Raw genomic sequence first — 115343 nt, 5'->3', positions numbered from 1 at the left:
TTCATCCAAAGCATCTTCGCAGGTCAGCGGACCCTTCCGCGCGCCTTCAGGGGGATGTCGGGGAGGGCCGGGGCGTGGAGGCGGGCCCCGTCGTAGCCGTGGACCTCGCCGAAGCGGGTGCCGGACTCCCAGTCGTTGCGCGCCTGGAGGATCTCGTCACCGGATCGGCCGATGAAGTTCCACCACATGACGATCTTCTCCTCGAAGGGCTCGCCGCCGAGCAGGAGGAGGGTGGCGTCGGTGTCGGCGTGGAGGGGGAGGGTGCGGCAGCCGGTGCCGAGGTAGAGCATGGCGCCCGGGTCGAGGGGGACGCCGTCGACGGTGGTGCGGCCGGACATGGTGAGGACGGCGTACTCGAAGTCGGGGTCCAGGGGGAGCTGGAGGTCGGTGGCGGCGGCGAGGGTGAGGTCGGCGCCGACGAGGGGGGTGTGGGTGGTGCCCGGGGAGGTGGCGCCGTCGAGGGTGCCGAGGATGACGGTGGCGTGCAGGCCGGGGGCGGTGACGGTGGGCAGGTCGGCGTGGTGTTCGAAGGCGGGTTCGCGGTGGCGGTGGGCGTCGGGGAGGGCGACCCACAGTTGGGCGCCGTGCAGGAGGGGGGCGTGCGGGCGGGGGGACTCCTCGGAGTGGGAGATCGCCCGGCCGGAGGTCATCAGGCCCAGTTCGCGGGGGCGCACGGTCCGCAGGCTGCCGAGGCTGTCGCGGTGCAGGACCTCGCCCGCGTGCAGCCAGCTCACGGTCTGCAGGCCCATGTGGGGGTGCGGGGGCACCTGCATGCCCGGCTCGTCCGCGATGTCGTCCGGACCGTAGTGGTCGACGAACGCCCAGGCGCCGACCATCCGCCGCCCCAGGTTGGGGAGCAGCCGACGGACGATCGTGCTGCCGCCGAGGGCGGCCTCGCGCGGGGCGAGGAGTTCGTGGACGGGGCCGCCCGGGGTCTCGGCGCGGCCGCCGCGGAGGGAGGGGTCGGGGACGGCGGCGTCAGGCATGGTGGGCTCCGTTGGCGGCGCGCGGGGCGGCGGGGACGATGGGGGTGCCGAGGGAGACGGCCCGGGTGACGGGCGTCCGGTCGGCGATGTCGAGCAGGCGGGCGCGCTGGGCCTCGTCGAGGTCGCCGACCAGGTCGATCCGGCGGGTGATGCGGACGGCCTTCTCGGGGCCCTTCTCGTAGCCGAGGTGGACGCGCACGGTGGTCAGCGGCCACTGCTTGCGCTGGGCGTACATCCGCAGGGTGATCGCGGTGCAGGAGCCGAGGGCGGAGAGCAGCAGGCCGACCGGGGTGGTGGCGGTGTCGGCGCCGCCGGCCGATTCGGGCTCGTCGGCGGAGAGCCGGTGGCGGCCTGAGCGGATGTCGACGCGGTAGTCGTCGCCGGTGCTGGTCGCGACGGCGGCGGCGGAACGGACGAAGACGGCTTCGGCGTCCACAGCTTCGGCGTTCACGGCTTCGGTGTCCGGGGCCGCCCCGGCGGCCTCGGCGGTCACAGGCCGAACCGCTCGTGCTGGGCGGCCGGGACGAGGTCGTGGTACTCCGGGTGCTTGGTCAGCCAGCCGCGGATGAACGGGCAGTACGGCAGGACGGCGAGCTCGCGGGCGCGGGCGTCGTCGAGCACGGCGCGGGCGAGGATGCCGCCGAGGCCCCGGCCGCCGAAGCCCGGGTCGATCTCGGTGTGGATGAAGGCGATCTCGTCGTCGTGGCGGAAGTACTCGGCGAAGCCGGCGAGTTCGCCGTCGGCGGTGATCTCGTAGCGGGACTTCTCGGGATGGTCGGCGACGATGGTCGTCGTCATGGCGTACTCCTCGGGGTCGGATCCCTGGCGTCGGAGTTAATTTATCATTCAACTATTGGTCGATCAAGGACCACCGCCCGCCGGAGAGGAATCCGGCGGGCGGCGCCGGGGCGGGGCTCAGGAGAGGGTGACCGGCGGGGGCAGCGGGTGGCAGCCGTCCCAGGACGCCACCTGACCGGGCGGGCAGGAGACCGGGCGCGACGGCAGGGTCGGGACCGGGCGGGGCGGCACCGTCCACTGGCCCGGGCCGGCACCGTCGTCGGGGTCGGCGGGCGGCTTGGGAGCCGTGGGGGCCGTGGGTGGTGCCTTGGGGGGCGTGGGCGGCGTCGGCGGTGCGGGTGCGACAGGGGGCACGGGAACGGTCGGGGCCGGATCGGCGGAGTCGGACCCGCTCATCGCCCAGCCCCCCGGACCGACCAGCGCGACGGCGCACAGTCCCGCCGCCACGCCGATCGCGACCCGTCGCCGCCGCACCGCGCCGTCCCCCGCAACCTGGTCCTGCTCGCGCGCCTCGTCCTGCACCGCGCCCGCCCACTCTGTTCGATCATTGTTCGGAATGCGCGGATGCTAGCAGTGCGTGTGCGTCAGCCCTACGGGCACGGGGTCGTACTGACACCGGGTCGGGACGCGCCGTCCCGCCCTACCTCCTCCCGCCCTACCTCCTCCCGCCGTACCCCGTCCCGCCGCAGGCCCGGTGCGAGCAGCGCGGTGACGGCCAGCGAGGCGGCGGCGGTCCCCGCCATCGCGGTGGTGGCCGAGGTCAGTTCGGCGAACGCGCCCGCCACCGCCGCGCCGACCCCCTGCATCGCCAGCATCCCGGAACCGTGCAGGCCGAGCGCCTGCCCGCTCAGCTCGGGCGGCGTCAGCGCGACCAGCCGTTCCTGGAGCAGCAGCCCCGCCCCGTACCCGACGGTGGCCACCGCGACCAGCGCCGACGCCACCGGCAGGCCCGGCCCCAGCGCGAAGCCCAGGTACGGCGCGGCCAGCAGCCCGCACAGCGGGACGGCCAGCCGCTCCCGCCGGTGCGCGGGCAGCACCCGGCCGACCAGGACGTCGCCGACCAGCATGCCCAGCGCCCCGACGGCGAACAGCAGGCCCGCCGCGTCCGGCCGGTACGGCACGTAGAGCGCCTCGACGCCCACGATCAGCCCGTTCGGCACCCACAGCGCGAGGTACACGGACCGGCGCGGAGCGGAGGACCACAGCCGTGCGTTGGCCCGCCAGGTCGCGGCGACGGACGGCCGCCCGGCGGCCCGGGGCGGGCGCCGACGCAGCCCGGCGCGCGCCGCACCGGCGGACAGCAGGTGCAGGGCGGCGGCCGTCAGCAGTGCGCCGGACGGCGTGAGCGCGGCGACCAGCGCGCCGCCGATCGCGAAGCCCCCGATCTGGACCGGACCGGACGCCAGGCCCAGCGCGGAGCGGCCCAGCAGGTAGCCGTCGCGGCTCAGCAGTTCGTGCAGCAGCCCGTAGCGCACCCCGCCGCCCGCCGCGCCCGCCACCCCGAGGGCGAGCAGTACCGGGACCAGCGCCCCGGGCGGCAGACCGGGCACCGCCTGGACGGCCGTGCCGAGGGCGAGCAGCACGCCGAGGCCGGTCAGCGCGGCGCGCGGCGGGAGCCGGTCGGCGGCCGACAGGACCGTGGCCGCGCCGAGCAGTTGGGCGAACGCCGGACCGAACATGGCGAGCGCCGCCAGCAGCGGCGAGTCCGTCCGCCGGAACACCAGCACGCCGAGCGCGAGTCCGGCGACGGTCTGGGCCGCCGTCTGGGCGGCGGAGAACAGGAACAGCGCGGTGAACTCGCGCTCGCGGAACAACTCCCGGTAGGTGCGCATGCGGCGGAGTCTTTCCGGCACGGGCGGCGGCGCGTTAGCTTTTCGCCGACGTGCGAAAGGTGCGGGACGGGCGGGAAGTGCGGCAAGTGCGGGGAAGGGGTGGGTCGGGCGTGGGCCGGTGGCGGGTGGACGCGGACACCCTCGCGGGGAGCCGGTTCGCGCTGTCCCCGCTGGCCGAGACGGTCGCCGCGCTGAAGACCCTGCACCGGGGCACGGGCGCCCACCCCGGCGAGCGGCGGTGGCTCGCGACCGCGCTCCCCCGCTACCGGGAGCGGCTGACCGCCGACCCGGTCGCCGCCGCGCTGGTCCGGACGGCGCTGGGCGCGTGCTGGAACGCCACCTTCCTCACGCCGGTGCCGTGTGCGGCGGCGCCGATGCCGGACGCGGCGGCGCTGTTCGCCCGGGAGCTGGCCGAGGTCCGGGCGACGCCGCCGGCCGTCGTCCGGGTTGACCTGGCCGAGACGCTGGGCGCCGACGACGACTCGGCCCTGCCGCCGCCCCTGTTGCGGCACGAGGGCCTCGCCGGGCACGCGGCCGAGCTGCTGTCCTGGGTGTGGACGGAGACCGTCGAACCGGACTGGGCCCGCCGGCGGCGGATCATCGAGGCCGACATCCTGGCCCGCACCGCCGCCCTCGGCACGGGCGGCTGGGCGGAGGCGCTGGGCGACCTGCGGCCGGGGATGCGCTGGCTCGGCGGCGACGGCCTGCGGACCGGCGCCGGACCCGCCGCCGAATCGCGTGAACTCACCGCCGCCGATCTGCTGTTCGTGCCGGTCACACCGACGCAGAGCTGGCTCTGCTGGGACGTGCCGACCGTCGACGGCCGCCGCGCGCGCCCCGGGCGCCGGTACGCGGTGGTGTACCCGTGCTCGGGGGTGCTGGCCGACGGGGCCGGACCTCCGGTGCCGAAGGCGCTGGCCGCCCTGCTGGGACCGGGTCGGGCCGAGCTGCTCGTCGCGCTCGACACCCCGAAGACCACCAGTCAGCTGGTCGCCCTGACCGGCCTGCCGCTCGGCTCGGTCGGCCGCCACCTGCGGATCCTGCGCGAGGCCGGGCTCGTCCTGCGCCGCCGGGCGGGCCGTTCGGTGCTCTACCACCGCACAACGACGGGCCGGCTCCTGCTGGACGCGGTGCCCGGACCTCAGGTCGGCCCCGTCGGCCCCGTAGGTCCCGTCGGCCCCTGAGACTTGCCGGGGACGAACTTTCGGACGGGCGGCGGGGGCACGGTGAGGGCACCGACGACCGCGCCGACCATGGTGGTGAACAGGGCCCAGCCGAGGACCGGGCCCGCGGCCTGCGACCAGGTCGGCATCCGGTGCGCGGCCCACAGGAGGTAGGGCAGCAGCGCCACCACCGCACTCCCCGTCGCGAACGCGGACAGGACGAGGAGCCTGCGTCGCCCCGGGTTCGGGCCGCGCCGCAGGAACCAGAGCATCGGCAGCAGCCCGACCGTCAACACGCCCGCCGGCAGTACCCCGGGCACCTTCCACAGCAGTTCACCGCCGCACAGCCAGGCGGTGAGCCGGACCCAGAACAGGCAGAGCACCTGACGGAGCAGCAGGAGCGGCAGCTCCCGCCGGCGCTCGCCGGGTGCGGTGGACCGCAGCAGCCAGGCGGCCGCGACCGCCAGCATGCCCGCGAACCCGGCGGCCACCGCGACGGGCAGCCCCAGGGCCCAGTGACGGGGCGGCTCGGGGGCCACGAAGGTACTGACAACGGGATACTCCTGCTGTGTCCACGCGCCGTCGGGCGTTCCGCGCAGCAGTCCGAATTTCGGGTAGTTGGCCAGCACCACCCAGCCCTCGGGAGCCTTGAGGACGAGCAGCTCGGCGCCGTAGGGGTCCAGGACGTCGGTCGGCGACACGGACGGGTAAGCGGTTCCGGAAGGGGAGGACGCCTCGGGAAGGGAGGGCGCGGGTGCCTCCGGGACCGTTGGTGCCTCCGGTAGCGGGATCGGACGCGACGGCCGGTGCCACCGCTTCCCGGGATCGTGAGCCGTGTGCCAGCTGAAGCCGCCGTCCTCGCTGGCCTCCACCGGCGAGGTGACGTCGCGGAGCCGGAAGCACAGCCGGGGTCGGGACTCCACGCACTGGCCGCTCTGCGGCTGGCTGCGGTCGGGGCGGGGCCGGTCCGAGCGGCTCTGCTTCGCCCGCCTCCAGGTCGCGCCGCCGTCCTCGGTGATCCACCGCTTCCCCGGGGTGTCGAGCAGTGTCCGCCCGTCCTTGCTCCACAGCACCGGCCGCGCCGGGCCGGTCTCCGGCGACTGCCCGGTGGCCACCATCGCCACCATCGCCAGCGGTACGACGACGGCCGCCGTCCACCGCCACGCCCGCCGGGTCGACTGCGAGCGCTTCCACAGCCACCAGGAGACCCAAAGCGCCGGGAGCGCCGCCAGGTCGCTCCGGTCGCCCTGGATCCGGCTCGGCACCCCGCTCCACGACCACACCGCCGAGGCGACCTCTCCGCCCCACGGTCCGGACTTCGCGAAGGCGAACATCGCGCCCGTCACCGCCAGCCCCGCGATCGCGGGCCGGTCCCCGCGCAGCCGCAGCACCGGTACCGGTACCGGTACCGGCGACAGCACCAGGGTCAGCAGCAGTGCCAGGACCACCGGTGACACCAGCATCCACGCCAGGTCGCTGACCTTCCCGGTCACCGCGCCCGGCCACAGCCGTTTGCCCACGTGGTCGTTGAACAGCAGCACCGCCACCGCGGCCAGTGTCCCCGGATGCCCCGCCCAGCGGACGACCGCCCGCAGGGCTCCCCGCTCCCCCGCCCCTCGCATGCCCCGCAGCCTCCCCCCGACGGGGGCCGCGTACGCCGGGGGCGCGTAACGGTTCGCGCTCGACGGGCGCCGCCGGCCTACGGGAGGGAGATGTGGCGGAGCACGGCGGGAGGGGGTGTGTCAGAGCACGGCGAGCCGGTCCACGAGCAGCTCCACCCTGGGCCCGGTGTGCTCCGGCGGCAGCCGCCCCGCGCGGGTCAGGGTGGCCAGCCCGTGCAGGGACGCCCAGAACGTCTCGGTGAACAGGGCCGGGTGGACGCCGTCCCCGGCGACCTCGCCGAGGGTCTCCAACAGGGCTGCGAAGGCATCCTTCAGCGGCGCGGGGGTGTCCTCGCGGGCGAAGGCCAGGCCGCCGTCGAGCTGGAACATGGCGTCGTAGACCGCCGGATTGCGCTCCGCGAAGTCGAGGTAGGCGAGGGCGAGAGCGGTGACCCGGGCGCGGGGACCGTGCGCGGCGGCGGTGGCGGCCCGCAGCGCTGCGGCCATCTCGGCGGCCCCCTCCAGGGCGACGGCGCCGATGATCTCGCGCTTGCCGCGGAAATGGCTGTAGAGGACGGGTTGGCTGTACTCGATCCGCTCGGCGAGCCGGCGGGTGGTGACCGCGTCCCAGCCCTGCTGCTCGGCGAGTTCGCGGGCCGTGGCCACGATGAGGCGCGCCCGGTCCGCCCGTTCGCGCTGCTTGCGTTCCTGTACCGACATAGAACGATCCTAGCACCGCTAGACAATCGAGCGGCAGCAGGTCTAGCGTTGCCTCAACAGCTAGCAGCGCTAGATCCCAGGAGGGGTCATCATGCTCAACGCACTTGAGGTCTTCACCACCGTGGTCGTCGGAGTGATGGTGGGCGTGGAGTTCTGCGTCGCCTTCGTCGTCAACCCGATCCTCGGCGGACTGCCCGAGGACGCCGGCCAGCTCGGCCGGGCCCACGGAGGCCGGATGCTCGGCGCGCTGATGCCGGTCTGGTACATCACCTCGGTCGCGCTGAGCGCGGTCTGGGCCGTCGCCGGTCGGCACCACCCCGGCGCCGGCCTGGTCGTCGTCGCGGCCGGCCTGCTGGTCCTGAGTGTGCTGATGTCGGTCCTGCTGCTCGTCCCGATCAACAACCGGAGCAAGACGTGGACGCCCGAGAACCGGCCCGCGGACTGGAAGGAGCAGCAGAACCGCTGGGACCGCTACCACTACGCCCGGGTCGCCGTCATCGTCGCCGCCTTCGCCCTGCTGGCCTCGGCCCTCGCCTGAGCCCGCGGGCGACGGCACGGGCGACGGGGCAGGCGACGGCGGCGGCGCCCGACCCTCCTACGCCTCCTCTGCGGCGCGGCGGGCCGCCCTGACCCGGGCGGCCAGCTCGTCGGCGGGGAGGCGGCGCAGGGTGGTGCCGTGGCGGGCGGCCAGTTCGTCGGCAGGCTCCGGGGAGGACTCGACGACGTCCAGGACCAGCAGGCAGTGGCCGTCCTCCACCTCCTCGCTCAGGACGATCAGGCCGGCACCACCCTCCTCGTCGCGCCGGGTCTCGGCGGCGTTGCCGAGCGCGGTCCCGGCCACCCAGCCCAGCAGGACACCGATCGGGCCACCGAGCAGCCCGGCGAGTCCGCCGACCACACCGGCGCCGACCGTCGTCGCTCCCGCGCCGCGGACCTGGCTGGCCGGGAAGTCCAGGGTGCCGTCCGCCTCACGCGCGACGATCGCGGACTGCCGCAGGCCCGGCAGGTGCGCGGCCTCGTCGAAGGCGGCGCGGCAGGCGTCGCCGTCGGAGAAGTCGAGCAGCAGGACGTGGTGGTTCTCGCTCATGGTCGCGACGGCTCCTCGCTCGGGGGGTCGGGGGCTCCGGGGCGGCCGGAGGCTCCCGCCGGGGCGGCCACCGGGAGCGACCGCTGGGAACGACCGCCGGGGACACCCGTCGAGGAAACCTGCCGGGACGCCCCGGGACCAGTCCAGCATCGTCCGCGGCGGGGCCGCCCGCCACCGTCCGTGGGCCTACCGGGCCCGATCCCGGCCGGTCGTGGTCCGCGGCGAACGGCGGCGGGGTCAGTTGGCGGGGAAGGTGCGGCGCACGGTCCCCTTGCTGTCCGCCAGCAGGTAGCCGCCATTGTGGTACTCGTCGGACAAGTAGACCCGGAGGCCCGCATAGCCGTCGGACCACCAGTCGATCAGCAGGTAACGGCTGGTCGGGTTCTTGACGTTGAGGGTCTCGTCGGCCTTCTTCAGCAGGGCCGGGACGGTGTCCCAGTCGTACTGCGCGAGGTCGACCGGCTTGTCCGTGCCCATCGGCCCACCGACACGCTTGGCGATATTGCCGTTGCGGTAGTCGTACCAGTCGTAGCCCCGGCCGTCGGCCGTGGGGACCTGGGCGCTCGCGTAGTCCGGGTAGACGGAGAGCCGCTTGACCTTGGTGGTGCCGCTCTGTGCGGTGATCGCGGCGACGACGGTACGGACGCCGTCCGGGGTGATCAGGTCCTTGGCCGGCGCGGTGGTCTTCGGTGCGCTCGGCGAGGGCTTCGCCGTGGGGGCGGTGGAGGCGGTCGTGTCCGGGGCGGTGGGCGCGGCGGTTCCGGGCGAGGCCGGGGGGCCGCCCGGGTCGGCGGGCGCGTTCGTCCCCTTGGGGGCGGAGCCCGCGCCGGTGCTGCCGCCGGTGCTGCCGGACCCGTCCGGCCGGAGGTTCCAGGCGAGCACGCTCGTCAGGGCCACGCCCGCGACGGCGAGGGTCACGGTGGCGCCGGTACGGCGGCGGCGGGCGGGGGGCGGCGGGGGCACGGTGGGTCCGGTGGCGCCCAGGTACTGGGTGCCGGTGCTGCCGAAGTGCCCTCCGTCGGTGGCGGGTTCACCCCCGTAGGCGGGGTTCGGGGTGGGGTGGGCGGTGTACGGAGCACCGTAACCGGTCTGCGGGGAGCCGAAGGCCGGGTTCGGGGTGCCGTAACCAGGATTCGGAGAACCGTGGACGGGGTTCGGCGTACCGAAGGCCGAGGTGGGCTCCGGGCCGGCCGGCGGGCGGGCGGAGTCCAGGAAGGTGGGCTGCCAGGACGGCTGCCCCACCCCGCCGCCGGGGGAGGCGTCCGCCTCGGCGGCGGCGAGGGCCTGGTCGAGCTGCGCGGCGTCGGGCCGCGACGCCGGGTTGCGGGCCAGCACGGCGGCCAGCACCGGACCCAGCGAACCGGAGCGGGTCGGCGGCGGCAGCGGCTCGTCCAGGACGGCCGCGAGGGTGGCCAACGTGGTGCCGCGGCGCAGCGGGTGGTGGCCCTCGACGGCCACGTACAGCAGCATGCCGAGCGACCACAGGTCGGAGGACGGGTTGCCCTCCTCGCCGCGAATCCGCTCCGGGGCGATGTACTCGGGCGAGCCGATCAGCGCGCCGGTGGCGGTGAGCGCGGTGTTGGCGTCCTGCATCGCGGCGATGCCGAAGTCCGTGAGGACGGGCGTGCCGTCGGCGCGCAGCAGCACGTTACCGGGCTTGACGTCGCGGTGCTGGATGCCGGCCGCGTGGGCGGCGCGCAGCGCGGAGAGCACCCCTCGGCCGATCCGGGCGGCTTCCGGGACGGTGAGCGGGCCGCGGGCGATGCGGTCGGCGAGGCTGCCGCCGCTCACCAGCTCCATGACCAGCCAGGGGTGGGGGTGGTCGGGGGTGTCGACGATGTGGTGGATCACCGCGACGTGCGGGTGCTGGAGGCGGGCGAGCGCGCGGGCCTCGCGCAGGACGCGCTCGCGCAGTTCGTGGGCGGCCTCGGGGTTGGCCGCGGCCATCGCCGGGTCCGGCGGGCGGACCTCCTTGAGTGCGACCTCGCGGTGCAGCATGGTGTCACGGGCGCGCCAGACCAGGCCCATGCCGCCGCCCCCGAGGCGTTCCAGCAGTTCGAAGCGGTTGTCGATGAGCCGTGTCTCCGGCCCCCCAGTGTTCATGGCCGCCATCGTAGGGGCCGCCGACCACAATGGGCCGACCGGCCGGGGCGGCCGAACGTTCCGTGGACGCCCGGTCCTTGTCCGATCCGGGCCCGGGCCGGGAGCGCGGAGGTGGACACGGCGGGCGAGGAGGACGGGGCGGGGCCCGGAGGGCACGGGCCGCAGGGTGATTGCACCCGCCCGGGCGAGCCGGAGCAGCCTTACGGGTGGCCGTGGGCGCGCGCGGTCGGCTGCCGCCGGATCGGCTCGTTGTGCCCGGTATGCCTGCACATCTCGGAAGGGTCAGCTGGACCGCGCTCTCCCTTCTGATCCTCGTCCTCCCGGCGATGGCCGCCGGGACCGACCACCCCCCGCCGCCGGAACGGCACGCCGGACCGCCGCCGCAGAACGCCCCGCGCGGCTGGGTGGTCACGGTGAACGCCGCCAATGTGCGGCGCGAGCACTCGGTCGACGACGCGGTGCTGGGCCTCGCCCACTGCGGGGAGCGGGTGGAGATCGTCGATACCTGGATCTCCCCGCTCGGGACGCGCTGGAGCCGGGTCGTCGTGGTGCGCAGCGGGCTGACGGGGTGGGTGCTCTGGTCGCTGCTGGGCCACCCGGCCCCGCCCGGGCACCCCGCCGCGGTGTGCCCGACTCCCCCGCCGGGGGAGCAACGGTGAACGGGGGTACGGGGGCGGACCCCGAGATCCGGGGACGGGAACGGGAACGGGCACTGGGACAGGGTCCGGGGCGCGGCGCGCGGGAGGCGGACGGACGCGGGTGCGCCGCGCCGCCGCACTCCCGGCCCTCCGGGGCGGACCGGCGGCGGGCGTTCCGCGCCGGATCCGGACGGGTAGGGGCAGCCGGGAGCACCCGGCGCGGCCGGGAAGGCACCGTGGACGGACGGAGGCGACCCGAATCGACGTGGGCGGAAGCGGAGCGGAAGGGCCGGGCGGAGCCTGCTGTCCCGTGGACGGATTCCCGCAGCCGGCCCTCGGCCCCGGGCGGCGGCCGGAGGGCGCCCCCTGAGGCCCGACCGGACCCCCGTCCCCCCGCCCCGTTGAGCCCCCTCGCCCAAGGAGACCTCCAGGTGCACCGTTCCTCCTCTCCCCTGCCGCCGACCGGGACTCCCGGCGCGGACCCGTCCGTCGGCCGCGGACCCGTGCCCGACGTACCTGTCGCCGACATGCCCGGCGCCGCCCCCGTCACTGTCGCCGCCGCGCTGGTGGCCGACACGCTCGGCCGGGTCCTGCTGCTGCGCCGCCCGGACGGCCGCTGGGAGCTGCCGTCCGCCGCCGTGCACCCGGGCGAGGACCCGGCGCGGGGCGCCGTCCGGGCGCTGGCCGAGAGCTGCGGGGTGGCCGGGGTGGCGGAGCGCCCGGTCGGGGTGTTCGAGGACGCCACGGAACCGGCGCTGCGGCACGTGTACGGACTGTCAGCGCACGCGCCCGGCGCACTGGGCCGGCTCGCCCTCCCCCGGCACAGCACGCATGCCTGGTTCTTCACGGACAACCTGCCGGGCGTCACCCCCGGGACGGTGCGGTTCCTGCGTGCGCACGGCCCCGCGCGGCCGCATCTGCCGCGACCCCAGTGGCTGGCCACCACCCCGCGCTCGTGGCTGTGCACGGCCGCCGTGGTGACCGCCCCGGACGGACGGCTGCTGATGGTCAAGCCCCGGGTCCGGGAACCGGACCGGCGCCCGAGGGCCGGTGCCTGGAACTTCCCGGGCGGTGTGCTCGACACCCATGAGGACTCGCCGACCGGGGCGGCCCGCGAGCTGCGCGAGGAGACCGGGCTCGACCGGCCGGCCGGGCCGCTGCTGGCGGTGTTCTGGCGGCACCCCGAGCCGGGGGCGGACCACCCGATCGTCCAGTTCTTCCACGACTTCGGCACGGCCGACCCCGAGACCGTCCGGCTCGGCTGCCCCGACGGGGAGATCACCGACTGGGCGTGGTTCCACCCCGACGGCGGGGAGTTGGACGCCGCAGCCGGCGCCGACCGCGCGGACCGGGCCCGGCAGGCCCTGGCCGCCCGCGCCTCCGGCCGCGCCGTCGCCGGCACCTCGCCCGGCCCGGAGCCGACGGTGGGCCCGGAGCCGGCCACGAGCCCGGAGCCCACCGCCGACTGAGCCGACTGGGCCAACAACCGACTGTCCCATTGTCCCCGGGAGTCCCGGCAGGCCCCGCCGACCCATCACCCGACCGAGCGCGGGGGCGGTGGCGTGCCCGAGCGGGCAGTCGCCGGGGCAGCCCGGGACCGACCTGTCGTACACGTGCCGAAAGCCGTCAACTCCCCTCTGGAACAACGCATTTGGCTCCATCACCTGCACGGTTGCGGCCCTGCCCGGCACCGGGGGCGCTGCCCGTCCGGACGCATCGGCCGCGGCAGGCTCAGATTTCGCTCAAGGGTTCACCGGACGGTCCCGGGGCGCCCCTATGGTCTCCGTCGACGGAGGCGGCCGCGCACTCCACGGACGCCGTCAGCACGCCCCGGCGCCCGTCCGTACCGCTGTTCCCCGGCGCCCGTCCGTGCCGGTGCTCCCCGGCGTGCCCGCCTCCGTCCGCCCGCTTTCCCGTTCCGGAGAGGACCACCGCCCCATGCGTACCGGCCACCTCAAGTCCGTCGGCGTCTTCGCCGCCGCAGGGTCCCTGCTCGCCTTCGCCCCCGCGACCGCCACCGCCGCGACCGCCCGAACTCCCCAGCACTGCACCGTCAGTGTCGAGGGCGGCGACATGCGCTGCTTCGACACCTACCGGCAGGCCATCGCGGCCGCCACCGGCGGTCTCGTCTCCGACGCCCCGCTGGACGTCGAGGCCGCGATGGCCGACCCGTCGTTCGCCGACCGGATCGACCGGGCGGGCGAGACGATCGGCGCCCGGGCCGGGGACGCCCGGCCCGGGGCGGCGGCCGCCGCTGCCGCCGTCGTGCTGTCCACCGAGTACGAGCACGGCAACTTCGGCGGCGCCAGCCTGAGCGTCACGGGCCCCTCGGCCTGCGGCAGCGCCCGCTGGCAGCTGGCCCTGGGCGCCGACTGGAACGACCGGATCAGCTCCTACAAGACCTTCAACAACTGCCAGGTCCGGCACTGGGAGCACACCGACTTCAGCGGTGCCAACACCGGCTACCAGGTCGGGGACCAGGACTGGATCGGCGACCTCAACGACCGGGCCAGCTCGATCGACTTCACCTACGGCGATTCGCCCACCACCGCCCAGCTGCTGAAGGACTGCGGCAAGGCCACCGAGAGCTGCGACTTCCGGCCGACCGGGAACGCGAGCTACTCCTACGGCGGCGCCCACGAGGTGGCCCGCGGCTACAACTGCTCCTCCGTCGCGCAGACCAGGAAGATGACCTGGACCGAGCAGACCAGCGGCGAGAACAGCGTCTCGACCGAGATCTCGGTGACGGCCGGCTTCGACTTCCTGGAGAAGTTCGAGGTCACGTTCAAGGCCAGCTACGGCCACAAGTGGGCCTGGGCGGACACCTTCGCCGAGGAGACCACGCTCCAGGTCCCGGCCGGGCAGGTCGGCTGGGTCGACCGCAACACCCACCTCCAGTCCGCCTCCGGCACCTACGAGCTGCACTACAAGTCGAAGCACTGGGGCCACTACGTCTGGTACGTCAAGAACTTCTCGGGCACCGGACCGGTCCCGCAGGAGGCCGGCGTGGTCACCTGGAACACCCGCAAAATGACCGCCGCCGAGAAGAACGCCCAGTGCAAGGGCCGCGCCGCCTTCGTCATGGCCGAACCCGGCACCGAGGGCGCGGTCGCCCCGGCCGGCGCGGCCTCCGCCCGATCGGCCGCCACCGTCTCCAGCGGCCGCTGACGCGGGGCACCCCTGAGGCCACCCCGACGCCTTCCCGTCCGGACGCCCCGGTCGACGCGCACCCAGCGCGCCGGCCGGGGCGTCCGGCATGGGTGCCAGGCGTGGGCTCCCGGCACGGGCGCGGCGCCTCGGGGCCGCGCCGGGGCCCCGCGGACCGGGCCCGAGGGCGGGGCGGCTCAGGAGTCGATGCGGCCGAGGCTGCGGGTCATCCGCTCGACGGTGTCGGTGGGCGGCCAGGGGAAGTCGGGGAGGTCGGCGCGCAGGGTGACCTGGCCGTGCAGGGCGGTCCAGACGGCCACGGCGTCGGCGAAGGGGTCGGTGCTGGACGAGCGGCCGGCGCTCACACAGGCGCGGAGGCCCTCGACGAGGACCTGCCCGACCCCGAGTCTGGCCACCCGCGCCGAAAGCCCGCCCTGGCGGCGCTCTGCCTGGCCCTGGTCGTGACCACCATCGACAACACCGTGCTCAACACGGCCCTGCCCGCGCTCGCCGAGGCACTGCCCGCCTCCACCGCCGACCTTCAGTGGATCAACAACGCCTACACCCTGGTGTTCGCCGCGATGCTGATCACCGCGGGCAGCCTCGGCTCCCGGTTCGGGCACCGCCGCACCCTGACCGGGGGCCTGGCGGTGCTCGCCCTGGCCTCCTCGGCCGCCGCCCTGTCCGACTCGACCGGGCAGCTCGTGGCGTTCCGCGCGCTGATGGGCCTGGGCGCCGCGTTCGTCATGCCCGCCACCCTCTCGATCATCGTGGCGCTGTTCGGCCACCGGGAGCGCGGCCGGGCGATAGCCGTCTGGTCCGCGACCGCCGGCATCGGCATCGTGGTCGGCCCGGTCACCGGCGGACTGCTGCTCGACCACTTCGCCTGGGGCAGCGCCTTCTGGATCAACGTGCCGCTGGTCGCCCTCGCCCTCACCTCCGTCCTGCTGCTCGTCCCGGCCCTGCCCGGCCGCCGGACCGGCCGGCTCGACCTCCCCGGCCTACTGCTCTCGGCCGCCGGTCTGGCCGCACTGGTGGACACCGTCGTCCAGGGCCCGGAACGCGGCTGGCTGACGGCCGCCACCCTGGCCGAGGCCGCCGCCGCGGCCGTGCTGCTGACCGCCTTCACCCTCTGGGAGCTGCGCACGGCCCACCCGATGGTCGACGTCCGCCTGTTCGCCGACCGGACGTTCAGCGTCGCCGGCGGCATCCTCGGTATCACCTTCTTCGCCCTGTTCGGCATGCTCTTCGGCTACACCCAGTACCTCCAACTCGTGCATGGCTTCAGCCCGTTCGAGGCCGGGCTCGGAGCGCTGCCGTTCGCGCTCTCGATGGCGGCCACCGCCGGCACCAGCGACCGCACCGCCGCCCGCTTCGGCCCCCGGAACACCGTCGCGGCCGGACTCGCCGTCATGGCCGCCGGGCTCGGTGCTCTCTCCCTGATCACCGTCACCACCCCGTACGCCGTACTCGCCCTCGCCATGGGGGTGGTGGGCGCCGGAATGGGCCTGGTCATGGCGCCCGCCAGCACCGCGACCGTGGCCGCCGTCCCGCGCGAGAAGGCGCCCATGGCGAGCTCGGTGAACAGCGTGGTCCGCGAACTGGGCGGGGCCCTGGGCATCGCGGTGGTCGGTACCGTCGTCTCCGCCTCCTACCGGTCGCAGTTGGTCACCGCCCTGCCGGACGCGCCCGCCCACGCCGGCGCGGACCTGCCCTCCGCCCACCTGGCTGCCGCCGGACTGCCCCCGGGCCCGGCCGACCGGCTGGTCGCCGCCGCGAACGAGGCCTTCACCACCGCACTCGACCACGGCACGCAACTCTGCGCCCTGGTCGCCCTGTTGGGATCAGCGGCGGCCCTCGCCCGGCTCCACCGGCAGCAGCCGACCGCACCGACCGCAGGCGCTGTTGCCGGTGCGGACACGGCACTCGGGCGGCAGGACTCGCCCGCACGGGAGAAGTCGTCCACGCCGTAGTGCCGTCGCGAACTCCGCAGGTCGTCGTGCCGCAGGTCGCCGTACTACGGATCGTCAGGTCACAGGTCGTCATGCCGGTGACCTACCCCCCGGTCCCGGGCCGCCATGCCCGGTCCACTCGAAAGTGTGCTCCATGAGTAACGCGCCCGAGGGCGGGTAGCGTCACCGGCCGTGGAGGACACCCCAGCGATCCGACCGATCCGATGGTCCGTCGACCCGGCGGCCGCCCCGGCCGCCCCGGGCCGGGACGATCCGGTCTGGTACGCCGCCTACGGTTCGAACATGCACACCGAGCGGCTCGCCTGCTACCTGGGCGGCGGACGGCCGGCCGACGGTGCCCGGGAGTACCCCGGCTGCCGGGACGGTCGGCCGCCGGGGCAGTCGGTGCCCGTTCGACTGCCCGGAAGTCTCTACTTCGCCCTGGAGTCCCGGGTCTGGGGCGGCGGCATGGCGTTCTACGACCCGCACGGTCCGGGCATCGCGCCCGCCCGCGCCCATCTGCTGACAGCCGGGCAGTTCAGCGACATCGTCGGCCAGGAGATGGGCGGCGGACCGGGCGCGGACCTCGACCTGGGAACCGTGCTGCGGACCGGCCTCGACCGGCAGGGGCCGGGCCGCTACCGGACCCTGGTCTGCCTCGGCACCCTGGACGGCCTCCCGGTGCTGACCTTCACCGCCCCGTGGACGCTCGCCGAGGCCGAACTGAACGCCCCGCGCGCCCGCTACCTGCGCACCATCGCCGCCGGACTCACCGACGCGCACGGCTGGTCCACCCGCCGGGCGAGCGTCTATCTGACCACCCGACCGGGCGCGGCCGGCCACTGGACCGTCAATTCCCTGCACGCCGCGCTCGCCCCGCACAGCGGAGGATCCGCCTCCGCGACGGGTTCCGGCCGCGGTTGACATGACCATCCGTCATCATCGGGTGTGTATCCGCCAATTCGGTGGGCAAACGGCAGTTCGATGACGGATGATCGGCAGGCGGGCCGCTCCAACCGGGCGGTTCCGGGCGAATGAACGGGGGCAGGGACGACATGGAGGCGATGCGGGTCTTCGCACTGGTGGCGGCGACGGTCACCACCGGACTGACCGCCGGACTGTTCTACACCTACGCCTGCTCGGTGACGCCGGGCCTCGGCAGCACCGGGGACTTCATGGTCGCGCAGGTGATGCAGCGGCTCAACGTGGCGATCCTCAACGGGTGGTTCCTGGTGGGATTCGTCGGGGCGCTGGTGTTCACGAGTGTGGCCGTCGTGCTGCACCTGCCGAGCGACGGCCGCCGGGTGCTGCCGGCAGCGGTCGGCGCGCTGGTTTGCTACACCGCGTCCCTGGTGGTGACCAGGATGGTGAACCTCCCGCTGAACCAGGCGCTGGCGCAGCAGGCCGGAGAGCTCGGCCGGGCCCGGAAGTTGAGCCTGACCGCGGAGCTGGGCCGGGCCGGTCAGCCGGTGCGGATGGGCGGGCCGTTCCGCGCCAGGTGGGTGCGGTGGAACGCGGCGCGGGCGCTGCTGTCCACGGCGGCCCTCGGCTTCCTCTGCTGGGCGCTGGTGCTGCACTGCCACATGCGGCCGAGCTGACATCCGGGCCGACGGAGTCGCGGCACCGCGAACCGCCGACCTCCGACCATCGACCATCAACCGCCGACCTCCGACCTCCGACCTCCGACCGAAAGCCACCGACCGCACCTGCCGCCGCTCCTTCAGCCGGCCGCCAGCACCACCGTGGTCGGGGGCACGGCCGACCGCGCCGCCGACGACGGGCCGGCCGGGACGTCGCCCGCCGCTCCGTTCGCGCCCTCACTCGCCACTTCACCCGCTACTTCACCCAACACGCCGCCCGCCTCGCCGGAGGCCGCCAGCCGCCGGTGCTCCTGCGGCGTCAGCCCGCGCACCCGCTTGAACGCGGTGCTCAGCGCGAACGCGTCGCCGTACCCGACCTTGCGGGCCACCGCCGCGACGGTCAGCCCCGGGTCTCGCAGCAGGTCGGCCGCCACCGCCAGTCGCCAGTTCGCCAGGTACGCCATCGGCGGCTCACCGACCAGCGCGGTGAACCGCCGGGCCAGCCCCGCCCGGGAGACCCCGACCTCGGTGGCGAGCGCCGCCACCGTCCACGGCCGGGCCGGGTCGTCGTGCAGCAGCCGCAGCGCCGGGCCCACCACCTCGTCGGCCTGGGCGCGCAGCCAGCCGGGCGCCTGGCCGTCCGGGGCGGCGAGCCAGCTCCGCAGCACCCCGACCACCAGCAGGTCCAGCAGCCGGTCCAGCACTACTTCCTGGCCCGGCTCGGCGCGGGTGACCTCGGTGGCGAGCAGCCGGACCAGGGTGTCCTCGGTGGTGTCCACCCCGGCGGGCCGCACCAGCAGTGTCGGCAGGTGGCCCAGCAGCCGGCGGCCGATCTCGTGCTCCGCCAGGTAGGTGCCGGACAGCATGACCGAGGGGCGCTCGTCGTCCGGCCGGGTCTCGCCCCAGGTCCGCACGCCCATGGCCATCGAGGTGGCGACGCTGGCGCCGTCCCGGGAGCAGATCTGCCCGGGGCCGATCAGGATGTCCGGCTCGCTCCGCGGGTGGTCGGCGACCGTGTACGCCTCCGGTCCGCGCAGCAGGGCGAGGTCCCCCGGCCGCACCAGGACCGGCTCCGCCCCGTCGGGCAGGATCCAGGCCGCGCCGTCCAGCATGGTGATCAGCGACAGCGGCGCGCGGTCCTCGATCCGCAGGGCCCAGGGCGTGCTGAGGACGGAGCGCAGCAGGAACGCGCCGCGGGCCTTGGGGCCGTCGAGCAGCCCGGTCAGGGTGTCCATGAGGGGACAGCCTAGACGCGGCGGTGACGTCGCTGCCGATGACGTCGGTACCGGTGGCACCGGCCGGGCCGGGCACGGGTGACGGGCGGTCAGCGGGCTCCGGGAGGTCGCCCCGTCGACCGATGCCCGGCGCGCGGCCCACCGGCCGACTGCCGACGGCCCCCCGGTCAACGGGCGCCCGGGCGGCGGTGCAGCAGCAGCGCGCGGGTGAGGGCGACGGCGGCGGCCGTGCAGAGCACCGTGCGGGCGATGTTGGCCGTCGTCCAGGTCGGCTCGAAGGCGGCGCGCACGGCGGCGAGGTCGGTGACGGCGGAGGGGTCGCCGGCGGCGGCGAGCCGGTCGTTGAGCGGGACGTTGACGGCGGAGGTGAGGACGAGGGCGGCGAGGTAGAGCAGGGTCGCCACCGCCGTCCACAGGGTGGCGGCGCGCTGCCCGGAGCGGTGCAGCAGCCAGGTGCCGACTGCCGGCACGGCGAGGGCGCCGACGAAGACGGCCCCGAAGACCGGGTTGAGGATGGACGCGTTGATGTGCTGCATCGCGGTCACGAAGGTGCGGTCGTCACCGGCGGCGAGGCCGGGCATGACGGCGACGTCGAAGGCGAAGAAGAGGCCGGCCATCAGGCCGGTCGCGGCGGTGGCGGTGGCCAGCACCGGGCCGACGGCGCGGGAGGCGGTGGTGGTCGCGGCGGCGAGGTCACGGACGGGGGCGGCACCGAGGGCGGTGGACATGGCGGGCTCCGGAGGACGGCGGGGAGGGGCGGGCGGTGGAGAGCGGGAAGCGGAGAGCGGGAAGCGGAGGGCGGTCCGGGGATCACGGCGCGGCGGGCGGATCCCCGGACCGGTGAAGACGGGAGGGAGCCGGAGGGCTCAGACGTTCCAGACACCGGACGCCGCGGCGGCCCGCGCGTAGTCCGCGAAGTCGCGCGGCGGACGGCCGAGCGCGCGCTGAACGCCGTCCGCCAGACGGGCGTTGCGGCCGTCCAGGACCATCGAGAACAGGTCGGCGAACTCGCCCGGCAGGCCGACGGTGGCCAGCACCGCGCGGTACTCCTCCAGGGAGACCGCGGTGAACCGGATCTCGCGCCCGGTCGCCGCCGACAGTTCGGCGGCGACGTCCGCGAAGGAGAGCAGGCGCGGGCCGGTCAGCTCGTACACCTCGCCGTCGTGGCCGTCCTCGGTGAGCGCCGCCGCGGCGACGTCCGCGATGTCGTCGACGTCGACGAACGGCTCCACGGCGACCCCGGTCGGCAGCGCCAGTTCGCCCGCGAGCACCGGGTCCAGGAAGAAGCTCTCGGAGAAGTTCTGGTCGAACCAGGCGCAGCGGACCGCGGTCCAGCCGGTGCCGGCTTCGGCGACCGCCGCCTCGGCGGCCTGCGCCGCCTCCTCGCCGCGCCCCGAGAGCAGGACCAGGCGGCCGACGCCCGCCTTGGCGGCCCGCCGGGCGAAGGCGCCGACGGTCTCCACGGCGCCGGGGAAGGCCAGGTCGGGGTAGTAGGCGAGGTAGGCGGCGTCGACGCCCTCCAGGGCGGCGTCCCAGGTGCTGTCGTCCGCCCAGTCGAACGGGACCGGTGCGGTGCGCGAGCCGATCCGGGCGGTGTGGCCGAGCGCGGTGAGGCGCTCGGCGACCCTGCTGCCGGTCTTGCCGGTCCCGCCGGTGACCAGCACGGTCCGGGCGGCGGTGGCGGCGGTGGCGGCGGTGGCAGTGGCGGCGGTGGCGGCGGGCTGCTGGTTGCTCTTCGTGTTCTCGTTCATGGGCATCAGTCAACTCCGCACGCCACCGCGCCGACATGGTCCTCGCGCTCAGCCGCATGTGTACGCGTCTACGGCGCCGTTCGGCCACCGGGCCGCAGTGGTCCGAAGCGGCCCGGAGCGGCCCGACCCATCCGGCTACGGCGTCCCGAGCGGCGGCCGGACGGCCGTCACCACCGTGGCGTCGAGGTCCTCGTCGTAGCCGAGGACGGCGGTGAGCCCGGCCGCCGCGACCACCCCGAGGGCCGCCTCGGCCTGCTGGTCGCTGGTCTCGAACAGCAGCGCCCCGCCCGGGGCCAGCCACTGCGGGGCGTCGGCGGCGACCCGGCGCAGCACGTCGAGACCGTCGACGCCGCCGTCCAGGGCCGGCCGGGCCTCGTGCACCCGGGCCTCGGCCGGGAGGAACTCGATGTCGGCGGTGGGCACGTAGGGGACGTTGGCGAGCAGCACGTCCACCCGGCCGCGCAGGCCGGTCGGCAGGGCGTCGAAGAGGTCGCCCTCGAACACCTCGGTGCCCGGGGCGGCGGCCCCGGCCAGGTTGCGGCGCGCGCAGCGGACGGCGGCCGGGTCGAGGTCGGCCGCGCACAGCCGGACGGGGTGGCCGACCTCGGCGGCGAGCGCCGCGCCGAGGGCGCCGCTGCCGCAGCACAGATCGACGACCTGCGCGTACTCGCGGGCGAGTGCGGCGGCGGTGCGGACCAGGAACTCGCTGCGCCGGCGGGGCACGAACACCCCGGGGTCGACGGCGATCCGCAGACCGGCGAACTCGGCCCAGCCGACGACGTGTTCGAGCGGACGGCCGGCGGCGCGGTCGCGGATCATCGCGGCCAGCCGGGTGGGGGTGTCGGCGGCGGAGAGCAGGATGCGGGCCTCGTCCTCGGCGAAGACGCAGCCGGCGGCGCGCAGCCTGGCGGTCACGGACGAGCGGAGCGAGGCGGACGAGCGGACAGGCAAGGGAACCCCTCGGAGCACAGGTGGGAGGACATCGTCCGACCCGGGGGCTCTCCGCGCACATCTCGCCGGACGGCGGACACTCCCACGCGGTGCGACCGGCTTCAGGGCCTGGCGTGCACCTGCGTGAGGGAGCCGTGGTCACGGCCGGGGAGCACCCGATCCGGCACAGCGGTCATGGGTTCTCACCTCCCCGTTCTTCGCGTTTCCTCTGCGGCGTCCGTCACCCTACCGCAACGGGTCCGGCCCCGGGGTGCGGTCCGCCGACGAGCAGCGGGGGGCCGCACCCCGGGGTGTCCGGGCTCCGGGGGCTCGGGAGTTCAGCAACTCGGGAGCACGGGGCTCGGGAGTTCAGGGGCTCCGGAGTTCAGGGGCTCGGGGCCCGGCGGTCAGATGCCGTCGGCGAAGCTCCGGAACGCCGCCCGGGTGCCCTCGCCCGCGATGCCGTCGATCGCGCCGCTGTAGCCCCAGCCGCCGTCCTTCAGCAGGCGCTGCAGCGCCTTGACCGTCTCGGTGCCGGGGATGCCGTCGATGGCGCCGGGGTAGCCCCAGTACTCCTTGAGATTGCGCTGGAACGCCTTCCAGCTCTCGGGGCCGAGCTGCCCGTCGATACCGCCGTTGTAACCCCAGTTCTGCTTCAGCCAGTTCTGCACGTTCTTGGCCTGCGCGGAGCTGAGCCCGAAGTTCTGGACCGCGCGCACGGCCGGGACGGCCGCGGCGGAGGTGGTGGCCGCCGTGGCGGTGGTGGCCGCGCCCGCGGCGGCCACGCCACCGAGGGCGATGCCGAGGGCCAGGCCGAGGGCGACGAGGGGCCTGGTCGTCGTGATGGATCGCATGTGGTGCTCCCCTTCGAGCGGTGGGACGGCCGACGCCCGGTCGCGCCGTCGGACGCGCACGGACGCACATGCCGTGCGCGACGGATCGGTCACTGACAGTGCCGGTCCGACACTAACCATCGGCTCCCCACGAGGTCGAGCGGGTATCCGGCCACCCGGCGACGGGCGACACGCGGCCCGGCGGCCTCCGCCACCCCCCTGCACACCCCCGCAGGCCGGGCCGCCGAAGGATCCCGGCCTGCGCCCCGGGATGGCTGGTTCGCACCCGGAGCATCACCGGCGCGCGAACGGGGCGCGCGCCCCGCGTGGTACACCGATCCGATGACGACCTCCCAGGCGCCCGGCGCCGTGCTCTGCGACATCGACGGTGTGATCCGGTTCTTCGACCACCGCGAGGTGGACCGCCTGGAGGCCGCCGCCGGGCTGGCCGCGGGCACGACCTTCGGGTTGGCGTTCGCCGAGGAGCTGGGACGGCGGCTGGTGCTCGGGGAGTTGAGCCGACCGGAGTGGACGGCGGAGATCGCCGGGGCCCTGGCGCCCGGCCTGCCGGACGGGCGGGCGGAGGCGCTGGCGGCCGCGTTCACCGGCGCCCCGGTGCGCGCCGACGGCGAGGCGGTGGAGCTGCTGCGGCGGGCCAAGCGGCGGGTGCCGGTACTGCTGGTGACCAACGCGACGCTGTGGCTGGAGGAGGACCTGGCCGCGCTCGGGCTGGCCGATCTGGCGGAGGATGTCGTCAACAGCGCCCGGGTCGGGGCGGCCAAGCCGGATCCGGCGATCTACCGGGTCGCGGCGGAGCGCGCGGGGGTGGCGGAGCGGCAGTGCCTGTTCGTGGACGACAACGCGACCAACGTGGCGGCGGCCGGGCGGCTCGGCATGGCGGCCGTGCATTTCCGGGCGCCGGCCGACCTCACGCGGGCGCTCGTACCCCTGTGGGACTGACCGCATGCGGCGGCACCGCCCGCCCCGGCCCCTGCGGGCGGGACGGACGGTGCCGTCGATGTGCGACTGCCGGTTCGCGGCCTTCGGAAGGTGCGCGACCCTCGGAAGGCGTACGACCGCCAGCAGGTGCGCGACCGTCAGAAACGGCGGCCGGACTCGCGCTCGGCCTTCTCCAGCTGGTCGATCCGGCGCTGGATGGCGTTGGCCTCGGCCCGGGCCTTGGAGGCCTCGGCGTACATGCCGTAGTGGTCCAGGGTGGCGGCCTTCTGGCGCAGGTCGGAGACCTGCTGGCGCAGCTGGTTGATGTTCACCTTGATCGAACCGGCCGCCGCGGGCTGGGCGGTGGCGACCTGGGCCACGGTGGCCAGGCCGCCGCCGGCCAGGACGGCGGTCAGGACGAGGGCGGGAATGCGTCGACGCATGGTGCTTCCTTATGGTCGTGCGAGGTTCACTGACGGGACATCATGCGATAACCCGTCAGTAACATCATGACACGATCTTGAACCTCTCCCGCACCCGGCCCGTCCGCCGACGCTCCCGCGAAGGCCCCTCGACAGGGCCCGCAACAGGCCCCGCCTCAGCGGGTCGTGAGCGCACCGTCCTCCGGCTGGACGGCACAGACCGCGCTCGCGGTCGAGCCCGCGAAACCGAGGAAGCTGCCGAGCATCTGGCGGCAGACGGCGGCCTCCTTGGCGTTGTGCGGGCCCTCGGCGGCGGCCGGCTGCGCGGTGGCGAGCGGCAGCGCGAGCAGCGGCGCGGCGAACAGCAGGACGGAGCCGACGGCCCGGGCGGCGAACTTCGCGAAGGTCATGGCGAACCCCTTTCGGGTGGAAAACGGGACGAGCCATTGACTACCGGACCGTTCGCCCCGGACGTCGGACCCTGCGCCGTTGGTGAGCGTGTCCCGGACAACAGGGCGGGCCCGCCCGCTCACCATCGGCGCAGGGAGGCCGGACGGCCTCAGCCCATCGACTTGGCGCCGTCCAGCGACTCGCGCAGGATGTCGGCGTGGCCCGCGTGCTGCGCCGTCTCGGCGATCACGTGGAGCAGCACCCGGCGGGCGGACCAGCGGGCGTCGGCCTCGAACCACGGGGCCTTCGGCAGCGGGTGCGAGAAATCGAGGTCGGGCAGGGCGGCGACCAGCTCGTCCGTGCGGCGGGCCGTCTCGGCGTAGTCGGCGAGCACACCCGCGAGCGTCTCGCCGGGCAGCAGCTCGAACTCGTCCGTGCGGCGGTCGAAGTCCTCCTGGGTCATGTTCGCGAAGTCGGGCATCGCGGAGGGGCCTTCGAGGATGAAGTCCACCCAGGCGCGCTCGCAGTTCGTCACGTGCTTGACGAGACCGCCCAGACAGAGTTCGCCGGCGGTGGTGCGGAGCGCGGCCTGCTCGTCGGTCAGGTCGCGGGTGGTGAAGCGCAGGAAGTGGCGCTGCCTGGTCAGCTGGTCCAGCAGGTCGGCGCGCTCGTCGGTGGCCGCGACGGTGGTGGTGGTCGTGGTGCCGTTCATGGTGCTCCGCCTTCGTGGTTGCCGTGGTGCGTCCGGTTGTTCCGTCCGACGTGGACCACAGTAGGAGCCGTGTAGGTCAGATCGTGTCCTAGATGGCCTCCGGAGCACGCCCGGCCCGCTCCCGGCGCGAGTGCCACCGGGAACGGGCCCGGCGGGGCGGGCGGCGGCTCAGTCCTCCGCGCAGGAGGCACCGGGCGAGCCCAGCACCCGCGCCGCGCAGCGGTGCCCTCGCGCCGCCGCCTCCCGCAGACCCGGCGCTCCCGGCAATGTCAGCCACGAGGCGTCCTCCCCCGTCAGCCGCGCGTCCAGGAAGGCCGCGAGAAACCCGGCCGCGAAGGCGTCGCCCGCGCCGGTGAGGTCGCGGACCTCCCCCACCGGCGGGACCGGCACGGTGAACGGCGTCTCACCCGGCACATCGATCGTGGTCGCCTCCGACCCCGACTTGGTGACCACCGCGGTGGCCGCCAGCCGGGCCCGCTCCGGGCCGGGCCGCCCGTCGACGAGCAGCCCCAGGTAGGCGGACTCGGAGCGGTTGGCGAACAGCAGGGTCGGCGCGAGCTCCTCGGCGAGGGCCAGGAAGCGCTCACGGCCGAAGCCCTCCAGCATCCCGGTGGAGGAGGCGTCCAGCGAGGTGGTCCCGCCCGCCGAGCGGACCCGCCGCAGCGCGTCGACGGCCGTCGTGCCGACCGGTTCGCCGTCGAAGGAGTAGGCGGGAACGTGCAGATGGGTCAGGCCGTCCAGCCAGGCGTCCGGCACGGCCTCCAGCAGGGTGGCCGCGCCCCGGTCGGGCAGCATGGTGCGCTCGCCCGCGTCGTCGATCAGCACCACGATGCTGCCGGTCCGGCCCCGGTGCGCGACCCGGACGTCCACGCCGTGGCCGGCCAGTTCGGCGGCCAGGGCGCCGCCGGCCGGGTCGTCGCCGACGCAGCCGAGGAAGCGGACCGGGCACTGGCCGGCGGCGAAGGCCGCGACGTTCGCGGCGCTGCCGCCGCGCTGCCGGAAGACCCGGGCGGTGGAGTCGGTGCCGTGCCGCAGCGGTCCGGTCACCCAGACGACGACGTCCTCGACGAGGTCGCCGAGCACCCCCAGCATGGGTCAGGCCTCGTTTCGGGCAGCGGCCAGCGCGGTGGCGATCTCCCCGCCGAGCCGGACGTTGCCCCGGTAGACCTCGATGTTCACCTCCAGGCTGCGCCCCTCGGTGTCGCGCTGGATGAAGTCGAGCAGGAACGGGGTGGAGGCGTTGCCCTTGATGCCGCGGGCGTCGGCCTCGGCCCAGGCGCGGGTCAGCAGGGCGTCGAGCTCCCGCGGCGGGAGCTGCTTGTCCGGGTCGACCGGGTTGGCGATCAGGACGGCCTGCGGCAGGTCGAGGCTGTCGCGGGCCTCGATGACCCGCGCCGCCTCCTCGGGGGTGTCGACCCGGTAGGCGATCTCGTGGCCGGAGTCGGTGATGTAGAAGCCGGGGTAGTGGCGGGTGCGGTAGCCGATGACGGGGATGTTGAGGGTCTCGAAGCGCTCCAGGGTGGCCCGGATGTCGAGGATCGACTTCACACCGGCGCTGATCACGGTGACCGGGGTGGCGGCCAGGGTGGTCAGGTCGGCGGATTCGTCGAAGCTCTCGGAGGCTCCGAAGTGGACGCCGCCGAGGCCCCCGGTGGAGAAGACCCGGACGCCGGCCCGGTGGGCGAGGAAGGCGGTGGCGGCGACGGTGGTGCCGCCGTGCCGGCCGAGCGCCGCCACCACCGGGAGGTCGCGCAGGCTCGCCTTGTCGAGCCCGTCGGCCGCGGACAGCTCCTCGATCTGCGCCGTGGTCAGGCCGACCGTCGGCACGCCCGCGTGGACGCCGATGGTGGCCGGGACGACACCGGTGGCGCGCAGCCGCTCCTCCGCCTCCAGCGCGACCTCCAGGTTGCGCGGCCGCGGGAGCCCGTGGGTGAAGATCGTCGACTCCAGGGCGACGACGGGGGCGCCGGCGGCGACGGCCTCGGCGACTTCCTGGGAGATGCGGATGGGCAGTCCGGTCATGGCGTGTGCTCCCTGTGAGGCTGCCACCACGGTGTGGCAGCGGTGGGCTCAGCCTAGGGAGCGATCACATCGGGATCCAGAATGAATACCGGCCCTTCTCATAGACTCCGGCCTATGAGTCGGGTCACGAGTCTCACCCTGCGCCAGCTGGAGGTCTTCCTCGCGGTGGCCGACACCCTGCACTTCGGCCGGGCGGCCGAGCGTCTGCACATCTCCCAGCCGACGGTCAGCCAGGAGGTCGCCCGGCTGGAGCGGACCGTCGGGGTGGAGCTCTTCGACCGCCGCCGCCGGTCCGTGCGACTGACCTCGGCCGGGGAGGTGATGGCCGCCGAGTCCGCCCGGCTGCTCGACCAGGCCGGCACCCTGCTCGCCCGGGTGCGGCTGCACGAGGAGACCAGGCTCGGCACGGCGCGGATCGTCGCCTCCCCGACCGTGGTCAACCGGCTGCTGCCGGCCGTGGTGAGCCGGGCCGAGCGCGAACTGCCCGAACTCGTCCTGGCCGAGCTCTCGGTGGACACCGGCCGGGTGTCCGCCACCCTGGCGGGCGAACTCGCCGACCTCGGCCTCGGCCGCTTCCTCGACGACGTGCCCGGCTACCGGCGCGAGCGGATCGCCGACGAGCCGGTGCACGTCGCCCTCAGCCGGGACCATCCGCTGGCCGGGCGGGACGCCGTCCGGCTGGACGAGCTCGGCGACCTGCCACTGCTGCTGTGGCCGCGCGAACAGAGCCCGCGCTACTACGACCACGTGCTGGGGCTGTGCGCCGAACGCGGGGTGGAGCCGCCGGTCCTGGTCGGCCCGGCCCGGATCGTCGGCTCCCGGCTCTACCTGCTGTCGCAGAGCCGGGCCTTCTCCCTCGTCCCCGCCTCGATGACCGGACACCTCACCGAGGACGTGGTCACGGTGCGGCTGGCGGGCCGGGCCACGCTCCCGCTGGAACTCCAGTGGCGCCTGGACGACCGCCGTCCCGGGCTCGCCGCGCTGCGCGAGCTGGTCCGGGAGGAGGCGGCCGCCCTGGAGACCTGCTGAGCACTCCGGCGGGGTCGGTGGTAGGAACCGCTGAACGCCCCGGCGGGGTCGGTGGTAGGAACCGCTGAACGCCCCCGCCGGGCGGTGGCCGGAACCGCCGAACGCCCCCGCCGGGCGGTGCTCAGAACCGGAGCGACCAACTGTTGATCGTGCCGGGGAAGTAGCCGCCGACGTCGGTCACCCGCAGCCGCCAGACCCCGGCCGCGGTGTGGGCGGAGGCGTCCACGCCGAAGAGACCGACGAAGTTCGTGTAGGCCTCGCCGATGTCGGTGTCGTGCAGCAGGAACACGGCGCCGTCCGGGGCGACGAGCTCCACCTTGAGGTCGCCGCGCCACCAGTAGCCGATGTCCACGGCCACGTCCAGGTCGCGCGGGGCCTTCCCGGCGACGCCGGTGACGGTGACCGGTGACTCGACCGTGCCCTTCCCCTCGAAGGTCACCGGCGCCGGCTGGGCGAACAGCGGGCCGCGCGGCCGGTTCGGCACCGTGCCGGTGTACAGCAGCCGGTCCGGGGAGCCCTGGCCGAGTTCGCGCAGCGAGCCGACGGTCGCCGCCGAGGTCAGGGCCGCCGCCACCTGGGCGGGCGTGGCGGCCGGGTGGGACGCCAGGTAGAGCGCGGCGGCCCCCGCCGCGTGCGGGGCCGCCATCGAGGTGCCCGACATCTCGACCCCGAAGCCACCGAGGTCGCTCACGTACCAGGCCGAGGTGATGGACACGCCGGGCGCGTAGAGGTCCACCAGCGGGCCGTAGTTGGAGAAGTACGCCTGGGTGTCGTCGCGGTCCGTCGCCCCGACGGTGATCGCACTGGGCACCCGGGCCGGGGAGTGCTCGTTCGCGTCGACGCTCTGGTTGCCGGCCGCGACGGTGTAGGTCAGACCCGAGGCGATCGAGCCCGCCACCGCCGCGTCCATCACCGGGTCCGGCTCGCTGCCGAGGCTCATGTTCACCACCGCCGGACGGACGGCGTGCCTGGTCACCCAGTCGATCCCGGCCACCACCTGCTCGGTGGTGCCCTCGCCGTCGTCGTTCAGCACCCGGACCGAGACGATCTTCGCGGCCTTGGCGACGCCGAACGAACTGCTCGCCACCGTCCCCGCGACGTGCGTGCCGTGGCCGTAGCCGTCGTCCGCGACGTCGTCGCCGTCGATCGCGTCGTAGCCGTACGAGGCCCGCCCCTCGAACTCCTCCGAAGTGATCCGCACCCCGGTGTCGATGATGTACGCCGTCACCCCGGCGCCCGCGGTGTCCGGGTAGGTGTAGCGGTCGTCGTAGGGGAACCGCCGCTGGTCCACCCGGTCCAGCCCCCAGGAGCCCGGCGAGGTCTGCACGCCGTCCGCCCGCACCCGGCGGTTCTGCGAGACGACCGCCACCGACGGGTCGGCGGCCAGTCGGCGCGCCTGCCGGGGCGTCAGCGCGGCCGAGAAGCCGGGCAGCGCCGCGTCGAAGCTGCGGCGCACCGTGCCGCCGTAGGAGCGGGCCAGCGCCGCGGCGCCGTCCGCGACCGAACTCCGGTGCGCGGCGGCCGGCTTGAGCACCACCAGATAGGTGCCGGGGACCGCCCCGGGCGAGCCCTCGCCCTGCACGATCCCCTCCGGCACCGCCGCCGAGGCGGGGAGCACCCCGCCGGCGCCGATCGACAGCGCGACGGCCGCGCCGAGCACCGCGCAGATCCTGCGCAGGCGTATTCCTGAAACCACCGTCCGACCCCCTCCGGTCCGAGGCCCGGAACCGGCGCCTCGCTACCCCAGATCCTGACGCATCGTCAACTGACCGGCAACGGGCTCTGGTTGTTCTTCGTCGGCGACCGAACCCGGGGCCGGGCGGATCTCGGGCGCACGGTGCTCCGGGACTGACACCGCAGCGGGCGGTGCGCTATGTTCCGTACGGAATCGCCCCGGTCGGGGCGGGTTGCCGACCGGGTGGGGGCAGGCAGCATGGACGACTCACGCGACCGGACCGAGGCGGCAGGGGGACGGGCGAGACCCGGCACCGCGACGGTCGTCCCCTTCGAGCGCGGCCCGTTCGCCGGACTCGGCGCCGACGACCTGCGGACCCTGCACGGCCTGGGCACCAGGCGGGTCTACTCGCACAACGAGGCCCTGATGATCGAGGGCGAACCCGGCGACCGGGTCGTCGTCCTGCTGACCGGCTGGGTCAAGGTCGTGGCCGCCACCGAGGACGGCGGCGAGGCCCTGCTCGCCGTCCGCCAGCCCGGCGAACTCGTCGGCGAACTGGCCGTCCTCGACGGCGAACCGCGCTCCGCCAGCGTCCTCGCGGTGCGCACCAGCACCACCCGGGAGATCGGCGCCGCAGCCTTCCTGGACTACCTCGCCGACCGGCCCGCCGCCGCGCTCGCGCTCCAGCGCTCCGTCACCCGCAAACTCCGCCTGGCCACCCGCTACCGGATCGACGTCGGCCACGGCACCGGCCTCGCCCGGCTCGCCCGCACCCTGCTCATCCTGCTCGACTCCTGCGGCGTGCCCGCCGAACAGGGCCTGCGGATCGACATCCCACTCAGCCACGCCGACCTCGCGGCGCTCGCCCGGCTCTCCGCCGCCAGCGTCGAACGCTCCCTGCGCACCCTCCGGGACCAGGGCGCCGTCCGCACCGAGTACCGGGGGCTCGTCGTCCGCGACCGCGCCCCGCTCGCCGCGGCGGCCGGGCTCGCGCTCCCCACCGACCGGGGCGGCCGGGCATGAGCGGCGCCCTCGCCCCCAGGGTGCGCCGGGTCGTCCTGGTCGTCGACATCGAGGCGTACAGCGGCCGGCCCTACTGGGTGCAGCAGGCCGTCCAGGAGCGGCTGGACCGCGCCCTGGACCACGCCTGCGGGCGGGCCGGCGTCGACCGGGCGCGCTGCGAGGCCCAGGACCGGGGCGACGGGCAACTGCTCCTGCTGCCGCCCGACGTCGACGAGGCCAAGGCGCTGCCCGGACTCGTCCTCGGCCTGCGCGACGCCCTGCACACCCTCAACCGGGCCCCGGGAACGGCGGGGCGGCTGCGGATCCGGGCCGCCCTCGCCCAGGGCGGGGTGCAGCGGGCCGCCCTCGGGTACGTGGCCCGCGCGGTGGAGACGGCCTGCCGGCTGCTCGACTGCGAGCACGCCCGGTCCGCGCTCAAGGACACGCCGGACACCGATCTGGCACTCGTGGTCGCCGACGACCTGTTCACGGACGCCTTCGCGGCGGGCGCCGGCGGCCTCCCCGTGGACGAGTTCACCAACATCACGGTGGCCGTCCCGGCCAAGCGCTTCAAGACCCTGGCCTGGCTCGGCACACCCCGGCACGGCGCGCTGGTGGTACTCGCCCCGCCGGCCGTGCCCGGCGCCCCGCGCCGGGACCGCCGCTCGGCGCTGCTGCGCGGCCTCGGCGACGCCGCCGCCGGGATCGCCCTCGGCGCGACCCCGCCGACCCGCCACCACGACGACCCGCCGCCGGGCCACGACGGGGACCCGGCCGACGGGCACCTCGACCACCACGATCGCCAGGACCACGGGCAGCACGGGCAGCACGGGGACCACGACGGCTTCGGGGACGAGCAGCACGGACGGCACGGCGGGTACGACTCCCCCCACCACGACGAGACCCCGCACCACGAGGACAGCCCGCACCACGACGGCTGGGGCACCGACGCCTGGTCCACCGACCCGCACCACCACGACCCCCACCACGAGGACACCGGCACCCCGTACGGCGACGATCACGGCGGCCACGACGGGCACCGCGGCGACCACCACGACCCCTTCGCCTCCCCGGACCACCCCGACCACGACCCCGGCGGCGGCCACTGGTGGCACGGCCCGCACCACTGAGCCCCGGTCAGGGCCCCGGTCAGGAATGCCGGTCAGGGCGTCCGGCCCCGGCTCACCAGCCGTCCTCCGCCGACGGGTCGTGGTGCGGGGCCGGGTCGGGCTCGTGGCCGTTGTTCCCCAGGTAGTAGTCGGACGGCGACTCGTAGGCGGTGTGGTCGGCGGCCTCGATGACGTCCTCGGGGTGGAGGCGGCCGTCGTCCCAGGTCCGGTCGGGGTCGGTCATGGGGTTCCTTCCGGTGGAGTGGCGAAGTAGATGGCTTCGCACAGTTCTCGGGCGATCCGCGCGTACCGGCCGACGTCGCGCAGCGGGCCGTCCTCCAGGCGGCGCCAGTCGCGGGCGGCCCCGGCCGCCGCCCGGCGCAGTTCGCCGGGGGCGGTGTCCTCGGGCAGCCGGAGCCGGGCGGCGGGAGTGCGGCCGGTGGCGAGGGCGATCAGGGCCTCGGCGGAGTCCTGGTCGAGTTCGAGCCGCCGACCGGCCACGGCGGCCAGGGCGCGGGCGAGTTCGTGGCGGCGGAGCTCCGGGTGCCGGCGCAGCTCGCCGATCCGGGCGCGGGTCTGCCGGAGCAGGTCGGCTGGGAGGTCCTCGCCCGCGCCCAGCGCCGCCTCGACAGCGCCGAGGGCGGCGGCCGAGCGCAGCACGTCGGCACTGTCGACGAAGCGGCGGCGCACCTGCTCGACCACGGCGGTGATGCCGGACGCCGCGCGGAACTCCGCCAGCAGCGCGGCCGCCCCGATCGGCCGCCCCTCGGCGCGGTACCGGCGGGCGGCCGCGAGGGCGGTGTCGATGCCGTAGACGCCCAACAGGCCGAACAGCCGCTCGCGTTCGGGCCGGGTGAGCGGTCCGGTGTCCCAGTCGAGGAAGCGCCGGCCGGAGTAGCGGGCGCGGCGCAGCTCACCGGCGGGGGCTTCGACGAGCCGGCGGACGAGGGCGGCGTCCGGTTCGGTGAAGTCGTCCCCGAGGGCGGTCTGGGCGAGCAGTCCGACCACCGGGAGGACTTCGTCGACGAGGCCGGCGAGCCGTCCGGCGTTGGTCGCGGCGACCTGGCGGGCGCGCGGCCAGGGGTCGCCGTGGCCCTCGCCGAGCAGGTCGATCCGGCTGAGCACGCCGACGGCGTTGAGCGCGGTCATCCGGCCGTCGGCCTGGGCGCGCAGGGCGCCGAGGGCCTCGGCGTCACCGGCGCCGGGGTGCGGCATGACGTAGATCATCGCGTCCGCGCGGGCGAGGGCGTCCAGCGCGGGCCCGTCGAGGCCGCTGAGCGAGTCCAGGCCGGGGGTGTCGACGAGTTCGCAGTCGCCGACGGGGCGCAGTCCGGCGGCCTCGACCACCACCTCGGCGATCTGCTCGACGGGCAGGCCGAGGTCCCGGGGGTCGCGCGGCAGGCCGCCCGGTCGCCACTGCGCGGATCCGTCCCGGTGGCGGACCTGGATCCGGTTGAGCGGTCCGGGCCGGAACCAGGCCACCACGGTGGTGCACTCGGTGGCGGCGGAGGCGGCGAGCCGTCGGCCGAGCAGGGCGTTCACCAGGGTGGACTTGCCCGCGTTCATCCGGCCGCCGACGGCGATCCGCAGGGTGTGCCCGGCCAGCCGCTCGCGGACCGCGCGCACCGCCGCGGCGGGCGGGCCCGGGGGCAGCAGGCGCTCCAGTTCGGCGGTGAACCCGGCCACCAGCGGGGCGAGTTCACCGCCCTGCGGCGGGGCGGCCGTCACCGGGCGGCCGACCGGGCGGGTGCGGCCGCCGGGGGCACGGTGCCGCGCTGCTCGCGTACCCTCCCGCCGCTGACCGGCAGTTCCTCCAAGGGGGCTGCCGCGGCCCGGGCCCGGGCCCGGTCGGCGGGGTCGGTGACGAGGTCGGCCTTGGTGTGGACGAGCACCACGGGGAGCGGCGTCGGCTGCTCGTCGACGGCGCGGTGCAGCAGCACCACGGTGCGGCGCACCTCGTCCTGGGACTCGGGGTCGGTGGCGAGGCGCTGGGTGTCGGCGAAGACGACCACCGCGTCGGCGTGGGTGAGCCGCTCCAGCAGTTGCGCGGTCTCCGGGTCGTCGGCGGCCGAGCCGGTGAGCGCCCCGCCCCGGTAGTCCGTCCACTCGAAGCCGAGGACCGCGCGGCGGCCGAACTCCGGACCGGCCGACAGCTCCGTCCGGCGGGAGGACGGCGGCGGATAGATCCCCCGCCCCAACAGCTCTCCCGAGGTTATGAGTTGGTGAGCGAGGGCGGTGTCGGCGGTGACCAGCCGGAAGCCCTTGCGGCCGACCGCGAGGCGGGTGTACATCGCGGCGAGGTAACTGCTCTTGCCCGCGCTGCTGTGGCCGAGGGCGACCAGTCGCAGTTGGGTGAGGTCCATCCGGTCAGCTCCGGTCCGGGTCGGGTCGGCCGGTGGCGGCCAGGCCGTGCGCGAGGGCGAGCCCCTCGTCGCGCAGGGTGGTGAGGGTGCCGATCCGCCGCTTGGTGCGGTCCCGGGCGGCGGCGAGTTCGGCGGCGGAGGCGGCCAGGTTGCGCCGGTGCTCGGTCAGCCGGCGTTCCAGCCGGAGCCGCTCGTCGGCGATCGCGCGGTCCAGCGCGAGGCCGAGCCGGTCGGCCAACCCGTCGACGTGGTCGGTGATCTGCGCGGGGATCTCGGTGGTCAGTTCGGTCAGCACCCGGTTGAGGTGGCGGGTGGCGTCGCCGCGGACCCGGCCGAGTTCGGCGCGCTGGCGGCGGCGCCGGGTGAGGACCGCGAGCATCGCGTAGCTGGCCACCGCGGGCAGCAGGACGCTGCTGGTGAGCAGGCCGATCACGGTGCCGAAGGTGGCGGCGGTGCCGACGGTCGGGATCACGTTCTCCAGCATCCCGAACGGGCCGCCGTCACGGTGGGTGGAGCGCACCATCTCCGGGAGCAGGGTGCCGCGTTCGGCACGGATGACGGCGCCGTCCTCGACGAGTGCCAGCTCCGTGCCGGGCCCGGTACCGTCAGCGCGCCCGCCGCCGCCCTTCCCGTCGTCCTTCCCGTCCGTGCGCCCGGCGTCGAGCACGGTGGCGCACTCGTCACGGACCCGCTCCTCCAGGGCCGCGAAGTCCAGCACGCGGGCCCGGGAGGGGGCTTCGGGGCGGGGCGGGGTCATGAGGGTTCTCCCGTGCTGGAGTCGTCGGCGGGCCGGGGGCCGGGGGCCTCGGAGCCGCTCTTCCGCGGGTCCGAGGGGGTGGCGTGCGGAGCGGTGGGCGGCGGGGGTTCGGGCTCGTCGAACTCTCCGAACATGCCGGAGAGATCGGCCTGCTGGGCGTCGACCGCTCGGGTCCGCCGGTACAACGGGCCCTCCGCCCGGCGGCCGGGGCCGGCGGGACCGGCGGGCCTCGGATCGATGGACGCGGAGCCGGTGGACGCGGGGTGGGCGCCGTCGGACTGCTCCGGGCGGGCGGGCGGCCGCGTCGGGCCGGTCGACGGCTGGTCCAGGTCTCCGTAGTAGCGGCGGCCGGCGGCCGGGTCGTCACCGTAGCGCCACCCCCCGGCCCCGGGGGGCTCCGACGGCCCCGGCGAGGTCGGCGGCCCGGCCTCCCCCGGCTCCTCGGCCCCGAAGAGGCCGCGCGTGACCCTCCGGAACACCCGGCGACCGGCCCGGAAGGTCTCCCCGAACGACGGCTCCGGCTCGGGGGCCCCTCCGGTCCTCCCGGTGCCCCCGGTGCCGCCGGCCTTCCCTCCGGGCCCCGTCGGTCCGGCCGCAGGCCCGGGCCCCGCCACCGACGCGGGTCGCGGCGGCGCAGGCGGTGGCGGTGGCGGCGGGGGCCGCAGCAGCTCGTACGCCCGGCAGTCCTCGCTGGTCAGATGGGTGAACCGGTGCGCGTCGGCGTCGGAGCGCCGCCGCCAGCCGGTGGCCAGGAGGCACCGGTCCCGGCTCCCGGCGGCCGCCGACCAGAGAGCGGCCGCGTCCGACCCGGGCAGCAGATGGGTCCCGGCCGATTGCGCGGGCAGCCAGACCGCCCCCGCGGGCGCCGCCCCGGCTTCCCCTTGCCACGGGGCGGCGACCGGGCGGGTGGTCCTGGGCTCGGCCTCCGCCCGGCCGACCGCCTCCCAGGTCGGCGTGATCCACTCGGCGTAGACCGGCCCGGCCCATTCGGCCAAATGCCTTTCCAGTTCCGCGAGTTCGGTGATACGCCCGCCGGCATCGCCCGGCGCCGCCGCCCGGTACCAGCCCACGAACCCGTACAGCGGCCGACCGAACCGGTCGTGCACCATGGTCCGGCTGATCCGGCCCAACTCGCAGGCGGCGCCGACCAGAACGCCGCAGAGGTCGCGGTGGAGCAGGAAGCGCGGGCCCGCCTCCAGCCGGATCCCGCCCGCGACGGCGGCGCGCACGGCGTCCGCCACCGGGCCCTGCCGGTCGACCCCGGCGGGGAGCGCCCGCCACCACTGGTCGACCTGGAAGGTGCGGCCGTAGACCAGCGCCGACCAGCCGCCCGGCACGACCGGGTCCGGGGCCCGCTCCGCGTCCGGGTCCGGCGGGGCGGAGGCGGGCTCGGGCTCCGGCCCGTACTGCGTGTTCGTCGTCATCTCGTCAGTCCGTCCGTGAGTCGGTCCGTCGGTCCGTCCGTCGCTCAGTCCGTCAGCAGCCGGCCGTCGCGGAAGATCGGGATCCCCTTCAGCTCGTCGTCCAGATCGCGGCAGCGGTCCTGGGCCTTCTGGAGGTCGGCGGCGGTCGCGGAGCTGCTGGCGACCAGCCGGTCGATCTGCTGACGGGCGCTGACCTTCTGGGTGCCCTTGAACAGCCCGCCGAAGAAGCCCTGGCTGAGCGCGGCCAGTTCGCCGCGCGAGGCGTCCAGGCTGTCGGAGAGCCTGGACATCTCCTGCCGGTTCCGCACGATGCCCTCGCTGAGGTAGTGGCGGAGGCTGAAGATGATCGGGAGGTGCAGGTTCTTCGGGGCGATCCGGCTGGCGTCCACGGTGCTCTGGGCCGCCGAACCGAAGTTGCCGAGCTGGACGGCGCACAGCGCCATGGTGACGCCCTCCGCCGCGTCACCCGCCAACCACGGCAGCAGGTTGCCGAGGTTGCGGACCGCGGCCTGCAGGGCCTCCGAGGTCCGCATTCCCGTGCGCTCGGCGAGCAGATCGGCCTTGGTGAGCAGGACGGTCACGCCCGGCACCGGCTCTCCGTCGTCCAACCGGCTGCTGAAGACCTCGGAGATCGCCCGGCCGAACCGGGAGATCTCCATCGGCTCCCCGAACCGCTCCAGGTTCCCGGGGGTCCCGTGTCGGATCCATTCGGCGACGTGCTCGGAGTCGAGCGCCACGATGATGCTGTCGGACACCGTGATCCGGTCCTGCAGCATGTCGACGTCCTTGGCCCTGCCGCGGCGGTCCAGGGCGGCGTTGCCGCGGAAGTCGACGCAGTCGATGGTCATGAGGTCGCGCATGCCACGGCGGAACACGAAGTCGTAGGCGATCGGCTCCTCCGAAGTCGCCTTGGGCATAGTGCCGTTGCGGCGCAGCTGGGCCCAGTCCTCGGCGAGGTCGAGGTCGAGGTCGGGATCGGTGGCGTAGAGGTAGTAGCCCTGCACGCCCATCGAGAGGCGGTTGTACATGCCGTGCAGGTAGGCGGTCTTGCCGGAGCCGCTGGCGCCGAGCATGGTCAGGGTGAGCCTGGGAACGGTCATGGTGCGGGGTCCTCTCGGTGAGCCGGGCGGGGCAGGTCCGGACGGGAGGGGCAGGTCCGGGCGGGACGGTTCGGTTCGGTTCGGTTCGGGCGGGACGGTTCGGTTCGGGCGGGACGGTTCGGGCGGGAGGCGGGGTCCGCTCAGAAGGAGAGGACGTCCTCCAGCAGTTCGCCCAGCCGGTCGGCCGGGGCCACCAGCGGTTCCAGGCGCGAGAGTTCGGCGGCAGCGCGGGCCCGGTCCCGGTCGCGGATCGAGGCCCAGGACGGCTCGTCCTCCCACCAGCTGCTGATCCGGTCCCACAGGGTGTCCCGCTGGTCGGCCTGGCGGGCCGAGGCCATCAGACTCTCGAACGAGGCGGACAGCTCCATGGCCCGGCCGACGATGCCGAACCGGAGCGTCCACAGCACCGGGAGCGCCACTCCCTCCGGTTCGGGGCCGCAGACCAGCGGGATGAACGCCCCCTGAATGTGCCTGGTCTCCCGCACCGCCTCGATCAGCGGCAGGAACGGAACGAGGAAGCGCTCCTCGGCGTCGTCGGCACCGAGGTCGACCAGGTCGGTCTTGGTGAGGGCGATCACCAGCGGGGTTAGGACCTCCTCCCGGTCGGCGACCGCCTGGTGGACGCGGACGACGAGTCGGCGGACGTCCTCCGCCGCCTCCGGGTCGGTGTCCAGCCGGAGCGCGTCGACGAACAGCACGATCCCGTCGGCCCGGACCAGGTCGTCGTGCAGCCGGGCGGCCTGCGGGCTGGAGCGGCGGTGCTCGGTCAGTGCGCCGCCGCGGTGGTCCGTCCAGCGGAACGGGAAGATCTCGTCGCCGTCGTGGCAGAGCACGAACTCGTAGCACCGGGGCCGGTCGCCGGCGCGCGGGTAGCGGCCGCGCAGGATGGCGCGGGCGTCGGCGAGCAGCGAGCGGTGGGCGTCGCCGTCCGCGGTGCGCAGGGTCATGCCCTCGACGCCGTCGCACATGGCGGCGTACATGAGGGAGAGGTAGCTGGTCTTCCCGGCCGCGCTGTGGCCGAGCATCACGATGTCCATGCGGTTCCTCGTGGTTCCTCGTGGTTGTCGCGGGTCCTCGGATCGGGTCCGACCGGGTGGGATCCGGCGGTAGTGAGGTGCGCGGAGCCCGGTCGGACCCGCTGCCGGACCGGCTTCCGGACCCGCTTCCGGACCCGCTTCCGGGCAGGGTGGAGCGCGGTGCGGCGCAGCGGCGGCGCCCACCCCGCGGAGCACTCGGGCGGGCTCAGTCGTAGTCGAACCAGGGGTCGACCTCGCCCGGGTAGTGGGCGACCGCCCAGCGGCCCGGGCCGGCGGCGCCGGGTCCCGCCTCCCCGGCCGAGGCACCGTCGGGGGGCGGTGCCGCGGGCGGGTCGGTGAGGGCGCCGAGGGCGACGGCGGCCTTGGGGTCGGCGGCCAGTTCGGGGATCCGTCCGAACCGGGCGGCGACCAGGTCGGCCACCGGCGGCGTCCGGCTGGCCGCCCCGCAGAGCACGACGGCCCCGAGTTCGGCCGGGGTCAGACCGGCGCGGACGACGGTCCGCTCCAGCAGCCCGACCGAGGCGGTGAGCGCCGGGGTGACGGCGGCCCGGTACTCACCGCCCTGCACGACGAACGGTTCCGGGTAGCCGGGTACCGTGAGGTACACCGTGCCGGTGCTCGACAGCGACTCCTTGGCCAGGGTCAACTCGCTTGACAGCTGCGACCGTTGATGGGCCCCGACGGAGGTCCGGTCGGCCTGGAGCCGCTGCCAGGGTGCCGGGTCGAGGTCCAGGGCCCGGTCCCGGAGCAGTTCGAACAGGGCCTGGTCCAGGTCACGGCCGCCGAAGTCCGGGTCCCCCGCCACCGCGACGGCGCGGAAGCCGTCCCCCTCCCGGCGGAGGACGGCGGTGTCCACGGTGCCGCCACCGAGGTCGTAGACCGCGATCGGCGCCCCGTCGCCGGCGGCGGCGTTCGCCGCGTGGAAGCGGGCCGCCGCGACCGGTTCGGGCAGTAGCTCCGGCGCGCCCAGCCCGGCCCGGCCGGCGGCCTCGACCAGCCGGTCCAGGTCGGCGGGCGACCAGTCGGCGGGGTGGGTGAGCACCGTGCGCGCCGGGTCCGTCCCGCCGCACCGCGCCCGCGCCTCGGCGGCCACCCGGGCGAGTACGACGGCGACCAGGTCGACCGTGTCCACCTCCCGGTCGTCCAGCAGCACGGCCGGCTGCCGCAGCAGCGCCCGCTTGGGGTGGTGCTCGGCGCGCTCGGGCCGCTGGGCGGCGAGTTGGACGGCGGCCCGACCGGTGAGCAGCCGCCCGTCGTCGCCCAGGCAGACCAGGGAGGGCAGGTAGCGGCTGTTCTCGATCTCGACCGCCGCCGCTCCTCCCACCGCACCACCGGACTCCGTGCCGACCATGCCGGACGTGGCGGACGTGGCGGACTGCTCGGTGCGGACGGCCGCCGTGGTGAAGCAGGTACCGAAGTCGATGGCCAACGACCAGTCAGACACGTTTTCTCGCAAGGGAGTTGTGTTCGCACCAGGGCGTACGGAAGGAGCCGGACGGCGATCCTCCGGCAACCCCGCGCAGGATGCTAGGGCCCCGGAGGCACTTGTGGAGAAGTTCGGGACATCTTGTAACAATGGCATGGGCATTGCCGGTTGGAGCCGGACGCCGACAGCCGGTTCGGATGGCACCCCGCTCCCCCGGGCCGGGGTGCCGCCACCAGTCTCGGCACGCCGTTCGACCGAGACACCGTCAGCTGACCGAATCCGGTGCCACTGCCGTCGATTCGACCGCACGGCCGGTCCGTGCGAGAGTCGGAACGGACGAGTCGGGGTACACCGCCGCCCCGCCGAGGGAGGCTCCGATGAACACACCCGGCCCGGTCGACGTCCCCGAGGCCTTCGCCGCCTCCTACCGCGCGCACGGCGCCGCCGAACGCCGATGGATCCGTGAACTGCCCTCCCTGGCCTCCGAGTTCCTCGAACAGTGGAACCTCCGCCCGGACGGTCCCGCCGCCCACGGCATGGCCTCCCTGGTCCTGCCGGTCCGCCGACCGGACGACTCCCCCGCCGTCCTGCGGCTGCAACAGGTCCGCCCCGAGACCGCCGGGGTGGCGGCCGGACTGCGGGCCTGGGGCGGCGACGGCGCCGTCCTGCTGCTCGACCACCACCCCGACAGCGGAACCCAGTTGCTCGAACGCCTCGACGCGACCCGCCCGCTCGGCACGGTGGCCGACGACGACACCGCGCTGCGGCTGCTCGCCACACTGATGGCCCGGCTGACCGCCACCCCCGCCCCACCCGGCCTGCGCCGACTCGACGGGATCGCCGCCGCGATGCTGGACGAAGCCCCCCGCGCCACCCCGGCCCTGCGCGACCCGCACGAGCGCCGACTGCTGCGGGACTGCGCGGCGGCGGTCGCCCCGCTGCTGGACGAGCCCGGCGACCGGCTGCTGCACTGGGACCTGCACGACGGCAACGTGCTGGCCGGCGAGCGCGAGCCCTGGCTCGTCATCGACCCCGAACCGCTCTCCGGCGACCCGGGGTTCGAGCTGCTCCCCGCCATCGACCAGCGCTGGGACTCCGTCCTCGCCGGCGCCGACGCGGGCCGCACCGTGCTGCGCCGCTTCGACCTGCTCACCGAGGCGCTCGACCTGGACCGCCCCCGCGCCGCCGGCTGGACCCTCGCCCGGGTGCTGCAGAACGCCCTCTGGGACATCGAGGACGGCCGGACCGCCCTGGAACCGACCCAAACAGCCATCGCCACGGCACTGCTGCGCCACCGCCGCGGGTAGCCGGCCGCTCCCGCTGCGCCAGGGCACCCGTCGGCGCGGCCTGGACCCGCACCGGGTCAGGCCCTAACGTGATCCCGCGATGTCGTCGGGCACGGGGGGTGCCATGCACGAGTACGTCGATCCACCGAGCGCGCTGCCGCCGCCGAAGGGCGGGACCGGCCGACGCTCGACCGCGTGGACGCTCGGGACCGGTTGCGCGCTCGCCCTGGCCTCGGCCTGGTCCCTGGGCACGCTGCTGGTGGTGGCCTGGCACCCGGCACCGCGCCGGGAGGTTCTGCTGTCCTTCGCCGTCACCGTGCTGCTCGGCCTCGCCTGGCTGCTCGCCTCCCGGCTGGCCCCGGCGCTCGAACCCGCCGAGCCGGCCCCGCCCCGGCCCCGGCCGACGCCCGCCGAGCTGCGCGGGATCGCGGCGCGGACGGCGCGGCGCTCCCGCCGCTCGGTCCTCACCGGCTGGGCGATGGTGCTGCCGGCGATCTGGACGGTCCCGGTCGTCTTCCTCACCGCACACCAGCCGCTCGAACGGGACCTGATCGCCAGACACACGGCCCTGGTCGCCGCCGGGGCCCGGTGGACGGACAACACGGTGGCCCTCTCCACGGCCGAGGCCGCGGGCCGGCCGCGCGAGCACGGCCGGATGATCGCCGTGCACCCCGCCGGGCAGCCGGAGGTGTCGCTGGCGGTCGAGAACGAGCGCGGCAAGCTCGACCGCTTCGTGGCCGGGGACAACCTCCGCATCCTGCGCGACCCGGAGCACCCCGGACTCGGGATGTTCCCGGAGCCCCTGCTCCCGCTGGTCCACCCCGGGCGCCCGTTCGCGAACGGCACCTTCGTGGCCGTCCTCGTTGCCGTGCTGGTGGTCTGGTGGTGCATCCTGATCGGCGTCCTGGGGCGCCGCGCCCTGCTGCCGACCCGCTGGCTGCGGGTCGATCGGTACCCGCTGACCGCAGATCCACCGCAGCCCGGCCCGGACGGGCCCGAGGACACCACCCGTCCGCCGGTCGACTGGCAACGGGTCCGGATCCACGGCACCGTTCTCCAGTGGCGCTTCCGGACCGGGAGCTCCGAGGACGGCGACGTCACCACGCGCTCGGGTCTGCGCCTCGACCGCGAGGCCGCGGACCCTTCGCCGGAACCGGTTCCGACCTCACTCGCCTTCGAGGACCACGCCGAACGCTTCGCCGAGTCCGAGGTCACCGGCCGGACGGCCGTCCGGCTCGCCGGTGCCGCCGGGTGGCTCGGCCGCCAGCGGCTCGGCCCGGGCGGCAGCCTCGCCGTCCTGGTGCTCGACAACGGCGAGACCCGGTGGGGCTTGGACCACCCCCTGGCACCGGCCGGGGCCGACGTGTCCAGCACCGGACCGGCGGACGCGCGCCCGGACACCGGTCCCGACACGGACGCACCGACGAAGCCCCTCCGCCTGCCGCCGCTGATGCAGGTCTTCGGGCTGGACGAACGGCTCGGCATGAGCGCCCTCGGCCTGTACCCGATGGGAGCGATCTGGCTGAACTCGACCGGCGTCCTCCGGCGGTTCAACGGAGTGGGGGTGTTCGCGGTCGAAGTGGTCGTCGCCGTCGCCTGGTTCGCCGCGGGCCTCGGCGTGGCGGCCCTGGTCGAGCGGCGGCGGGCGCGGCGGCGGTCGGCACCGACAGGCGCACCGACGGGCTGACCGACCGGCTGACCGGCACTCGACACCCCACCCGCGCCCCACCCGTTCCGTTCACGCGGGCGCGGACGGGGCGCACGGGGCGCTCGGCCGGGTGACTGGCATCGGCCACCCGGCCCCCGGCCGGAACCGGCCGGGTGACTCGCCGGTTGCACTCGCGTGAACCACCTCCGCCGCGCACTTCGCGGTACCGCACACCTCGTCACCCGGCTCTGCACCGCCGTCGAGCACCTCGACACCCGCGCCGACGCGGCCCTGCGGGCGCGCCTGCGTCCGCTCGTCACCCGGCTGGCCGCCCTGGTGCGACGGATGGCCGCGGCGAACTGCGGCGACGCGCTCGCCCGCCACCTCCCCTGCCGCGCCCGCGACCGCAACAACGACCGCAGCAACGAGCACAACAACGGGCGCACCCGCCGCCGGAACCGCTCCGCGCTCGACGACTGACGCACCGCCGGCCCCGGTGGACCGTCCGCGCGGACGGTCCACCGGGGCCGGTCGGCACCCGGGTCAGGGGCGGACGGACACCGGGTCAGGCGCGGCAGGTCCCGGTGGCCCAGTCGACGGTCGCCGTCGCCCGCGAGTACTTCCACTCCGGCGCGAGCAGCTCACGGTCGAGCTGGGCGGCGGCGTTGCCGTCCTCCACGATGTAGCCGAAGTCCTGCAGCCAGGCCGGGTAGAGGTTCTTCGAGCCGATGTAGAAGGCCGAGTCGTCCACCGCGACCAGCTTGTGGTGCAGCGCGTACGGGTGGCCGTCGGCCCAGGTCGCGGTGGGCGCGGCGCGGAAGGTGGCGAGCTGCAGGTTGCCGCACAGCGCGGCGGCGGCCTTCCCCTTGTCGCCGGTGAGCGCGGTCAGCCGGGCCTTGAGCAGGTCGCTGATCTCGGCGAGGGACTTGATCTGCGAGTAGCCGCCGCTGCCGACCGCGCCCCGGTTGGCCGGGTCGCTGACCACGATCCGCACCTTGACGCCGTCGGCGAGCTTGGCCGCGAGGGTGTCGTAGAGGCGGGCGTCGTAGCGGGCCAGCGGCGGGCAGGTGGCGTTGAGGTCCTGCTGGGAGATCTCGATGTGCTTGCGCGCGCTGCCGACGAGGGCGCGCAGGGCGTTCTCCTCGGGGTTGACCGTCTCGTAGTCGCGGTCGGCGTTGGTGTTGTCGTGCAGGGCGAGCATGCTGCACCTGGCGTCCGCCGCGCCCGCCACCGGCCCGGGCCGGTACGCGGACTTGGCGTCGACGTCCTTGATGCCGACGCCGAGGCCGCCGACGGCGATCACCGAGGTGCCGCCGGTGGCGGCGGCCGGCGGGTTGAGCTCGCGCTCGATCGACGGGCGGCACTCGCCGCCGTCCGAGGAGGCGAACCACGCGTTGTCGAACACCCCGGTGCGCCCGCAGGTCCACTCCCAGAGGGTGTCCAGGTAGCGGGCGGCGGAGGTGGCGGCGGGGCCGTTCAGCGCGAGGTCGACGTCCGAGACCGGGTGGGCGGTGTCGAGGTAGTCGTTCTTCCAGCCGTTGATGCCACCGGAGACGACGGTGCGTCCGTCGACGACCAGGATCTTGGAGTGGTTCCAGGAGAAGGCGGTGCGCGAGGCCGTCATCGAGGCGATGTTGAGGCTGACCGAGGAGGCGGCCGGGCCGAGCTTGGCGACCAGCTCGTCCCGGTAGCGGGAGGGCAGCACATTGGCGTGGTAGACCGGGGCGGCCCCGACCAGGATCCGTACGACGGGGCGGTGGCCGGCCGCGACGGCGGCCTTCAGACCGGCCACGATGGCGTCCTGGAAGCCGCCCTCGGGGAACGGCGCGAGGGTGGAGATGTCGACGGTGCGGGTCGCGGCGGCGATGTCGGCGGTCGTTTTCGCCAGCAGGGCACGGGTGCCGGGCCGGTCGGCGCAGGCGGGGTCGCCCCAGCAGCCGGGCGTCTGGAGCAGCCAGTCGGCCGGGTCGGCGGCGTTCCCGGCGCCGGGCAGGCTGTTGCCCTCGGTGCGCTGCCACACGGTGCCCTCCAGTCCGGGGGACACCTCCCGCAGGACGCGCTCGACGGCGTCGAGGTGGGTGGCGTCCGAGGCCGCCGGTGCTCCGGACGCCGCGTGGGCGGGCGCGGTGGGCACGACGGCGAGCAGGGTGGTGGCCGCGGCGGCGGCGAGGGCGGTGCGCAGCGCGCGGCCGGGGCGGCGGGAGCCGGGTCGGGACACGTGATGTTCCTTCAGAGCATGGCGGGCGGTTCGTGGTTCACCCGTCGGTCGCCGCAAGATTACCCAGAAGTAACATCTAATCCAATTTGCACATGACAATGAGCCAGCGGCCTGAATCCCACCCGTCGTTCGGCCCCCGCCACCCGGCCCCCGCCGTTCGTCGGGGACATCACCGCACGTCGGACCGGCACCGACCGGCACCGACCGGGTCCGGCGCGTCCGGCGCGTCCGGCGCGTCCGGCGCACCGTGCAACCCCTCCAAGATCCACCCGTGATCGTTGTCCCCGGACACCGCCCGCGTCCGCGCCCCGGCCGCCGCAGACTGGCAGCACGCGGCGGCCCCACCGGACGCCGCGGCCCGTTCCCGCCGAGCACGGCCGACTCCCAGGACGTACCGCCATGACCCCGACCCCGCGCGTTCTCACTCCCCGCAACCGGGGCTTCCTCTTCCTCGACACCCACCCGGCGGGCTGCCGACAGCTGGTGGCCGACATGTGGGAAGCCTGCCCCGCCCCGGCCCGGGAGCCCGACGGTGACGGGCCGGTCGCCCTGGTCATCGGCTCCTCGGCCGGCTACGGCCTCGCCGCCACCGTCGCCGGGCTCAAGCGGGCCGGTGTCCGAGGGATCGCGGTGTCCTTCGAGAAGGCCCCGACCGAGCGGCGCACCGCCACGGCCGGCTGGTACCGCACCGCCGCCACCGCCGATCTCGCCCGCGCGGCCGGACGGGACCTGGTGTTCCTGAACGGCGACGCCTTCTCGGACCTGATGAAGGAGCAGGTCGCCGAACTCCTCCAGGAGCGGTTCGGCGGCCGGCTCGACCACCTCGTGTACTCCGTCGCCGCGCCCCGCCGCACCGACCCCGCCTCCGGCACCACCTACGCCTCCGTCCTCAAGCCGATCGGCGGGGCCAGCCGTACCAGCACCCTGGTCTTCGACGACGAGGGCGCCGCGGAGGTCCGCGAGGTCGAGACCGCGCCGGCCGAGGGCGACGACATCGAGCAGACGGTGGCCGTCATGGGCGGCGCGGACTGGGAGCGCTGGATCGACCACCTGGCCGGACGGGGCCTGCTCGCCGAGGGCTTCACCACCGCCGCGCTGTCGTACATCGGCTCGCCGCTGACGGCCGCGATCTACCGCCGGGGAACCATCGGCGCGGCCAAGGTGCACCTGGAGGCCACCGCCCGGACCCTGGACGAGCGGCTCGCCGCCTCGGTCGGCGGCCGGGCCGTGACCTCCGTCAACGGCGCCGCCGTCACCCAGTCCTCCACCGCCGTCCCCGGCATCGCCCTCTACACCGGCCTGCTGCGCGGCGTCCTCGGCGAGGGCATGGTCCCGCCGGTCCACCAGCTCGCCACCCTGTGGGACCAGCTCACCGGAGCCGCCCCGCTCGCCCTCGACGAGGAGGGCCGGGTCCGCCTGGACCGCTGGGAACTCGCCGACGCCGTCCAGGCCGCCGTGGCCGAACGCTGGCGGGCCGCCACCACGGACACCGTCGCCGGGCTCGCCGACCTCGACTGGTTCCGCGCCGAGGTCCGGCGCCTCTACGGCTTCGCCGTGCCGGGCGTCGACTACACCGCTCCGGTCGCCACCGACGTCCCCTGGCCGGCCCCCACCTCCTGACCGTCCGCACCGGCCGGGGGACGGCACCGCCGCCCGCCCCGGGGTGACGGGACGGGCGGCGGGAGGACGGCGGGAGAGCGGCAGGAAGCGCCGGGGCGGGCGCTACAGACCCCGCGTCAGGTGGGTGGTGAGCAGCCGGGTGAAGCGGGCCGGGTCGGGCAGGTCCCCGCCCTCGGCGAGCAGCGCGCCGCCGTACACCAGCTCGGCGATCTCCGTCAGCGCCGGGTTGCCCGGGTCGGTCGCGTGCGAGGTGCGCAGCGCGGTGATCAGCGGGTGGCCGGGGTTGAGTTCCAGCGTGCGCCGGACCGGGGGCATCTCCTGTCCGGTCGCCCGGAACATCTTCTCCAGGGTCGGCGAGATGTCGTCGGCGTCACCGACGATGCAGGCCGCCGAGGTGGTCAGCCGCGAGGACAGCCGGACCTGCTTCACCTGCTCGGAGAGCGCCGAGGTCAGCCAGGGCAGCAGCTCGGCGAAGTCCTGCTCGCGCCGGGTCCGCTCGGCCTCGGCCCCCTCGTCCTCGTCGGCCGCCTCGTCCAGGTCGACCTGGCCCTTGGCGATGGACCGGAAGCGGTGGCCGTCGAAGGCGGGGATCCGGTCGGCCCAGATCTCGTCGATCGGGTCGCTGAGGACCAGCACCTCGTAGCCCTTGGCGGTGAACGCCTCCATGTGCGGGGAGTTCTCCACCGTGGCCCGGGTCTCGCCGGTCAGGTAGTAGATCGCGTCCTGGCCCTCCTTCATCCGCTCCACGTACTCGCGCAGCGTGGTGGGCCGCTCGGTGTCGTGGGTGGAGGGGAGCGACAGCAGCTCCAGCAGGGCCTGGGAGTTGTCGGGGTCCTCGACGAGGCCCTCCTTCAACGCCCGGCCGAACTGGTCCCACAGCTTGGCGTAGCGCTCGGCGTCCTTGGTCTGCACGGTCCTGAGCGCGCCGAGGACCTTCTTGACCAGGCGCCGCCGCACGGCCTGGATCTGGCGGTCGTGCTGCAGGATCTCGCGCGAGATGTTCAGCGAGAGGTCGTGGGCGTCCACCACTCCCTTGACGAAGCGCAGGTAGTTCGGCATCAGCGCTTCGCAGTCGTCCATGATGAACACCCGCTTGACGTACAGCTGCACGCCGCGCTTGGTCTCGCGCGAGAACAGGTCGAACGGCGCCTGCGCGGGGACGAAGAGCAGCGCCTCGTACTCGAAGGTGCCCTCGGCCCGCATGTGGATGGTCTCGGCGGGGGCGAGCCAGTCGTGGCTGATCTGCTGGTAGAACTCGGTGTACTCGGCCTCGGTGACCTCGCTGCGCGGCCGGGCCCAGAGCGCCTTCATCGAGTTGAGCGTCTCGACGGCGGGCTCGGCGGCGGCGTCCTCGTCGGTCCCGCCCTCCTCGACGCCCTGGACGCCCTCGGCGGCCATCCGGATCGGCCAGCGGATGAAGTCCGAGTACTGCTTGACGATCTGGCGGATCTTCCACCCGGCCAGGTAGTCGGCCACGCCGTCCTCGCCGTCCGCCGGCTTGAGGTGCAGGGTGACCGAGGTGCCCACCGGCAGGCCGTCGACGGCCTGGAGTTCGTAGGTGCCCTCGCCGTCGGACTCCCACCGGGTACCGGCGTCGGTGCCGGCCCGCCGGGTGCGCAGGGTGACCTTGTCGGCGACCATGAACGCCGAGTAGAAGCCGACGCCGAACTGGCCGATCAGGCTCTGCGCGGCGGCGGCGTCCTGGGACTCCTTGATCTTCTCCAGCAGACCGGCGGTCCCGGACTTGGCGATGGTGCCGATCAGGTCGACCAGCTCGTCCCGGCTCATGCCGATCCCGTTGTCACGGACGGTCAGCGTGCGGGCGTCGCGGTCGACCTCCAGGGCGATGTGCAGGTCCGAGGTGTCGGCCCCGACGGTGGAGCCGGCCAGCGACTCCAGCCGCAGCTTGTCCAACGCGTCGGAGGCGTTGGAGATCAGCTCGCGCAGGAAGATGTCCTTGTTCGAGTAGATCGAGTGGATCACCAGCCGGAGCAACTGCCGGGTCTCGGCCTGGAATTCCAGCGTCTCGACGCTACTGGCCACTCTGGGGCCCCTTTCAGCACGACAGCATGACGGTATTGACCGTGTCGACCGTGTCGACCGTGTCGACGGCCATGACGGCCTTGACGGTGATGACGGACGGACACGGTACGGCTCCGCAGGGAGACGTACCGGCCACCGGAATCGTAGGCCCTCGCCCCGGCGCGCCGGAGCGGATCACGGACGGCGGCGGACCGTACCGTCGGCGCATGTCCTTCGGCCTGCTCGCGGCCCTGGCCGCCGCCCTGCTCACCGGCTCCGCCACCGTGCTCCAGGCGGTCGGGGCCCGTCGTGCTTCGGCCGGGCTGCCGCCCGGCGGGGCGGCGGCGCTCGCCGGGGCGTTCCGGCAGTGGCCGTTCCTGGTGGGCGTCGGGATGGACATGCTCGGCTTCGGCGCCGAACTCCTCGCCCTGGACCGGCTCCCGCTGTACGAGGTGGAGGCGGTGCTGGCCTCCGCCCTCGCCGTGACCGCCGTCGGCGCCGCCCGGGTGCTGAACGTGCGGCTGCGGCGCAGCGAGTGGGCCGGGGTGGTGGCGGTCTGCGCGGGGCTGTGCGTGCTCGCCGTGAGCGCCGGGCGGGACGGCCCCGGCCGGGGCAGTACGGCGCTGCGGCTCGGCGTGCTGTTCGCCTCGCTGCTGCTGATCGGCGCGGGCTGGGCCGTGGTCCGCTTCACCGACCACCGGCGGGCGCCGCTGCTGGGCCTGGTGGCCGGTCTCCAGTTCGGCGTGGTCGGCGTCGCCGTCCGGGTCCTGCCCGACCCCCGGCTGCCGGACCTGCTCGCCGAGCCCTCCGCCTACGCGATCGCCCTGGCCGGCCTCGGCGGTTTCGCCGCCCTCACCTGGGCCATGCAGACCGGGTCGGTCACGGCCGCGACGGCCGCCATGGTCCTCGGCGAGACACTGGGCCCGGCCGTCGTCGGCGTCCTCCTGCTCGGTGACCGCACCCGCCACGACCTCACCCCGCTCGCCGTCCTGGGCTTCGCCGCCGCCGTCCTCGGCGCCCTCACCCTGGCCCGCTTCGGCGACGCCGAACAGCCCGCCATCCGTCCGACGGGCTGAGGACGACGGGCCGAGGACGACGGGCCGAGGAGGGCGCCCGACCTGCCCCCGTCCTGCCCTTTCGGGCCGCTCCGCGCCCCGGGCTGAACCCGCGAAGATCCCCGGAACGTTTCTTCAGTGTCCGTTCAGGCCACTCGAAGGAGCACCCACCGCCATGGGAAAGCGTCGCAAGCCCAGCCCCCCGAGCCGGGCCCGCATGGCGGTCCTCACCACGGCCGTGGCCGGCGGTGCGGTGCTCGCCTCCGGCACGGCCCATGCGGAGCCCGCGCCCACCCTCGCCTCCGTCAAGGAGCAGGTGGACCGGCTGAACGAGGAGGCCGAGCAGGCGATCGAGCGCTTCAACGGCTTCCAGGAGAAGCAGCAGAAGCTCCAGGGCGAGGCCAACCGGATCCAGGAGAAGGTCGCCCGGGGCCAGGAAGCCATGAACGAACTGCGCACCCAGCTCGGTGTGGTGGGCGCCGAGCAGTACCGCAACAACGGCATCGACCCGGGCATCCAGCTCATGCTCGACTCCGACCCGGCCAGCTACCTGGGACGCGCCTCGGTGCAGGACCAGGTCGCCGGCTCCTGGACGGACCTGCTCAAGCGGGCCCAGGACGAACAGCGCAAGCTCGACCAGGAGCGCACCGAGGCCGCCGCCACCCTCGCCGACCTCGACGCCGTCGGCGCCTCGCTGAACGCCCAGAAGAACCAGATCCAGAGCAAGCTCGCCCAGTCCGAGGCCCTGCTCAACAAGCTCAGTGCCGAGGAGCGCGCCAAGATCAACGCCCAGGAGGCCGCCGACAAGGCCAAGGCCGCCGCCCAGCAGGCCGCTGCCGCCGAGCGTGCCAAGGCCGCCGACAAGGAGGCCGCGGACAAGGCCAAGGCCGCCGCCGCCGCGAAGGAGACCGCCGGCAAGGGCGGCACCCCGGCCCCGCAGACCGCAGCCCCGCAGACCCCGGCCGCGAACACCCCGGCGCCGGCCGCGAGCACCCCGGCGCCGGTCACGAACACCCCGGCGCCGCCCGCCGCCGGTGGACGCGCGGCCGCCATCGTGCAGTTCGCCCACGCCCAGCTCGGCAAGCCCTACGGCTGGAGCAAGACCGGCCCCAGCAGCTTCGACTGCTCCGGCCTCACCGGCGCCGCCTACCGCGCGGCCAATGTGAGCCTCCCGCGCACGTCCCAGGAGCAGTGGAAGATCGGCACCCGGATCGGCCGCGGCGACCTCCAGCCCGGCGACCTGGTCTTCTTCTACCCCGACCTGCACCACGTGGGCGTCTACATCGGCGACGGCAAGATGATCCACGCTCCCCGGACCGGCAAGAACATCGAGGTCCTCCCGATCGGCGTCATGCCCTACATGGGCGCCGTCCGGCCGTAGCGGCGGTTCGGGAGGCCGCCGCGGTGCCGCGGCGGCCTCCCTCCTTTCCGGTACCTCCGTGCCGCCCCGCGCCGATCAGCCGACCGGGCGGACCAGCCGGACCAGCCGGACCAGCCGGACCAGCCGGCCAGGGTGTCCGCCAGCCAGGGGGTGATCACGGCCATCGCCTCGTCGAAGCGCGAGATGGCGCAGTGGCCGGTGTCAGGGATCAGCACGACGCCGGTGTCCCGGCGGCCCTCGAACACCAGGGCGTCCGCCACCGGCACGTGGACGTCCTCGGTGCCGTTGACCACCAGCATCGGCCCGTTGGCGTCCTGGTCCAGCAGTGCGCGCAGGTCGAAGGCCGCGAAGGCCGCCTCGCGCTCGGCCGTGCCGGGCAGCGCGTCGAAGCCCAGGGCGTTGCCGACGATGCCGTCCATGCCGAAGGCGAAGCCGCGCCCCGGGGCGAAGGACCGCTCGACCGGGCCGCCGAGCACCACGGCGGCGTCCACCGCGCCGGTCAGTCCGGTCCTGGCGGAGTAGTAGCCGCCCATCGAGATGCCGAAGTGACCGACCTTCCCGTTGCCGATCGTGCGGGCGTAGGCGACCAGCCCGGCGATCACCTCGGCCCCGCCGTCCGGGGTCATCGGCAGGTGGGCCGTCTCCCCGGTGCCGGCGAGGTCGAACAGCAGCAGCCGGGCGGGCAGGGCGAGCGCGAGCTGCTCCCACATGCCGTGCAGGTCGGTCTTCCAGGAGTCCACCCCGCCGCTGGCCAGGACCACCGGCGCGTCGGCGGGCAGACCCGGAGCCGCCATCAGGTGGACCGGCACGCGGGCCTCGCCGCCGCGGTACGGGACGGTGAGCGTGCGGCGCTCGAACTCCACCGGGAAGTCCGGGGCGGCGAGCACGTACTGCTCGACCTGGCGGGCGAGCGCGGTGCGCTTGGTGTCGTCGGCGAGCGAGGGGAACTTGGCCCAGCCGTACGCCTGCGCGGCCAGTCGGTGGCTGCCCGCCGCGGCGTGGCGGGCGGCGAGGGCGGACCACTCGTGCACCCAGCCGCCCGGCCGGTCCGGCCACATCTCGGTGACGGCCGCGCGGACCGCGTCCACCTCCTCGACGGGCAGGCCGAGGGTCATCTGGGGGTACCGCTCGACGAACAGGTCCTGCGGGTCGACGGGCCAGGTGAAGGACATGGTGCTGCCTCCTGCGCACTTAAAGCCGGAACACTTGCGTTAACGACTATGCGCCTGGACAGCATCTAACGCAAGTAGCCTTGCGTTAAGGTGGTGGCCGAGGTGATCGACACATGACCGAGGAAGACGCGGAGCCGATCCGCCGTCGCCCGGGCGGCCGGGCCGCGCGGGTGCGCCAGGCCGTTCTGGCCGCCGCGCTGGAGGTACTGGCCGAGGAGGGCGTCGCCCGGTTCGGCATCGCCGCGGTGGCAGCCCGGGCGGGCGTCAACGAGACCACGGTGTACCGGCGTTGGGGCACGCGGGAGAAGCTCGTCCTGGACGCCATGCTGGCCGGGAGCACCGAGGGCATCCCCGTCCCCGACACCGGTGACGTCCGCACCGACCTGGCCGCCTTCGCCCGGGCGCTGGCCGACTACCTCGCCACTCCGGCCGGCCGCGCGGTCGCCCGGGCGGCCGCGCTGAGCTCCGACGACCCCGGCCTCGCCGAGGCCTGGGAGACCTTCTGGCAGTCCCGCCTGGAACTGGCCGGCGCCATCGTCGACCGGGCCGTCGAACGCGGGGAACTCCCCGCCGGCACCGACACCGGTCTCGCCCTGGAGCTGCTCTGCTCCCCCCTCCAGACCCGCGCCCTGCTCGGCCACCGCCCGATCGAGCCGGACCTGCCGGAGCGCCTCGCGGACACCGTCCTGGACGGCCTGCGGAGCCGGGCCTGAGCGCCGGGGTCCGGGCGGGTGCCGCCCGGACCCCGGCGGCGGTGGGTCAGACGGTGACCCGGACGGTGGAGACGGCCAGGTCCGCGTCACCGAGGTCGACGCCCACGGTGCCGGTGACGCCGGGGGCGGACCAGTGGCCGCCGCTGCGCCGTCCGGTGAAGCGGACCTCGTACGTCCCGGGGGCCAGGTCCGGCCAGGACACGGTCGAACGGGAGACGGCTCCCGCGGTGGCGGAGAAGAACCGGTCCTGGTCGCTCCGGTGCTCCAGGCGCTCGCCGCCGTCCGGCGCGGCGACGACCTCGTAGAGGGCCGCGCGGCCCGCGATCGCGGCGGTGTCGGCCTGGTAGCAGAAGCCCCAGTAGTACTCCGCCCGGACCAGGGCCTCGGCCAGGACGCCCCTGGTGGCCCGGCCGTTCCCGTCGAACTCCGCCGGACCGGCCTCGACATGGGAGCGGGCCCGCGACCAGCCGCCGCTGCCGTAGCCCTCCACCGTGGCGCCGACGATCCAGTCGCCGGTGCCGGTCACCGACGGTTCGGCCGGCGGGGCCGGGCGCGGGGGCGGCACGAAGTCCTCCACACCCCGGTGGACCATCAGCAGCGCGCTCCGCCGGTCCCCCTCGGGCCCGTCGGTGAGGGCGAGCAGGCCCGGGGCGTGCCGGGAGTCGTGCCCCGCGACCGCGACCGGCGGCGTCCAGGCCGTGCCGTCGAACACGGTGTGGAACAGCTGCCGTCCTCCCCGGCCGGGGAGGACGGCGTGCAGGGCGCCGTCGAACGAGGCCAGCGCGACGCGCGCGGAAACCGCGACCTCGATCTCGATCTCGACCTCGACCGGCGCTGTCCAGGCCGCGCCGTCGAACACCGTGTGCACGAGGCGGCCGCTGCCGCCCCCGGCGAGGACGTGGACGCCGTCGGCGTGCGCGGCGGCGGCCAGGAACGACGCTCCCGCCAGCGCCTCGACCTGCCCCTCCACGCGCCGCCACTGCCCCGACGCGTCGTCACGGACGCAGTGGACGCCGCCGCCGAGGTCCGGGACGAAGGCGTGCAGCGCGCCCCGGAACGCGACCAGGGCCGCCCCCTCGGCGCCCGGGACGGGAAGCGCCCGACCCTCCCGCCACACCCGGGCAGCGGCCGCCCCCGCCCCCTGCGGCCGGTCGTAGGCGAGCTCCACGAGCCGCGCCGGCGAGTCCGGCTCTTCGGCGTCCCGCACCGTCAGCAGGACGTGGACGGCGCCGTTGTGCACGGCCGCGGCCGGGATGCCGGTGCTCACGGCGTTCTCGTACCGGACGCCGATCCCGCTCTCGTAGTGGACCGACGTGCCGACGACGGCGTCCGGGGCCCAGGTGACCGCCTCCGCCACCGCCGCCTCGGCGGCCGCGATCGCGTCGTCCTGGTCCGCAGCCGCATCCCTCGACGCTTCCTTCAACGCGTCCAGTTCCGCCGCCCGCCGCCGGGCCTCGGCCGGGTCGAGACCCGTCCACCGCAGATCGAGGACGTCGTGCTCACCCTTCCCGTACGGCTCGCCGAGGTGCAGGCACAGCAGTTCGTCGTCGAGCGCCACCAGGACCGGTTCGGCCGCGCTCCGGTGACCGGGGAACCGCGAGTCCGGCCCCCAGCCACCCTCCCGGCGGTACACCGACCGCCACAGGTTCCGGTCGTCCACCGTCTGATCGGCCATCAGCCGTGCTCCCCGCTCGCTCCACCGGCGCCGCCCCTGGACGGGCGGGCCTCCCTGCCCGGAACGTAGCCCGCCGCCCACCCCCGCGCGGCCAGTGGCCCGAACCGGCCACACCACGGCCGGGGAACGGCTCGAACGACGCCCTGGACCTACCGCACCACGCGGTAGCGGAGGTGGACCACCCGGGAGGTGAAGGTGCGGGTCTCCAGGAGTTCGAGGTCCTCCCGGCGCTCGCGCCGGGGGAAGTACGGGATGCCGCCGCCGACCAGCACCGGGTGCACCCGGGGCCGGTACTCGTCGATCAGGCCCGCGGCGGCCACCGCCGCCGCGAGGGTCGCACCGCCGATGGCGATCTCCCCCTCCCCCGGCTCGGCCCGCAGCCGGGCGATCTCCTCCGCGACCGTGCCGGTGGCCAGCCGGGCGTTGCCCCGCACCTCCGACAGCGTGGTGGAGAAGACCACCTTCGGGAGCGGGTTCCAGAGCGCCGTCCACTCCCGCTCGACCTCGTCGAGCGACTGCTCCTGCTCGGCGTTCTCCCAGTACAGCATCGTCTCGTACAGCCGGCGCCCCATCAGATGGACGTCCACCCCCCGGAGCTCGTCGAGCGCGAGCCGGAACACCTCCTCGTCCGGACCCGACCAGTCGAAACCGCCGTCGGGCCCGACGATGTAACCGTCGAGCGACATGCCCATCGAGTACGTCACCTTGCGCATACCGGCTCTCCTCCTCGTCCCCGGGCTCCGACAGTAGGGCCCGGGGACGCGGCGAGGGCGGTCATGTCCGGCGGGGTCCCCCGGACGGAGCACCCCGCCGACACGGGCTCCGGGACCTCCCCCGGGAGGAACTCGCCGAGGACTTCGAGCTGTAGGACGCACTGGCCCCGGGCGGCTCAGCCGATGGTGATCCTGAAGATCTTGTCCGAGCCGTCCGGCTGGTTGCCGTTGTTGTCCGCGTTGGTGGTGGTCAGCCAGAGCTGGTCCGCGCCGGGGACCTTGCTGACGGTGCGCAGCCGGCCGTAGGTGCCGACGTAGTAGGAGGTCGCGGTGCCGACCGACTCGGTGTCGCCGTTGATCGGGATCCGGTACATCCGGGTGCCGCGCAGCGCCGCCAGGTAGACCACGTTGCGGACGATGGCGATGCCGCTCGGGGAGGCCAGGTTGACCGGCCAGCTGGCCTTGGGGTCGGTCAGGCCGGACTTGCCGCAGGTGCCCTCGCAGGTCGGCCAGCCGTAGTTGGCACCCGGCTTGATCAGGTTGAGCTCGTCGTACTTGGAGTCGCCGAACTCGGCCTCCCAGAGCCGGCCGTTGCGGTCGAAGGCGAGGCCCTGCGGATTGCGGTGGCCGAGGCTGTAGACGTAGTTGTTGAACGGGTTGCCCGGGGCGGGCTTGCCCGCAGTGGTCATCCGCAGGACCTTCCCGTTGAGGGAGTTCTTGTCCTGCGCGAGGTCGGGCGTCTGGCCGTCGCCGGTGGTGGCGTAGAGGTAGCCGTCCGGGCCGAAGGCCAGCCGGCCGCCGTTGTGGTAGCGGTTCTTCTTGATGCCCTGGAGCAGGACCGTGTAGCCGGAGAGGGCGCTGCCGTTGTAGGTCATCCGGACGATCCGGTTGCCCTCGGCGGCGGTGTGCATGAAGTACACGTAGTGGTTGGTGGACCAGTTGGGGTCGACGGCCACGCCGAGCAGACCGCCCTCGCCGTCGGTGGTGACGGTGTTCGGCACCGCGCCGATCTCCGCCCTGGTACCGCTCTTGGCCTGCTTGAAGACCTTGAAACTGTCGCGCTCGGTGACCAGCGCGCTGGAGCCGTCCGGCATCCAGGAGATGCCCCAGGGCACGGTCCAGCCGCTGCTGAGGGTGGTCGGCGAGCCCGGGACCCCGCCGTCGGCCGGACAGGCGGCCGTGGTGAAGGAGACCGGGGCGGAGGCCGGGGAGACGCCGCCAGCCGCGTCCTTGGCCACCACGGTCAGGGCGAACGGAGCGTCGCAGGCCAGGCCGGTGACGGTGGTCGTGGTCGCCGGCGGGGCGCCGGTGACGGTGGCCAGCACGGCGCCGCCGCTGCGGACCTCGTACGCCACCACGCCCTTGTCGTCGGTGGCGGCCCCCCAGCCGAGCTCGGCGGAGGTGGCGGTGACGGCGGAGACGGTGGGGGCGCCGGGCGCGCTCGGCGGCGGGTCGTCCCCGGCGCCGGTGGTGCAGTCGACGGCGACGCTCGCCGGGGAGGCGTTGCCGGCCGCGTCCCGGGCGATCACGCTGAGGTTGTAGTTGGTGCCGGGGGTGAGGCCGGTGAGCACCTTGGTGGTGGTGTCGCCGGGCGTCTCGGCGAGCTTGTTGCCGTGCTCGTAGACGTCGTACGCGGTGACGCCGACGTTGTCGGTGGCGGCCGGCCAGCCGAGGGTCAGGCCGTTGGGGCCGATGGCGGTGCAGGACGGCTGGCCCGGGCGGCTCGGCGCGGTGGTGTCGGCGGTGGTGGCGCCGACGGTGAGCCGGTCCAGGTTGGGGCCGCCGTTGGCGGTGGTCGCGGTGGCGCGTACGGTGTTGTTCCCGGCCCGGAGCGGCGCGTTCAGCGTCCGGCCCGCCCAGGTGTTCCAGTCCGCGGTGGCCGGGAAGGAGACACCGGCGGCGACCAGGGTGCCGTTGACGGAGACGTCCATCGGGCGGTCGACGGCGGTGCCGTTGGCGTAGCGGAGGGTCAACGGGGCGGTCCCGGCCGAGGTGGCGGTGACGCCGAACTCGACGTAGGAACCGGCGACGTTCGTGTAGTCGACGAAGCCCGTGCCGGTGTACCCGGTGTGGTTGGTGGCCACCGCGCCCTGGACCACGGTGGCGTCCTCCGCCTGGTAGTCGGTGGCGGCGAGCAGGGGTCGGGCCTGGGTCTGGGCCTGGGCCTGGGCCGGGGGGACGGCCGCGGTGGCGATGATCAGTGCGGCGACGGCAAGTCCAGCGCCGCCTGCGGATGTCGGACGCATGCGCTCCTCCAAGGGGTCAGCGGACGGTGATCCGGTCGAGGTTGGGGCCGCCGTCGGCGGTGGTCGAGGTGAACCGGACGGTGTTGGCCCCGGCCTTCAGGGACACCGGCAGGGCGGCGGTCGCCCAGGTGTCCCAGTTCGCGGTCGGGGGGAAGGCCCGCCCGGCGGCGATCCGGGTGCCGTTGACGGCGATGTCCATCGGCCGGTCGGCGGCGGTGCCGTTGGCGTAGCGCAGCTCCAGCGAGGCCGTCGAGGCGGCCGCCGCCGGGACCGTCCACTCGGCGTAACTCCCCTGCGTGTTCTCCAGGTTGACGAAACCGGCGCCACTGTGACCGGCGTGGTCGGTGTCCACGGTGCCCCGCGGGACCCGTGCCTCGTCCGCCCGGTAGACCCCGGAGGGGCCGGCGACCAGCTGGTAGCCGCGCATCGCCCTGGTGAGCAGGTAGCAGTCCTGGAGCGAGCCGGAGGTGTCGCCGAGCGAGCGGTAGATGCCCCACTTGGGCCGCACCCGGTCGGCGAGGAAGGTGTCGACGCCGGTCCGCTCGATGTCGACGACGGTGGCACCGGCGCTGCGCAGGGTCCACCGGACCGCCCCGGAGGAACCGTCTCCCACCGTGATCCGGAAGTCCACGTCCACCCAGCGGTCGTGCAGCGGGTCCAGGCCGGTGCGCCCCACCAGGACGTCACTGATGGGGAGGTGGAGTTCGATGGTCTGCGCGCCGCCGACCCGCCGCAGCGACTGGACCACGATCGGCGAGGTGCCGTTGCCGGGCTGCTTCATCTGCATGATGTGGGTGAAGCTGGTGGTGGCCTTCAGCACGGACGGGATGTACATCGCGTAGGTGGTCCGCCAGGTCTGGCCGGACTTCCACTCCAGGAAGGCGCCGCCCGCCGGGCTGCGCATACCGGTGACCTCCTGCCGCTGCCGGTCGGTGGCGGAGTCCCGGTCCACGGTGTGCATGGTCCAGCGGTAGGTGTCGCCCTCGGCCCGGATGTGCGGGTGCCCGGCGGGGTGGGAGTCGGCGCGGTCGTCCTCGATCGTCTCGAAGGCGGCGAGCCCGTCGGCGGCGGCCGACGGTGCCCAGCGCTGCTGCCAGCTGGAGACGCTGAGCGCGGTGGCGGAAGTGGTGGCAGCGGCGGCGGCGGTGGCGGTGGCGGTGGTTCGGGGGAGTCCGACGGTGGCGGCGGCGGAGAGCGCGGCACCGAGGACGGTTCGACGGGTGGGCCTGTTCACGTGACTCCTTGCGGTCGGGGGAGAGCGCCGGAGAGCAGTGGAAGGGGAGGGCCGCTGGGACGGACGGGCCGCCAGGGCAGGTGACGTACAGAATCCCGGCGTGAGGGTGCACGGTCAAGGCATTTGGTTAGGAAACTTTCCCAATTATTGCCAGCGGCGCCGCACCGGTCCACCGCGACGCCACCCTCGAACGGGTGATGACGGGTCAGCGGTCGACCGGTCACGGGCCGGTCCCGGTCCGGGCGGTGACGGTTCCCGGGGCGGACGGCCGGGTACCTCCGGGGCGGGCCCGGGACGAGGGGGGACCATGGCGCTGTACTGCGAACTGTGCGGCACCCGGACGGACGGGGTCGAACGGCTCGGCGTCTACTGCCCGGGCGAGTACTGCGGCACTGATCTGCGGGCCGGGGCGGACGCCGGGGTGCGGGCCTGGTGCGAGCCGGAGCGCCGGTTCGGGGTGGCCGGTGGCACGGTGCTGGTGGACCTGCTCGTGTGCAACTCCGGGCCCCGCGCCACGGGCTTCCACCTCGAACCGGTCGAACCCGTCCGGGGGCGGCTGGACTTCGACCGACGCGCGGCCGGGGCGCCGCTCGCCTCCGGGGCGACCCGCCGGATCGAACTGCGGTACACCGTGCCGTTGGACCTGGTCGGGCCGGCCCTCGACATCGCCTCCCGGTTCGGCGTACCGGCGGCCGACGTGGTGGGCCGGGCGCAGGGTGCGCTGCCCTCGCGGTTCGGTGTCGCGCTGCGGGTGGCCGCGACCTCGGCCCACCAGGGGGCGGCCTGCGCGGCGTTCGCGGTGGACGTGCCGGGGCAGCTCGACGTCGACCTGGATCATGACGGCGTCCGGGGTCGCGACGACGGGAACCGCAGTGGCGGGAGCAGCGGCGGGCGACCGGCGACGCCGGGGCGGCCGCAGCGGCCCGGGCAGCCGGACGGTGGGACCGGCAGTCGGACCGGCGGTGGCTGCGGACCGTTGGTGATCGCTGTCCTGATGGCGGTCGTGGCAGTGCTGGTGGCGGTCGTCGTGGTGCTCGGCCTCGGTAGGGGCAGGGGCACCTCCACAGCGGGGCCGGTCGAGGGCACCGAGGTCCCGGCGGGCGCGACCGTCGTCCTGCGGGTCTCGGACGGGCGGGCGCCGGTCCCCGCCGTCGCGGGCCTCACCCGCGCCGACGCCGAGCAGTTGCTCCGGGACCTCCACTTCACCAAGGTCACGGTCTTCAGCGAACAGGACGGCACCAAGCCCCTGAACCAGGCGCTTCGCACCGACCCGGCCGCCGGCACGGTGGTGGCCCTGGACGCACCGGTCACGCTCTGGTTCGCGACCAGACCCGTCCTCCGCTGAGCCGCGACCCACCGCCCGCCGGAACACAGCGAGACGCCGCGGCCCGGTGGGGTGCACCCCACCGGGCCGCGGCGCAACAGCTCAGCTCGGCTCGACCCGGCACCGAAGGCCGGGTCGTGGACGGTCAGGCCGGGGCCGACCCCGCGAGCACCTCGTTGACCAGCTCCCGCGCCTCCTCCTGGACCCGGGCGAGGTGCTCGGGCCCCTGGAAGGACTCCGCGTAGATCTTGTACACGTCCTCGGTGCCGGACGGGCGGGCGGCGAACCAGGCGTTCTCGGTGCACACCTTGATGCCGCCGATGGCCGCGCCGTTGCCCGGGGCCTCGGTGAGCACGGCGGTGACCGGCTCGCCCGCGAGGTCGCCGGCCTTGACCTGCTCGGGCGACAGCCGGGAGAGCAGCGCCTTCTGGTCGCGGTCCGCCGGGGCGTCCACGCGGGCGTAGGCGGGGGCCCCGAAGCGGTCCGTCAGGTCGCCGTAGTACTGGCTCGGGGTGCGGCCGGTGACGGCGGTGATCTCGGCGGCCAGCAGGGCGAGCAGGATGCCGTCCTTGTCCGTCGTCCACACCCCGCCGTCGCGGCGCAGGAAGGACGCGCCGGCCGACTCCTCGCCGCCGAAGGCGATCGAGCCCTCCAGCAGGCCCTCGACGAACCACTTGAAGCCCACCGGGACCTCGACCAGCCCGCGCTTGAGGTCGGCCGCGACCCGGTCGAGCATCGAGGAGGACACCAGCGTCTTGCCCACGGCGGCGTCGGCCGGCCAGTCGGCGCGGTGGCGGTAGAGGTAGTCGACGGCGACCGCGAGGTAGTGGTTCGGGTTCATCAGGCCGCCGTCCGGGGTGACGATGCCGTGCCGGTCGGCGTCGGCGTCGTTGCCGGTGGCGATGGCGTACTCGTCGCGGCGGGCGATCAGCGAGGCCATCGCGGCGGGCGAGGAGCAGTCCATCCGGATCTTGCCGTCCCAGTCCAGCGTCATGAAGCGCCAGGTCGGGTCGGTGACCGGGTTGACCACGGTCAGGTCGAGGCGGTGGGTCTCGGCGATCCGGCCCCAGTAGGCGACGGAGGCGCCGCCGAGCGGGTCGGCGCCGATCCGCAGGCCGGCCGAGCGGATCGCGTCCAGGTCGAGGACGGAGGCGAGGTCCTCGGTGTAGGAGGTGAGGTAGTCGTGGCGGCCGGTGGTCGCCGCGGCCAGGGCGCGGGCGTACGGGACCCGCTTGACGCCGCGCAGGCCCTCGCGGATCAGGGCGTTGGCGCGGTCCTGGATCCAGCCGGTGGCCGCCGAGCCGGCGGGCCCGCCGCTCGGCGGGTTGTACTTGAAGCCGCCGTCGCGGGGCGGGTTGTGGGACGGGGTGACGACGATGCCGTCCGCGAGCGACTGCGGGCTGCGGCGGTTGTGGGTGAGGATCGCGTGCGAGACGGCGGGGGTCGGGGTGTACCCGTCGGCGCTGTCCAGCAGGACGGTCACGCCGTTGGCCGCCAGCACCTCGACGGCGGTGGCACTGGCCGGCTCGGACAGCGCGTGGGTGTCGGCGCCGAGGTACAGCGGCCCGGTGATGCCCTCGACGGCCCGGTACTCACAGATCGCCTGGGTGGTGGCGGCGATGTGGTCCTCGTTGAAGGCCGCGTCCAGGGAGGAGCCGCGGTGGCCCGAGGTGCCGAACGCGACCCGCTGGCCGGGCTCCTCCGGGTCCGGGTGCAGCGTGTAGTAGGCCGTCACCAGCCGCGCCACGTCCACCAGGTCGCCCGGCTGCGCCGGCTGTCCGGCCCGTGCGTGTGCCATCGTCTTCTCCCACTGGAATGTCTCGCCGTGCGCCCGGCCTGCGGCCCGGCGCTTCCTTGCCCCGTGCTCACCGATCGTAGCCAGTGCACGACCGGTCGCCGAACCGGGGCGGGGAGGTGCCCCGCCGTTTCCCCATCGACACCGCCTCGGCGCCGCGCCGTCACCCGAAGGACACCGCACGGACGGAACGGCGCCTCGCGGAGGGTCCGCCCGCGGGCCGAAGGGGCCTCAGTCGGGGAGCTTCTGCCGGTGGGACTCCAGGACGGGGGCGACGACGGTGGCGAGGAACTCCGTGACGCGGTAGGTCGCCAGGCCCTCGACGGAGAACGGATCGGTGCCGACGAGCGCCTCGATCGCCGCCCGGTCCTCGCCCGCCGCGAGGATGATGCCGCCGTCCCGGGGCACCTTGCGCCCGGAGGCCAGGAAGGTCCCGTCCGCGTAGTGGCGGTTCAGCCAGTCCACATGATCGGGCAGGCGGGCGTCGATCCGGTCGAGCGGCACGGTGTACGTCAGTTCCAGCACAAACATGCGCCCGAGCCTATCCGGAGGGCCTGCCCGCCGGATCGGACGGATCCGGCGGGCAGGACGCGGCACGGGGCCGCCGCGGTCCGAGGGTGGGCGAGGATGGATTCGAACCATCACAGCCGAAGCGGGGGCTTTACGGGCCCTTGGGCTCTCCCAGGCCCAGCTCGCCCTCGGTCGTCGGGATCCGTACCTTGCCGTTCCTTGTTGTTCCTTGATCCCGACAGCTCCACTCTCCCCCGGGGCACCGGTGCCGGACAACCGGGTTTCCGGCCACCGGCCGTCCGCCCCCGAACTGCTCCGCAGGGCCGTCCGCGCTGGTCGCGGGCGTGTCGGGCGGGCCCGAGGGGTGTCCGGATCCCCACCCCCGACCCCCAATGTGGTGTAGACCACTCTCCGTACTCCGGACGGACCGCACCGCCGGGCCGCACCGCCGGACCGACCGTCACCGAACCGGTCCGTTCCCGGCGGTGCCCCTGGACGTCCGGACTGCGATACAACACTGCTCATATGACGATTGATCGGAGAAATCTGAAATGAGCAAGTCAGCTCTGCCCCGCCGCAGCGTGATCGTCGGTGCGGCGGCCACCGTTGTCGGATGGAACACGGTGGGCCGCTCCTGGGCCGTGGAGGCCGCCGACCCGGAGGCCGCCACCGCCTCCGCCACCGCCTCCGAGGCCGCCTCCGACGCCGCCGCCGGCACCGCTTCCGGCGCGGACGCGCTCGCGCGGCTGCCGCACCTGGACGGGACCCTGGTGGCCGACACCGCCACCCTGGCCCGGTTCGGCGGGGACTTCGGACACCTGGTGACCGCCGCCCCGCGCGCCGTGCTGCGGCCCGGCTCGGTACGCGACGTCGCCACCCTGGTCGGCTTCGCCCGCCGCCACCGCATCCCGGTCGCGATGAACGGCCAGAGCGGCACCGGCGACGCGGCGGAGCTGGAGTCGCACTCCAGCTACGGCCAGGCCGGCGTGCGCGGCGGCGTGGCGATCGACTCCCGCGGCCTGGACCGGATCATCCGGATCACCCCCGGCCGCGCCGTCGTGGAGGCGGGCGTCACCTGGGCGCAGCTGACGGACGCCGCACTCGCGAAGGGCTGGATGCCGCCCAGCCTGACGGACTACCTGCACCTGTCGGTCGGCGGCACGCTGAGCGTCGGCGGCATCGGCGGCGGTGTGCAGCGCTACGGCTTCCAGGTGGACACGGTCGAGTCGGTGGACGTCGTCACCGGCACCGGCGAGCTGGTGACCGCCTCGGCGAGCGCCAACCGCGAGCTGTTCGAGGCCGTGCTCGGCGGCGGCGGGCAGGCCGGGCTCATCGTCCGCGCCACCCTGCGCCTGGTGCGGGCCCGGGAGCGGGCGCTCGTCCTCAACCTGTTCTACGACGACCTGGGCGCCTACCTCGCGGACCAGAAGAAGGTGATGCTGGAGCGGCGGTTCGACCTCCAGGTCGGCGACGTGTCGCGCAACGCGGCCGGGACCGGCTGGCGCTACAAGGTGGAGGGCGTCGTCCACTACGACGGCACCGCCGCGCCGGACCGGGCGAAGCTGGTGCGCGGCCTGCGCTGCGTCGCGGCCGACACGACCTTCACCGACCAGACGGCGCGCGAGTACGCGTACCGGGTGGACGCCTTCGCCGGGTTCCTGAAGGGGGCCGGGCTCTGGTCGCAGCCCAAGCCCTGGATGAGCCTGTTCCTGCCCGCCTCGGCCACCGAGACGTTCATGCGGGAGGCCACCGCGCTGCTCACGCCGGAGGACCTGGGAGCCGGCCTGCTGCTCTTCTACCCGTTCCGCACCGATGTGTTCACGCGTCCGATGACGGTGATGCCGGACGAGCCGGTCGGCTTCCACTTCGACCTGCTGTCGTTCCCGTTCCCGGGCGCCGACCACGCGGCCGCGCTGCGGCGCAACCGCCGGCTGTACGACCGGGCGGTGCAGTTGGGCGGCAAGCGGTACCTGATCGGCGCGATCCCGGACGTCACCCACGCCGACTGGCGCCACCACTACGGCTCCCGGTGGGGGCGCGTGGTGGCGGCCAAGCGCCGCTTCGACCCGGCCGGGATCCTCACCCCGGGCCAGGGCATCCACTCCTGACACCGCGACCCGGTGCGGCGCGCGCGCCGCACCGGGTCGCGCCGCACCGGATCTCGCCGCACCGGCTCACACCAGGCGGTGCATCCCCAGCGAGGCCGGGGCCGTCCCCACGAACCCGTACTGGGCGTACAGCCGGTGCGCCTCCCCGTCGGCGATCAGCGACACGTACGCGCCCTTCTCCGCGCGCCGCTCCAGCTCGGCGGTGAGCCGCGCCATGATCCGCTTGCCCAGCCCGCGCCCCTGGTGCTCGGGGAGCACGCACACATCGACGATCTGATAGATCACACCGCCGTCGCCGATGATCCGCCCCATCCCGACCGGCGCGCCCCCGAAGTCGACGGTCACCCCGAACCAGGTGTTCGGCAGCCCGGCGGCCACCGCCGCGGCCGGGCGGTCGCTCATCCCGGACGCCGTCCGCAGCCGCCGGAAGGTCGCCACGTCGGGCACACCGGCCCGCACCTCGTAAGGGTCAATATTGCTATTCATGCATTACAGCATACCTGTCGGCCGCCCCGCCCCCGCTGCGCGGGTTCCCCATCGGGCAAGGAGGCCGGGGCAGCGCAACCGCACGGACCCTCCGGCCGGTCGTTCACGGGTATGAGCCCTCGCGAGAACCTCCGCACGAAGATCGGCCCCACCCCGCTCCGGCGCGCCCTGGCCGCGCTGCTCGCAGCACCCGGTGCGGCCGCCCCCGGCCGCCCCCTCCGGAGCGCCCGGACCGGCGCGCCGACCAGGGCCGCGGCACCGTGACCCCACATCCTCGCAACCCGGCTTCCCCCTCGTCCACTTGGGGCGACGGTGCGGGCCGACCGACGCACACCCCGCGTTACGGTGGGGCCATGAGCTACCGCCACCCCGACCGCGAGCAGATCCGGATCGAACACGTCCTGACCGCCCTCGGCAACCCCGTCCGCCTCTCCGCCGTCAGGGTCCTGAACGGCGGCGGCGCGCACAACTGCGGGAGCGTGCTCACCGCGATCGGCATCACCGCGAAGTCGACGATGACCCACCACTGGCGGGTACTGCGCGACAGCGGCGTCATCCACCAGCTGCCGTCCGGCCGGGAGAACCTCCTCCTGCTGCGCCGCGAGGACCTCGACGCCCGCTACCCCGGCCTGCTCGACGCCGTCCTCTCCGGTGCCCGCGACGACGAGCGGCGCGCGCCGGCGGAGTGACCCGGGAACGGGTCCGGGGCGGCCGGTGCCTCCACCGCCCGCCCCGGACCCGTTCCCCGCCTGTCAGTACTGGGTGGTGACGGTGACGCCGCTGAAGGCGGTCCTGCCGTAGAGGGAGATGAAGCGGTAGCCCTCAGAGGGCGTTCTGCGAGTGTCGGTGGGTCTCGTCGTGCTTGAAGGCGGGTTGTCCGGTTTTAGGGCTTCCCGACCGGCCGGAAACGCGGTGCGCTGGTGGGCGTGGGTGGACGTGTTCCGTACCCGAGCGACCTGTCGGATGAGGCCTGGGAGCTGATCCGGCCGGTCATCGTGTCCTGGAAGGGCCGGCACACCTCGGTCAGCGGCCACCAGGGCGCCTAGGACATGCGGGAAATCGTGAACGCGGTCTTCTACCAGAACCGGACGGGCTGTCAGTGGCGCTACCTGCCCCATGACCTGCCGTCCTGGTCGGCGGTGTTCTACTACTTCGGCCTGTGGCGCCAGGACGGGCTCGACCAGTGGATCCAGGAACTCCCGCGCTGCCAGGTTCGGGAGAGGGACCGCCGATCAGAGGACCCGTCCCTCGTGATCATCGACACCCAGTCCGTCCGCGCGGCCGCCGGTGTTGCGACGACCACGACGGGACTGGACGCGAACAAGAAGGTGTCGGGCCGCAAGCGGGGACTGGCCGTCGACGTCATGGGGCTGATCACCGGTGTCGTCGTCCTGGCCGCCTCCGCCCCCGACAACGCCGCCGGCGCCGCCCGGCTCGACCGGGTCTCCGAGCGGTGCGGGATGCGTCTGACGAACACCACCTACCAGGCCATCGTGAACGCCTTCAACCAGCATCCCGACCAGGCATTCCGGGCACGCGAGCTGCACGAACTCCTCGGCATGCCCACCGAAGAGGCGTCCGTCAACATCACCCGCAGCCGCCTCGGACGCCTCACCCGCCAAGGCTTCCTCGCTCAACCCGGACGCGGCCGCTACCAGAAACGGACTTAACGTCCACTCACACCATCCGCGTCCACCGGTTCTGTATCTCTGTCTTGTTCTCGCCCCTTGCGCCACCCGGGTGAACCCACTGGGCGCTGCGACCCGTGTGCCCAAGTGACAGCTGGTGCCACTGATGGCACTCGCGCCTTCTTGGGGAGGGAAGTTGATGAAACGTCATGGTCGGCGCCTGGTCGCCCTGGCTGCATCGATGGCGGCCGCGGTCTCGCTCGTCGTCGCTTCGGGTGGCATGTCGGCGGCTCAGTCGGGCACCGGGGCAGCGGGTCTGCCGGGGATCGGGGGGCCGGGAACGGCGGTGATCGCCGCGGACCGGCAGGACCTGTCGGTGAAGGCCGAGCCGGGTGGGGTTCAGTGCACGGAGGTGGCCGTGGGGTCGGCGCCCGGGAAGGCGGGTGCGGCGGCCGAGTGCGTGCAGGTCACCGACGGCCCGGCGGGTCGCAGGAGTGTTTCCGAGGCCGTCAGCAGCACGCAGGACGGTGCCGGGACGTGCTCGATCGGCAGCGCGGGGTACTGGTCGTACGAGCGGTTCGGGTCGTGCCTGAAGGACATGACCACGACCTACACGCTGCGCGACGACAAGGGCACCGCCATCGGTTCGGCCCAACTCAAGATCAACCTGAGCATGTCGCTGAGCGCCACGAGCTCGATGTGGACCGAACTGGTGACGGTCACCATGGTGTCCTCGACCAGCAACGTGCCGAGCCTCAACATCGCGTTCGACGCCAGCTGTACGGCGCCCTGCCAGATGGGCGCGGCCAAGCCCTGGGCGGGCGCCCGTACGCTGACGCCCGGGACGTCGGCGCAGGGTACGGTCCTGTACTCGGACTCGCCCGCCGTCGGGGCTGTCGACTCCCTGGCGAACGATTACCACATGTACGTCACGCAGGACAACACCATCCCCCTGCAGCCGAACGTCAACTGGACCAATCCGCGCAAGGTCCGCTGCGACAACGCCGTCCACGAGCCAGGCAAGGGCTCGCCCGGATGCGTCTACGCCGACGTCCGGCCCGACCTGTCCTACTCCCTGACGGACTACGGTGCGGCGGCCGCGACCTACGCCTTCGCACTGAACTACCTGCCCAACATGCCCAAGCAGTTCACGCGACTGAAGGGCGACAGCGAGCCGAACCGCAAGCGCACCTGCGGCGCGCAGAGCACGGTGCCGTTCGCCCAGCTGGACCCGGTCGCGTTCCCGGAGGACAGCTGCGACGAGTTCCCCTTCGCCGGGACGTACCAGGGCGGCACGAACGGCGGGCTGTGCGCCGAGATCGTCCCCCAACTCACCAACGGCAACTGGACGTTCCGTGAGACGACCGGACACCCGGTCACGTACAAGGAGTCGTGCGTGCGGGGCCACGTCCCGCTCCCGGTCAACAAGGCGGCCGGCGGGAAGTACGGCAGCTTCGTCCAGACGCAGCGCCTGATCGACACCGAGGCGTTCACCGTCTCCTGGACGACCTGACGTCCACGGGTCCCGGCCCGAACGACACCGTGGCCGCGCCCGGGGGCCTGTCCCCCGGGCGCGGCCGCGGAGCCCCGACAACGAACGGCCCGGCAGAAAGAGGATCGCGACGATGACCACGCAGGACCCCTGGTGGGCGCACGACATCATCGTGTGCCTGACCTTCGCCCGCCACCGCGGCCCCGCACACGTCCTCGACGCCTACGGGGCAGCCGCCGAACCGGTCCGGGAGCTGACGCTGCAGCAGGCCCGCACCACCCTCCCGATCGCGGAGGGAGGCGTCGTCCTGCGCACCGGTGTCCTCGGGGACGGGGAGTGGGCGTTCTGCCACGAGAGCGGCGAGCCCGAGGGCTTCAAGGAGGCCGTGCTCTCACGCCTGTCGGCAGGCACCGAGGCCGTCCAGCTGTACAGCGTCAACGGCATGACCACCCTCGAACGCTACCGGGACGGCGTACGGATCGAGTCCTTCGAGGCGGGCTTCCCGTCGACGCTGCGCAGCGGCCCGGACCACCCGCTGTGGGACGCGGTCCAGGTGCTCCCGGACCGCTCCACGGCCACGCAGGCGGCCGAGGGCGTCCAGGCGTACCTGGGCGTCCACATCGACGGCGACGTCCTGGAAGGCCCCCTGCCCACCGCGTACCTGCCTCCGGAGCGACGGGCGCCACTCTCCTCCCGCGCCCCCGCAGCCCCGGAGGACGCGTCCTCACAGGGGCTCGGCCGCCTCCTCCCAGGGCTTCCCCCGCACCCCTGACCCGCCGGCGCAGGACGCCACCGCTCGGGACACCACCGGCCTCGACCTCCACCCCGCCAGAATGGGGTCTGTACAGCCAAAGGCTCTGTCCCGTAATCGGTGGGTGACGAAGGGTGACGTCGGTCATTGGCATGATGTGCGTGATGTCAACGAGCTTGTGAGCGTGGTGTTTTCGGGGCTGCCGGCCCTCGTCATCGAGGGGGTGGCGGACGAGGGCGAGGTCATCCGACAGGTCGCTCGGGTACGGAGCACGTCCACCCACGCCCACCAGCGCACCGGCGCACCGCATTTCCGGCCGGTCGTGAAGCCCTGAAACCGGACAACCCGCCTTCAAGCACGACGAGACCCACCGACACTCGCAGAACGCCCTCTCAATGGCGTTGGTGACGGTCAGGGTCTGGGTGGTGCCGCAGTTGGCGGTGTTCGCACCGTAGATCGGGCCGACGTACGTCCGGTGGTCGGCCCGACTCGCGAAGACCACGACCCGCACCGACGACTCGTGCCGGCCGGGGACGGGACCGTTGTCACGCCAGGTTGTGGAAGAAGGTGTCCTCACCCCTGAGATCGGCGCAGACGGCGGCGAGTTCGGCCGCCGTGAGGTCCTGCGCCAGGAGGTGGGGGTTGCGTTGCAGGTCTGCCTGATCGGCAGTGCGGCCTCGGTCAGACGCTTGGCGAGGTCGCAGACGCCGTAGGAGGCGCACCGGCCCTCGTCGAAGTAGGCTGCCGTACTGGCGGTGCCGACCCACAGCGGGGCAGTGGCGCCGGTCATCGACGAGCTGTCGAGCAGAGCCTCGACCAGCGGCCGGACCTTGCCTGGAAGGCCGGGTAATAGTGTTGCCGAACAGACCGGGGCCGAACGGCAAAAGTCCCGTCCGACCCCGGTCCGCCCGCTCAACCCGACACGGCCGTGGGGCAGTCGGGGGCGACCGCCGTCGGGGCGGAACGGGCGTCCGCGCGCGCCGGTCGCAGGGCCAGGGCGAGGAGCAGGCCCAGTAGCATCCCCGCCGCCGCGAGCAGGACCACAAGGAACCCGCCGTCCGCCGTGGCGCGAGCCAGTTCCCGGCCGCTCAGGCCGTCGCTGCCCGCGTCGGCGAGGGCGGTGAACAGCGCGAGGCCGATCGCGTTGCCGAGGTTCATGGTGGTCGAGGCGGCGCCGCTCGCGATGCCCTGCTCCTCAGCCGCGGTGCCCGCCGCGGCGGCGATCCACATGGCCGTCCAGACCACGCCCTGACCGAGACCGGAGACCACCAGCCCGGGCAGCAGCGCGAGATAGCCGGCGTCGGCGTCGAAGCCCGCTGCCAGGGCGGCGGTCCCTACCGCGCCGACCGCGAACCCTCCGAGCAGGGTGGGCCGCAGGCCGGCCCTGGTGGTCAGCCGCTCGCCGAGCTGGGTGCCGGCGGCGATCGCCAGCGAGGGGACGAGGAACGCGAGCCCGGTCTCCAGGGCGCTGTAGCCGTGCACGCTCTGGAGCAGCACGGTGAGAAAGTACGGCAGGACACCGAAGGTCGCCATGTAGAGGAAGGTGATCGCCGCACCGGCACTCAGGCTGCGGTTGCGGAACAGCCGGAACGGCATCAGCGGGTCCGCACTACGGGTCTCGACCAGGGCGAACGCGGCCAGCAGGAGGAGCGCGGCAGCGAGCGAGCCGAGGATCCACAGGTCGGCCCAGCCTCGCTCGGGGGCCTCGACCAGCGCGAAGACCAGCAGGGTGGCACCTGCGGTGACGGTCAGCGCGCCCGGCAGGTCGAAGCGGCGACGCTCGGTCCGGGCCGGGTCGGGCGGGACCACGAACACGGCGGCGACCGCGATGGCACCGGCCAGCGGCACGTTGACGAAGAAGACGGCGGGCCAGCCGAAGCCCTCGGTGAGCACCCCGCCGAGCAGCGCCCCCAGCGTCAGCCCGCTGGCGCCGGCGCCGCCCCAGACGGCGAGGGCGCGGTTGCGGCGCGGCCCCTCCTCGAACAGGGTGTTGACGAGGGAGAGGATCGCCGGGAGCAGCAGTGCCCCGCCGATCCCCTGCACGATCCGGGCGGCCACGATGACCTCGGGCGACCGGGCCAGCCCGCCCGCGAGCGAGGACAGTGCGTAGAGCACGAGCGCGCCGACGAACACCCGCCGCCGCCCGAGCAGGTCACAGGCCCGACCGCCGAGCAGCAGGAAGCCCCCGGCGAACACGACGTAGGCGCTGACCAGGAGTTGCTGGGTCTGCCCGGGGAAGCCGAGGTCGGTGCCGATCTCGGGCAGGGCGACGAAGACGATGTTGAGGTCCAGGGCGAACACTGCCTGCCCCAGGGCCAGCAGAACCAGCGTCCAGCCCAGGCGGGCGGGACTGAGGGGTGTCACGGGCATGCGGAGGTGCTCCTCGGTCTCGGTGAGGCTTCCGGTCTGACTGTACGTATATTCACGTACAGTCAGACCTTCAAGCAACACCGATTCCCTGCGAACGGGACTGCTGCGGGGGCGCCTTGGGCGGCAGACCGCTCGGGGAAGCGCCCGGCGCAAATGCTCGCTCGCGGCCGGCCGGCGCTCCGGCCGACCGCGAGCGAGCTCCGGGCAGCCGCGCCTACCAGGTGTCGCCGGCGGGCTGGCGGGTGGTGGCGTTGATCCGGTTGAAGAAGTTGGTCAGGCTGATCCACAGCACCAGCGAGGCCAACTGCTTCTCGTCGAAGTGCTCCGCCGCCGCGTTCCACACCTCGTCCGGCACCACGGCCCGGTCCGCGAGCCGCGTCACGTGCTCCGACAGCTCCAGCGCGGCCCGCTCGGCCTCCGTGAAGAACGGCGCCTCCCGCCACGCCGCCACCGCGTGCAGCCGCTCGTCGGTCTCCCCGTTCTTCTTCGCACTCGCGACGCCGCCCACCACGCAGTAGCTGCACCCGTTGATCTGGCTCGCCCGCAGGTGCACCAGCTCCAAGACGCTCTCCGGCACGCCGCCCTTCTTCGCCGCCTTCACGACCCCGAGGATCGCCGGCAGCGCCTCCGGGATCACCACAGCCGGGTTCGCCATCCGCGCGTCGGTCATCGATCTGCCCTCTTCCGTCCGTCCATGTGCTCGGTCACTGCACTGACGCACGCCGACGGAGGAATGTGACAGCCCCGGAGGATCTTTTCCCCGGACGGGCGGCACGGGATGATCACCGGGTGACAGATGTGATCTTCTTCGACCTGGACGGCATCCTCGTCGACCACCGGAGCGCCGTCCTGGAGACCATCGGGCACGTCGTCCGGGAGGCGCCGGACGCCACGGCTCCGGCGGAGGAACTGGTCGCCCTGTGGTGGGCGCTGGAGGCCCGCCACATGCGGGAGTACCTGGCCGGGGAGTGCTCCTTCGCCGAGCACCACCGCCGCCGGGTCCGCTCCTTCCTGCCGGCGCTCGGCGAGCCTGTCCCGGCGACATCCGAACTCCTGGACGCGTGGGTCGCCGAGCGCTACCTCGGGCCGTTCGCGGAGTCCTGGCAGTGCTACCCCGACGTCCACCCCTGCCTGGACGCCCTGGGCAAGCTCCCCGAAGGGCCGCGACTGGCGGTGCTCACCAACGGCGACCCCGGCCAACAGCGCGCCAAGCTCGCCCGGTTCGGCCTCCTGGAGCACTTCGAAGCCGTACTGACCCCGACCGAGCTCGGCACGGCGAAGCCCGCCGCCTACGCCGCCGCCTGCCGGCTGATGGGGGTCGACCCGGCCCGGGCGGTCAACGTGGGCGACATGCTGGAGAGCGACGTGCACGCGGCCGACCGCGCCGGCCTCACCGGCATCTGGCTGGACCGCGGCATCGACTTCGTCACCGGCGGCCCGTCACCGACCCCGGCTGAACCGGTAGTTCGGATCGAGCGCCTCACCGACCTCCCCGGGCAGCTGGCGGGGTGACGCGCGCCGATGGCGGAATGTGGCAGCTACTGCATGAGGTGGTCGAACTCCCCCGCCTTGACGCCGCATATGAAGACTCGGAGCCTCTCCGCCGTCGTCGTGATGACGACGTCAGGCTCGTCACTCTCCCGGATCCTGATACCCCCATCGGCGGCCGCCGCGAGATATATGCAGTTCGCGGCGTCGCCACTGAATGAGGACTTCTGCCAGGTTTGAGCAGCCACAGTTCTTCCTGTCTCAGATGCTTCGGGCAATTCGGCGGACCAGGTCGCGTGACGCACCCGGCTTGAGCGCGCTCGCCTCCAGCCGATCCACCACAGCTCGATACTTGACCAACTGCGGCTCAGTGTCGATGAACTCGGATCGATCCCCATCCACCTGAACGCTGTCCAGTCGCGCAACCTCCGCGACAAAGTAGACGATCCCTGCGCCGGAGCTGGGATAGCTTCCGGTTCCGAACGGGATCACCCGCAGGTCGACGTGGGAGTGCTCGCTCATGGCCAGGAGGTGGTCCAACTGGCCACGAGCAACCTCCGGGCCACCGAAGCCGACCCGCAGTGCGGCCTCGTGGACGACGGCCGCGACCGGGATCGGCTGTTCCTGGAAAAGCACCGCCTGCCGCTTGATGCGGTGCGAGACCAGGTGCTCCACTTCAGGTGGCGACAGGAGTGGAACAACATCCCGGAAGAGCGCGCGGGCATGCTCAGGCGTCTGCAACAACCCTGGGATGTGAATCGCTGATGAGATCCGCATCGACACCGCATGGTGTTCCAGTTCCGCCAGGTCGAGCGCCCCGGCCGGAAGGATCTCGCGGTACTCCTCCCACCATCCGCGCGTGCGACCACCGGTCATACCGGTGAGCGCCTCCACCAGAGCGTCGTCCGCACAACCGTAGAGCCGGGCCAGCGCCCGAACCCGGTCCGCGCTCACCGGGTATCCCCCGGATTCGATGTTGCTGATGCGGGACTGCTGGGTGCCGTGCAGTTCCCCGGCCCGCGTGACCGACAGACCCGCCTGCTCGCGCAACCGGCGCAGCTCCGCACCGAGTCGCCGCTGCCGAATGCTCGGCGGGACCTTGCTGGGCGGCATCCGCTGCTCCCTTCCTTCGCTCGCCACGGCCGAGCCCGCTCACCCTTTGGAGTGACAGTGTCATGGATTCTCTCAAGGCGGTGGACTACATACTACCGACTGGCTACTTTTGATGATGCATCAGGGCTGCGAACTGCCACTGGTGGTGGCAGCTCGGCATTCAACTCCCTCACAGGCAGGAGACTTCCATGCCCGCTGTGCCGTCGCAAAACTCCCTCCCCTCCTTCGACCAGGAGCTGTGCGAGCTCGTACTCGACACCGCACCCCGGCAGTTCGCGGTGGTCCAGGTGTACGACGCCGGCGGCCAGGACGCCGACGGCTGGGTTGCGGCCTGGGGGTTCACCGATGACGACGGGAGGGCGCATCTCCTCGTCGCCGACGGGCGGACGCGGATGACGCTCACCTCGCCCGAGCGAGCCCTCTGCCTCTTCGCGGGGCGACCGGGCCTCTCCGCCAGACTCGTCTGGCTCGCTCGACCCGGCGCCGCCGCACTGGACCGGGCCGAAGCCGCTTGAGCGCGAGCACCCATGGCACCGGGACGCGGGACCGACGGAGTACCCCGGCCGGGGTCACCGTGCGGCGACCCCGGCCGGCCCTGGTGCCAGGCCCGCGACCAGATCGCCCGCCGTCAGGCGCTCAAGGCTCTCCGGCGCGGCGTCGACGGGGCCCGGGTAGAGGCGGTACAACGTTCCCGACAACTTCTCCGGCGCAGGGACGTCGCCGTCCACGAGCGCGACGAACACTCGCCGCCCGGACAGGAGTTGAGGAAGGGCCGGAGTGGATTCCCGGTCCTCGTCGCGGAGCGCGACCAGGCGCGCCGCGAAGGCACCGACGCTCTCCCCCGTGCCGCGCCGCCAGTGCCGCAGTCCGCCGTCGAGCCCGCGCACCACCACCTCGTCGGTGCACGCGGCCGCGCGGGCGACCGCGAGGTCCCAGAGGGTGGCCCGGTTCTCCGGGGAGAAGTGCGCCAGCACGTCGCGGCTGAGGGCGCCCACCTCGGCCTGGTGCCGGTAGACGCTGTGGAAGCCGCCGTCCGCACCGGTGTTGAGATCGGTCCAGGTGTAGCGGCGGTCGGCCAGATCGACGATCATCGGCACGCAGACCTTGGCGTCACCCACCAGGTCCAGTCGCTGCCGCACGGCCCTGGGGTGGAAGTGCGGGCTCCCCGCGGACCCGGCGCCGCCGAGGTCCATGAACCCGGTGAAGGCGTCGGTCAGTTGCTCGAAGGAAACGTCGTTGTAGCTGAACACGATCATCACCGCGTACCGTGATCCGGTCTCGACCAACCGCGCGAGATCCAGGTCGACGAACTCCGTCGCCCCGTTCGGCGGCGGTGCGGACACGTAGTCGCCCGAGTGCACGGCGGCCCGGTCGCCGTGCACCAGGCTGGTGTAGTCGCACAGGCCGGTGAACCGCCACTGCTCGTCGTAGAGCGCCACCGACAGGTCCAGGTCGACCCGCAGCTCCTCCGGCTGCATCCAGTGCAGGAACAGCCGCAACCGCTCCCCCGCCGGCAGCCGCTGGCGACTGCCTCGCGGTACGCACACCAGGGTCTTGGCGGCGGCGCGCTCGGCGAACGGCGCGACCAGTTCGCCCAGCCCCTCGTCGAGCAGCGCCAGCTCGTAGCGCTCACCGTCGGCGCCGCCCCGGCGCAGCAGCTCGGCCTCGATCGACTCCACGACCGGGAGGGCGAGTTCGGCGGGCACCACGGTGCCGTGGTCCTCCCGGGCGTGGGCCAGCGAGACCGTTCCGCGCGGGAAGTACAGCCGCCGCTCCCCCGCCGTCCGGGTGCCGCGCAGCGCGCCGTACGCGCCGAGCAGCGGCCCGGGGGCGACGCGGGTCAGCGCGGCGGCGACGGTGTTCAGCGCGGACGGGGAGAGCGGTGTCCCGGGCGCGGCGGTGGCATGCGTCCGCAGAACGTGGTGCAGCCTGCGCACCAGTTCGCCCGGCCGTGCGGCCAGCACCCGCAGGGCGCCCCCGGTGTCCCCGGCGGCGAGCAGGGTCTCGACCCGCCCGGCGAATCCGGTGAACCCCAGCCGGGTGTGCTCGCCGGTGCTCACCACGCGCAGCGGCCCGGCCGGTGGTTCGGCGTGTTCCCGGCCCACCTCGTGGGTACGGAGGTCCGTCCCCCTCAGCACCACGAACGCCGTGGTGACGTTGGGGAGGCGCCGCCGGTGCTCGTACGGGTGCAGCAGTTCGCCCGCGCGCAGCCAGGCCGAGCGGTGGCGGCGCAGGTCCTCGACGAGTGCCGTCGGGTCCAGGCCCTCCAGGATGTCGAGCAGGCCCCGGCGCACCGGCCGGGGCAGGCCCTTCAGCCGCAGCCGGCGGGCGGTCGCGGGCAGCAGGTCGGGCTCGGCGCCGGACCACGCCCAGAGCAGCCGGAGCACGTCGGTCGCGGTGTCGATCCGTTCGGAGAGGATCGGCAGCGCGTCCACGCCGCTGCGGCGCAGCAGGGCGGCGAGGACGGTGGCCTTGGTCTCCCGGACGGGGATCTGCGCGGGCAGCCGCCGCGGCAGGTCCTGCGGCGCGTGGGCGAGCAGCGCGGTCAGGTCCTCGCGGTCCTGCGGGGAGAGCGGGGTGCGGCGGGCGAGCAGCCGGTCGAACTCGCCCATCGCGGCGGTGACCTGGTCGGCCGTGATCAGTCGCAGCGGCCGCAGGGCCCGTTCGCCGCCGAACTCCTCGGCGGCCTTCCGGCCGATCCGGTTGTCCTCGGGCAGGTAGGTGCCCGCGCCCAGCGGCGTCCCGCAGGTGGGGCAGTGCTCGCCCCGCCCCTGTGCCGTCAGCCCGTCGAAGCAGCCGGCGCAGAGCAGGTGCGCGCACGGCGCGAGCGCGCCGATCCCGGCCTCGGCGCCGCGGCGGCCGCAGTGGGCGCACGGCTGCCGGGGCTGGTTGAGCAGGAACGCCCGGATCTGCCGGGTGAAGAACAGCTGCGCGTGGTCGGGCACGGCGTCGGGGAAGCGGCGGAACAGCGGCACGTGCTCCCGGTCCGCGCCGAGCAGGTGGTCGATCCGGGCGAGCAGCCCGTCACCGGCCTCGGCCAGCCCCGAGGGCGACAACCTGGCCAGTGCCGAACGCAGTTCACTGGTGAGCAGATACCCGCGCCTCGCCAGATCGGCGTCCAGCGCCACCAGGCCGCGGGTGCTCCACGGGTCGGCATCGGGGAGAAGGTCGCCGGGGGCCACACAGACGGCGCCGCGCCGGCGGAGGAGGAAGGAACCGAGATCGAGGTCGACATCGCTGTCGAAGGGAGCCGTGATGGCTCGGGGCATGCGGAAGGACCCCCACGAACGAGGCAGAGAGGTTGAAGAAGCGGGCGGAGAGGGGGCGCACTGCAGGTTTCGGAAGGAAGGAGAAGGAAGCACGCTGCGGAGCCGCCCGCGTGATCAACCTAGTGGAGCCCTTCCGCGGGGCGCCACCGATTAATTCCGCGCGGCGCACGCAGGCCCGGCAGCGGGTTCGCTGCCGGGCCTGCGTGGGCTTGCGGAACGGGGACGTGCTCCTTCAGTCCGGGCTCGACTCAGCGGTCCAGGACCCGCGTGGTCACTCGCCGTCAGCGGGCGTGGTGGCATCACCAAAGCCGGGCAGTAGCGGAATCACAGCCGAGGGGTCGCGCGATCCGGTCTCCGGCGGCACGGTGTGCGGGCGGGCCCAGTCGGGCACCAACGTGTGCCCGGTGTGGTCGAAGGTGCGGCAGTTGTCGCACCACTCCCACACCTGCCCGTGCCCGCGGTAGAGCTCGCCGTCCAGCCGGCGGTGGATCTCCGGCCCCTGGAGGGCGAAGGCGCGGTAGAGCGTGCCCTTGCCGCACAGTGGGCACGCGGCGGCACGCGACAACTCGTGCGCGGTGAACATCTCGTTGAACACGCGCCGCCAAGCCTTGTAGTGCGCCATCGGGAGCCCGGTCCAGCCCTCGGTCATGTCAGTCACAGCAATCCTCTGATCCAGGCTTCGAGTCTGTTCCCGGAGGCGTAGGGAGTGCCGTCGTCGAACGACAGCTCGGTTCCGTGGAACTCCGGCTTGTTACCGTCCTTCCGCAGCCAATTCCCGCCGTTGTTGCGCAGTTCCCTCGAGTGTTTGAGCTCATGGGCCAGTGTATTCGCGATGGCATGCTCGCCGTCCGCGAAGGCCCTCTTCCCGACCCGAATGACGAATCCACCTTCCGGGTGCTTGGTCGTACCGAACGTTTCCATGCCCAAGTCCGAGTCGAAGACGAGCTCGACGGTCCTTCCGGTCTTGCTGTCCCTCAGGTTCATCCGGTAGTGCGCGGCGATGGCTTTCAGGTACTCGTTGGGCGCGAGGGAGATGTCCATGGGATGCCAGTTCAGCATCCGCGACATCATGGGCGCCGGGCCGTTCTTGAACAGGCTCGGTATCTCGTCCGCGCTCTCGATCCCGTGCTCGTCCACGGTGCGCGCCCGGCTCCCCGAGGACCCGCCCTTGCCCAGGCCGCCCGAGGAGCGGCCGGTGCCGGCTTCGGTGGCATCGGCGAGGACGGTGCCGGAGCGGCCGGCGGGGGCGCGGGCGGCGCTGGAGACGGCCGCGTTGTCGCCGACGGTGCCGGTGGCCCGGAGGAGGTTCTCGCTCAGTGACGGGGTCACCTGGGCGGGGAGGGCCGCGGTGGGGACCGTGTGGTCGGCGACCTGGACGGTGCGGGCGACCGCGACGTCGGCGCCCTCGTTCTTGGCCGCCTGGACGGCCCGGCCGGCCGGGGTGGCCAGCCAGCGCTGGTAGGCGGCCTCCTCGGCGGCGCGCTTGGCCTCGGCCGCGGCGGCGTCGGCGGCCGCCTTCTTCGCAGCGAGTTGCTGGGCCTCGGCGGCGACGAGGCGGGCCTCGGCGGCGGCGGCACGGGCTGCCTTGACTCCGGCGACCAAGGTGGCCATGGAGCCTTCGGCGCTCTCGGCGGCCGCACGGCCCCCCGCTGCCCCGGCGCCCCGGGCGACGGCACGGCCTCCCGCCGCCTCGGCGCCCCGGGCGGCGGCTCCGCCGATCTTCCCGGCCACGGCCTTGACGATCTTGCTGCCGACCTTGGCGACGCCCCAGCCGACGGCTCCGCCGACTGCGCCGCCGGCGGCTGCCTCGAGGGCGCCGGGGGCGTCGCAACTGCCCGTGCCGAGGGCGCAGTCCATGCCGTACTCGACGAGTCCGGCCGCCGCCCCGCCGGCGGCGGCGAGGAGGAGGCCGCCACCCCCGGTGGCACCGTAGATGGCACCGCTCACCGCGCCCTTGGCGGCGGACCAGCCGGCGTCGCCCCAGTCCCACTTGGCGTTGTCGGTGGTCGCGTAGTCGATGCCGTAGGAGGCGAAGCCGACGACCCCGCCGACGATCCCGCCGATGACGGCGCCGCAGAGGATGGCGCAGTGCCCGCTGGGGTCGGTGTGGTCGAGCGGGTCCTGGACCGCGTAGGCGTAGTGGTTGCCGAGGACCGACGGGTCCTGGTTCTGGTCGATGGTGTCGCGGCTGGTGAAGGCCCCGGTGGCGGGGTCGTACCAGCGCGCGGCCATGTTGGCGCGGCCGGTGGCGGGGTCGGTCCAGGCGCTCTGGTAGCCGCGGGCGGGGCGGGTCCCGGCCGTGCCGAGGACGGCGCCGAACGGGTCGTAGCCGACGGAGCCGGTGAGCGCGGTGCCGGTGGCGGTGAACCCGCCCACCACGTCGGTGTGCCGGTCGACCAGGGCGAGCGCGGTGGTGCCGTTCTGCTCCCAGGAGAACAGGCCGCCGGTGGCGTCGTGGTTGTAGACGGAGGAACCGTCACCGACGAGGACGTTGCCCGCGCCGCTGTAGCGGAAGGTACGGGTGCCGGAGCCGGCCAGCCGGTCCAGGCCGTCGTAGCTGTAGCCGCTGGTTCCGTCGCTGATGAGGCGGTCGAAGGCGTCGTAGGCGGAGGTGGTGGTGCCGGACGCGGTGGTCGCGGAGGTGCGGGTGCCGCGCGCGGAGTACCGGTACTCGGTGGTGCCGTCGGAGAGCAGCCGGTTGCGGGCGTCGTAGACGGCGGTGGCGGGGCCCGCGCGGACCCGGTTCCCGGAGGCGTCGTAGCCGTAGTCGGTCCTGGTGCTGCCGTTGTTCCAGCTGGTGAGGCGGCCGGCCAGGTCGTAGCCGTAGGTGTTGGCGGCGGCTACGGCGGTGCCGGCCGTGGTCTTGCCGACGAGGTGGTCGGCGAGGTCGTAGCGGTACTCGACGGACGCCTCGGTGGCGCCGCCGGGCGCGGTCAGGGTGTCGGAGGCGACCCGGTGCAGCGCGTCGTAGCCGAACGTGCGGACGGCGCCGCCGGTCCCGTAGTTGACGCTGGTGACCTGGTCCAGGCTGTTGTAGCCGTACGTGGCGCGGACGCCGGTGACGGTGTCGGTGAGGCCGGCCGGGCGGCCCGCCTTGTCGTAGCTGAAGGTGGTGCTGTCCGCCGCGTCGGTGCGAATGGTCAGCTGCCCGTTGGCGTCGTAGGTGAAGGTGGCGTCGCCGGACGGGCCGGTGGCCGAGGTGAGCAGCCCCCGGTCGTCGTAGCCGAAGACGTTGTCGCCGCCGACGCCGGCGACCCGCAGCATGCGCCCGGCGAGGTCGTAGGCGTAGGTGTGGGCGGTGGTGGCGGCCTCCGCGCCGCTGCCGGTCTCGGTGACGAGCCGGCCGAGTCCGTCGTAGGCGCGGGTGCGGACCACGCCGCCGGGCTCGGTGAGCCGGACCGGCCGGGTGGCGGCGTCGTAGCTGAAGGTGCGGGTGCGGTCGGCGGCGTTCGGGTAGGCGGCGGTGGCCGGCTCGACCGTGGACTCCGGCAGGCCCCACGCGTTGTACGTGGTCAGGTACGCGTTGCCGCGGCCGTCGGTGAAGCGGGTCCGGTTCCCCGCCGCGTCGTAGCCGTAGGTGCTGGTGATCGAGGTGGTGGCGGTGACCGGTTCGGTGAGCCCGACGAGTCGGCTCGCGGCGTCGTAGGTCCGGGTGGTGCGCACGCCGAGCGGGTCGGTGGTGGCGGTCGGGTTGCCGGCCCGGTCGTACTCGGTGGCGGTGGTGCGCAGGGTGGCGCCGGCGGGGTCGAGTTCGGCGGTACCGGTCGTTCTCCCGGCCCCGTCGTAGCGGACGGTGCGGGCGCTGCCGTCCGGCGCGGTGACCCGGACGGCCCGGCCTGCCGCGTCGTAGGCGGTGGTGGTGCGCTTTCCGAGTGGGTCGGTGACGGCGACCGGCAGGCCGGCCGCGTCGTAGGTGGTGGTGGTCGTGTTGCCGAGCGGGTCGGTGACGGTGACGGGGTGTCCGGCGTCGTCCCAGCCGGTGGTGCTGGTGTAGGCGGTGCGGGGCTTGCGCAGGACGGCCGTGGTGGTCACCTGGCGGCCGAGGTCGTCGTAGGTGGCGGTGGCGACGGCACCGGTCGGGTCGGTCGCGGTGAGGAGTTCGCCGAGCGGGTCGTAGGCGGACTTCCAGACGCCGGCCGGGGCGGCGGCGTCGGCCTTCGGCTCGGTGCGGGTGAGCTGGTTGTCGAGCTGGTCGTAGCCGAAGGTGGTGGTCCGGCCCGCTTCCAGGACGGAGGCGATCCGGCCGGAGGCGGTGTAGGAGACGGCGGTCGAGAAGGTCAGCGGCGTGCTCGAACCGGGGGGCCGGTAGCCGCTCACGGTGCGGGAGTTGGGCCGCCCGTTGGGGTCGTAGTCGTAGGCGGTGAGGGTGCCGAGCGCGTCGCGGCCCAGCATCAGGTCGCCGTAGGTGTTGTAGGCGGCGGCGGTGGTGGGCCGGGTGGTGGCGGGGGCGCCGCCGTTCTCGACGGCGACCGGCGGTGCGGTGGTCAGGACCGGCCGGCCGGCCGCGTCGTAGGCGTAGTCGGTGGTGTGGGCCACCGGGTCGGCGCCGGGTGCGTTGCCCCTCGGGTCGGTGCTGGCGGTGATCAGGCCGCGGCCGTCGCGGGTCCAGGTGGTGGTGAGGTCCTCGGTGCCGGTGTGCGCGGTGCTGGCGACGATGCGCCCGGCCGTGTCGTACCGGCTGTCGACGGCGGTGAGCACGGTGCCGGCACGGTCCTTGCTGACCGCCCTGACCTGGTTGCCGTCGGCGTCGTACTCGGTGGCGGTGACCAGGTCGGTGGCGCCCCGGACGGTGGTGCTGACGACCCGGGCGTCGGCGTCGTAGCCGAGGGTGGTGGTGCCGGCGCCGCCTCCGGTGGTGACGGTGACGGGGTGTCCGGCGGCGTCGTAGTCGATCCGCTGGAGGTCGATGTCGCGGGTGCTGCCGTCGGGGTTGTGGAACCCGACCGCGGTCGCCCGGGCCAGCAGGCCGTCGTCGTAGTAGCGGTACCGCTGGGTGCGGCCCATGGCGTCCGCGGTGGCGGCGAGCCGGCCGGCCGGGTCGTAGGAGTAGGAGTTGATCCGCAGGTCCCGGGGCGTCTCCGGGTGGTCGGGGTCGCTGCCGGTGTAGCCCTTGAGGGTGAGGCTGACCGGCTGGCCGTTCTCGGACCAGGCGGTCACCCAGGTGCGGCCCGCGGTGTCGGTGACGGAAGTCGGGCGGCCGAAGGGGTCGTAGCCGTTGACGACGGTCTGCCGACCGTCCGGATCGGTGGTGGTGGTGACGCGGCCCGCGCTGTCGTAGCCGGTCGACCGGGTGCGCGAGGGGTCGGAGGTCTCGCCGCCGAGGTTGTCGCTCTCGATCGCGGACAGGACGTTGCCGTCGTCGTCGTAACGGATCTGGCGGACCGGGTAGTGGACCTGGCCGTTCAGGGCGTAGGAGAGCGTGGGCGAGTCGGTGCGCACGACCCGGTTGCGGCTGTCGTAGGCGGTGGTCGTGGTCAGCCCGGCCGGCGGCCCGCCCGGCCAGGTGACGGTGCTGCCGGTGCGGCGGCCCATGTTGTCGTAGGTGTACGTGGTGGTGCTGCCGCCCGGCTCGACGACCTGGGCGAGGTCGGTGTTCTTGTAGTAGCGGTAGCGGGTGACGCCGCCGCCGGGGGTGGTGACGGAGGTCAGCCGGCCTGCGGGGACGGTGCCGCCGCCGTAGGCCGTGACCGGGCCGGTGGAGTACTCCTGGGCGGTGTCGCGACCGTTCGGGAAGCCCGGGGTGGGCGGGGTGATGGTGTGCAGCAGGTTGCCGGTCGCGTCGTACTGGTAGGTCGTCTGGTAGGTGGTGTCGGCCGGGCCGGAGGAACGGGCCTCCCGGAGCGAGACCGGCCGGTCGTTGCGCGGATCGGTCGGGTTCCGGGGGTCGGTCCAGTAGTCGGTGTAGGAGGTCTGGCAGGAGGTGGGCGTGCGGCAGGTGGTGCGGCTCAGCACGTTGCCGCGGCTGTCGTTGGTGACGGTGACGGAGTGTCCGGCCGGGTCGGTGGTCCGGTCCGGGTAGCCCCGCTCGTCGTAGTGGAAGGAGGTCACACCACCGAGCGCGTCGGTGCTGGAGGTACGGCGGCCGGCGGCCGCCGGGTCGAAGGTGAAGCCGAGCGTCCGGCCGGCCGGGTCGGTGACGGTGTTCCTGAGCTGGACGCCCTGGTACTCGCCCATGACGATGCCCTGGGCGTCGTAGGTGCTCCGGAGCTCGTCGGCCGTCAGCGCCCGCGGGTAGACCGCGAGGTGGCCGAGGCCGCCCTGGAAGTGGCTGCGCACCTCGGTGCCGGCGGCGGGCCAGGAGGCCGGGAGGTAGCCGGCGCCGGCCAGGGCCGCCTTCTGGGTGGCGCGGTTCGGGGCGGAGGGGGCTCCGGTGTCCTGCTGGCGGCCGTCGAGGTAGAGCCGGCCGCGTCCGGCGGCGGAGTCCCAGCTGTAGGCCGCGGTGTGCCAGTCCTGCATGCCCGAGATCCGGTCGCCGGTCAGGACGTCGCCGGGGCCGGTGCCGAGACCGCCGTGGAGCCGGCCGTCGGTGCCGATGTAGAGCAGCGGCTGGGTCTCGCCGGGGCCGGCGGCCTGGTAGGCGTTCAGCTGCCGGTCGGCCGTGCCGAGCAGCACACCGGGCCGGTTCCCGGAGAACTGGACCTCCACGGTGAAGTCGCCGGAGGTCGGGACGGTCTGCTCCGGCAGGGACAGCGAGGAGGTCGCGCCGAAGCCCGCCACGGTGGGGACCCCGGGCGCGTTGGCGGACATGCCCGGCTGGGGCAGGCCCAGGGTGACGTTGGTGAAGGTGCCGTTCCGGTCGCCGTCGATCCCGTGGACGGCCGAGTGCGCGACCGTGCCGGACGGCTCGTCCATCCGGTAGTAGGCGCTGGGCCGGGCGGCCAGCACCGCCGAGGTGTGGCTGATGCCCGCCGGGTGGAACGGCTCGGGCACCGACGGCTTCCAATGGCCGCCGTTGCTGTCGGTCAGGTCCGCGACCCGGTCCCGCCGCAGGTCGTACCCGATGGCCGCGTAGCGCCGCCCGGACGGCAGGGTGATCGAGGAGAGCGCCGAGCCGACCCCGCGGGCGAGGAAGTGCTCGGCCACCTGCTCGGGGGCCAGGGCGTAGGAGTAGGAGGCGAACTCGTCGATGGAGCCGGCGAAGTAGCTGCTCCGGTGCTCGGGCTCGAAGGCCGGGTAGCCGGCGACGGTGTAGCCACCGCCGATGATGCCGACGTCCGAGGCGGGCAGCGGGATCACCGCCGCGCTGCGGCCGACCGCCCGCTGCCCGTCCAGGTAGAGGGTCTGGCCGCTGCCGGTGGCGGCGATCACGGCGTGGTGCCAGGCGCCGTCGGTGACCACCCGGCCGGTCACGAGCGGCTGGTGGGTGGCGTCCTGGAAGCCTCCGTACAGCCGGCCGTCGGTACCGACGTAGAGCGCGGGCACGTCCGGCGAGGCCGGCGGGCCGGTGTCGCCGAGGTCGAGGCGTCGGCTCTGGTAGGAGTACAGGATGCCGCTGCTGCCGGCGGCGGCCTTGAACCAGAGCTCGACCGAGCCCTGGTTGCTCGCGCCGGAGGCCGCCCGGAGGTCGTAGACGGTGGTCGCGGTGCCGTCGAACACGGCCGCGCCGTCGGGGGACCCGAGGAGCGCGCCGGAACCGCCGGGCCGGGGCGCGCTGTAGAACGCGGCCGGGCACGCGGCGCAGTGGACCACCTCGTCGCGGGCCGCGGCCCAGCTGTCCCCGGCGACGACCGGGTCGCCCAGGCGGAGGTAGCTGGTGGGGACGGCGTCCGCCACCAGGGAGGAGTAGTGCGAGATGCCGGTGTAGTCGTAGGCCGTGCACTTGGTACCGGCGTCCGGGGCGCACACCTTGACGAGCAGGTCGCCGAGGTAGTCGTAGGTCCAGGTGAGCGCGGACGAGGGCACGCCCGCCGTGACGGGGTCGGTGCTCACCTTGGTGACGTGCTGGGAGATGGAGCCCGAGGGCCTGCCCCAGGTGAAGTTCAGGGAGCGGCCGGAGGCTTCGGAGGTGGCCTTGATGAGCAGGCCGTCGGTGGTGTAGCTGTACCGGACCGCGAGCCCGTTGGCGTCGGTGGTCGAGGCCAGCCTGGCCGCCTCGTCGAAGTGCAGGACGGTGCCGGTCTTCTCGGTGAGGTCGAGGCCGGTGGTGCCGGTCTCGACCAGGGTCGCGAAGCGGCCGGCGGGCGGGGTGTAGGAGCCGTCGGCGTTGTACGCGAACCTGACCCGCTGCCCGTCCGGGAGGGTGATCAGCGCGTCACCGCGACCGTCGAAGGTGAGCCGGGTGTCGTAGGGGCTGCTCCAGCCGGTGCCGAACAGACCGGCGGTGCGGGTGTCCAGGCTGTTGTAGACGCGGGTGACGTCGAGCGGCGGACCTGCCGTGGGCACGGTCGCGTCGGTGGCCGAGGTGGTGTAGTCGCCGGTCAGCGGGTCGACCCCGGGCATGACCGGGTCGGTGGCGGCGCCGAGGTGGGCCGCGACACCGGGCTGCGGTACCCGCGGGGTGATCCGGCCGACCGGTGAACTGACCATCACACGGCCGTCGTTGAGATCCACCCACCAGGCGTAGGTCTGGTTCCAGACCAGGTCCCCGGGCCGGACCTGGAAGGTCCCGCCGGCCTGCGCCGGGTAGTTGACGACCGTGCCGTTGTGGGCCAGGTGCAGGGTGTAGGTCAGCGCGGAGGGCCAGTGGTCGACGTCCCGTCCGGTGACGGTGAGCACCGGGGTGAGGGTCGCCGGGGAGAAGCCGTCCGGCGGCGCCTGGGCGTCCACCACCGGGTCCACATTGGTGACTTCGAGGGTGAAGCAGCCGCCCGGGGGGATGCCGGAGAGGTCGGAGAACCAGCCGCCGAAGCGGCTCACCATGTCCCAGCAGACCACGTAGGAGCGTGGTGGCAGCGCCCCGATCGCCCCGTTCAGGGTGATCTCGGTGTTCGGCGGGACGTCCGCCGGCATCGTGGTGTACACGCGGTTGGCGACCGGCATCTCGGCCAGCGTCGCCGGGTCGTAGAGGCGGTAGGACAGCCGGTAGCCGTTGCCGGGCTGCCAGGTCTCCGCACCGTGGTTGGCGACGGTGACGGCGATCTCGCCGGACTGGCCGTTGGTCACCGGCGGGGAGACCGGGGCGCCGTCCACCGTCGCGTAGTAGGCCGCCTCGACCGAGTAGTTGATCTGCAGGTAGGGCTTGTTGGCGGAGGCCGCGGAGGCGAACTCCCGGAGCACACCGGTCGGGCCGCGCAGGGCGAAGCCGCAGTCGGACGGGGAGCGCCCGTGGGTGCAGTCGTCGAGCAGCGCCGCACCGGCGGAGCTGATGCCGATCCAGCCCCAGTCCTGTCCCGCGCCGAAGCCGGCCGAGCCGATCTCGGCGCCGGTGGTCACCCCGTCGACGCGGTTGACGCCGGTCGGGGACCAGGGCGCGGTGATCGGGGCCAGCGACACGGCCCCGTCGGCGCTGCCGTACACCTGGTAGAGGTGGAGCGCGGCGCTGACCACGTAGGCGTTGCCGAGGTTCCCGCGGATGTTGCCGAAGGAGAGGTAGGACTCGAAGCGGTGCCCGGTACCGTCGCCGCCGACCAGGAGAAGCGCGTTGCCCGCGTGGTTGGCGCCGCTGAAGTCGTCGACGTAGGTGGAGGCGCTCGATGTGCTGCGCGCGGTGACCGTGGTCGGGTCGACCGCCACCGGGTAGACCCGGGCCGGGTCGTCCAGCCAGGACCGGTCGGCCGTGACGGTGAGCGTGTACCGGCCGCCGTCCTCGCGCAGCCCGTACCGGACGGCCGTGGAGGTGTTCGGTGCGCCGGGCGCGGAGTCGCGCATCAGCCCGCGCGGAACCCGCATCCGTTCGGCGCCGGCGGCATCGCGGAACACCACTTCGCCGTCCCCGGTCAGGGCGGGGGTCAGTCCGGTGGTCCGGACCGGGAAGGACCAGGTGTTGCCGGCCTGCGGGCCGGCCAGGACCAGTTCCTCCTTGACGCCCCCGGTCATCGCGGTCACCGACAGGTCGGTGTCCGGCAGGATCGACGGGTAGACGGCGGTGGCGCCGGTGACGACCGGTGCCACGGGCGCGGCGCCGGTCAGCGTGTAGCCGACGCCGTTGCCGCCGTCGAGGGTGAGCGTCTCCAGTTCGGCACCGCTGCCCCGGTCGGCCAGGGAGAGGCCGAAGGCGTTGCCGCGCATGGTCCAGCGCGCGCCCTCGCGGGTCAGGGAGGTGTCGACGGCCTCCCAGGAGCCTTCCGCCGTACGGCGGTTGACCGGCTCCTGGAACACCAGCCGGGAGCGGGTGCCGTCGCCGTTCTGGAAGGTCCGGGTGTTCTCGGTGCGCTCGGCGACGAGTTCGACGCTCGCGTCCTCGTCGCGCTCGTGCCCGGACCGGCCGGCACCGGAGCCGGGGGCGGCGATCTCCACCGGGCCCGTGGATCGGGGTGCGGGAGCCGGCGGCACCGTCTCGGCCGCGGCGGCGAACTGCGGGCTGTTGGACACCCTGGTCACGGGGGCGGGCGCACCCGAGGCGGGCGGCTCCACCGACGGGGCGCCGTGGGCGGCCCCCGGTTCCCGGTCCGTAGCCTCGGTGGCACCGGCCTCGGTCCGCGGCGGCAGTTCGGTGGCGCTCCCGCGGCGCTGCACCGGCACGCTCCCGCCGGCCACCGGGCCGGTCCCGTCCGCCGGGTGCGCCGGCGCCGCGACCAACAGCTCCGAGGAGAAGTTGACCACCAGCGCCAGCAGCACGGCGGTCGCCACCCGGCGCGTGCCTCTGATCCGTCTCCCGATTCGACGCACCACGAATCCCCCCAGTCCCCCGTGCCACGCGGGTGCGGCACTGCGAAGCGATCATGGGGTCGGGCACGCGGGCGTGTCAGCGCCTGTCGGGTGGAATTTTCGGTTGCGGGAACGGAGTTCATCCCTCGGTCACTCCGCGTGCGCTGCGGTTCCGCCCGCGCGGCACCGTCCGTTCGACCACGACCCGGAAGGGGTGCTCCGTCCGGGACGGGTGGGACGGCGAAGGGGAGTTGAGGAGGACCGGCCCGACGGGCGGTCAGTGGTCGTCGGTCACCGCCAGGGCGTCGGCGATCAGGCGGGTGGCGAAGTCCTGGTCGTCGCCGACGATCCGGTTGATGTGCTCGGCGAGGAGGACGGAGGTGGCCTCCAGGGGATTCATCTCGGCGCCGGTCCAGTCGCCGTACTGGGCGCGCCACAGATTGGGGCTCAGGCCGGTGCCGGCGGCGATCAGGAGGCCGGCCATGGTGGGGATGACCTCGGGGCGGAAGGTGTTGGGCATCATCCGCATCGTGGCCACCAGGGTGGGCACCACGTGCTCGACCACCTCCTTGTCGTGCCGTTCGCAGACCACCCGCAGCCAGTCCATGTACATGTAGATGAGCGTGCACACGCCTTCGAGCAGGGCGTCGGCCTCCGCGGGGCCCAGGGAGGCGGCGAACTGGTCGACCATCCGCTGCTGTTCGGGGTCGGTGCCGGTCCGGCCGTCGTAGATGGCCTTGAGCCGCGAGTCGATCACCAGGAGCGCGGTGCTCACATCACCGACGGGCGCGTTGGCGGGGTCGCAGGGCGATGACACAGGATTCCTCCTCGGACGGACGCAGTGAGTAGCGTCGCATGTTCGCAGGGTGGCGCGTCGAGGAAAAGCGGAATCCGGGCCCGTCCGGTGTCCGGTCAGCGGACGGTGACCCTGAGGTTGGCGAGCAGGGCGGTGCCGTCGGCGGAGGTGACGAGGACGCGGCCCGAGCGGTGCCAGTAGGTGACGGCGCCGGCGTGGCGGCGGACCCCGATCCGGTCGCCGGCCGCGTTCGGCACCAGGACGGTGAGGCCGGGCTCGGAGCACGGGCCGGTCCCGGCGTACGCGTGCAGGCCGGTGCCGTCGGGGGTCGGCACGGTGAGTGCCCAGTGGTCCCCGTCGACGGCCGGACCGAGCGACGCCGGTCCGTCCAAGGTCAGTTCGGCCTCCGGGAGGTCGGCGGTCCAGCGCAGCACGGTCCGGTCCTCGGAGGCGATGCCACCGTCGGGGTCCAGCAGTCCGGCGGGCAGCGGATCGACGGTGAGCAGGCTGCCGGCGGCGAGCACGACCGGGTCGGGGGCGGCCGCCTGGCCGGTGCGGGAGAGCGAACCCGTGCCGAACCGCAGGTCCGGCAGGGCGTCGTCGACCCGCGGCCGGGCCCGCAGCTCCCAGCCGGGCAGGTCCCAGCGCCACACCTCGGTGAGCGGCGAGCGGGCGGTCGACGGGCTGCGGACGAGCGCCGCGCAGCTGCCCGCCGTCCGGGCGATGCCGCCCAGCAGCCTTTCCTCGCCGCCGAGTTCGCGCCAGACGGCGACCGGACGGGGGGCCGTGGTGTCGAGGACGACGATGCCGCCGTCCGCCGCGGCGATCAGCCGGTGGCCGTCGTAGGAGGGGGCCAGGTGCCGGGCCCGCAGGGTGGTCCAGGGCCGGACGGTGCGGGTGGCGAGGTCGAGGTGGGCGAGTCCGAGCAGATCGGGGCCGTGGTCGGTCACCAGCAGCGCGCCGCCGCCGTGGTCGGCCAGGACCAGGCGGTCGGTGGGGGTGTCCCAGTGGGCCCGGGTGCGACCGTCGGGGGTGAGCAGCCGGGCGCCCGCCTGGCCGCAGGCCACCAGCACGGAGCCGGAGGCGAGCAGCACCGCGTCCAGGACCGGCAGGGTGCCCGGCCGATCGGCCGCCGTGTACGCGGGGGCGGCGCCGACGGGCCGGGGCAGCGGCCTCGGGCGGGGCAGGTCGGCGGCGGTCAACGGGTCGGCGCGGGCGAGCAGTCGGTCGAACAGGGAGTGCTCGGCGACACCGCCGCCGAGGCCGCCGTCGCGGACAGCGGCCCGGGCGGCGGCGGTGGCGAGTTCGCGGTCGGTGGCCGGGTCGGCGGCGGGCAGGCGGGCGAGGGTGGCGGCCAGCACCGAGCGGCCGGTGGCGTTCGGGTCCCCGTCGCCGTCGAGGACGGCGCGGGCGAGCGCCCGGGTGGCGGGCCCTGCCTCCAGGACGAACAGCTGGGGCAGGGCGAGCAGGTGGGGCAGGGCCCGGCCCCGGGTGGGGCCGCCGAGGGCGACCGCGTCCCGCAGGTCGGCGGCGACCGAAGGCCGCAGCGCCTCGTCCGGCCAGACCGCCTCGACCGCGCCCAGCCGGTCGCCGGCCGCGCGGCAGTGCTCGGCCCAGGCCGCGCGCAGTTCACGGGCGGCCTGGGGATCGATGGCGGCCAGCCGCTCGACGGCGGTGGCGAAGGCGCCCCGGCGGTGGGCGGTCCGCACGGCCCGTGCGCGGTCGCCGGACCGCCACCACAGGCGGACCACCAGGTCGGCGGCCAGGTCGCGGCCCTCGGCGAGTTCGGCGGCCTGGGTGAGGCGGTCGTGCCGTTCGAGCAGGGCGACGGCCTCGGCGGGCGCCGCCAGCAGGTCGGCGAGGACGAAGGCCGCCTCGTCGAACCGGCCCTGCCGCTCCAAGCGCTCGGCGGCGGCCCGGTAGAGCTCGGTGAGGTGCTGGTGCACGGTAGTGCCGGAGAACGCGTTCGCCGCGGCCGGGCCGACGCGGTGCGGGGTGGGGCGCAGTTGCCCGGCGAAGCGCTTGGGCAGGGCGAGGGAGAACCAGGGGCGCCCGGCCGCCGTGTCGCCGCGCTCCCGGTCGGCGAGCGGGAGCGCGTCGCGCAGGGCGTCGTCCCAGCGGTGCTGTTCGAAGGCGCGGGTGAGGTCGCGCAGGTAGCGGGCGTGACGTTGGTGGAGCAGGTGGGCGGCGGGGGTGCGCAGGGTGAGCCGGGCCAGCAGGTCGCCGAGCCAGGGGCGGCGGGCCCGGCGCGGGGCCCGGGTGCCACCGGCGGGGGCGGGGGCGGCCGTGGCGGCATGACCGGTTGTCGCTCCGCCCCCGTCCCGCGCGGCGCGCCGGCCGAAGAGCGCCCCGTAGGCGAGGGCCGCGGCGATCGAGGCGTAGACGATGCCGCCCGGGTCGACCTCCAGGTTCTTGAGCAGGCCGAGGCCGAAGAGCACCACGAACAGCAGGGGCACCACCATCAGCAGGACGACGACGACCGCTGCGTGGCGGGGGGCGAGGGCGATCGGCCGGGCCGTCTGCCACCGGGCGGCGCCGCTGCCGGTGCGCCCGCCGGACGGCCGGTCGGACGGCCGCCGGGCTCGGCGGCCGCGGGCGGACCGCGTCTCGGCGGTCAGCCGGCGGGCGCGCTCGGAGCTCGGCCCGATACCCGCAGCCGACCTCAGGTCCGGCCGGGCGACGGCCGGCACCGAGTCCTCGACGGGCGGCGCCTCGGGCGCCGGGGCCGCGCCGAGCGGACGCGGCCGGTGCAGGGCGAGGCCGGTCGGGTCGAGCCAGTCGGCCGGTTCCAACGCGGGCAGTTCGCCGACGATCCGGGTGACCGTCGCTCCGCCCTCCGTCAGCACGAGCCGGCCGTCGGCGGTGACCGTGGCGGAGCGGGGACCAGGACCGGGCGCGCCCGTCGGCGCCCCGTGCCCGGTGCGCTCCAGCGGAAGCCCGGGCGCCAGGTCCGCCCGGGTGCGAACCGGTTCGGGCAGCAGCAGGAGCCAGCGGCCGTCGGGCAGTTCGCACAGCCGCGCGTCCGCACGCCAGAGGTCGAGGACACGCTCGGCGGCCTCCGGCGCACCGATCAGCGGCACGTCGAGCACGAAGCCGACGGCGGGGACGGTCCCGGTGGCACTCCCGGTGGGGGCGTTCACTCGTTGTTTCCGATCACGTGGTGGATCCGGCCGGTGGTGGCGTCGCCGACCACGACCCGGCCGGGCCGGACCTCGGCCGCGATCAGCGGTTCGGTGGGGTGCACGGCCGGTGGGGCGGTGCCGCCGGAGAACCGGCTGAGGGTGCGGACGCCGTCGTACCGGATCGCTCGCACCATCCGGCTGTCGGGGGACCAGGTGATCAGCACCGGCTCGCGCCCGTCGTGGACCAGGCCGGCCACCAGGGCCTTCTTCCGGAACGAGAGCTGCCGCTCCTCGCCGAGCCGGGTCCGCACGTACCAGCGCCTGCCGTCCTCGGACCAGGCGGCCGTGCCGCCCGCGTGCACCAGGTGCCGGGCCAGCCGCTCGCCGGGCTGCGGCTCCCGCTCGAACAGCCGTGGCTCGCGGAACCGTTCGAAGCCGTGCGGGCCCTCCGCGCGCTCGTCGACCGGGCCGTCGTCGGTGACGGCGCCGTCGGGCGCGATCCGGCGCCAGCGGCCGGCGACCGGGACGAGCAGGTCGTCCCCGGAGCACAGCAGCGGCAGCAGGGGGCGGCCGGCCAGCACCTCGGCGACCGTCGCGTCGAGGCCGAGGAAGGCCGGGTCGACGACGAACTCCGCGGCCCCGCCGACCTTTCGCCCGCTGACGTACCGGAGCACCCGGTCCCGGTGCAGGTGCAGGGCGAACAGCCTGCGGCCGGTCCGACCGGCGGCGATCACCTGGCCGTTCAGATGGTGCGCCTTGGTCCGGGTGACGGCGGCGTGCTTGTGCTCGCTCTGCCGCACGTCGGTGGCGAGCAGGGTTCCCGCTTGCCGGCCCCGGGTGAGCAGGACGGTGGCGTCGGTGGTGAAGACGGGCAGGGCCCGGCCGGGCGGCCCGGCCGCGTCGGCGGGCACCGGGACGAGGACCGGCCCCTTTCTCCGGAACTCCGCGCCGCGCAGCGCCCGGACGGCGATGTCGGTTGCTGGCAGCGGCAGTTCGAGCTCGGTGCGGCCGAGGCGGACGGTGACGTGGGTGGCACCCGCCGGACCCCAGCGGGCCACCTCGGTGGCGAGGACGCGAGGCGTGCCGAAGGCTCCGGCCGCAACCGGAGCCGCAGCCCCAGCCCCAGCCCCAGCGGGACCGGCCGGCAGACCCGGCAGCCCGTCGGCGAGCCGGGGCGAGGTGAGCAGCCAGACGCGGTCGGCGGCGTCCAGACCGGCGGTGGCCTCCCGCACCTGCTCGGCGGTCGGCTCGGCGGGGCGGCGGGCCGCGAGCCAGGAGGGCAGCAGGTCGGCGGGTTCGCCGGCGAGCCACCGGCCGGGCGGGTCGCCGAGCACGCCCACCAGCAGTTCGCTGCCGCGGGCGGCGGCCCGGCGGTGCAGCACCAGCAGCGCGGCCAGTTGGACCAGCCGGCCGGCCCCGGCCTGGGACGGGCCGGCGTCGACCAGCACGACCGTCCGGCCGCGCGTGGCGCTGCTGCGGAACTCGGGTGCGAGGTAGAGGAGTTCGCGGTCGACGAAGCGGCGCAGGAACTCGTCGGGGTGCTCCTCGGCGAGCAGCCATTCGGCGGGCAGCAGTTGCTCCGGCCGACCGGAGCGGCCGATCCCGCCCGTCCCGTCCGGCTCCCCCGGTGCGTCGGTCACCGGCTCGCGGGTACCGACGAGTTGGTCCAGGCGTCGCAGCAACGGGCCGAGGGCGAGCGCGAGTTCCGGGCTCAGCGCGGACAGCGCCCCGGCCCAGGGGGCGAGGGCGGCGGGCAGTCGGGTGGCGCTCATCGTCCGGCCCGCCGGGTCAGGGGCGTGAGGGCGTCCGGGTCGGTGGCGGCGGCCGGCGGTGCGGCCACCAGGGCGTGCCCGGGGACGAGCAGGCAGAGTTCGCCGGGCCGGGCGCCGAGGGCGGCCCGCCAGAGGGCGGCGGCGGGCCGGGGCCGGGCGGTGGTCGGGACGAGCAACTCCTCGTCGCGGCCGAGGTAGTGGGCGCCGTCCGCCCACGGGAGGTCGGCCTCGGCGCCGAGCACGAGCAGGGTGGTGTCGTCGGCGAGCACGCCGAGCCGGGCGCCGTCCGTGAGGCGGTCCCGGGTGGCAACGGCCAGGGCCGGGACGGCGTCGCCGATCGCGAGCACGGCGGCGGCGGTCAGCGGGGGCTCGCGGCGCTCCCAGGTGAGCGCCGCGGCGGGTGGTGGGGTCGGTTCGGCGGTGGTCACGAGGGTGCGACCGCCGTGACGAGCTCGGCGCGTATGCCGGCCAGGGCGGCGGGCAGGTCGGCCGGGGCGAAGCCGGCGTCGATCTCGCGCAGGGCGGCCTCCAGGCGCAGCCGGGAGTCGCGGCCCTCGGGCAGGCCGCGGTGGTCGGCGAGCAGGGCGGCGCCGGTGCGGGTGAGTCGTTCGGCGCGGGCGGCCGAGCTGCGCGAGAGCTCCTCGGCGGCGTGGGTGAGGCTCTGGTTGGCGGCCTTCCCGATCAGGTCGCCGAGGGTGTCGCGGGCCAGTGCCTGGGTGTCGGCGGTGGAGGCGATCAGCGGCAGCACCCACAGGTCGCGCGCGGTGGCGACGGTCCGGCCGTCCAGGACGGCGGCGGCCGCGACCAGGCGCTGGGAGCGCACGGCCCGCCGGTCGCCGACGGGCACCCCGGCGGCGCGCAGCCGGCGCAGGGCGGAGGCGAGCAGCGGGGTGACGCCGTCGAGTTCGCAGTCACGCGCGGCGGCGGCGAGTCGGTCGAGGGCGCCGAGCCGGTCGTCCGGGTCGGTCGCACCACCGAGGAGCGACGTGACCGGGGCCGGGGCCGGTCGGCGGCCTGCCTCCAGGAGCTCCTCCAGTCGGGCGTCGGCCACCGGGTCGACGAAGACCCGGGCGAGGAAGCGGTCGGCGAAGGCGGCGAGCGCCGGGTCCTCCGGCAGGTGGTTGGCGGCGCCGACGCAGACCCGCAGCGGGCTGGCCAGGACGGTGCCGCCGCGCCGGAACACCCGCTCGTTGAGCAGGCCCAGCAGGGTGTTGAGGACGGCCGTGGAGCCGAGGAACACCTCGTCGAGGAAGGCGACGTCCGCCTCGGGCAGCATGCCGGCGGTCTCGAACTCCACCCGGCCCTCGCGCAGGCTGCGCAGGTCGACCGGGCCGAACAGTTCGTTGGGCTCGGTGAACCGGCCGAGCAGGTACTCGAAGTAGCGGCCGCCGAGCTGCCCGGCCACCCGTCGCACGGCCTCCGACTTGGCGGTGCCGGGCGGTCCGACGACGAGCAGGTGCTCCCCGGCGACCGCGCAGAGCGCCACCACCTCGGCGACCGTCTCCCGGTCGACCATGCCGCGCCCGGCGGCGGCCACGACGCCCGCGATCAGCTCGGCGTCCTGGCGGAGCGCGACGGGAGGGGCCTCGGCGGGGGTGCTGGTGTGGGTCACAAGCACGGGATTCTACGGCGGACGAACCGGCCGCCACCAGCGGGTTTCCGCCGGGCCCCGCCCTGCTCCGGGCCCGCGGCGGCCGCGGGCCCGGAGCTCCGGGAAGGTGTCAGCCCGCCAGCTTCCAGAGCTGGCCGCCGCCCATCCCCCGGTCGCAGTTCCACGCGCCCAGGGGGTTGCCGGCGCCGTCGGCGGTCAGGCAGCCGCCGTCCGGGTAGCCGTTCTGCATGTTGTAGACGGCCCGGATCCGGTACCAGCCGTTGCCGTACTCCTCGAACCGCCAGGACTGGTTGCTGCCGCCGTGCGCCTTCACCAGGTGCGTCTTCCACTCGTTGGGGATGACGTCCAGCACCATGGCGCCGCGGAAGTCCGTCTCGATCTGCCAGTTGCCGTTCCCCTGGTCCCACAGCGCCCACTTCTGGGCCTGGGTGCCGTTCGGCTGCCAGCCCTGGATCCACGTCCCGGAACCGGTGTTGCTGTTGGCGAGGTCCATCGCGAGGCCGTTGTCGGAGACCAGCGAGGTCACCTTCCCGTGGGCGGGCCGGCCGCCCTCGCCCCTGGCGCGGGCGTCGGCCGCCTCGTGCGCGGACTTCTGCGGCGTGGTCGGGAACCAGTAGGTGTACTTGTCGCGGGTGCTGCCCGCCGAGCCGGTGGAGTGGGTGTGCCCGTAGTCCCGCCAGTTCTGGTAGCCGTAGTTGCCGTCGTTGCTCCAGACCTGGCCGTCGGAGTCGAAGACGTACACGTCGTAGAGCGCCTTGTCGTCGGAGCCCTCGTACTGGACGGTGCCGAAGCAGTTCGACTTCTGCAGGATGTTCTCCTGGAAGCCCTTGCCCGACCGGAAGATGCTGATGTTGTACTCACCTCGGGTGAGGTACTGCAGCTTCTTGGACAGGCTTTCGAGGAACCCGGCCTGGTTCTCGCGGAGCTCGGCACTCTTCCTCGCCTCGTCGATCAGCGACTTCACGAAGTCGGCCCCCGCGAAGACACCGCCGATCACCGCGCCCGGGTCGATGCCCCCGGCCGAGCTCCTCGGCGTGATGGGCGAGGTCCGGACGACCGGGGTGCTGACCCCGCCGACGAACTGCCGGCATTCGACGCCCATGCTGATGTCGGCGGAGGCCTGGGTCGGCGCGACGAAGGCGATACCGGCGGTCGCGGTGACGGCGGCGAGCGCCGTTCCGAGGAACTTGCGAAGCATGTTGTCTGTCTCTCCGTGAGTCGCTGCCCGGACGGCATCCGGCCGTCCGGTTCGAGCGGAACGGGCACGACTCTGGCCCGCCCGCGTAGACACGCCGTCCACGACCGGTACACCGCTCCCGCTCCCGGCGTCCACGGATCGCTGACGTCCCGTGGACGCGCCGCTGGTGTCCTGCTCGACGCCCGCCCCGCAACCGGGGGCTGGGCCGTCGATCCGTAGGAGAGCCCCGTGAACAACACCTTCACCCGCACCGCCCGTGTCCGCGCCCGGTCGGCGGGGGCGGTGCTCGCCGCCTGCGCGCTGTCGGTCGGCGGCCTCGCGCTGTCCGCCGTACCGGCGAACGCCGCCCCGGTAGCAGCCGCGCCGGCGGCCGTGGCGACCGCCGCCGTCGCCGATCAGGTGATCACGATCCAGGACCGCCAGAACCACAACGCCCTGGCCAGCGCGGACGGCGAGGGCTCCCGGATCGTCGCCCGCACCTACCGGGACGGCTCCACCCGCTTCCGGCTCGCCGACAGGTCCAACGGGCGGATCGCCCTCACCCGCGGCCAGGACCGCGAGGTCGCCGTCGAGTCCTGCGACGGCAGCATGGCTCAGCGGTTCGACCTGGTGTCCGGCACCGAGCAGCCGCCGACGCCCGCGCCCGAGCAGCGCTTCCTCCAGCGCCTCAACGAGCTGCGCGCCCAGTACGGCAAGGCCCCGGTCCGGTCGAACCCGACGCTCGCCCAGGCCGCCCAGTGCAACGCGGGCCAGATGGAGCAGCGCCGCGTCTCGGGCCACTTCTGCGACTCGGCCGCCGTCGCCAGGGGCCTCGGGTACAGCGTCCGGAACTGGGGCGAGATCGCCTTCTACGGCCCCACCACCGTCGACGCCGCCTTCGACGGCTGGGTGAAGTCCCCCCAGCACCTCGGGATCATGATCGGCGACTACACCGAGGTCGGCCTCTCCCGCGTGGGCACCGCCGCCTGGAACGCCGACTTCGCCACCCGCTGACGCCCGGCCCCGGCAACGGCTCCCGGCGGGCCGGCCGGACCTACCGGTTCGGCCAGCCCTCGCGGTTGGAGCAGGACTCGTAGTCGTAGCGGGTGTCGTGCTCCCACTCCTCCCCCGTCGCCGCCTCGTACGCCTCCTCGTGCACGTACAGCAGCGACTCGCCGCTGCGGAAGGAGTGAGCGGCGAACAGCTCCGGCCCCCCGAGCACCCGCTCGTACGCGGCCCGGCCGGCGGCGACCACGGCGGCGCGGGCGTAGAGGAAGCCGTCGTCGCTCAGCGGCACCGGCTCGTCGGGGTCGGACGGGTCCACGGCCCGCTGGGTGCCGTACTCCTCGCGGTCCAGGCGGTACAGGGCTTCGGCGAGGCGTTCGCCGAAGCCGATGATCTCCTCGACCGGACCGGCCGCGAGCACTGCGGAGAGCCGCTCGCAGCCGTCGTCGAAGGTGGCGCAGAGGGCGACCGCGGGCTCGCCGCCGATCAGGTCGATCAGCTGCCAGAACCGCTCCCAGGACAGCTGCGCGGGCGGCTGCCCGGGCGCCCCGGCCGTCGGTGCCTCGTCGGCGCTGCTCGCAGTGGTGCTCACGGTGGTGCTCTTCCGTTCCGTGCTCGGGTGGGTCGGAACGGATCCTGGCACGGACCACCGACAACCGGCGGCCGTCAGTCCTCCGGGCCGGGGCGGGGCGCCCGGCCCCGACCGCCCGGCCGTCCCCGCTCAAACGTCCCGGCGCCGGACGGCCGTCACCGCGAGCAGCACCGACCCCACCGCCCACCCCGCGTAGGCGAGCCACGAGCCCGCCACCGTCGCCGGGTGGGGCGGGAGCAGCACGTTCGTCAGGTCGACCCAGGACAGCCGCCGCCACGCGGTGAGCGGCATGGCGTGCACGATCGCCGCCGACCAGGCCCGGTTCTCGTTGAACGAGGCGGGCAGCAGGAAGAGCACCAGGACACCGGCGACCACGCTCGCCGCCGCGTGCCGGACCAGCGTCCCCAGGCCGAAGCCGATCAGTGCGCAGACCGGCGCCAGCAGCGCGGCGGCCGCGACGACGCGCAGCGCGCCGGGCTCGGCGATCGACACCCCGGCGTGGCGGCGGCCCAGCAGCGCCTGCGCCGCCCAGAAGGAGGCCCCGGCGGCGAGCGTGCCGAGGCCGAGCATGGCCGTCGCCAGCACTCCGGCCTTGGCCAGCAGGACCGCCCGGCGGTCCGGGACGGCGGAGAAGGTGGTGCGGATCATGCCGCTGCTGTACTCGGCGACGACCACCGCGGCACCGACCCCGACCGCGAGGAGCATCAGGAGGTCCACGGCCGCGATGGTGAACGAGGCGTTCAGCGCCGGGCTCACCCTCCCGGACCCGGGCGGCGGGCCGCCGGGCTCGGTGTTCAGGTAGGTGTGGCGCGCGGCGTTGAGGTTGACGGCGACGAGGACCAGCAGCCCGGTCCCCAGCACCCAGGGCATCGAGCGCAGGGACCAGAACCTGATCCACTCGGCGGCGTACAGGTCCCGGAAGCGGGGCCGGGGTCCGTCCACGGAGGCAGTGGCGGCGCCGACGGCGGCGGAAACAGGAACAGTGGTGGTCATCGCGGTCCTCCGGCGGAGTGGTCGGCGTGGTCGGCGGTGAGCGCCATGAACGCCTCCTCCAGGGAGGCCGTACGGGCGGTCAGTTCGAGCAGCGGGACGCGGTGGTCGAGGGCGAGCGCGCCGATCCGGGCCGGGTCCAGTCCGGTCACCAGGAGCGTCCCGGCGTCGTCGCCCGGCCGCACCTCGCCCCCGGCCGCCCGCAGGGCGTCCGCCAGCGGCCCTGGCCCGGCGGTCCGGACGGTGACGCCCGGTGCGGCCGCGCCCTTCCCGGCGCCGCGTGCGGCGAAGTCCGCGACGCTCTCGTCCGCGATCAGCCGGCCCCGGCCGATGACGACCAGCCGGTCAGCGGTGTGCTCCATCTCGCTCATCAGATGGCTGGAGACGAACACCGTCCGCCCCTCGGCGGCCAGCCTCCGGAAGAGTTCGCGCACCCAGCGCACGCCCTCCGGGTCCAGCCCGTTCAACGGCTCGTCGAACAGCAGCACCGGTGGGTCCCCCAGCAGCGCGGCCGCGATGCCCAGCCGTTGCTTCATCCCGAGCGAGTACCCGCCGATCCGCCGCCCGGCCGCCCCGGCGAGCCCGACCTCCGCCAGCACCTCCTCCACCCGTGCACGCGGCACCGCGTTGCTCCGGGCGAGCGCCCGCAGGTGGGCGCGGCCGCTGCGGCCGCCGTGGACGTGGCCGGCGTCGAGCAGCGCGCCGACGTGCCGCAGGCCGCGCGGCAGCTCCCGGAACGGGCGCCCGCCCACGGTGGCGGCGCCGGCGGTCGGCGCGTCCAGGCCGAGGATCATGCGCAGGGTGGTGCTCTTCCCGGCGCCGTTCGGGCCGAGGAACCCGGTGACCAGACCCGGGCGGACGGTGAAGGTGAGCTCGTCGACGGCGGTGGTACGGCCGTAACGCTTCGTCAGTCGGTGGACTTCGATCATGTGCTCCACACTGCCGCCGGGCCGCCCACCGACACATCCGACCGGGGAGGACACCTCGGCGCCGCCCGGTGTCACCCCTGGTCGTACAGCCCCGGTCCGATGCCCCGCCCCGCCCCCGCCTCGTACGATCACCACATGTCAGAGACGCTCGCGCCCCCGCCGACCCTCCCGCCCCGGCTGCGGCGGATACCGCCCGGCGCGTGGACCGCGTTCGCGTGGTGCCTCTCGCTGCTCTGGCCCGCCGCCGCGGACGGCGGCCGTCCGTCCCGAGGGACCGCCATCGGGGCGACCGACCCGAACCACCTGCCGACCGTCCACCAGGACTGGCCGACGGCGGCGTTCACCACCCCGGTCGCCCTGCTCGCCGCCGCCCTGCTGCGCCGCCGCCCCCGCACGGCCGTCGCGCTGCTGCTCGCCGCCACCGCGGCGCAGACCAAGGCCTGGCGCTGGGAGCTCCAACTGCCGCCGACCGCGCTGCTCGCGCTGGTCACCGCCCTCTGCCTGGTCACCGCCGCCGAACCGCGCCGGACCTCGCGCGCGGCCCTGGCCATGGTGCTGGGCGCGCTGACGCTGCATCTGCTGCTCGCGCCCGCGCTCGGCGGCGGCCTGCTGCTCACCGGCACCCGGATCGGCGCCAATGACGCGGGCGTCCTGATCGCCGTCATCGCCTGGCTGGTGGGCCGTTCGGTCCACCAGTCCCGGGAGCACGCCGAGGCGCTGAGCGCCCGGGCGGCAGCGCAGGCGGTCACCGCCGAACGACTGCGGATCGCCCGCGAGATGCACGACACCGTGGCACACAGCATCGGCATCGTCGCCCTCCAGGCGGGCGCGGCCCGCCGGGTCCTCGACTCCCGGCCGGAGCGGGCCCGCGAGGCCCTCGCCGAGATCGAGACCGCCGGCCGGGAGACCCTGGCCGGGCTGCGACGGATGCTCGGCGCGCTCCGCCGGGCCGACGACACCGACGGCCCCGGCAGTCCCGGTACCGGCGGCTCGTCCGTCCCGGCCCAGGGCCCGCCCGGTCTGGCCGACCTCGACCGGCTGGCCGCCGCGACCACCGCCGCCGGGGTGCGGGTCGACCTCCGGTGGCAGGGCGAACGGCACCAACTGCCGCCCGAGGTCGACCTGGCGGCCTTCCGGATCGTCCAGGAGTCGCTCGCCAATGTGGTCCGCCACGCCGGTACCCCCTCCTGCCGGGTCACCGTCGACCACCGGAGCCCTGCCGAACTCGCGCTCGACATCAGCGACCGGGGCCGGGGCCGGGGCACCGCCCCCGCCGGTTACGGGCTGGTGGGCCTCCGGGAGCGGGTCGCCCTGCTGCACGGCGACTTCACCGCCGCGCCCCGCCCCGACGGTGGCTTCCGGGTCACCGCCCGCCTGCCGCTGACGGGATCCGCCCGATGACCCGCCCGACCACGCCCGCGCCCGCCGTCCCCGCCGTCCCGACTGTCCGCGTCCTCCTCGCCGACGACCAGCCCCTCGTCCGGGCCGCCCTGGAGATGGTCATCACCGAGGCCGAGGACCTGGAGGTGGTCGGCGAGGCCGGGAACGGCGCCGAGGCCGTCCGCCTCGCCGAGGAACTGCGCCCCGACGTCGTGGTGATGGACATCCGGATGCCCGTGCTCGACGGCATCGAGGCCACCCGCCGGGTCACCGCCGGCCCCTCCCCGGCCCGCGTCGTCGTCCTCACCACCTTCGACGAGGACGAGAACGTCTACGCCGCCCTGCACGCGGGCGCCTCCGGATTCCTCGTCAAGGACATGGCCCTGGACGACATCCTGGACGCGATCCGGGTGGTCGCCGCCGGTGAGGCGCTGCTCTCGCCGAGCGTCACCCGCCGCCTCATCGCCGAGTTCACCGCCCGCCCGGCCCCGGCCGCCGCACCCGCATCCGTCCCCGCCCCCTCACCGCCGGGCGCCGGCCGCCTCGCCGCCATCACCGAGCGGGAACGCGAGATCCTCACCCTCGTCGGCCGGGGCCTCGCCAATCCGGAGATCGCCACCGAACTCGTCCTCAGCCCCGCCACGGTCAAGACCTACATCACCCGCCTCCTCACCAAGCTCGCCGCCCGCGACCGCGTCCAACTCGTCATCCTCGCCTACGAGTCCGGCCTGGTACCACTGACCGCCGCTCCCTCGCCGGACCGGCGGTGACAGCGGATCGGACCCCCGCCGCAAAAGCGCGGAGGCACAGTTCACGGGACGGAGCCGAGCAGGTCCTCGCTGGAGACGGAGTCGTAGTCCCGGAGCGAGACGTTCCGGGCGAAGGGGACCGGAACGTCGATGCCCGGCTGGGCGGACCGGCCGGCCTGGATGCTGTTGGTCTGCTCGCCGCCGGGCCGGATGCCGTGGTCCGGTCCGCCGGCGGTGTCGGTGGTGCGGTACAGGTCGTCGGGGTCGGAGCGGGCGGTGACGAATGACGGATTGCGATCATTGCCGCTCCGCTCCGGAATCACGGTCCACCCCTCCCGGTAACACGGTCCGAAGGGGCGCAAAGAATCTCACGGAAAGTGTTGGAGCACCCGCACGCTCGGGAATAGAGTGGGTCACATACCCGACAACTCGCCCTGCCGAGAGCTCTTTCCCGCAGGTCGGCCCTCTCTTGAGGAGATGGGTCCGGCGCGTCCCGGCCCATTGCCGTCGACCCGGAACCGGTGCTCCGTCGGATCGGCGAGCGTTTTCCCGTGGCGGTGCGACGCGGCATTCCGCGGTCCGACCGGTGGCGGTGCGCCACCGGCACGTCATTCCCGGACCGATCACCATACGTGGCTCGGGCCGTGAATTGTCACTGCCCGTGATATTTCCCGGCGGTGCGCTGCCCGTCGGCGGCTGTATGCCGCCGACGCGCGGCCGACGAGGAGCGAGGTGTGCCATGGGCGGCATTCCGGGGCTCGACCTGGAGAAACTGGCGGACGGTAATCTCCCGGACACGCTGAAGATCGACCTTCCGCTGCCCCCGGTGCAGTTGCGCGGACAACTGGACCGCAAGGGTTTCACCGAGTTCTCGGGCGTGCTGAGCGCGGCGATGCCGGTCACCACGGTGACGGCCTTCGGCCAGATCTCGCTCGGCCGGCCGCCGGCGTTCATCGTGCTGATGGGCGCGACCTTCCCGGAGCCGGGACTTCAGATCGGGCTGGGCTTCGCGGTCAGCGGCATCGGCGGGGTGGTGGGCGTCAACAAGGCGGTCGACCGGGACACCCTGCTGGCCTGCATCGCCGACGGCACCGCCGGCGAACTGCTCTTCCCGCCCGACCCGGTGGAGGCCGCGCTGCGGGTGATCCCCCGCCTGGCGCCGCTGTTCCCGACCGTTCCGGGGCGGCTCGTGGTCGGGCCGATGTTCCGGATCTCCTGGGGCGGCCGGATGGTCGACCTGTCGGCGGCCGTGGTGGCCGAGCTGCCCGATCCGGTGCGGCTGTCGGTCCTCGGCATCCTGCGGGTGATGGTGCCCGATCCGGCGGCGCCGGTCATCGAGCTGAAGGCGACCTTCGCGGGCCAGTACGACACGGCCGAGCCCAGCGCCTTCCTGATGGCCTCCCTGACCGGTTCGCGGATGGCGGGCATCCCGCTCGACGGTGACGTCCTGGTGCTCAGCCGGGGCGGGGACGACCCGCTCTTCGTGCTCAGCGCGGGCGGCTTCCACCCGGCGTTCCCGGTCCCGCGCGGGGTGCCGAAGCTGCACCGGCTGGCGATGGACCTCTCCCCCGCGCCGTGGCTCCAGCTGCGCTGCGAGGCGTACTTCGCGGTGACCAGCAACACCGTCCAGTTCGGGGCGAAGCTGTCCCTGGTCGCCGAGATCGCGGAGTGCGGTCTGCGCGGGCAGTTCGCGCTGGACGTACTGATCCACTTCAGGCCGACGATGTCGTTCACCGCGTCGATGCGCGGCGCGCTGTCGGTCGAGGCGTTCGGCGAGACCCTGCTGGGCATCGCGTTCGAACTGGTCCTGGAGGGGCCCACCCCCTGGCACGCGGTCGGCCGGGGCCGGATCAAGCTGTTCCTGTTCAAGGTGTCGTTCAACTTCGACCTGAGCTGGGGCGGTGGGCCGCCGCCGCTGCCGGCCGCCACCGTCGACCTCGCCGACGAGCTGGTCAAGGCGTTCGCGCAGCCCTCGGCGTGGAGCGTGCTGCCGCCGTCGGCGGCCGAGCGCAGCCCGGTGCGGCTGGCGCCGTTCGCGAACCGGCTGCTGGCCGAGGGACGCCGGGTGCACCCGCACGGCCGGCTGGCGGCCCGCCAGCACGTGCTGCCGCTCGGGGTGGACGTCGCGCGCTTCGGGCACGCCGCCGTCGACCCGCCGCAGCGGTGGGACATCGTGGAGCCCCGGCTCGGCGAGGACGACGCCCGCGAGGGCTCGGTCGCCGACTCCTTCGCGCCCGGGCAGTTCCTGGACCTGACCGAGGACCAGCAGCTGAGCACCGACGCCTACGCCCAGTACCGCTCGGGCGTCCGGTTCGCCCCCGACCTCTCGGGGCCGGACGACTCGGCCTTCGTCGGGGTGGAGCTCGGCTGGGACACCAAGATCGTCCAGGACCCGGTACCGATGCGCCCGCACCTCCGGCACATGATCCGCTCCCTCTCCCACGTCTCCGCCGAACACGTGGCCGCCGCCGCCTCGATCCGCGACGCCCACTGGTGGCGGACCGCCGGGCCGGCGCTCCGGGTCGCGGCGGAGCAACCGCTCTCGGCGGTGTCCAGCTGGTCGATGACGGAGGTCACGGTCGCGGCCGCGCCGCCCGTCGGCGACACCGGGATGCCGAACGCCGAACTGCGCGACGTACTGCGCGGCCGGGCCGGGGTCCGGGTGGTGGAGGCCTGGGAGACGAGAGTCCGATGAGCGGCGACGACCTGGAGTTCGCACCGTACCTGCAGAGCCCGGTGGGCGCGGCGATCCCCCACACCGCGACCAATCTCCACCCCGACCTGGCGCCCACCTTCACCCTGACCGGGCCGCGGAACCGGCGGATCCCGGTGCAGGGCCAGGGCCTGCGGATGCTCGGCCCCGAGGGCGTGGTGGGCCTGGACACCCGGCACATCCTGCGCGTCGAACCGGTGCCCGGCAGCACCGATGTGGAGCCCAACTACCTGCCCTTCGTGGAGTTCGACCTGCCCGAGCTGCCCTGGCTGTTCACCCCGGCCAGGGCCGCGGGCGGACGCCTGCGGCCCTGGCTCCAGCTGATCGTGGTGGAGGCCGCCGGGCACGCCGTCCAGCCGGGCAACCCGCTGCCCTTCGTCGATGTCGAGAACGCGCTGCTGCCGCCGCTCGACGACGCCTGGCAGTGGGCGCACATCCAGCGGCCGGCCGGACAGCGCGGGCCGTTGATCTCCCGGCTGCTCTGCCCGCGCCGGCTCGACGCCGACCTGGACTACCTGGCCTGCCTGGTGCCGTCCTTCCAGGGCGGGGTGACCGCCGGGCTCACCGGCGGCTTCGCCGAGATCGACCAGCCGGGCGACGCCTGGTCCTCCCCCGGCGGGGGCGTCTTCCGACTGCCTGTCTACTACTCCTGGGGCTTCCGCACCGGCGCGGAGGGCGACTTCGAGCAGCTGGCGACGGCCGTGGTGCCGCTGCGGCCGGAGGAGGCCGGACTGCTGGGCGGGCGGACCGTCGACGTCACCCGGCCCTGGCTGCACGGCGATCCGCTCGCCTCCGGCGACCCGGCGGGCGGCCGCCAGACCCTCACCGTCCAGGGCGTCCTCACCCTGGTCGACCCGCCGCCGGGCACCGTCACCCCGGCCGCCCTGGACGACTTCAGGACCAGGGTCGCGGCCCACATCGACCGAGGCACCGAGACCGAGCTCGCGCCGCCGCTGTACGGCGGCCACCCGGTGGTCGCCCGGACCGTCGAACCGGGCGCGACGGGCTGGCTGGCCGAGCTCAACCTCGACCCGGAGCACCGGATCGCGGCCGCCCTCGGCGCCGACTGGGTCCGGGAGAACCAGGAGTTCCTGATGGCCCGGGCCTGGGACCAGCTGGGCGCCGTCCGGGAGGCCAACCGCAAGCTCCAGGAGACCGTCTTCTGCACCGAGGTCTCCGACTCGCTGTACCGGCGCCACCTGCAGACCCTCTCCCCCGGCGAGCTGATGGCGGTGGCCGCGCCGGTCGGCGACCGGGTCCGCACCGACAGCGGACTGCCGCTGCGGACCGAGGTCGCGGTCAGCCCGGCCCCGACCGCGATGGCCGACCCCGCCTACCACCGGCTGCTGCGCCGACGCGGGCCGCTCGCCCGCCGCGCCTCCCTCGACGGCGACAGCCTGGCCCGGCGCACCATGACCGGCGCGCTGCTGCCCCCGCTGCCCGTGCCACTGGTGACCAGGCCGGGCACCTCGCCCGCCTTCGAGGCCGAGGCCGGCGACGCGTTCGCGGAACGCGTCGACGGCGCCCTGCACTCCGCCGCCACCCGGCACACCACCGGGATGCTGCGCACGATGGCCGCGGTCGCCCCGGCGGCGCTCGCCAACGGCTTCACGGACCAGGCCGGGGCGATCACCTCGCTGCTCGCCCCCTCGGTCGGGCGGATGGCGGGCGGCCAGGAGGGGTTCGCCGCGGACTCCATGACCGCCGACGACCTGCTGATGTCGGAGCAGCTGTTCGACTCCGGGACGGTCGCGCCGCTCGTCGGCGACCTCACCGGCACGACGGAATCGCTCCCGGACGGCTTCGGCATGACGCTCTCCGCCCCGTTCACCGTCCTGCCCGGCCAGGAGTCGATGACCGACGACCCGGGCAGCCGGCTGCTGCAGTACGGGGTGCCGATCGACCCGGACGCCTACCGGCAGCGGCTGGTCGGCGCGCTCGACCCGACGCCGCTGCTGGCCGCCCGGCTGGAGGACCGGATCACCGTGACCGGCGAATCCCTGGTCGCGCCGCCCGAGCGGCCCACCGATCCGGTGATGGTCTGCCCGGACTTCCCCGCCGCGATGGCGCTCGCGATCAAGGAGAGCGAACCCGACTGGTTCCTGCCCGGCATCGCCGCCGTCCCGGACGACCGGGCCGTCCTGCTGAAGGCCAACGGCCCGTTCATCGCCGCCTTCATGGTCGGTGCCAACGACGAGCTCAACCGGGAGATGCGCTGGCGCGAGTACCCCACCGATCTGCGCGGCAGCCCGTTCACCCACTTCTGGCCGCGCCCCGACGGCCTCGCCGACATCCCGCCGGTGCACGGCTGGGCCCCCGACGGCGCCCTCGGCAGCCACCTCGCCCTGGACGCCGACGGCCTGGACGTGCTGCTGATCCGCGGCCGACTCGTCCACCGCTACCCCGGCATGACCGTGGCCGCCGTCCCGCCCGCCGCCGTCCAGGACCCGCTGCTCGCCCCGGACACCTGGGTGGCGCCGGTGATGGTGCTGCCGATGGACGCGCGGACCTGCGCCTACGCCTTCCAGCTGCCGCCCGGCCAGGACATCCGCACCTGGTGGATCGTGCTCGCCGAGAACGGCCGACGGCTGCGCTTCGGCTACGACACCGCGGCCGGCACCGGCCCCGGCATGACGTCCTGGGACGACCTCAACTGGGAGCGCGTGCTGGTCAACGGGTTCGCGTCGCTCGGGCGGCTGCCGGACGACCCGCCGCTCTCGGAGCAGGAGCACCCGCTCACCAACGGGCGGAACTGGAACTCCGCCGACGTCGCCCGGGTCACCCTGCAACGGCCGTTCCGCCTGCTCCGCACCGCCCGCAGCCTGATGGGAGAAGCCCCGTGACCAGCGAGATCGCCGCCGCGCACCGCGCCGTCAGCGACGCCCGGGTCGCCCTCGACTGGTCGAGGACCGGACTCGCCGGCTACGAGAAACGGGTACTCGCCCAGGAGACCGGTCTGGAGGCCGAGCACCTGGCCGCCGCCCAGGAGGCGGACGCCGCCCAGACCCGCTACCAGCAGGCCCGCGAGGCCTACCGCGACCTGGCGACCGCCGAGCCGCCGCTCTGGTCCGAGGACGGCTCCGACCCGCTGGTGCTCCTCCCGTTACGGCTGGAGACCGTGTACCGGGGCCTCGGCGGCCCCGAACCGCAGCTGTGGATCCGGGCCTACCCCGACGACATCCACGTCGACTCCCACGAGACCGGCCTCACCGCCGCGGAGCGCACCGCCACCGCGGACTACTGGGCGGAGGTCTGGGCCGCCGGGCCGAACGAGGAGGGCCGCGCGGCCGCCTGGAGCACCCTCGTCGCCGCCGTCGGCCCCGGCCGGGCCTGCTGGGCCGTCCGCGCCCTGCGCCCGCAGGGCCCCCGCCCCGGGACCGAGACCCCGCCGGACGCGATCGCGCCCTCCCCCGAGCCCTGGGCCGCCGAACCGGCTGTCGTCGACAGCACCTTCACCCGCGCCGCGCGCAGTTACGTGCTGCCCGACCGGCTGGTGTTCTCCGGCTACGAGACCACCGGCGACGGACAGATCGGCCTGCTCTGGCGCCAGGAGGGCGAGCCGATCGACGCGGAGCTGGACGTCGGCCCGGCCCCCGGCAAGCCGGTGCCGCCGCGCTGGCTCGGCGACTTCGACGAGGCCGTCCGGGTCGGCATGGGCGTCCGGGTACCGCTGACCGGACTGCGCACCGACTTCAGCCTGGTCACCGTCACCGGCGTGCGCGGCGGCGGATCCGCCGACACCGCACAGCTGCTCAGCACCCTGCTGGAGGCCCACCGCTGCACCGACGGCCTGGCCGTCCTGCCCACCGGTACCCCCACCAACAACACCGACGCCACCCGCTCGGCCTGGCACCCGCGCACCCCGCCCGCGCCGCCGGACCTCGTCGACGAGCAGCGGGCCGCCCTCGACCCCCGCAGCACCCAGGCGGCGGCGCGGGCCGCGACCGCCCTCGGCCGGGGCGCCGCCGCCGTCCTCGCCGAGGCCGGCGACGGACTCGCCGACGACGAGCACCAGCTGCTGACCCTGGTCCAGACCGCGGCCGGCGCCTTCTCCGCCGCCTCCAGCAACTGGCGCACCCTGGAGGGCACCACCCTGCCCGACCTGACCTTCCTGGTGTCGCACTACGTCCAGCACGTCCGCGGCCGGGGCCTGCTGCCGACCCTGCGGGTGGGCAACCAGCCGTACGGCCTGCTGCCCGTCACCTCGCTCGACCTGTGGCACGGCAGCGAGGTGGACCTGCGGATCCTCAACCACATCTCCGGCTTCCGGACCCTGATCGAGTCGCAGGCCTTCCGCTCCCCCGGGGTCGGCGCCGGCGGCGACCCGGACCAGGTGATCACCGACCTGCTGCACCGCCTGCCCGCCTCCCGGCGCCTGCGGTACCTGCAGCAGGACATCGTCGACGCGCCGTTCGAGCCGCCGACGGACACCCCGATCGGAACCGTTCCGCACGACAGCCGGTTCACCTGGGCGCTGCCGCCCTCCCTGGAGTACGTGCCCTTCCCGGTGGAGTTCCTGTGCGACCGACGGCCGACCGCCGAGATGGTGGAACTCGCCCGGGCCCGGCCGGTCCGCTTCATGTGGGGCTTCTGGCAGCAGGTGCTCCCGGCGCTCGCCTCGGGGCAGGGCGCCTCGGCGGAGCTCATCGCCCGGATGCAGGCACTGTCCGCCTCCACGGAGGCGATCAGCACCGGCCGGCTGGGGCTCTTCTACCACTACGCCACCAGCGTGATGTTCACCTACGCCTTCCACGTGGGCGAATTCCTCCGGGCCGGCGCGCCGGTGCCCGCCCCCGGGGTCGGGCTCAAGAACGGCGAGCTCGTCACCGCCGCCGGCTTCGCGCCGCAGTTCCTCGACTGGCTCTCCCTCGCGTTCGAACAGCTCGCCGCCGCCGAGGACCTGTCGCTCGTCACCCCGCCGCCGCCCGGCCCGTCGGAGCCGCCCCTGCCCGAGGGCGCGGACCTGCCCTACGCCGACACGCCCCGGCTGGAGCTGCTGCTGTGCGAGGCGCTGGACGCCCAGACCCACCGGCTGGACGCGTGGATGTCCTCGGTCGCCCACGCCCGCCTCGCCAAGACCCGGTCCACCCGCCCCGACGGCACCCACCTGGGGGCGTACGGCTGGGTGGCGGACCTCCACCCGCGCCCGGAGTCGCTGCCGCCGGAGGAGCCGGGGCCGGCGGACGGAGAGGGAGACCCGGGCGAACCGGGTGAACCGGGTGAACCGGGTGACGCCGGTGAGCCGCAGACCAACGACGGCTACCTCCTCGCCCCGTCCCTGCACCACGCCGTCACCGCCGCCGTCCTGCGCTCGGGCTGGCTCAGCCACACCGACCGCCAGGCCTTCGCCGTCGACCTCGGTGCGGCCCGGGTGCGCCGCGCGCTCGCCGTCGTCGACGGCGTCCGCTCCGGCCAGAGCCTCGGCGCCCTGCTCGGCTACCGCTTCGAACGCGGCCTGCACGACAACGGGCTCGACGCCCTCGTGGCCGTCGTCCGGGCCGGCTACCCGATGCCCCGCCTGGTCGACCCGAGCGCGCCCGGCAGCGACGAGGCCAGGACGGCGGTCGCGGCCCGCGACGTCGTCGACGGACTGGCGCTGCTGGCCGACTGGCGGGCCCACGGCGAGCAGTTGCAGGACATCCTCGGCAACCTTCCCCCCGAGGACCTGCCCCTGCTCGACGGGGCCACCACCCTGATGCAGGACCTTGCGGACACCGTCGACGCGGTCGGCGACCTGCTGCTCGCCGAGAGCGTGCACCAGTTGGTCGCCGGCAGCCCGCTGCGCGCCGCGTCCTCGGCCGACGGCATCACCCGCGGCGACCGCCTCCCGCAGGACTTCGAGGTGGTCCGCACCCCGCGCGCCGCCGTCGCCCTGACCCACCGGGTCGCCGTGCTCGCGCCCCGCGGACCCGTCCCCGGCTGGGACGCGACCCGGCCGCTCGCCCAGCTGGAGCCCGCCGTCGAACGCTGGTGCGAGGCGCGGCTCGGCGACCCCGGCGGCTGGCGGTTCGACTTCGGCGACCCGGCCGCACCGCTCGCCCTCACCCTCGCCGACCTCGGCGTCTGCGCACTCGACGTGGTCCTCGGCGCCGGGCCGCCGGGCGGTCGCGACCCCGACCCCGCACGGCAGGACACCGCCCTCGCCCGCCGCCTGCTGCGCCGGGCCGCCACCGGGGCGGGAGCCGGAGCCGGGGCGGGAGCCGGAGCCGGGGCCGCGAGCACCCCGCCCGTCACGGCGGCCGGCGCCGCGCGGTTCGCCGAACTGCGGCTGCTCTGCAACGCGCTGGCGGGCGTACTGGCCGGAGCGAAACCGCTGCTCACCTCCCACCTCGACCAGGGGAACGGCGAGGACTGGGCCGGCGCCGACCTGACCGGCCTCGCCACCCGGGTGGAGACCTGGCACAACGCCACCACCAGCGCCGTCGCCAACCTGGTCGAACAGGTGAAGGTGCTGCCGAGCCTCGCCGACACGGTCTCCCGCACCCTGGACAGCCTCGCCGACCTCGGGGTCGTCTCCGCCTACAGCCTCGGCCCGCCGACCGACGACGCCGGGATCGCGGAGCTGCGGAAACAGGCCGCCACCGTCCTCAACCGCTTCGCCGCCGACCCGCTCGCCCCGCTGCCCGGCGCACCGCCGACGGAGCCGACCGAGGCGCTCGGCTGGGTCACCGCCGTCACCGCCGCGGTGTCCTCCGCACTCGCCGGCACCCTGCCCGTCCTCGCCGACCTGCGGCTCGGCGGCACCCCGGCGGGCGACGCGCTCACCGCCGCGCCGCCGGAGGGCGCGGACGAGGACGGCACCGGCAACTGGCTGGTGCAGATGGAACGCGTCCGGCCGAACGTCCGCGCCCTCGACGACGCGCTCGCCGCCGCGGAAGTCCTGGCCGACACCCCGCCCTGCGGCGCCACCGTCGTCCAACTGCCCGCCGGACAGCCCTGGATCGCCCGCGGCCCGGCCCCCGTACCGACCGGGTCCGGACCCGCCGCCCGCCACGGCGCGCTGCTGCGCACCGACGGCGCGCCCGATCCGGACCACGTCGCGGGGCTCCTGATCGACTCCTGGACCGAGTCCGTCCCCGAACCCCCGCGCCCCGCTCCCCCTGCTTCCCCCGCTCCCCCTGCTTCCCCCGCTTCCCCCGCTTCCCCCGCTTCCCCCGTTGGCGCCCCACCGCCCGAGGGCGACACCGGGCCCGCCGTCGAGGAGCTGGGCGGACTGGCCTTCCACTACAACCAGCCCGACGCCCGCGCCCCGCAGGCCCTGCTGGTCGCGGTGCCGCCCGACCCGCTGCGCGGCTGGCGGATGGAGGACGTGCACGCGATCGTCGAGGAGACCTACGCCGTGGCCCGGATCCGCGGTCTGGACCTCAACGACCTCACCGAGCTGCGCGGGCTGCTGCCCGTCCAGACCAGGACCCCGCCGCACCAGCTGGTCTGATCTCCCGCCCCCGGAGCCCGGGGGCCCAGAGAGCCCAAGAGCCCGGAAAGCCCGTCAGGAGGAACCATGCCGACGATGTTCCGGTACGAGCCGGTACCCCGTGACATCGGCGTCGAGGAGGCGCTGGCGGCCCGGATCGGCGACGCCGCCCATCTGCTCGCCCGCCAGTACGCCTTCGGCGAGTTCGCCGGCGACGACGCCGCCTCGCCGGTCGACGTCGCACTCGCTCAGGAGATCCATCTGCTGGACGGCTGGCGGCCCGGCAGCCCCGGGGTCGAAGGTGCCGGCGGGGGTGACGGCGAGGGCGGGGACGGGGGCGACTGGCAACCGTACCGGCCGGGCCGGATGGTGCTGGAGGAACTCGTCGAGCAGGAGCCCGCCGCCGGGCCCGACGCCAGGCTGACACTGGCCGCCGGCCTGCGCTGGCGCCGCGAACTCGCCTCGGCCGGCCTCTCCGCACTGCTCCCCGCGTTCGCCACCACCTGCCCCTGCGCCGTCGACGGACCGCTCGCGCCCGCCCCGCTCGGCGCCGCCGTCCGGAGCCGGCTGCCCGACCCCGTCGCGCTGGCGCCGTGGCTGGCCAGGCTGGTGGACCGGGACGAGACCGCGGCGAAGGAGTTCGGCGCGGCCGGCCCCGACCAGAACGCCCTGGCCGGCGCGGCGGCGCGCTGGCTGGACTGGTGGGCACCGCGCGCGCCGGGCGAGGTGCCGGACGCACCGGCCGCCGACGGCGCCGCCCACGCACCGCCCGCGCCCCCCGCCGGCTGGAACCCCAACCGGCTCGAATACGCCTTCGCGGTGCGCTCCTCCACCGTCCCCGAGCTGGAGCTGCGGGCCCAGGAGTACCCGGGCGGGCACCTGGACTGGTGGGCCGTCGACGCCCCGCCCGCCGACATCGCGGTCGACGAGGCCGCCGTGACGCACGAGCAGCGCGCCATCGTCCCCACCCCGGCGATCTTCGGCGGCATGCCCGCCTCCCGCTACTGGGAGATGGAGGACGCCAGGATCAACTTCGGCGCCGCGGACACCAGCCCCGCCGACCTCGGCCGGCTGCTGCTGATCGCCTTCACCACGGTGTACGGGAACGACTGGTTCTGCTGCCCGCTGCCGAGCCCGGTGGGCTCGCTCAGCCGGGTCGTGCACTGCTCGGTCACGGACGTCTTCGGCGGCGCGACCGTGCTCGCCCACGCCTCCCTGGAGGACCCGGAGTGGAACCTCTTCGGCCTCGGCGAGGACCGCGGCGGCAGCGCCATGGGCGGCGCGGCCGGGGACGGCACCGGACCGCCGCCCTCCCCCTGGTTCTACCGGGCCGCCTCGCTGCCCGCCGGGCTGGAGAGCCCGCCCGCCGAGTCCGTGCTGCTGCTGCGCGACGAGGCGGCGAACCTCGCCTGGGCGGTCGAGGAGACCGTCGGCGACCTGGCCGGGGAGCCGCTGGACCGCTATGCCCGCTGGGTGGCGGCCCTCCCGCCCCGGCCGGCCGCCGAACCGGGCGACCCGCCCGCCGACCGCTACCTGCTCGCCACCGAGGTCCCGGGCCACTGGTACCCGCTGGTGCCCCAACCGATCGACCCGGCCGCCCCGGAACAGATCCGGCTGCGGCTCGCCGGTCTGGTCCGCGACGGCAACACCCCGGCGCGACCGCTCGGCCGGATGCTCGGGGAGCAGCAGTGGCTGTTCGAGGAGGAGGTCCCGCGCTCCGGCGTCCGGGTGGAGCGCAGCCGCCAGTACACCCGCTGGCACGACGGCTCCGCCCACGCCTGGTTGTCCCGGCGCAAGGTCAGCGGCACCGGCTCGGGCTCCAGCGGGCTGCGCTACGACGTCCTGGAGCCCCCGCCCGGTCAGGCCCCCGTACCGCCGCCCGCGGCGTGACCCGCTTTCCCTGACCCGCCCTGGCCCTGACCCTGAGCGGCTACCTGCACCCCGCGGCCTGACCCGTCCGTTCTCTCTGCTCCCTCCGTTCCCTCCGGCCCGACCGTTCCGGCAGGCCCGCGACGAGCAGCGCCGCCAGGCTCGCCGCCGCCCCGACCGCGGCCACCGCCGGCCAGCCTCCGCGCGCCCAGGCGAACGATCCCACCAGGGAGCCCAGCGCGATGCCCAGGAACCGGAGCGTGAACCAGCATGTGTTCAGGCGGCTGTGGAGCGCAGGGTCGAGGGCGAACAAGGCCCCCTGGCAGACGACCTGGTTGCCCCAGGTCCCGACGTCGAGGACGACCACCCCGACCGTCAGCCAGAGGATCCCGCTCCCGCCCGGCAGCAGCACGGCCCAGGCGGCGGCGGTGACCGCGATCGAGGCGAGCACGGCGCGGCGGCGGCCGAAGCGCTCCGCCTGCCGCCCGGCGGCGGTGGAGGCGAGGGCCCCCGCCACGGCGACCAGGCCGAACAGGCCGACGACGGTGGGGCCGTAGTGGTAGCGCTGTTCGAGGAGGAACGTGAGGGCGGTCCAGAAGGCGCCGAAGGAGACACCGACCAGGGCCCCGGAGACGGTGATCCGGCGCACCGCCGGGTGGGTCGCGAAAAGCCGCGGCACCGAGGCCAGCAACTCGGGGTAGGGCATGGCCCGGGCGGCCGGGACCGTGGGCAGTACCCGCCGCAGGACCAGCGTCAGCAGCAGGGTCAACGCGCACGAGCACCCGAACACCGCGCGCCAACCCGCCAGTTCGGCGAGTGCCCCGGAGTACGTCCGGGAAGCCAGCACCCCGACCAGCAGACCGGCCTGGACGGTGCCGACGGTCCGCCCGGGGCTGCGGTCGCCCGCCAGCGCGACGGCCAGCGGCGCCACCAGCTGCGGGACCGGGGAGAGCACACCCAGGACGAAGGCCGCGACCACCAGCAGTCCCGCCGTCGGGGCGAGTGCGCCGGCGGCCAGGGCTCCGGCCGAGGCCGCGCACAGGCCGAGGACCAGTCGGCGCCGGTCCCGGCTGTCGCCGAGCGGCACCAGGAGCGCGACACCTGCGGCGTAGCCGATCTGGGTCGCGGTCGGCACGGCGCCGAGCGTCGCGGGCGGGACGTGCAGTGCGGCGGCGGCGCTGCCCAGCAGCGGCTGGCCGAGGTAGATGTTGGCGGCGGTCAGGGCGCTGGTCGTGGCGAGCAGCGCGGTGACCCGTCGCGGCCCACGGACCTCACGGTCGTTCTCGATCACGGGAAGAGACGCTACGGAGACCCACCTGTGGCAGGCTTTCGCCGATCCGCCGTCCACTGTCGAGAGTGCGCCACATGCATGGCAAGAGCGAGAACCGCGACGACTA

General features: G+C 74.5%; 94 protein-coding genes, 1 tRNA gene and 3 pseudogenes (1 of these 98 cut by a window edge). 37 read left to right on the top strand and 61 right to left on the bottom strand.

Annotated elements, in window-relative coordinates; translation table 11 throughout:
* Positions 1-23 precede the first annotated feature (23 nt).
* The 5 genes from OG715_RS39530 to OG715_RS39510 all read right to left on the bottom strand — a co-directional run bounded on the left by OG715_RS39530 (position 24) and on the right by OG715_RS39510 (position 3616).
* Positions 24-986, bottom strand: a complete 963-nt coding sequence (locus OG715_RS39530) for a pirin family protein (RefSeq protein ID WP_266272387.1) — start codon at positions 984-986, stop codon at positions 24-26.
* Positions 979-1437: an OsmC family protein gene (locus OG715_RS39525; RefSeq protein ID WP_266272388.1), complete on the bottom strand. Its 459-nt coding sequence runs from the start codon at positions 1435-1437 to the stop codon at positions 979-981. Before OG715_RS39525 ends, OG715_RS39530 begins: the two co-directional genes overlap by 8 nt.
* 38 nt (positions 1438-1475) lie before the next feature.
* Positions 1476-1784 carry a GNAT family N-acetyltransferase gene (locus OG715_RS39520; protein ID WP_266272389.1) on the bottom strand — a complete coding sequence of 103 codons (309 nt, stop codon included), beginning with the start codon at positions 1782-1784 and terminating at the stop codon, positions 1476-1478.
* Between the two features lie 117 nt (positions 1785-1901).
* Positions 1902-2306 (bottom strand): hypothetical protein, encoded by a 405-nt coding sequence (locus OG715_RS39515; RefSeq protein ID WP_266272390.1) that lies wholly within the window; start codon positions 2304-2306, stop codon positions 1902-1904.
* Between the two features lie 68 nt (positions 2307-2374).
* Positions 2375-3616: an MFS transporter gene (locus OG715_RS39510; protein ID WP_266272391.1), complete on the bottom strand. Its 1242-nt coding sequence runs from the start codon at positions 3614-3616 to the stop codon at positions 2375-2377.
* 110 nt (positions 3617-3726) lie between these two features.
* Here OG715_RS39510 and OG715_RS39505 point away from each other — a divergent pair, with 110 nt between their 5' ends.
* Positions 3727-4800: an ArsR/SmtB family transcription factor gene (locus OG715_RS39505; RefSeq protein ID WP_266272392.1), complete on the top strand. Its 1074-nt coding sequence runs from the start codon at positions 3727-3729 to the stop codon at positions 4798-4800.
* On the opposite strand, the gene OG715_RS39500 is transcribed toward OG715_RS39505, so the two are convergent.
* Complete coding sequence (locus tag OG715_RS39500) at positions 4758-6401, bottom strand: hypothetical protein (protein ID WP_266272393.1); 1644 nt, start codon at positions 6399-6401, stop codon at positions 4758-4760. The genes OG715_RS39505 and OG715_RS39500 overlap by 43 nt on opposite strands.
* Before the next feature lie 120 nt (positions 6402-6521).
* The gene (locus tag OG715_RS39495; protein WP_266272394.1) at positions 6522-7100 is read right to left on the bottom strand and encodes a TetR/AcrR family transcriptional regulator; all 579 of its coding nucleotides are present in this window, start codon (positions 7098-7100) and stop codon (positions 6522-6524) included.
* Between the two features lie 91 nt (positions 7101-7191).
* Here OG715_RS39495 and OG715_RS39490 point away from each other — a divergent pair, with 91 nt between their 5' ends.
* Positions 7192-7638 (top strand): DUF1772 domain-containing protein, encoded by a 447-nt coding sequence (locus tag OG715_RS39490; RefSeq protein ID WP_266272395.1) that lies wholly within the window; start codon positions 7192-7194, stop codon positions 7636-7638.
* Positions 7639-7695: 57 nt separating this feature from the next.
* On the opposite strand, the gene OG715_RS39485 is transcribed toward OG715_RS39490, so the two are convergent.
* The gene (locus tag OG715_RS39485) at positions 7696-8187 is read right to left on the bottom strand and encodes a histidine kinase (RefSeq protein ID WP_266272396.1); all 492 of its coding nucleotides are present in this window, start codon (positions 8185-8187) and stop codon (positions 7696-7698) included.
* A gap of 237 nt (positions 8188-8424) precedes the next feature.
* On the bottom strand, positions 8425-10290 hold the full coding sequence (locus OG715_RS39480) for a serine/threonine protein kinase (protein WP_266272397.1): 1866 nt from the start codon (positions 10288-10290) through the stop codon (positions 8425-8427).
* Between the two features lie 260 nt (positions 10291-10550).
* Between OG715_RS39480 and OG715_RS39475 the strand changes: the two genes are divergently transcribed.
* From OG715_RS39475 to OG715_RS39465, 3 genes are all read left to right on the top strand, one after another.
* Positions 10551-10949 carry an SH3 domain-containing protein gene (locus OG715_RS39475; RefSeq protein WP_266272398.1) on the top strand — a complete coding sequence of 133 codons (399 nt, stop codon included), beginning with the start codon at positions 10551-10553 and terminating at the stop codon, positions 10947-10949.
* A gap of 410 nt (positions 10950-11359) precedes the next feature.
* Positions 11360-12397: an NUDIX hydrolase gene (locus OG715_RS39470; RefSeq protein ID WP_327064186.1), complete on the top strand. Its 1038-nt coding sequence runs from the start codon at positions 11360-11362 to the stop codon at positions 12395-12397.
* 469 nt (positions 12398-12866) lie between these two features.
* Positions 12867-14096, top strand: coding sequence for a hypothetical protein (locus OG715_RS39465; RefSeq protein WP_266272400.1), 1230 nt, complete (start codon positions 12867-12869; stop codon positions 14094-14096).
* A 176-nt stretch (positions 14097-14272) separates the two neighbouring features.
* Here OG715_RS39465 and OG715_RS39460 read toward each other — a convergent pair whose 3' ends face one another.
* The gene (locus tag OG715_RS39460) at positions 14273-14491 is read right to left on the bottom strand and encodes a TetR-like C-terminal domain-containing protein (RefSeq protein WP_266272401.1); all 219 of its coding nucleotides are present in this window, start codon (positions 14489-14491) and stop codon (positions 14273-14275) included.
* Here OG715_RS39460 and OG715_RS39455 point away from each other — a divergent pair.
* The 3 genes from OG715_RS39455 (at position 14468) to OG715_RS39445 (ending at position 17625) form a co-directional block, all read left to right on the top strand.
* Positions 14468-16048 (top strand): MFS transporter, encoded by a 1581-nt coding sequence (locus OG715_RS39455; protein WP_327064240.1) that lies wholly within the window; start codon positions 14468-14470, stop codon positions 16046-16048. The two genes, OG715_RS39460 and OG715_RS39455, sit on opposite strands and share 24 nt — an antisense overlap.
* A gap of 171 nt (positions 16049-16219) precedes the next feature.
* Complete coding sequence (locus OG715_RS39450) at positions 16220-16951, top strand: histone deacetylase (protein ID WP_407661068.1); 732 nt, start codon at positions 16220-16222, stop codon at positions 16949-16951.
* A gap of 110 nt (positions 16952-17061) precedes the next feature.
* Complete coding sequence (locus OG715_RS39445; RefSeq protein WP_266272402.1) at positions 17062-17625, top strand: anthrone oxygenase family protein; 564 nt, start codon at positions 17062-17064, stop codon at positions 17623-17625.
* Between the two features lie 122 nt (positions 17626-17747).
* Here OG715_RS39445 and OG715_RS39440 read toward each other — a convergent pair whose 3' ends face one another.
* The 5 genes from OG715_RS39440 to OG715_RS39420 form a co-directional block, all read right to left on the bottom strand.
* On the bottom strand, positions 17748-18842 hold the full coding sequence (locus OG715_RS39440) for an AraC family transcriptional regulator (protein ID WP_266272403.1): 1095 nt from the start codon (positions 18840-18842) through the stop codon (positions 17748-17750).
* A 167-nt stretch (positions 18843-19009) separates the two neighbouring features.
* Positions 19010-19570, bottom strand: a complete 561-nt coding sequence (locus OG715_RS39435) for an anthrone oxygenase family protein (RefSeq protein WP_266272404.1) — start codon at positions 19568-19570, stop codon at positions 19010-19012.
* 138 nt (positions 19571-19708) lie between these two features.
* Positions 19709-20593 (bottom strand): Rossmann-fold NAD(P)-binding domain-containing protein, encoded by an 885-nt coding sequence (locus OG715_RS39430; protein ID WP_266272405.1) that lies wholly within the window; start codon positions 20591-20593, stop codon positions 19709-19711.
* Positions 20594-20728: 135 nt separating this feature from the next.
* Positions 20729-21544: a putative protein N(5)-glutamine methyltransferase gene (locus OG715_RS39425; RefSeq protein WP_266272406.1), complete on the bottom strand. Its 816-nt coding sequence runs from the start codon at positions 21542-21544 to the stop codon at positions 20729-20731.
* Between the two features lie 386 nt (positions 21545-21930).
* A complete protein-coding gene (locus OG715_RS39420; protein ID WP_266272407.1) occupies positions 21931-22377 on the bottom strand; it encodes a peptidoglycan-binding domain-containing protein in 447 nt (148 codons plus the stop codon).
* Positions 22378-22698: 321 nt separating this feature from the next.
* Here OG715_RS39420 and OG715_RS39415 point away from each other — a divergent pair, with 321 nt between their 5' ends.
* Positions 22699-23316 (top strand): HAD-IA family hydrolase, encoded by a 618-nt coding sequence (locus tag OG715_RS39415; protein ID WP_266272408.1) that lies wholly within the window; start codon positions 22699-22701, stop codon positions 23314-23316.
* Positions 23317-23453: 137 nt separating this feature from the next.
* On the opposite strand, the gene OG715_RS39410 is transcribed toward OG715_RS39415, so the two are convergent.
* From OG715_RS39410 to OG715_RS39390, 5 genes are all read right to left on the bottom strand, one after another.
* Complete coding sequence (locus tag OG715_RS39410; RefSeq protein WP_266272409.1) at positions 23454-23738, bottom strand: hypothetical protein; 285 nt, start codon at positions 23736-23738, stop codon at positions 23454-23456.
* Positions 23739-23893: 155 nt separating this feature from the next.
* The gene (locus OG715_RS39405) at positions 23894-24127 is read right to left on the bottom strand and encodes a hypothetical protein (RefSeq protein ID WP_266272410.1); all 234 of its coding nucleotides are present in this window, start codon (positions 24125-24127) and stop codon (positions 23894-23896) included.
* Between the two features lie 149 nt (positions 24128-24276).
* The gene (locus tag OG715_RS39400; RefSeq protein WP_266272411.1) at positions 24277-24819 is read right to left on the bottom strand and encodes a DinB family protein; all 543 of its coding nucleotides are present in this window, start codon (positions 24817-24819) and stop codon (positions 24277-24279) included.
* A 168-nt stretch (positions 24820-24987) separates the two neighbouring features.
* Positions 24988-25911, bottom strand: a complete 924-nt coding sequence (locus tag OG715_RS39395; protein WP_266272412.1) for a carbohydrate kinase family protein — start codon at positions 25909-25911, stop codon at positions 24988-24990.
* A 3-nt stretch (positions 25912-25914) separates the two neighbouring features.
* On the bottom strand, positions 25915-26841 hold the full coding sequence (locus tag OG715_RS39390; RefSeq protein ID WP_266272413.1) for a pseudouridine-5'-phosphate glycosidase: 927 nt from the start codon (positions 26839-26841) through the stop codon (positions 25915-25917).
* 114 nt (positions 26842-26955) lie between these two features.
* On the opposite strand from OG715_RS39390, the gene OG715_RS39385 reads away from it, so the two are divergent.
* Positions 26956-27870 (top strand): LysR family transcriptional regulator, encoded by a 915-nt coding sequence (locus OG715_RS39385; RefSeq protein WP_266272414.1) that lies wholly within the window; start codon positions 26956-26958, stop codon positions 27868-27870.
* A 121-nt stretch (positions 27871-27991) separates the two neighbouring features.
* Here OG715_RS39385 and OG715_RS39380 read toward each other — a convergent pair whose 3' ends face one another.
* On the bottom strand, positions 27992-29566 hold the full coding sequence (locus tag OG715_RS39380) for a S8 family peptidase (protein WP_266272415.1): 1575 nt from the start codon (positions 29564-29566) through the stop codon (positions 27992-27994).
* A gap of 237 nt (positions 29567-29803) precedes the next feature.
* Between OG715_RS39380 and OG715_RS39375 the strand changes: the two genes are divergently transcribed.
* On the top strand, positions 29804-30568 hold the full coding sequence (locus tag OG715_RS39375) for a Crp/Fnr family transcriptional regulator (protein ID WP_266272416.1): 765 nt from the start codon (positions 29804-29806) through the stop codon (positions 30566-30568).
* A complete protein-coding gene (locus OG715_RS39370; protein WP_266272417.1) occupies positions 30565-31677 on the top strand; it encodes a hypothetical protein in 1113 nt (370 codons plus the stop codon). The genes OG715_RS39375 and OG715_RS39370 overlap by 4 nt, the downstream gene beginning before the upstream one ends.
* 52 nt (positions 31678-31729) lie before the next feature.
* Here OG715_RS39370 and OG715_RS39365 read toward each other — a convergent pair whose 3' ends face one another.
* From OG715_RS39365 to OG715_RS39330, 8 genes are all read right to left on the bottom strand, one after another.
* Entirely contained in the window at positions 31730-31900 is a 171-nt protein-coding gene (locus OG715_RS39365) for a hypothetical protein (RefSeq protein ID WP_266272418.1), read from the bottom strand.
* The gene (locus OG715_RS39360) at positions 31897-33384 is read right to left on the bottom strand and encodes a GTPase (RefSeq protein WP_266272419.1); all 1488 of its coding nucleotides are present in this window, start codon (positions 33382-33384) and stop codon (positions 31897-31899) included. The genes OG715_RS39365 and OG715_RS39360 overlap by 4 nt, the downstream gene beginning before the upstream one ends.
* The gene (locus OG715_RS39355) at positions 33381-34019 is read right to left on the bottom strand and encodes a TRAFAC clade GTPase domain-containing protein (protein WP_266272420.1); all 639 of its coding nucleotides are present in this window, start codon (positions 34017-34019) and stop codon (positions 33381-33383) included. The genes OG715_RS39360 and OG715_RS39355 overlap by 4 nt, the downstream gene beginning before the upstream one ends.
* Before the next feature lie 4 nt (positions 34020-34023).
* Positions 34024-34776 (bottom strand): BTB/POZ domain-containing protein, encoded by a 753-nt coding sequence (locus OG715_RS39350; RefSeq protein WP_266272421.1) that lies wholly within the window; start codon positions 34774-34776, stop codon positions 34024-34026.
* Entirely contained in the window at positions 34773-36200 is a 1428-nt protein-coding gene (locus OG715_RS39345; RefSeq protein ID WP_266272422.1) for a hypothetical protein, read from the bottom strand. Before OG715_RS39345 ends, OG715_RS39350 begins: the two co-directional genes overlap by 4 nt.
* Before the next feature lie 44 nt (positions 36201-36244).
* Complete coding sequence (locus OG715_RS39340; RefSeq protein WP_266272423.1) at positions 36245-37300, bottom strand: hypothetical protein; 1056 nt, start codon at positions 37298-37300, stop codon at positions 36245-36247.
* Between the two features lie 140 nt (positions 37301-37440).
* Positions 37441-38337 (bottom strand): TRAFAC clade GTPase domain-containing protein, encoded by an 897-nt coding sequence (locus OG715_RS39335; RefSeq protein ID WP_266272424.1) that lies wholly within the window; start codon positions 38335-38337, stop codon positions 37441-37443.
* 205 nt (positions 38338-38542) lie between these two features.
* On the bottom strand, positions 38543-39781 hold the full coding sequence (locus OG715_RS39330; RefSeq protein ID WP_266272425.1) for an Hsp70 family protein: 1239 nt from the start codon (positions 39779-39781) through the stop codon (positions 38543-38545).
* A gap of 359 nt (positions 39782-40140) precedes the next feature.
* Between OG715_RS39330 and OG715_RS39325 the strand changes: the two genes are divergently transcribed.
* The 3 genes from OG715_RS39325 to OG715_RS39315 all read left to right on the top strand — a co-directional run bounded on the left by OG715_RS39325 (position 40141) and on the right by OG715_RS39315 (position 43177).
* A complete protein-coding gene (locus OG715_RS39325) occupies positions 40141-41070 on the top strand; it encodes an aminoglycoside phosphotransferase family protein (RefSeq protein WP_266272426.1) in 930 nt (309 codons plus the stop codon).
* A 103-nt stretch (positions 41071-41173) separates the two neighbouring features.
* Positions 41174-42736 (top strand): hypothetical protein, encoded by a 1563-nt coding sequence (locus tag OG715_RS39320; RefSeq protein ID WP_266272427.1) that lies wholly within the window; start codon positions 41174-41176, stop codon positions 42734-42736.
* Positions 42737-42892: 156 nt separating this feature from the next.
* Entirely contained in the window at positions 42893-43177 is a 285-nt protein-coding gene (locus tag OG715_RS39315) for a hypothetical protein (protein ID WP_266272429.1), read from the top strand.
* 85 nt (positions 43178-43262) lie between these two features.
* Here the strand turns inward: OG715_RS39315 and OG715_RS39310 are convergent, their stop codons facing one another.
* Positions 43263-44915, bottom strand: coding sequence for a phospholipase D-like domain-containing protein (locus tag OG715_RS39310; RefSeq protein ID WP_266272430.1), 1653 nt, complete (start codon positions 44913-44915; stop codon positions 43263-43265).
* A 399-nt stretch (positions 44916-45314) separates the two neighbouring features.
* Between OG715_RS39310 and fabV the strand changes: the two genes are divergently transcribed.
* A complete protein-coding gene (gene fabV, locus OG715_RS39305) occupies positions 45315-46535 on the top strand; it encodes an enoyl-[acyl-carrier-protein] reductase FabV (RefSeq protein ID WP_266272431.1) in 1221 nt (406 codons plus the stop codon).
* A gap of 102 nt (positions 46536-46637) precedes the next feature.
* On the opposite strand, the gene htpG is transcribed toward fabV, so the two are convergent.
* Complete coding sequence (htpG, locus tag OG715_RS39300; RefSeq protein WP_266272432.1) at positions 46638-48578, bottom strand: molecular chaperone HtpG; 1941 nt, start codon at positions 48576-48578, stop codon at positions 46638-46640.
* 206 nt (positions 48579-48784) lie between these two features.
* On the opposite strand from htpG, the gene OG715_RS39295 reads away from it, so the two are divergent.
* Complete coding sequence (locus OG715_RS39295; protein ID WP_266272433.1) at positions 48785-49633, top strand: hypothetical protein; 849 nt, start codon at positions 48785-48787, stop codon at positions 49631-49633.
* Positions 49634-49787: 154 nt separating this feature from the next.
* Complete coding sequence (locus tag OG715_RS39290) at positions 49788-50993, top strand: C40 family peptidase (RefSeq protein ID WP_266272434.1); 1206 nt, start codon at positions 49788-49790, stop codon at positions 50991-50993.
* Here the strand turns inward: OG715_RS39290 and OG715_RS39285 are convergent.
* Entirely contained in the window at positions 50969-52165 is a 1197-nt protein-coding gene (locus OG715_RS39285) for an alpha/beta hydrolase (protein ID WP_266272435.1), read from the bottom strand. The genes OG715_RS39290 and OG715_RS39285 overlap by 25 nt on opposite strands.
* Before the next feature lie 113 nt (positions 52166-52278).
* On the opposite strand from OG715_RS39285, the gene OG715_RS39280 reads away from it, so the two are divergent.
* On the top strand, positions 52279-52878 hold the full coding sequence (locus OG715_RS39280; protein WP_266272436.1) for a TetR/AcrR family transcriptional regulator: 600 nt from the start codon (positions 52279-52281) through the stop codon (positions 52876-52878).
* A gap of 46 nt (positions 52879-52924) precedes the next feature.
* Here the strand turns inward: OG715_RS39280 and OG715_RS39275 are convergent, their stop codons facing one another.
* From OG715_RS39275 to OG715_RS39255, 5 genes and pseudogenes are all read right to left on the bottom strand, one after another.
* A complete protein-coding gene (locus tag OG715_RS39275; protein WP_266272437.1) occupies positions 52925-54553 on the bottom strand; it encodes a hypothetical protein in 1629 nt (542 codons plus the stop codon).
* Between the two features lie 149 nt (positions 54554-54702).
* A complete protein-coding gene (locus tag OG715_RS39270; protein ID WP_266272438.1) occupies positions 54703-55266 on the bottom strand; it encodes a dihydrofolate reductase family protein in 564 nt (187 codons plus the stop codon).
* A 176-nt stretch (positions 55267-55442) separates the two neighbouring features.
* Positions 55443-57512, bottom strand: a complete 2070-nt coding sequence (locus OG715_RS39265) for a PQQ-dependent sugar dehydrogenase (protein WP_266272439.1) — start codon at positions 57510-57512, stop codon at positions 55443-55445.
* A gap of 16 nt (positions 57513-57528) precedes the next feature.
* Positions 57529-57939, bottom strand: a complete 411-nt coding sequence (locus OG715_RS39260) for a carbohydrate-binding protein (protein ID WP_266274547.1) — start codon at positions 57937-57939, stop codon at positions 57529-57531.
* A pseudogene (locus OG715_RS39255) lies at positions 57919-58746 on the bottom strand (hypothetical protein); the annotation flags it as partial. The pseudogene OG715_RS39255 and the gene OG715_RS39260, both read right to left, overlap by 21 nt.
* 307 nt (positions 58747-59053) lie before the next feature.
* Here OG715_RS39255 and OG715_RS39250 point away from each other — a divergent pair.
* Positions 59054-60091 (top strand): PASTA domain-containing protein, encoded by a 1038-nt coding sequence (locus OG715_RS39250; RefSeq protein ID WP_266272440.1) that lies wholly within the window; start codon positions 59054-59056, stop codon positions 60089-60091.
* Between the two features lie 124 nt (positions 60092-60215).
* Here the strand turns inward: OG715_RS39250 and pgm are convergent, their stop codons facing one another.
* From pgm to OG715_RS39235, 3 genes are all read right to left on the bottom strand, one after another.
* A complete protein-coding gene (gene pgm / locus OG715_RS39245; RefSeq protein WP_266272441.1) occupies positions 60216-61868 on the bottom strand; it encodes a phosphoglucomutase (alpha-D-glucose-1,6-bisphosphate-dependent) in 1653 nt (550 codons plus the stop codon).
* A gap of 228 nt (positions 61869-62096) precedes the next feature.
* On the bottom strand, positions 62097-62396 hold the full coding sequence (locus OG715_RS39240) for a YciI family protein (RefSeq protein WP_266272442.1): 300 nt from the start codon (positions 62394-62396) through the stop codon (positions 62097-62099).
* An 87-nt stretch (positions 62397-62483) separates the two neighbouring features.
* A tRNA-Tyr gene (locus OG715_RS39235) sits at positions 62484-62563 on the bottom strand.
* A 363-nt stretch (positions 62564-62926) separates the two neighbouring features.
* Here OG715_RS39235 and OG715_RS39230 point away from each other — a divergent pair.
* Entirely contained in the window at positions 62927-64483 is a 1557-nt protein-coding gene (locus OG715_RS39230; protein ID WP_266272443.1) for an FAD-binding protein, read from the top strand.
* A gap of 66 nt (positions 64484-64549) precedes the next feature.
* Here OG715_RS39230 and OG715_RS39225 read toward each other — a convergent pair whose 3' ends face one another.
* On the bottom strand, positions 64550-64969 hold the full coding sequence (locus OG715_RS39225) for a GNAT family N-acetyltransferase (RefSeq protein WP_266272444.1): 420 nt from the start codon (positions 64967-64969) through the stop codon (positions 64550-64552).
* 111 nt (positions 64970-65080) lie between these two features.
* Between OG715_RS39225 and OG715_RS39220 the strand changes: the two genes are divergently transcribed.
* From OG715_RS39220 to OG715_RS39210, 3 genes and pseudogenes are all read left to right on the top strand, one after another.
* Positions 65081-65233, top strand: coding sequence for a hypothetical protein (locus OG715_RS39220; protein WP_266272445.1), 153 nt, complete (start codon positions 65081-65083; stop codon positions 65231-65233).
* 89 nt (positions 65234-65322) lie between these two features.
* Entirely contained in the window at positions 65323-65658 is a 336-nt protein-coding gene (locus OG715_RS39215; RefSeq protein WP_266272446.1) for an ArsR/SmtB family transcription factor, read from the top strand.
* Positions 65659-65895: 237 nt separating this feature from the next.
* Positions 65896-66424, top strand: a pseudogene (locus OG715_RS39210) (transposase); the annotation flags it as partial.
* A 572-nt stretch (positions 66425-66996) separates the two neighbouring features.
* Here OG715_RS39210 and OG715_RS39205 read toward each other — a convergent pair.
* Positions 66997-67197: a hypothetical protein gene (locus tag OG715_RS39205; protein ID WP_266272447.1), complete on the bottom strand. Its 201-nt coding sequence runs from the start codon at positions 67195-67197 to the stop codon at positions 66997-66999.
* On the opposite strand from OG715_RS39205, the gene OG715_RS39200 reads away from it, so the two are divergent.
* The 3 genes from OG715_RS39200 to OG715_RS39190 all read left to right on the top strand — a co-directional run bounded on the left by OG715_RS39200 (position 67196) and on the right by OG715_RS39190 (position 69174).
* Positions 67196-68110: a NucA/NucB deoxyribonuclease domain-containing protein gene (locus OG715_RS39200; protein WP_266272448.1), complete on the top strand. Its 915-nt coding sequence runs from the start codon at positions 67196-67198 to the stop codon at positions 68108-68110. The two genes, OG715_RS39205 and OG715_RS39200, sit on opposite strands and share 2 nt — an antisense overlap.
* A 112-nt stretch (positions 68111-68222) precedes the next feature.
* Entirely contained in the window at positions 68223-68861 is a 639-nt protein-coding gene (locus OG715_RS39195; RefSeq protein WP_266272449.1) for a DUF6461 domain-containing protein, read from the top strand.
* Between the two features lie 103 nt (positions 68862-68964).
* Entirely contained in the window at positions 68965-69174 is a 210-nt protein-coding gene (locus OG715_RS39190) for a hypothetical protein (protein WP_266272450.1), read from the top strand.
* Positions 69175-69276: 102 nt separating this feature from the next.
* Here the strand turns inward: OG715_RS39190 and OG715_RS42565 are convergent.
* From OG715_RS42565 to OG715_RS39180, 3 genes and pseudogenes are all read right to left on the bottom strand, one after another.
* Positions 69277-69756: pseudogene (locus OG715_RS42565) on the bottom strand (collagenase); the annotation flags it as partial.
* On the bottom strand, positions 69753-71210 hold the full coding sequence (locus OG715_RS39185; RefSeq protein ID WP_266272451.1) for an MFS transporter: 1458 nt from the start codon (positions 71208-71210) through the stop codon (positions 69753-69755). The gene OG715_RS39185 and the pseudogene OG715_RS42565, both read right to left, overlap by 4 nt.
* 214 nt (positions 71211-71424) lie before the next feature.
* The gene (locus OG715_RS39180) at positions 71425-71880 is read right to left on the bottom strand and encodes a carboxymuconolactone decarboxylase family protein (RefSeq protein WP_266272452.1); all 456 of its coding nucleotides are present in this window, start codon (positions 71878-71880) and stop codon (positions 71425-71427) included.
* Positions 71881-71999: 119 nt separating this feature from the next.
* Here OG715_RS39180 and OG715_RS39175 point away from each other — a divergent pair, with 119 nt between their 5' ends.
* A complete protein-coding gene (locus OG715_RS39175) occupies positions 72000-72722 on the top strand; it encodes an HAD family hydrolase (RefSeq protein ID WP_266272454.1) in 723 nt (240 codons plus the stop codon).
* A 26-nt stretch (positions 72723-72748) separates the two neighbouring features.
* Here OG715_RS39175 and OG715_RS39170 read toward each other — a convergent pair whose 3' ends face one another.
* Positions 72749-72946, bottom strand: coding sequence for a DUF397 domain-containing protein (locus tag OG715_RS39170; RefSeq protein ID WP_266272455.1), 198 nt, complete (start codon positions 72944-72946; stop codon positions 72749-72751).
* A gap of 13 nt (positions 72947-72959) precedes the next feature.
* Positions 72960-73811 carry a helix-turn-helix domain-containing protein gene (locus OG715_RS39165; protein WP_266272456.1) on the bottom strand — a complete coding sequence of 284 codons (852 nt, stop codon included), beginning with the start codon at positions 73809-73811 and terminating at the stop codon, positions 72960-72962.
* Positions 73812-73999: 188 nt separating this feature from the next.
* Here OG715_RS39165 and OG715_RS39160 point away from each other — a divergent pair, with 188 nt between their 5' ends.
* Positions 74000-74326 (top strand): hypothetical protein, encoded by a 327-nt coding sequence (locus OG715_RS39160; protein ID WP_266272457.1) that lies wholly within the window; start codon positions 74000-74002, stop codon positions 74324-74326.
* A gap of 54 nt (positions 74327-74380) precedes the next feature.
* Here OG715_RS39160 and OG715_RS39155 read toward each other — a convergent pair whose 3' ends face one another.
* From OG715_RS39155 to OG715_RS39115, 9 genes are all read right to left on the bottom strand, one after another.
* Complete coding sequence (locus tag OG715_RS39155; protein ID WP_266272459.1) at positions 74381-77080, bottom strand: MXAN_6230/SCO0854 family RING domain-containing protein; 2700 nt, start codon at positions 77078-77080, stop codon at positions 74381-74383.
* Between the two features lie 271 nt (positions 77081-77351).
* Positions 77352-77738 carry a hypothetical protein gene (locus tag OG715_RS39150; RefSeq protein WP_266272460.1) on the bottom strand — a complete coding sequence of 129 codons (387 nt, stop codon included), beginning with the start codon at positions 77736-77738 and terminating at the stop codon, positions 77352-77354.
* The gene (locus tag OG715_RS39145; RefSeq protein WP_266272461.1) at positions 77735-87808 is read right to left on the bottom strand and encodes a LamG-like jellyroll fold domain-containing protein; all 10074 of its coding nucleotides are present in this window, start codon (positions 87806-87808) and stop codon (positions 77735-77737) included. Before OG715_RS39145 ends, OG715_RS39150 begins: the two co-directional genes overlap by 4 nt.
* Before the next feature lie 295 nt (positions 87809-88103).
* Positions 88104-88643: a hypothetical protein gene (locus OG715_RS39140; protein WP_266272462.1), complete on the bottom strand. Its 540-nt coding sequence runs from the start codon at positions 88641-88643 to the stop codon at positions 88104-88106.
* Between the two features lie 95 nt (positions 88644-88738).
* The gene (locus OG715_RS39135; protein WP_266272463.1) at positions 88739-91762 is read right to left on the bottom strand and encodes a bpX6 domain-containing protein; all 3024 of its coding nucleotides are present in this window, start codon (positions 91760-91762) and stop codon (positions 88739-88741) included.
* Positions 91759-93516 (bottom strand): hypothetical protein, encoded by a 1758-nt coding sequence (locus OG715_RS39130; protein ID WP_266272464.1) that lies wholly within the window; start codon positions 93514-93516, stop codon positions 91759-91761. The genes OG715_RS39135 and OG715_RS39130 overlap by 4 nt, the downstream gene beginning before the upstream one ends.
* A complete protein-coding gene (locus OG715_RS39125; protein ID WP_266272465.1) occupies positions 93513-93944 on the bottom strand; it encodes a bpX5 domain-containing protein in 432 nt (143 codons plus the stop codon). Before OG715_RS39125 ends, OG715_RS39130 begins: the two co-directional genes overlap by 4 nt.
* Positions 93941-95128 carry an AAA family ATPase gene (locus tag OG715_RS39120; RefSeq protein ID WP_266272466.1) on the bottom strand — a complete coding sequence of 396 codons (1188 nt, stop codon included), beginning with the start codon at positions 95126-95128 and terminating at the stop codon, positions 93941-93943. The genes OG715_RS39125 and OG715_RS39120 overlap by 4 nt, the downstream gene beginning before the upstream one ends.
* Positions 95129-95237: 109 nt before the next feature.
* Positions 95238-96326, bottom strand: a complete 1089-nt coding sequence (locus OG715_RS39115) for an RICIN domain-containing protein (protein WP_266272467.1) — start codon at positions 96324-96326, stop codon at positions 95238-95240.
* A 228-nt stretch (positions 96327-96554) separates the two neighbouring features.
* On the opposite strand from OG715_RS39115, the gene OG715_RS39110 reads away from it, so the two are divergent.
* Entirely contained in the window at positions 96555-97319 is a 765-nt protein-coding gene (locus OG715_RS39110; protein ID WP_266272469.1) for a CAP domain-containing protein, read from the top strand.
* A 40-nt stretch (positions 97320-97359) separates the two neighbouring features.
* On the opposite strand, the gene OG715_RS39105 is transcribed toward OG715_RS39110, so the two are convergent.
* From OG715_RS39105 to OG715_RS39095, 3 genes are all read right to left on the bottom strand, one after another.
* Positions 97360-97902 (bottom strand): DUF4240 domain-containing protein, encoded by a 543-nt coding sequence (locus OG715_RS39105; protein WP_266272470.1) that lies wholly within the window; start codon positions 97900-97902, stop codon positions 97360-97362.
* 129 nt (positions 97903-98031) lie between these two features.
* Positions 98032-98895: an ABC transporter permease gene (locus OG715_RS39100; RefSeq protein WP_266272471.1), complete on the bottom strand. Its 864-nt coding sequence runs from the start codon at positions 98893-98895 to the stop codon at positions 98032-98034.
* The gene (locus tag OG715_RS39095; protein ID WP_266272472.1) at positions 98892-99821 is read right to left on the bottom strand and encodes an ABC transporter ATP-binding protein; all 930 of its coding nucleotides are present in this window, start codon (positions 99819-99821) and stop codon (positions 98892-98894) included. The genes OG715_RS39100 and OG715_RS39095 overlap by 4 nt, the downstream gene beginning before the upstream one ends.
* Before the next feature lie 135 nt (positions 99822-99956).
* On the opposite strand from OG715_RS39095, the gene OG715_RS39090 reads away from it, so the two are divergent.
* Positions 99957-101222, top strand: coding sequence for a sensor histidine kinase (locus OG715_RS39090; protein WP_266272473.1), 1266 nt, complete (start codon positions 99957-99959; stop codon positions 101220-101222).
* The gene (locus OG715_RS39085; RefSeq protein WP_266272474.1) at positions 101219-101971 is read left to right on the top strand and encodes a response regulator; all 753 of its coding nucleotides are present in this window, start codon (positions 101219-101221) and stop codon (positions 101969-101971) included. Before OG715_RS39090 ends, OG715_RS39085 begins: the two co-directional genes overlap by 4 nt.
* A 41-nt stretch (positions 101972-102012) precedes the next feature.
* Here OG715_RS39085 and OG715_RS39080 read toward each other — a convergent pair whose 3' ends face one another.
* A complete protein-coding gene (locus tag OG715_RS39080) occupies positions 102013-102273 on the bottom strand; it encodes a hypothetical protein (RefSeq protein WP_266272475.1) in 261 nt (86 codons plus the stop codon).
* Between the two features lie 416 nt (positions 102274-102689).
* Here OG715_RS39080 and OG715_RS39075 point away from each other — a divergent pair, with 416 nt between their 5' ends.
* The 4 genes from OG715_RS39075 to OG715_RS39060 all read left to right on the top strand — a co-directional run bounded on the left by OG715_RS39075 (position 102690) and on the right by OG715_RS39060 (position 113967).
* A complete protein-coding gene (locus OG715_RS39075; RefSeq protein WP_266272476.1) occupies positions 102690-104645 on the top strand; it encodes a DUF6603 domain-containing protein in 1956 nt (651 codons plus the stop codon).
* Entirely contained in the window at positions 104642-107506 is a 2865-nt protein-coding gene (locus tag OG715_RS39070; protein ID WP_266272477.1) for a hypothetical protein, read from the top strand. The genes OG715_RS39075 and OG715_RS39070 overlap by 4 nt, the downstream gene beginning before the upstream one ends.
* Positions 107503-112098, top strand: a complete 4596-nt coding sequence (locus tag OG715_RS39065) for a hypothetical protein (RefSeq protein ID WP_266272478.1) — start codon at positions 107503-107505, stop codon at positions 112096-112098. Before OG715_RS39070 ends, OG715_RS39065 begins: the two co-directional genes overlap by 4 nt.
* A gap of 66 nt (positions 112099-112164) precedes the next feature.
* Complete coding sequence (locus tag OG715_RS39060) at positions 112165-113967, top strand: hypothetical protein (protein ID WP_266272479.1); 1803 nt, start codon at positions 112165-112167, stop codon at positions 113965-113967.
* A 40-nt stretch (positions 113968-114007) separates the two neighbouring features.
* On the opposite strand, the gene OG715_RS39055 is transcribed toward OG715_RS39060, so the two are convergent.
* On the bottom strand, positions 114008-115237 hold the full coding sequence (locus OG715_RS39055) for an MFS transporter (protein ID WP_266272480.1): 1230 nt from the start codon (positions 115235-115237) through the stop codon (positions 114008-114010).
* Positions 115238-115311: 74 nt separating this feature from the next.
* Here OG715_RS39055 and OG715_RS39050 point away from each other — a divergent pair, with 74 nt between their 5' ends.
* Positions 115312-115343, top strand: the start of a protein-coding gene (locus tag OG715_RS39050) for an IS3 family transposase (protein ID WP_266272481.1). The gene runs 1468 nt beyond the window's last position; only the first 32 of its 1500 coding nucleotides appear in the window; it begins with the start codon at positions 115312-115314; the stop codon falls past the right edge of the window.

The organism is Kitasatospora purpeofusca (assembly GCF_036010405.1).
In the GTDB taxonomy this organism is placed as follows: domain Bacteria; phylum Actinomycetota; class Actinomycetes; order Streptomycetales; family Streptomycetaceae; genus Kitasatospora; species Kitasatospora purpeofusca.
Note: the sequence above shows the minus strand (reverse complement) of the source record. Positions and strands in the feature narration are given on the sequence as shown.

Coding starts and splice junctions, on each gene's coding strand:
- OG715_RS39480 (WP_266272397.1), bottom strand. CDS start 10,290: ATGAACACTGGGGGGCCGGAGACACGGCTCATCGACAACCGCTTCGAA.
- OG715_RS39180 (WP_266272452.1), bottom strand. CDS start 71,880: ATGACCGACGCGCGGATGGCGAACCCGGCTGTGGTGATCCCGGAGGCG.
- OG715_RS39195 (WP_266272449.1), top strand. CDS start 68,223: ATGACCACGCAGGACCCCTGGTGGGCGCACGACATCATCGTGTGCCTG.
- OG715_RS39475 (WP_266272398.1), top strand. CDS start 10,551: ATGCCTGCACATCTCGGAAGGGTCAGCTGGACCGCGCTCTCCCTTCTG.
- OG715_RS39240 (WP_266272442.1), bottom strand. CDS start 62,396: ATGTTTGTGCTGGAACTGACGTACACCGTGCCGCTCGACCGGATCGAC.
- OG715_RS39530 (WP_266272387.1), bottom strand. CDS start 986: ATGCCTGACGCCGCCGTCCCCGACCCCTCCCTCCGCGGCGGCCGCGCC.
- OG715_RS39430 (WP_266272405.1), bottom strand. CDS start 20,593: ATGAACGAGAACACGAAGAGCAACCAGCAGCCCGCCGCCACCGCCGCC.
- OG715_RS39510 (WP_266272391.1), bottom strand. CDS start 3,616: ATGCGCACCTACCGGGAGTTGTTCCGCGAGCGCGAGTTCACCGCGCTG.
- OG715_RS39230 (WP_266272443.1), top strand. CDS start 62,927: ATGAGCAAGTCAGCTCTGCCCCGCCGCAGCGTGATCGTCGGTGCGGCG.
- OG715_RS39495 (WP_266272394.1), bottom strand. CDS start 7,100: ATGTCGGTACAGGAACGCAAGCAGCGCGAACGGGCGGACCGGGCGCGC.
- OG715_RS39265 (WP_266272439.1), bottom strand. CDS start 57,512: ATGCGTCCGACATCCGCAGGCGGCGCTGGACTTGCCGTCGCCGCACTG.
- OG715_RS39385 (WP_266272414.1), top strand. CDS start 26,956: ATGAGTCGGGTCACGAGTCTCACCCTGCGCCAGCTGGAGGTCTTCCTC.
- OG715_RS39270 (WP_266272438.1), bottom strand. CDS start 55,266: ATGCGCAAGGTGACGTACTCGATGGGCATGTCGCTCGACGGTTACATC.
- OG715_RS39260 (WP_266274547.1), bottom strand. CDS start 57,939: ATGCGCGGCTACCAGCTGGTCGCCGGCCCCTCCGGGGTCTACCGGGCG.
- OG715_RS39335 (WP_266272424.1), bottom strand. CDS start 38,337: ATGGACATCGTGATGCTCGGCCACAGCGCGGCCGGGAAGACCAGCTAC.
- OG715_RS39060 (WP_266272479.1), top strand. CDS start 112,165: ATGCCGACGATGTTCCGGTACGAGCCGGTACCCCGTGACATCGGCGTC.
- OG715_RS39445 (WP_266272402.1), top strand. CDS start 17,062: ATGAACGGGGGCAGGGACGACATGGAGGCGATGCGGGTCTTCGCACTG.
- OG715_RS39435 (WP_266272404.1), bottom strand. CDS start 19,570: ATGTCCACCGCCCTCGGTGCCGCCCCCGTCCGTGACCTCGCCGCCGCG.
- OG715_RS39075 (WP_266272476.1), top strand. CDS start 102,690: ATGGGCGGCATTCCGGGGCTCGACCTGGAGAAACTGGCGGACGGTAAT.
- OG715_RS39365 (WP_266272418.1), bottom strand. CDS start 31,900: ATGACCGACCCCGACCGGACCTGGGACGACGGCCGCCTCCACCCCGAG.
- OG715_RS39465 (WP_266272400.1), top strand. CDS start 12,867: ATGCGTACCGGCCACCTCAAGTCCGTCGGCGTCTTCGCCGCCGCAGGG.
- OG715_RS39350 (WP_266272421.1), bottom strand. CDS start 34,776: ATGACCCCGCCCCGCCCCGAAGCCCCCTCCCGGGCCCGCGTGCTGGAC.
- OG715_RS39355 (WP_266272420.1), bottom strand. CDS start 34,019: ATGGACCTCACCCAACTGCGACTGGTCGCCCTCGGCCACAGCAGCGCG.
- OG715_RS39320 (WP_266272427.1), top strand. CDS start 41,174: ATGCACGAGTACGTCGATCCACCGAGCGCGCTGCCGCCGCCGAAGGGC.
- OG715_RS39520 (WP_266272389.1), bottom strand. CDS start 1,784: ATGACGACGACCATCGTCGCCGACCATCCCGAGAAGTCCCGCTACGAG.
- pgm (WP_266272441.1), bottom strand. CDS start 61,868: ATGGCACACGCACGGGCCGGACAGCCGGCGCAGCCGGGCGACCTGGTG.
- OG715_RS39220 (WP_266272445.1), top strand. CDS start 65,081: ATGAGCCCTCGCGAGAACCTCCGCACGAAGATCGGCCCCACCCCGCTC.
- OG715_RS39485 (WP_266272396.1), bottom strand. CDS start 8,187: ATGAGCGAGAACCACCACGTCCTGCTGCTCGACTTCTCCGACGGCGAC.
- OG715_RS39440 (WP_266272403.1), bottom strand. CDS start 18,842: ATGGACACCCTGACCGGGCTGCTCGACGGCCCCAAGGCCCGCGGCGCG.
- OG715_RS39345 (WP_266272422.1), bottom strand. CDS start 36,200: ATGACGACGAACACGCAGTACGGGCCGGAGCCCGAGCCCGCCTCCGCC.
- OG715_RS39275 (WP_266272437.1), bottom strand. CDS start 54,553: ATGGCCGATCAGACGGTGGACGACCGGAACCTGTGGCGGTCGGTGTAC.
- OG715_RS39225 (WP_266272444.1), bottom strand. CDS start 64,969: ATGAATAGCAATATTGACCCTTACGAGGTGCGGGCCGGTGTGCCCGAC.
- OG715_RS39410 (WP_266272409.1), bottom strand. CDS start 23,738: ATGCGTCGACGCATTCCCGCCCTCGTCCTGACCGCCGTCCTGGCCGGC.
- OG715_RS39285 (WP_266272435.1), bottom strand. CDS start 52,165: ATGTCCTTCACCTGGCCCGTCGACCCGCAGGACCTGTTCGTCGAGCGG.
- OG715_RS39395 (WP_266272412.1), bottom strand. CDS start 25,911: ATGCTGGGGGTGCTCGGCGACCTCGTCGAGGACGTCGTCGTCTGGGTG.
- OG715_RS39115 (WP_266272467.1), bottom strand. CDS start 96,326: ATGCTTCGCAAGTTCCTCGGAACGGCGCTCGCCGCCGTCACCGCGACC.
- OG715_RS39185 (WP_266272451.1), bottom strand. CDS start 71,210: ATGCCCGTGACACCCCTCAGTCCCGCCCGCCTGGGCTGGACGCTGGTT.
- OG715_RS39290 (WP_266272434.1), top strand. CDS start 49,788: ATGGGAAAGCGTCGCAAGCCCAGCCCCCCGAGCCGGGCCCGCATGGCG.
- OG715_RS39085 (WP_266272474.1), top strand. CDS start 101,219: ATGACCCGCCCGACCACGCCCGCGCCCGCCGTCCCCGCCGTCCCGACT.
- OG715_RS39155 (WP_266272459.1), bottom strand. CDS start 77,080: ATGCCCCGAGCCATCACGGCTCCCTTCGACAGCGATGTCGACCTCGAT.
- OG715_RS39070 (WP_266272477.1), top strand. CDS start 104,642: ATGAGCGGCGACGACCTGGAGTTCGCACCGTACCTGCAGAGCCCGGTG.
- OG715_RS39325 (WP_266272426.1), top strand. CDS start 40,141: ATGAACACACCCGGCCCGGTCGACGTCCCCGAGGCCTTCGCCGCCTCC.
- OG715_RS39130 (WP_266272464.1), bottom strand. CDS start 93,516: ATGAGCGCCACCCGACTGCCCGCCGCCCTCGCCCCCTGGGCCGGGGCG.
- OG715_RS39160 (WP_266272457.1), top strand. CDS start 74,000: ATGCCCGCTGTGCCGTCGCAAAACTCCCTCCCCTCCTTCGACCAGGAG.
- OG715_RS39090 (WP_266272473.1), top strand. CDS start 99,957: ATGTCAGAGACGCTCGCGCCCCCGCCGACCCTCCCGCCCCGGCTGCGG.
- OG715_RS39215 (WP_266272446.1), top strand. CDS start 65,323: ATGAGCTACCGCCACCCCGACCGCGAGCAGATCCGGATCGAACACGTC.
- OG715_RS39250 (WP_266272440.1), top strand. CDS start 59,054: ATGGCGCTGTACTGCGAACTGTGCGGCACCCGGACGGACGGGGTCGAA.
- OG715_RS39100 (WP_266272471.1), bottom strand. CDS start 98,895: ATGACCACCACTGTTCCTGTTTCCGCCGCCGTCGGCGCCGCCACTGCC.
- OG715_RS39375 (WP_266272416.1), top strand. CDS start 29,804: ATGGACGACTCACGCGACCGGACCGAGGCGGCAGGGGGACGGGCGAGA.
- OG715_RS39340 (WP_266272423.1), bottom strand. CDS start 37,300: ATGACCGTTCCCAGGCTCACCCTGACCATGCTCGGCGCCAGCGGCTCC.
- OG715_RS39490 (WP_266272395.1), top strand. CDS start 7,192: ATGCTCAACGCACTTGAGGTCTTCACCACCGTGGTCGTCGGAGTGATG.
- OG715_RS39095 (WP_266272472.1), bottom strand. CDS start 99,821: ATGATCGAAGTCCACCGACTGACGAAGCGTTACGGCCGTACCACCGCC.
- OG715_RS39405 (WP_266272410.1), bottom strand. CDS start 24,127: ATGACCTTCGCGAAGTTCGCCGCCCGGGCCGTCGGCTCCGTCCTGCTG.
- OG715_RS39165 (WP_266272456.1), bottom strand. CDS start 73,811: ATGCCGCCCAGCAAGGTCCCGCCGAGCATTCGGCAGCGGCGACTCGGT.
- OG715_RS39500 (WP_266272393.1), bottom strand. CDS start 6,401: ATGCGAGGGGCGGGGGAGCGGGGAGCCCTGCGGGCGGTCGTCCGCTGG.
- OG715_RS39200 (WP_266272448.1), top strand. CDS start 67,196: ATGACCACGACCTACACGCTGCGCGACGACAAGGGCACCGCCATCGGT.
- OG715_RS39295 (WP_266272433.1), top strand. CDS start 48,785: ATGTCCTTCGGCCTGCTCGCGGCCCTGGCCGCCGCCCTGCTCACCGGC.
- OG715_RS39415 (WP_266272408.1), top strand. CDS start 22,699: ATGACGACCTCCCAGGCGCCCGGCGCCGTGCTCTGCGACATCGACGGT.
- OG715_RS39400 (WP_266272411.1), bottom strand. CDS start 24,819: ATGAACGGCACCACGACCACCACCACCGTCGCGGCCACCGACGAGCGC.
- OG715_RS39420 (WP_266272407.1), bottom strand. CDS start 22,377: ATGCGATCCATCACGACGACCAGGCCCCTCGTCGCCCTCGGCCTGGCC.
- OG715_RS39280 (WP_266272436.1), top strand. CDS start 52,279: ATGACCGAGGAAGACGCGGAGCCGATCCGCCGTCGCCCGGGCGGCCGG.
- OG715_RS39370 (WP_266272417.1), top strand. CDS start 30,565: ATGAGCGGCGCCCTCGCCCCCAGGGTGCGCCGGGTCGTCCTGGTCGTC.
- OG715_RS39390 (WP_266272413.1), bottom strand. CDS start 26,841: ATGACCGGACTGCCCATCCGCATCTCCCAGGAAGTCGCCGAGGCCGTC.
- OG715_RS39205 (WP_266272447.1), bottom strand. CDS start 67,197: ATGTCCTTCAGGCACGACCCGAACCGCTCGTACGACCAGTACCCCGCG.
- fabV (WP_266272431.1), top strand. CDS start 45,315: ATGACCCCGACCCCGCGCGTTCTCACTCCCCGCAACCGGGGCTTCCTC.